Source organism: Thioalkalivibrio sp. ALE19 (assembly GCF_000428605.1).
Taxonomy (GTDB): Bacteria; Pseudomonadota; Gammaproteobacteria; order Ectothiorhodospirales; family Ectothiorhodospiraceae; genus Thioalkalivibrio.
In genome coordinates this window covers 1-112,825 of record NZ_AUAG01000003.1, presented here as the reverse complement: position 1 = coordinate 112,825, position 112,825 = coordinate 1, and the positions used below count along the sequence as shown (strand labels likewise).

General features: G+C 68.2%; 104 protein-coding genes and 2 pseudogenes (1 of these 106 cut by a window edge). 53 read left to right on the top strand and 53 right to left on the bottom strand.

Annotated elements, in window-relative coordinates; genetic code table 11:
• The 8 genes in view from F787_RS0102505 to dksA are tightly spaced (at most 59 nt apart) and all read right to left on the bottom strand, a layout consistent with a single transcriptional unit that may run on beyond the window.
• Positions 1-2,108: the 5' portion of an AAA family ATPase gene (locus F787_RS0102505; RefSeq protein WP_081694070.1), read on the bottom strand. It extends 1,768 nt beyond the left edge of the window; only the first 2,108 of its 3,876 coding nucleotides appear in the window; it begins with the start codon at positions 2,106-2,108; its stop codon lies beyond the left edge, outside the window.
• 59 nt (positions 2,109-2,167) lie between these two features.
• Positions 2,168-2,695 carry a hypothetical protein gene (locus F787_RS0102500; RefSeq protein ID WP_018870921.1) on the bottom strand — a complete coding sequence of 176 codons (528 nt, stop codon included), beginning with the start codon at positions 2,693-2,695 and terminating at the stop codon, positions 2,168-2,170.
• Positions 2,692-3,255: an RNA 2',3'-cyclic phosphodiesterase gene (gene thpR, locus F787_RS0102495; protein ID WP_019570723.1), complete on the bottom strand. Its 564-nt coding sequence runs from the start codon at positions 3,253-3,255 to the stop codon at positions 2,692-2,694. The genes F787_RS0102500 and thpR overlap by 4 nt, the downstream gene beginning before the upstream one ends.
• Before the next feature lie 5 nt (positions 3,256-3,260).
• On the bottom strand, positions 3,261-4,583 hold the full coding sequence (locus F787_RS0102490; protein WP_019570724.1) for a sigma-54 dependent transcriptional regulator: 1,323 nt from the start codon (positions 4,581-4,583) through the stop codon (positions 3,261-3,263).
• Positions 4,580-7,519: a sensor histidine kinase gene (locus tag F787_RS0102485; protein ID WP_019570725.1), complete on the bottom strand. Its 2,940-nt coding sequence runs from the start codon at positions 7,517-7,519 to the stop codon at positions 4,580-4,582. Before F787_RS0102485 ends, F787_RS0102490 begins: the two co-directional genes overlap by 4 nt.
• On the bottom strand, positions 7,509-7,679 hold the full coding sequence (locus F787_RS16995) for a hypothetical protein (protein WP_018870925.1): 171 nt from the start codon (positions 7,677-7,679) through the stop codon (positions 7,509-7,511). Before F787_RS16995 ends, F787_RS0102485 begins: the two co-directional genes overlap by 11 nt.
• A gap of 1 nt (position 7,680) precedes the next feature.
• Positions 7,681-8,613 (bottom strand): tRNA glutamyl-Q(34) synthetase GluQRS, encoded by a 933-nt coding sequence (gene gluQRS, locus F787_RS0102475; protein ID WP_026331445.1) that lies wholly within the window; start codon positions 8,611-8,613, stop codon positions 7,681-7,683.
• A gap of 56 nt (positions 8,614-8,669) precedes the next feature.
• Positions 8,670-9,119, bottom strand: a complete 450-nt coding sequence (gene dksA, locus F787_RS0102470) for an RNA polymerase-binding protein DksA (RefSeq protein ID WP_018870927.1) — start codon at positions 9,117-9,119, stop codon at positions 8,670-8,672.
• Positions 9,120-9,244: 125 nt separating this feature from the next.
• Between dksA and F787_RS0102465 the strand changes: the two genes are divergently transcribed.
• Entirely contained in the window at positions 9,245-10,015 is a 771-nt protein-coding gene (locus F787_RS0102465; protein ID WP_019570727.1) for an HAD family hydrolase, read from the top strand.
• A 318-nt stretch (positions 10,016-10,333) separates the two neighbouring features.
• Here F787_RS0102465 and F787_RS0102460 read toward each other — a convergent pair whose 3' ends face one another.
• From F787_RS0102460 to F787_RS0102415, 10 genes are all read right to left on the bottom strand, one after another.
• Positions 10,334-11,023, bottom strand: coding sequence for an electron transport complex subunit E (locus F787_RS0102460; RefSeq protein ID WP_019570584.1), 690 nt, complete (start codon positions 11,021-11,023; stop codon positions 10,334-10,336).
• Entirely contained in the window at positions 11,020-11,706 is a 687-nt protein-coding gene (gene rsxG, locus F787_RS0102455; RefSeq protein WP_028491205.1) for an electron transport complex subunit RsxG, read from the bottom strand. The genes F787_RS0102460 and rsxG overlap by 4 nt, the downstream gene beginning before the upstream one ends.
• Entirely contained in the window at positions 11,703-12,764 is a 1,062-nt protein-coding gene (gene rsxD / locus F787_RS0102450) for an electron transport complex subunit RsxD (protein ID WP_028491204.1), read from the bottom strand. The genes rsxG and rsxD overlap by 4 nt, the downstream gene beginning before the upstream one ends.
• Positions 12,764-14,458 (bottom strand): electron transport complex subunit RsxC, encoded by a 1,695-nt coding sequence (gene rsxC / locus F787_RS0102445; RefSeq protein ID WP_028491203.1) that lies wholly within the window; start codon positions 14,456-14,458, stop codon positions 12,764-12,766. The genes rsxD and rsxC overlap by 1 nt, the downstream gene beginning before the upstream one ends.
• A gap of 10 nt (positions 14,459-14,468) precedes the next feature.
• The gene (gene rsxB / locus F787_RS0102440; RefSeq protein WP_028491202.1) at positions 14,469-15,041 is read right to left on the bottom strand and encodes an electron transport complex subunit RsxB; all 573 of its coding nucleotides are present in this window, start codon (positions 15,039-15,041) and stop codon (positions 14,469-14,471) included.
• 1 nt (position 15,042) lies between these two features.
• On the bottom strand, positions 15,043-15,621 hold the full coding sequence (gene rsxA / locus F787_RS0102435) for an electron transport complex subunit RsxA (protein WP_018871175.1): 579 nt from the start codon (positions 15,619-15,621) through the stop codon (positions 15,043-15,045).
• Between the two features lie 104 nt (positions 15,622-15,725).
• Complete coding sequence (locus F787_RS0102430) at positions 15,726-16,436, bottom strand: enolase (protein ID WP_028491201.1); 711 nt, start codon at positions 16,434-16,436, stop codon at positions 15,726-15,728.
• Positions 16,433-17,056 carry a methylthioribulose 1-phosphate dehydratase gene (mtnB, locus tag F787_RS0102425; protein ID WP_019590141.1) on the bottom strand — a complete coding sequence of 208 codons (624 nt, stop codon included), beginning with the start codon at positions 17,054-17,056 and terminating at the stop codon, positions 16,433-16,435. Before mtnB ends, F787_RS0102430 begins: the two co-directional genes overlap by 4 nt.
• Positions 17,057-17,135: 79 nt before the next feature.
• Positions 17,136-19,199 carry a methionine--tRNA ligase gene (gene metG / locus F787_RS0102420; RefSeq protein WP_019570578.1) on the bottom strand — a complete coding sequence of 688 codons (2,064 nt, stop codon included), beginning with the start codon at positions 19,197-19,199 and terminating at the stop codon, positions 17,136-17,138.
• Positions 19,200-19,601: 402 nt separating this feature from the next.
• Complete coding sequence (locus tag F787_RS0102415; protein ID WP_028491200.1) at positions 19,602-20,942, bottom strand: hypothetical protein; 1,341 nt, start codon at positions 20,940-20,942, stop codon at positions 19,602-19,604.
• Between the two features lie 531 nt (positions 20,943-21,473).
• Here F787_RS0102415 and apbC point away from each other — a divergent pair.
• Positions 21,474-22,565 (top strand): iron-sulfur cluster carrier protein ApbC, encoded by a 1,092-nt coding sequence (gene apbC, locus F787_RS0102410; RefSeq protein WP_018871180.1) that lies wholly within the window; start codon positions 21,474-21,476, stop codon positions 22,563-22,565.
• A 19-nt stretch (positions 22,566-22,584) separates the two neighbouring features.
• Positions 22,585-23,151, top strand: a complete 567-nt coding sequence (gene dcd, locus F787_RS0102405; RefSeq protein ID WP_018871181.1) for a dCTP deaminase — start codon at positions 22,585-22,587, stop codon at positions 23,149-23,151.
• A 17-nt stretch (positions 23,152-23,168) separates the two neighbouring features.
• Here dcd and F787_RS0102400 read toward each other — a convergent pair whose 3' ends face one another.
• The 4 genes from F787_RS0102400 to F787_RS0102385 all read right to left on the bottom strand — a co-directional run bounded on the left by F787_RS0102400 (position 23,169) and on the right by F787_RS0102385 (position 27,236).
• Positions 23,169-24,098, bottom strand: coding sequence for a patatin-like phospholipase family protein (locus F787_RS0102400; RefSeq protein ID WP_019570576.1), 930 nt, complete (start codon positions 24,096-24,098; stop codon positions 23,169-23,171).
• Positions 24,099-24,132: 34 nt separating this feature from the next.
• Positions 24,133-25,902 (bottom strand): hypothetical protein, encoded by a 1,770-nt coding sequence (locus F787_RS0102395; RefSeq protein ID WP_019570575.1) that lies wholly within the window; start codon positions 25,900-25,902, stop codon positions 24,133-24,135.
• Positions 25,895-26,722 carry a Ran-binding zinc finger domain-containing protein gene (locus F787_RS0102390; protein WP_019570574.1) on the bottom strand — a complete coding sequence of 276 codons (828 nt, stop codon included), beginning with the start codon at positions 26,720-26,722 and terminating at the stop codon, positions 25,895-25,897. Before F787_RS0102390 ends, F787_RS0102395 begins: the two co-directional genes overlap by 8 nt.
• Positions 26,723-26,810: 88 nt before the next feature.
• Complete coding sequence (locus F787_RS0102385; protein ID WP_019570573.1) at positions 26,811-27,236, bottom strand: hypothetical protein; 426 nt, start codon at positions 27,234-27,236, stop codon at positions 26,811-26,813.
• A 137-nt stretch (positions 27,237-27,373) separates the two neighbouring features.
• Between F787_RS0102385 and F787_RS0102380 the strand changes: the two genes are divergently transcribed.
• Positions 27,374-27,850: a YbhB/YbcL family Raf kinase inhibitor-like protein gene (locus F787_RS0102380; RefSeq protein WP_019570572.1), complete on the top strand. Its 477-nt coding sequence runs from the start codon at positions 27,374-27,376 to the stop codon at positions 27,848-27,850.
• A gap of 1 nt (position 27,851) precedes the next feature.
• Here F787_RS0102380 and F787_RS0102375 read toward each other — a convergent pair whose 3' ends face one another.
• The 4 genes from F787_RS0102375 to F787_RS0102360 are packed head-to-tail and all read right to left on the bottom strand — an operon-like array spanning position 27,852 to position 32,850.
• Positions 27,852-28,961, bottom strand: a complete 1,110-nt coding sequence (locus tag F787_RS0102375; RefSeq protein ID WP_019570571.1) for an RNA ligase — start codon at positions 28,959-28,961, stop codon at positions 27,852-27,854.
• Between the two features lie 23 nt (positions 28,962-28,984).
• Positions 28,985-30,643 carry a Na/Pi cotransporter family protein gene (locus tag F787_RS0102370; RefSeq protein ID WP_019570570.1) on the bottom strand — a complete coding sequence of 553 codons (1,659 nt, stop codon included), beginning with the start codon at positions 30,641-30,643 and terminating at the stop codon, positions 28,985-28,987.
• Between the two features lie 45 nt (positions 30,644-30,688).
• Positions 30,689-32,086, bottom strand: coding sequence for an MBL fold metallo-hydrolase RNA specificity domain-containing protein (locus tag F787_RS0102365; RefSeq protein ID WP_019570569.1), 1,398 nt, complete (start codon positions 32,084-32,086; stop codon positions 30,689-30,691).
• Positions 32,087-32,127: 41 nt separating this feature from the next.
• Positions 32,128-32,850 carry a hypothetical protein gene (locus F787_RS0102360; protein WP_019570568.1) on the bottom strand — a complete coding sequence of 241 codons (723 nt, stop codon included), beginning with the start codon at positions 32,848-32,850 and terminating at the stop codon, positions 32,128-32,130.
• A 69-nt stretch (positions 32,851-32,919) separates the two neighbouring features.
• On the opposite strand from F787_RS0102360, the gene F787_RS0102355 reads away from it, so the two are divergent.
• The 5 genes from F787_RS0102355 (at position 32,920) to F787_RS0102335 (ending at position 39,592) form a co-directional block, all read left to right on the top strand.
• On the top strand, positions 32,920-34,185 hold the full coding sequence (locus tag F787_RS0102355) for a methyltransferase domain-containing protein (RefSeq protein WP_019570567.1): 1,266 nt from the start codon (positions 32,920-32,922) through the stop codon (positions 34,183-34,185).
• A 55-nt stretch (positions 34,186-34,240) separates the two neighbouring features.
• On the top strand, positions 34,241-36,622 hold the full coding sequence (locus F787_RS0102350; protein WP_019570566.1) for a DNA translocase FtsK: 2,382 nt from the start codon (positions 34,241-34,243) through the stop codon (positions 36,620-36,622).
• Between the two features lie 128 nt (positions 36,623-36,750).
• Positions 36,751-37,374 (top strand): outer membrane lipoprotein chaperone LolA, encoded by a 624-nt coding sequence (lolA, locus tag F787_RS0102345; RefSeq protein WP_019570565.1) that lies wholly within the window; start codon positions 36,751-36,753, stop codon positions 37,372-37,374.
• Positions 37,375-37,403: 29 nt separating this feature from the next.
• On the top strand, positions 37,404-38,810 hold the full coding sequence (locus tag F787_RS0102340) for a replication-associated recombination protein A (RefSeq protein WP_019570564.1): 1,407 nt from the start codon (positions 37,404-37,406) through the stop codon (positions 38,808-38,810).
• Between the two features lie 5 nt (positions 38,811-38,815).
• Complete coding sequence (locus F787_RS0102335) at positions 38,816-39,592, top strand: TVP38/TMEM64 family protein (protein ID WP_019021057.1); 777 nt, start codon at positions 38,816-38,818, stop codon at positions 39,590-39,592.
• Here F787_RS0102335 and F787_RS0102330 read toward each other — a convergent pair.
• On the bottom strand, positions 39,527-40,084 hold the full coding sequence (locus F787_RS0102330) for a TMEM165/GDT1 family protein (protein WP_018876967.1): 558 nt from the start codon (positions 40,082-40,084) through the stop codon (positions 39,527-39,529). The two genes, F787_RS0102335 and F787_RS0102330, sit on opposite strands and share 66 nt — an antisense overlap.
• A 303-nt stretch (positions 40,085-40,387) precedes the next feature.
• Here F787_RS0102330 and F787_RS0102325 point away from each other — a divergent pair, with 303 nt between their 5' ends.
• From F787_RS0102325 to F787_RS0102275, 11 genes are all read left to right on the top strand, one after another.
• Entirely contained in the window at positions 40,388-40,630 is a 243-nt protein-coding gene (locus F787_RS0102325; RefSeq protein WP_019590155.1) for a hypothetical protein, read from the top strand.
• A gap of 90 nt (positions 40,631-40,720) precedes the next feature.
• A complete protein-coding gene (locus tag F787_RS0102320) occupies positions 40,721-41,077 on the top strand; it encodes a DsrE family protein (RefSeq protein WP_017941855.1) in 357 nt (118 codons plus the stop codon).
• A 127-nt stretch (positions 41,078-41,204) separates the two neighbouring features.
• Entirely contained in the window at positions 41,205-42,518 is a 1,314-nt protein-coding gene (locus F787_RS0102315) for a nitrate regulatory protein (RefSeq protein WP_018876965.1), read from the top strand.
• A gap of 468 nt (positions 42,519-42,986) precedes the next feature.
• Positions 42,987-44,405, top strand: coding sequence for a CmpA/NrtA family ABC transporter substrate-binding protein (locus tag F787_RS0102310; protein ID WP_019021055.1), 1,419 nt, complete (start codon positions 42,987-42,989; stop codon positions 44,403-44,405).
• A 12-nt stretch (positions 44,406-44,417) separates the two neighbouring features.
• Positions 44,418-45,365, top strand: a complete 948-nt coding sequence (gene ntrB / locus F787_RS0102305) for a nitrate ABC transporter permease (protein WP_019570561.1) — start codon at positions 44,418-44,420, stop codon at positions 45,363-45,365.
• A 10-nt stretch (positions 45,366-45,375) separates the two neighbouring features.
• The gene (locus F787_RS0102300) at positions 45,376-46,173 is read left to right on the top strand and encodes an ABC transporter ATP-binding protein (protein WP_019021053.1); all 798 of its coding nucleotides are present in this window, start codon (positions 45,376-45,378) and stop codon (positions 46,171-46,173) included.
• The gene (gene nirB / locus F787_RS0102295; protein ID WP_019021052.1) at positions 46,173-48,653 is read left to right on the top strand and encodes a nitrite reductase large subunit NirB; all 2,481 of its coding nucleotides are present in this window, start codon (positions 46,173-46,175) and stop codon (positions 48,651-48,653) included. The genes F787_RS0102300 and nirB overlap by 1 nt, the downstream gene beginning before the upstream one ends.
• Entirely contained in the window at positions 48,650-49,021 is a 372-nt protein-coding gene (nirD, locus tag F787_RS0102290) for a nitrite reductase small subunit NirD (protein WP_019021051.1), read from the top strand. Before nirB ends, nirD begins: the two co-directional genes overlap by 4 nt.
• Position 49,022: 1 nt before the next feature.
• Positions 49,023-51,713: a nitrate reductase gene (locus F787_RS0102285; RefSeq protein ID WP_019021050.1), complete on the top strand. Its 2,691-nt coding sequence runs from the start codon at positions 49,023-49,025 to the stop codon at positions 51,711-51,713.
• A gap of 2 nt (positions 51,714-51,715) precedes the next feature.
• Entirely contained in the window at positions 51,716-53,182 is a 1,467-nt protein-coding gene (cysG, locus tag F787_RS0102280; RefSeq protein ID WP_019021049.1) for a siroheme synthase CysG, read from the top strand.
• Complete coding sequence (locus tag F787_RS0102275; RefSeq protein WP_019021048.1) at positions 53,179-54,045, top strand: uroporphyrinogen-III synthase; 867 nt, start codon at positions 53,179-53,181, stop codon at positions 54,043-54,045. The genes cysG and F787_RS0102275 overlap by 4 nt, the downstream gene beginning before the upstream one ends.
• A gap of 192 nt (positions 54,046-54,237) precedes the next feature.
• On the opposite strand, the pseudogene F787_RS17320 reads toward F787_RS0102275, so the two are convergent.
• Positions 54,238-54,414: pseudogene (locus F787_RS17320) on the bottom strand (serine aminopeptidase domain-containing protein); the annotation flags it as partial.
• Between the two features lie 261 nt (positions 54,415-54,675).
• Positions 54,676-55,482, bottom strand: coding sequence for a RibD family protein (locus F787_RS0102270; RefSeq protein WP_018871195.1), 807 nt, complete (start codon positions 55,480-55,482; stop codon positions 54,676-54,678).
• Positions 55,483-55,586: 104 nt separating this feature from the next.
• On the opposite strand from F787_RS0102270, the gene ribA reads away from it, so the two are divergent.
• Entirely contained in the window at positions 55,587-56,732 is a 1,146-nt protein-coding gene (gene ribA, locus F787_RS0102265) for a GTP cyclohydrolase II RibA (protein WP_019570559.1), read from the top strand.
• Between the two features lie 8 nt (positions 56,733-56,740).
• On the opposite strand, the gene F787_RS0102260 is transcribed toward ribA, so the two are convergent.
• The 7 genes from F787_RS0102260 to F787_RS0102230 all read right to left on the bottom strand — a co-directional run bounded on the left by F787_RS0102260 (position 56,741) and on the right by F787_RS0102230 (position 62,774).
• Positions 56,741-58,000, bottom strand: a complete 1,260-nt coding sequence (locus tag F787_RS0102260; RefSeq protein WP_019570558.1) for an adenosylhomocysteinase — start codon at positions 57,998-58,000, stop codon at positions 56,741-56,743.
• A gap of 64 nt (positions 58,001-58,064) precedes the next feature.
• Positions 58,065-58,679, bottom strand: a complete 615-nt coding sequence (locus tag F787_RS0102255) for a hypothetical protein (RefSeq protein ID WP_231373388.1) — start codon at positions 58,677-58,679, stop codon at positions 58,065-58,067.
• A gap of 125 nt (positions 58,680-58,804) precedes the next feature.
• The gene (locus F787_RS0102250) at positions 58,805-59,269 is read right to left on the bottom strand and encodes a glycine zipper 2TM domain-containing protein (RefSeq protein WP_018871199.1); all 465 of its coding nucleotides are present in this window, start codon (positions 59,267-59,269) and stop codon (positions 58,805-58,807) included.
• Positions 59,266-61,116 carry a DHH family phosphoesterase gene (locus tag F787_RS0102245; protein WP_028491199.1) on the bottom strand — a complete coding sequence of 617 codons (1,851 nt, stop codon included), beginning with the start codon at positions 61,114-61,116 and terminating at the stop codon, positions 59,266-59,268. The genes F787_RS0102250 and F787_RS0102245 overlap by 4 nt, the downstream gene beginning before the upstream one ends.
• Before the next feature lie 121 nt (positions 61,117-61,237).
• The gene (locus tag F787_RS0102240; protein ID WP_028491198.1) at positions 61,238-61,912 is read right to left on the bottom strand and encodes a thioredoxin family protein; all 675 of its coding nucleotides are present in this window, start codon (positions 61,910-61,912) and stop codon (positions 61,238-61,240) included.
• A 14-nt stretch (positions 61,913-61,926) separates the two neighbouring features.
• Entirely contained in the window at positions 61,927-62,373 is a 447-nt protein-coding gene (locus tag F787_RS0102235) for a glycine cleavage system protein H (RefSeq protein ID WP_018871202.1), read from the bottom strand.
• Positions 62,374-62,375: 2 nt separating this feature from the next.
• Positions 62,376-62,774, bottom strand: a complete 399-nt coding sequence (locus tag F787_RS0102230; RefSeq protein ID WP_081694073.1) for a hypothetical protein — start codon at positions 62,772-62,774, stop codon at positions 62,376-62,378.
• Positions 62,775-62,957: 183 nt separating this feature from the next.
• On the opposite strand from F787_RS0102230, the gene hmpA reads away from it, so the two are divergent.
• Together hmpA and F787_RS0102220 are read left to right on the top strand one after the other, a co-directional pair.
• Complete coding sequence (hmpA, locus tag F787_RS0102225; RefSeq protein ID WP_028491196.1) at positions 62,958-64,157, top strand: NO-inducible flavohemoprotein; 1,200 nt, start codon at positions 62,958-62,960, stop codon at positions 64,155-64,157.
• 136 nt (positions 64,158-64,293) lie between these two features.
• On the top strand, positions 64,294-64,743 hold the full coding sequence (locus F787_RS0102220; RefSeq protein WP_028491195.1) for an Rrf2 family transcriptional regulator: 450 nt from the start codon (positions 64,294-64,296) through the stop codon (positions 64,741-64,743).
• 82 nt (positions 64,744-64,825) lie between these two features.
• Here F787_RS0102220 and F787_RS0102215 read toward each other — a convergent pair whose 3' ends face one another.
• The gene (locus tag F787_RS0102215; RefSeq protein ID WP_028491194.1) at positions 64,826-65,257 is read right to left on the bottom strand and encodes a DsrE family protein; all 432 of its coding nucleotides are present in this window, start codon (positions 65,255-65,257) and stop codon (positions 64,826-64,828) included.
• 288 nt (positions 65,258-65,545) lie between these two features.
• Between F787_RS0102215 and F787_RS0102210 the strand changes: the two genes are divergently transcribed.
• The 5 genes from F787_RS0102210 (at position 65,546) to F787_RS0102190 (ending at position 71,538) form a co-directional block, all read left to right on the top strand.
• Positions 65,546-67,660, top strand: a complete 2,115-nt coding sequence (locus F787_RS0102210; RefSeq protein WP_028491193.1) for a S9 family peptidase — start codon at positions 65,546-65,548, stop codon at positions 67,658-67,660.
• The gene (gene nudF, locus F787_RS0102205; RefSeq protein ID WP_028491192.1) at positions 67,657-68,316 is read left to right on the top strand and encodes an ADP-ribose diphosphatase; all 660 of its coding nucleotides are present in this window, start codon (positions 67,657-67,659) and stop codon (positions 68,314-68,316) included. Before F787_RS0102210 ends, nudF begins: the two co-directional genes overlap by 4 nt.
• 101 nt (positions 68,317-68,417) lie before the next feature.
• Positions 68,418-68,717: a circadian clock KaiB family protein gene (locus tag F787_RS0102200; protein ID WP_028491191.1), complete on the top strand. Its 300-nt coding sequence runs from the start codon at positions 68,418-68,420 to the stop codon at positions 68,715-68,717.
• Positions 68,714-70,207: a circadian clock protein KaiC gene (gene kaiC / locus F787_RS0102195; RefSeq protein ID WP_019021036.1), complete on the top strand. Its 1,494-nt coding sequence runs from the start codon at positions 68,714-68,716 to the stop codon at positions 70,205-70,207. The genes F787_RS0102200 and kaiC overlap by 4 nt, the downstream gene beginning before the upstream one ends.
• Positions 70,204-71,538, top strand: a complete 1,335-nt coding sequence (locus F787_RS0102190) for a diguanylate cyclase domain-containing protein (protein ID WP_028491190.1) — start codon at positions 70,204-70,206, stop codon at positions 71,536-71,538. Before kaiC ends, F787_RS0102190 begins: the two co-directional genes overlap by 4 nt.
• Before the next feature lie 31 nt (positions 71,539-71,569).
• On the opposite strand, the gene F787_RS0102185 is transcribed toward F787_RS0102190, so the two are convergent.
• Positions 71,570-71,776, bottom strand: coding sequence for a hypothetical protein (locus F787_RS0102185; protein ID WP_018871297.1), 207 nt, complete (start codon positions 71,774-71,776; stop codon positions 71,570-71,572).
• Between the two features lie 195 nt (positions 71,777-71,971).
• On the opposite strand from F787_RS0102185, the gene F787_RS0102180 reads away from it, so the two are divergent.
• The 9 genes from F787_RS0102180 to F787_RS0102140 all read left to right on the top strand — a co-directional run bounded on the left by F787_RS0102180 (position 71,972) and on the right by F787_RS0102140 (position 82,151).
• On the top strand, positions 71,972-72,955 hold the full coding sequence (locus F787_RS0102180; RefSeq protein WP_019590169.1) for an MBL fold metallo-hydrolase: 984 nt from the start codon (positions 71,972-71,974) through the stop codon (positions 72,953-72,955).
• 43 nt (positions 72,956-72,998) lie between these two features.
• Positions 72,999-74,294 carry a TlpA disulfide reductase family protein gene (locus F787_RS0102175; protein WP_028491189.1) on the top strand — a complete coding sequence of 432 codons (1,296 nt, stop codon included), beginning with the start codon at positions 72,999-73,001 and terminating at the stop codon, positions 74,292-74,294.
• Between the two features lie 22 nt (positions 74,295-74,316).
• Positions 74,317-76,857 (top strand): ABC transporter substrate-binding protein, encoded by a 2,541-nt coding sequence (locus F787_RS0102170; RefSeq protein ID WP_028491188.1) that lies wholly within the window; start codon positions 74,317-74,319, stop codon positions 76,855-76,857.
• Complete coding sequence (locus F787_RS0102165) at positions 76,850-77,962, top strand: ABC transporter permease (RefSeq protein ID WP_028491187.1); 1,113 nt, start codon at positions 76,850-76,852, stop codon at positions 77,960-77,962. The genes F787_RS0102170 and F787_RS0102165 overlap by 8 nt, the downstream gene beginning before the upstream one ends.
• Positions 77,959-79,293: an ABC transporter permease gene (locus tag F787_RS0102160; RefSeq protein ID WP_019590173.1), complete on the top strand. Its 1,335-nt coding sequence runs from the start codon at positions 77,959-77,961 to the stop codon at positions 79,291-79,293. Before F787_RS0102165 ends, F787_RS0102160 begins: the two co-directional genes overlap by 4 nt.
• Positions 79,293-80,282 (top strand): ABC transporter ATP-binding protein, encoded by a 990-nt coding sequence (locus tag F787_RS0102155; RefSeq protein ID WP_028491186.1) that lies wholly within the window; start codon positions 79,293-79,295, stop codon positions 80,280-80,282. Before F787_RS0102160 ends, F787_RS0102155 begins: the two co-directional genes overlap by 1 nt.
• Positions 80,279-81,277 (top strand): ABC transporter ATP-binding protein, encoded by a 999-nt coding sequence (locus F787_RS0102150; RefSeq protein ID WP_028491185.1) that lies wholly within the window; start codon positions 80,279-80,281, stop codon positions 81,275-81,277. The genes F787_RS0102155 and F787_RS0102150 overlap by 4 nt, the downstream gene beginning before the upstream one ends.
• A 66-nt stretch (positions 81,278-81,343) precedes the next feature.
• A complete protein-coding gene (locus F787_RS0102145; RefSeq protein WP_018871289.1) occupies positions 81,344-81,730 on the top strand; it encodes a nucleotidyltransferase family protein in 387 nt (128 codons plus the stop codon).
• Positions 81,720-82,151, top strand: a complete 432-nt coding sequence (locus F787_RS0102140; protein ID WP_018871288.1) for a DUF86 domain-containing protein — start codon at positions 81,720-81,722, stop codon at positions 82,149-82,151. Before F787_RS0102145 ends, F787_RS0102140 begins: the two co-directional genes overlap by 11 nt.
• 100 nt (positions 82,152-82,251) lie before the next feature.
• Here F787_RS0102140 and F787_RS0102135 read toward each other — a convergent pair whose 3' ends face one another.
• Positions 82,252-82,455 (bottom strand): DUF2892 domain-containing protein, encoded by a 204-nt coding sequence (locus F787_RS0102135; protein ID WP_018871287.1) that lies wholly within the window; start codon positions 82,453-82,455, stop codon positions 82,252-82,254.
• A 107-nt stretch (positions 82,456-82,562) separates the two neighbouring features.
• Positions 82,563-83,867: a citrate synthase gene (locus F787_RS0102130; protein ID WP_026279629.1), complete on the bottom strand. Its 1,305-nt coding sequence runs from the start codon at positions 83,865-83,867 to the stop codon at positions 82,563-82,565.
• Between the two features lie 405 nt (positions 83,868-84,272).
• Between F787_RS0102130 and F787_RS0102125 the strand changes: the two genes are divergently transcribed.
• Positions 84,273-84,671 carry a nucleotidyltransferase domain-containing protein gene (locus tag F787_RS0102125; RefSeq protein WP_018871366.1) on the top strand — a complete coding sequence of 133 codons (399 nt, stop codon included), beginning with the start codon at positions 84,273-84,275 and terminating at the stop codon, positions 84,669-84,671.
• Positions 84,656-85,069: a DUF86 domain-containing protein gene (locus F787_RS0102120; RefSeq protein ID WP_028491184.1), complete on the top strand. Its 414-nt coding sequence runs from the start codon at positions 84,656-84,658 to the stop codon at positions 85,067-85,069. The genes F787_RS0102125 and F787_RS0102120 overlap by 16 nt, the downstream gene beginning before the upstream one ends.
• A gap of 6 nt (positions 85,070-85,075) precedes the next feature.
• Here F787_RS0102120 and F787_RS0102115 read toward each other — a convergent pair whose 3' ends face one another.
• The 5 genes from F787_RS0102115 to F787_RS0102095 form a co-directional block, all read right to left on the bottom strand.
• Positions 85,076-86,035, bottom strand: coding sequence for a GGDEF domain-containing protein (locus F787_RS0102115; protein ID WP_028491183.1), 960 nt, complete (start codon positions 86,033-86,035; stop codon positions 85,076-85,078).
• 44 nt (positions 86,036-86,079) lie between these two features.
• Positions 86,080-87,558 (bottom strand): FAD-linked oxidase C-terminal domain-containing protein, encoded by a 1,479-nt coding sequence (locus F787_RS0102110; protein ID WP_028491182.1) that lies wholly within the window; start codon positions 87,556-87,558, stop codon positions 86,080-86,082.
• A 58-nt stretch (positions 87,559-87,616) separates the two neighbouring features.
• Complete coding sequence (locus F787_RS0102105) at positions 87,617-88,429, bottom strand: creatininase family protein (RefSeq protein ID WP_028491181.1); 813 nt, start codon at positions 88,427-88,429, stop codon at positions 87,617-87,619.
• On the bottom strand, positions 88,416-89,216 hold the full coding sequence (locus tag F787_RS0102100; RefSeq protein ID WP_019021018.1) for an FkbM family methyltransferase: 801 nt from the start codon (positions 89,214-89,216) through the stop codon (positions 88,416-88,418). Before F787_RS0102100 ends, F787_RS0102105 begins: the two co-directional genes overlap by 14 nt.
• Positions 89,217-89,430: 214 nt before the next feature.
• Positions 89,431-89,733: a nucleotidyltransferase domain-containing protein gene (locus tag F787_RS0102095; protein WP_028491180.1), complete on the bottom strand. Its 303-nt coding sequence runs from the start codon at positions 89,731-89,733 to the stop codon at positions 89,431-89,433.
• Positions 89,734-90,005: 272 nt separating this feature from the next.
• Between F787_RS0102095 and F787_RS0102090 the strand changes: the two genes are divergently transcribed.
• Both F787_RS0102090 and F787_RS0102085 read left to right on the top strand, forming a co-directional pair.
• Complete coding sequence (locus F787_RS0102090; RefSeq protein WP_028491179.1) at positions 90,006-91,070, top strand: ChaN family lipoprotein; 1,065 nt, start codon at positions 90,006-90,008, stop codon at positions 91,068-91,070.
• Positions 91,070-93,217 (top strand): M1 family metallopeptidase, encoded by a 2,148-nt coding sequence (locus tag F787_RS0102085; protein ID WP_028491178.1) that lies wholly within the window; start codon positions 91,070-91,072, stop codon positions 93,215-93,217. The genes F787_RS0102090 and F787_RS0102085 overlap by 1 nt, the downstream gene beginning before the upstream one ends.
• Positions 93,218-93,230: 13 nt before the next feature.
• On the opposite strand, the gene F787_RS0102080 is transcribed toward F787_RS0102085, so the two are convergent.
• Positions 93,231-93,935 (bottom strand): SDR family NAD(P)-dependent oxidoreductase, encoded by a 705-nt coding sequence (locus tag F787_RS0102080; protein WP_028491177.1) that lies wholly within the window; start codon positions 93,933-93,935, stop codon positions 93,231-93,233.
• A 106-nt stretch (positions 93,936-94,041) separates the two neighbouring features.
• On the opposite strand from F787_RS0102080, the gene F787_RS0102075 reads away from it, so the two are divergent.
• Genes F787_RS0102075 through F787_RS0102060 form a run of 4 tightly spaced genes read left to right on the top strand, consistent with a single transcriptional unit; the run spans position 94,042 to position 97,621 of the window.
• On the top strand, positions 94,042-95,559 hold the full coding sequence (locus F787_RS0102075) for a DUF1538 domain-containing protein (protein ID WP_028491176.1): 1,518 nt from the start codon (positions 94,042-94,044) through the stop codon (positions 95,557-95,559).
• The gene (locus tag F787_RS0102070) at positions 95,556-95,903 is read left to right on the top strand and encodes a hypothetical protein (protein WP_018871355.1); all 348 of its coding nucleotides are present in this window, start codon (positions 95,556-95,558) and stop codon (positions 95,901-95,903) included. The genes F787_RS0102075 and F787_RS0102070 overlap by 4 nt, the downstream gene beginning before the upstream one ends.
• Before the next feature lie 27 nt (positions 95,904-95,930).
• Complete coding sequence (locus F787_RS0102065) at positions 95,931-96,323, top strand: CBS domain-containing protein (RefSeq protein ID WP_018871354.1); 393 nt, start codon at positions 95,931-95,933, stop codon at positions 96,321-96,323.
• 5 nt (positions 96,324-96,328) lie between these two features.
• Positions 96,329-97,621, top strand: a complete 1,293-nt coding sequence (locus tag F787_RS0102060; protein WP_051245976.1) for a diguanylate cyclase — start codon at positions 96,329-96,331, stop codon at positions 97,619-97,621.
• A 58-nt stretch (positions 97,622-97,679) separates the two neighbouring features.
• Here F787_RS0102060 and F787_RS0102055 read toward each other — a convergent pair whose 3' ends face one another.
• Positions 97,680-98,441: a class I SAM-dependent methyltransferase gene (locus tag F787_RS0102055; RefSeq protein WP_020610530.1), complete on the bottom strand. Its 762-nt coding sequence runs from the start codon at positions 98,439-98,441 to the stop codon at positions 97,680-97,682.
• Positions 98,442-98,933: 492 nt separating this feature from the next.
• Here F787_RS0102055 and F787_RS0102050 point away from each other — a divergent pair, with 492 nt between their 5' ends.
• Positions 98,934-100,295 (top strand): phosphomannomutase/phosphoglucomutase, encoded by a 1,362-nt coding sequence (locus tag F787_RS0102050; protein WP_028491174.1) that lies wholly within the window; start codon positions 98,934-98,936, stop codon positions 100,293-100,295.
• Between the two features lie 246 nt (positions 100,296-100,541).
• Here F787_RS0102050 and F787_RS0102045 read toward each other — a convergent pair whose 3' ends face one another.
• Positions 100,542-100,985, bottom strand: a complete 444-nt coding sequence (locus F787_RS0102045) for a transposase (protein WP_028491173.1) — start codon at positions 100,983-100,985, stop codon at positions 100,542-100,544.
• Positions 100,986-101,216: 231 nt separating this feature from the next.
• Between F787_RS0102045 and F787_RS0102040 the strand changes: the two genes are divergently transcribed.
• The 4 genes from F787_RS0102040 (at position 101,217) to F787_RS16295 (ending at position 104,949) form a co-directional block, all read left to right on the top strand.
• On the top strand, positions 101,217-102,833 hold the full coding sequence (locus F787_RS0102040) for a mannose-1-phosphate guanylyltransferase/mannose-6-phosphate isomerase (protein WP_028491172.1): 1,617 nt from the start codon (positions 101,217-101,219) through the stop codon (positions 102,831-102,833).
• Positions 102,834-102,850: 17 nt separating this feature from the next.
• Positions 102,851-103,552: a hypothetical protein gene (locus F787_RS16715; RefSeq protein WP_155989579.1), complete on the top strand. Its 702-nt coding sequence runs from the start codon at positions 102,851-102,853 to the stop codon at positions 103,550-103,552.
• 87 nt (positions 103,553-103,639) lie between these two features.
• Entirely contained in the window at positions 103,640-104,023 is a 384-nt protein-coding gene (locus tag F787_RS15405) for an IS30 family transposase (protein WP_028491171.1), read from the top strand.
• Between the two features lie 56 nt (positions 104,024-104,079).
• Positions 104,080-104,949: an FkbM family methyltransferase gene (locus F787_RS16295; protein ID WP_081694069.1), complete on the top strand. Its 870-nt coding sequence runs from the start codon at positions 104,080-104,082 to the stop codon at positions 104,947-104,949.
• A gap of 171 nt (positions 104,950-105,120) precedes the next feature.
• Here F787_RS16295 and F787_RS16290 read toward each other — a convergent pair whose 3' ends face one another.
• A complete protein-coding gene (locus F787_RS16290) occupies positions 105,121-105,879 on the bottom strand; it encodes an AAA family ATPase (RefSeq protein ID WP_081621804.1) in 759 nt (252 codons plus the stop codon).
• 25 nt (positions 105,880-105,904) lie between these two features.
• The gene (locus tag F787_RS16710) at positions 105,905-106,993 is read right to left on the bottom strand and encodes a glycosyltransferase family 4 protein (protein WP_196801910.1); all 1,089 of its coding nucleotides are present in this window, start codon (positions 106,991-106,993) and stop codon (positions 105,905-105,907) included.
• A 201-nt stretch (positions 106,994-107,194) separates the two neighbouring features.
• Between F787_RS16710 and F787_RS0102030 the strand changes: the two genes are divergently transcribed.
• Positions 107,195-108,319 carry a UDP-N-acetylglucosamine 2-epimerase gene (locus F787_RS0102030; RefSeq protein WP_028491170.1) on the top strand — a complete coding sequence of 375 codons (1,125 nt, stop codon included), beginning with the start codon at positions 107,195-107,197 and terminating at the stop codon, positions 108,317-108,319.
• Positions 108,320-108,321: 2 nt separating this feature from the next.
• Complete coding sequence (locus F787_RS16285) at positions 108,322-109,287, top strand: sulfotransferase (protein WP_081694068.1); 966 nt, start codon at positions 108,322-108,324, stop codon at positions 109,285-109,287.
• Between the two features lie 7 nt (positions 109,288-109,294).
• On the opposite strand, the gene F787_RS15400 is transcribed toward F787_RS16285, so the two are convergent.
• Positions 109,295-110,197: a polysaccharide deacetylase family protein gene (locus tag F787_RS15400; protein ID WP_081621785.1), complete on the bottom strand. Its 903-nt coding sequence runs from the start codon at positions 110,195-110,197 to the stop codon at positions 109,295-109,297.
• Positions 110,198-110,284: 87 nt separating this feature from the next.
• Between F787_RS15400 and F787_RS0102015 the strand changes: the two genes are divergently transcribed.
• Positions 110,285-111,622: a flippase gene (locus tag F787_RS0102015; protein WP_231373386.1), complete on the top strand. Its 1,338-nt coding sequence runs from the start codon at positions 110,285-110,287 to the stop codon at positions 111,620-111,622.
• On the opposite strand, the gene F787_RS0102010 is transcribed toward F787_RS0102015, so the two are convergent.
• Positions 111,619-112,488: a glycosyltransferase family 2 protein gene (locus F787_RS0102010; RefSeq protein WP_019591840.1), complete on the bottom strand. Its 870-nt coding sequence runs from the start codon at positions 112,486-112,488 to the stop codon at positions 111,619-111,621. The two genes, F787_RS0102015 and F787_RS0102010, sit on opposite strands and share 4 nt — an antisense overlap.
• Before the next feature lie 5 nt (positions 112,489-112,493).
• A pseudogene (locus F787_RS15395) lies at positions 112,494-112,825 on the bottom strand (hypothetical protein); the annotation flags it as partial.

Here is a 112,825-nt window from a genome sequence, read left to right as displayed (position 1 = left end):
AGTTCGTCGCGTACCGCGCGTGGCAGGGCCTGGCCGGGGTCCAGCGCGGCCACCAGATGCCCGGCGGCCGCATTGTCCAGCCCCTGCAGAACGATGGACTCCATCTCCACGTCGCGCCATTCGCTGCGATAGCTCATGCGCGCGGTGAGCACCACCATCAGGGCGGCATCGCGGCTGCGGTGGTTCAGTCGCCGCAGGAATTCGGAAGTCGCGGAATCCATCCAGTGCAGGTCATCCACGATCAGCAGAAGAGCCCGGCCGCGCATGCCGGTCAGGGTCAGGTCCACCAGGGCGTCGAGCAGGTGGTCGCGGTCGACGTTTCCGGAGCGGAACAGCTCATGGTCCGGGGTCGTGGGACAGGTCAGCCAGCCGGCAATGGCGGCGGCCTTTTCCGCGGCTTCGCCGTGGCGTTGCAGAAGCCTGCGGAGCAGGCGTTCGGCCGCCGCCCGGCGGTTGCGTGTGGCCGCCCATCGTCCCAGCGTCTGGCGTACCGGGGCCAGCAGCTGGCGGGCCGTGTCCTCGCGGCATTTGAGGGCCCGGACCACGCCGTGACCATCCACCTGATCGGCCAGGCCGCGAGCCAGACGGCTCTTGCCCATGCCCGCCTCGCCCTGGATCAGGACCCAGCGGGAACCGCCACGACGGGCCCGGTCCCATTCGCCCCGCAGGCGGCGCAATTCCGCATCGCGTCCGGCCAGCGGGGCCTGGTGGGTCGCCGGGCGTGCATCCACGCGGTCGCGCGGACCCGGGTCTTCGATGACCCGGAAGCCGCCGGGACGTCCGCGCCAGGGCTGGAATTCGAAGAAACCTTCGAGGTTTTCCCGCAGCTCGGGCGACACCCACAGGATGCCGGGGCGCAGGGAACGCGCGACGGCCTGGACGCGCGCGGTGAAACGGCCGGCAGGGTCGGGGATGTCGGGGTCGTCACCGGTGATCACGGTGTCGATGTCCACCGCCGCGCGCAGTTCGACCCCGGACGGCGCGGTGCCCAGGGCCTGCCAGGCCGCCCGGACCGCGTCCATCATGGCCTCCTCGCGCCCGGCCGGATAGCCGAAATACGCCAGCAGGCCCTGGCCCGGGGCGCGTACCACGTGGCCGTGATGCGCCAGCAACAGGGCGTCGAGCGTTTCCAGCGCCGTACGAATCCGCTCCCACTGTTCTTCGATGTCCAGGTGTTCGGGTGCCCGCAGATCGCAGACCACGAGCACCAGCCGGCGACGCTCCTGACGCAGGGCGGTGGCGGAGGCCGCCGCGCGGTCGGTCCGCTGCACGCCGTCATCGCGCGCGCGTTCGAGCTGTTCGCGGATTTCGGCCAGCGCCGGCCCGGGGGCGTGGCCGTCGGTTTCTTCCAGGAGCTGTTCCACGCGGCGATAGTGTTCTTCGGCACGTGCCGGCTGGCCGGCCAGCAGCAGGGTCCGCAGAAACACCGCATTCAGGGCCTCGTCCGCCGGGGCGAGGTCCAGCAGCCGCCGCATCTCGCGGATCCCGCGCTCCGGTTCGCCCGCCCGCCGCAAATATTCGTGGAGGCGCTCGACCGCGGCGCGCGCATGCGACCACAGGGTTTCCCGCTGCTGGCGCACCCAGGCTTCGAGGCGGGGCAGGCTTTCCACCACCGCGTCGGTGGCGAGGAAATGCCCCTGGTACAGTTCCAGGCGCGCCAGCTCGCGGTCGGCAAGGTTCAGCGCATCGTCCGGGCTGGCTTCGGGAGGGGCGACGAACGCGGGTCCGAAAGAGGTGTCTTCGGCAGCGACCCGGAGGAAATCGGCACGGCAGCGATCGTCGACCCGGAACCCGACGTCGCGGGTTGCCGCCTGCAGGTTTTCCGCGAGGGTGTCGCCCAGGTGGCGGCGGATCTGGAACAGGCCCTGACGCAGATTGACGCGGGCGTTGTTGGAATCGAGTTCGGGCCAGAAGAGTTCGGCCAGTTCGCGGCGCGGGACACGGCGGGGGCTCTCGGCGACCAGATAGATCAGGAGCAGTCCGGCCTTGGTCCCGGACAGGGCCGGAATCTCGCGGTCGTCCACGCTGACCCGCTCGGTCCCGAGCGTCGTGATCTCCAGTTGCGCCAAGGCCTTCCCCCCGTGCCGATCACCGGCCACTCGGATCATACCAGTGTTGGCCGGGGCGCTGAATGCCCCCTGGAGCACCAGGGTTGGGCGGGGTGGTGTCAGTCGATGCGGATGGTGCTGTACCCCTGCCGCTCGTAACCCATGATGGACAGGAAGGTGTTGCCGACCAGCTCGATGCCGGACAGCAGGTCCTGTTGCCCGAGATCGAAGCGCCGGGTGGCGATGCTGCAGGCCTCCATGTGCACGTTGTCGAGACCCTGCAGATCCCGCAGACGGTCGTGCAGGCGTTCGACCGCGTCGGCGTCGGCGAGGTCGAGGTGATCGGTGGAGTCCGCGACCAGACCGGCCGCCCCGCCACGGAAGGCGAAGATCATGTGCGGTTCCAGGCCCTGGCGCTGCATGTCCTCGCGGGTCTCGAGAATCACGTCCAGCCGCGCGATCAGGCGTTCGGGGTCGCCCAGGGTCACGTCCCAGAGGATGCGTCCTTCCTCGAGGCCGTCGATGGCGCGGGCATCGCCCGGCTTGTCCGCCAGTGCGGGCAGCGCCAGGGCCAGAAGGAGCAGGAGCGCCAGACCGCGGGACAGGCCGGAGATCGGGCCGGAGATCGGGGAATGGTCGAGTGTCATCGGTCGCCTCCGTCAGATGGGTTACTTGAGGATAGCAGGTGACGCTCCGCCAGCAGGCGATAGGGGCCGGGGTGGCCGTCACGACCGGATTCGATCAGCACCAGATGGTTCGCATGCCAGACCACGGGGACGGGCGGTGCCTCGACTTCGGGCGGCGTCGGCGCGTGGCGGCGCAGGGTTACGTGCGGGCGGAACGGGCGCTCTTCGAGCCGGACCCCGGCGGCGCGGCAGGCCCGGGTTGCGGCGCTGGCAAGGGCTTCCAGCCCCGGCGGGGTGGATGACGGTCCGATCCAGCTGACGCGGGGACCGGGGAAATGCCCGTAGCGGTCCAGGTGCAGGTCCACGGCATGTTCCGGGAACGCCGGCAGGGCCTGCGCCAGGGCCTCGGCGACCGGCGCACCCACGGTGCCGGCAAACGCCAGGGTCAGATGCAGGTGGGCGTGCGGTACCGGACGCCCCGGGCCCGGCAGTTCCCGGGCCAGCGCGTGCAGGGCATCGCGGGTGGCCGGGTCCGGCCACAGGGCGAAGAAGACCCGGCGTTCGGCGGGTGTGGCAGTCATGGCGTTCACGGGCGCGGCAGGTTCTCGCGCTGGCGGCGTTCCCACAGGGTCTTGCGGCTGATGCCCAGGGCACGGGCGAGTTCGGTCTCGTTCATGCGCGTCTGATGCTCCAGCACGAACTGGCGGAAGTAGTCGTTGAGGCTGGTGTTTGCCGGGGCCTCCGGGGGTGCGGGACCGCTGGCGGGTGGCGTGCTGGCCTCGAGGCCGAGGTGCGCGGGCTCGATACGTCCGTCCGGGGCCAGCACCGCGCCGCGCTCCAGCGCGTTGGCCAGCTCGCGCACGTTGCCGGGCCAGTCGTGACGGCGCAGGAGTTCCAGGGCCGCCGGTGTCAGCTCCGCCGGGCCGCCGGCGGAGCTGCGTTCGGCGAGGAAATGCCGGGCCAGGACTTCGATGTCCTCCGGTCGTTCGCGCAGGGGCGGGATCGCCAGTTCCAGCACCCGCAGGCGGTAATACAGATCGGCGCGGAAGCCGCCGTCGGCGATCATGCGCTCGAGGTCACGATGGGTAGCCGCCAGCAGCCGGACATCCACCTGCCGGGCCTCGCTGGATCCCACCGGCCGGATCTCGCCATCCTGCAGAAAGCGCAGCAGACGGGCCTGGGCGGCCGGGGCGAGCTCGCCGATCTCGTCAAGGAACAGCGTGCCGCCGTGGGCACTCGCGATCAGGCCGGTGCGGGCCTGTACGGCCCCGGTGTAGGCCCCCTGGGCGTGGCCGAACAGCTCCGCCTCCACCAGGCCCTCGGGGATGGTGGCGCAGTTGACCGCGACGAAGGGACCGTCGGCCCGCGGCCCCAGACGGTGCAGTGCCCGCGCGGCCAGTTCCTTGCCGGTGCCGGATTCCCCGCGCAGCAGCACGGTGGATTCGGTCTGTCCGATGCGGCGGATCTGTTCGCGCAGGTGGCGGATACCGGGGCTGTCGCCCTTGAGGCCCAGGTCGTCGCTGCTCGTGTCCCGCTCCGCGTCCGCATCGGGCTGCGCGCCGGCGCGTCGGCGCAGGGTGGCCCGCAGCGTCAGCAGCAGGGCGTCGTGGTCGAACGGCTTGGCGATGTAGTCCGCGGCGCCGTTTTTCATCGCCTCCACCGCCGACGGCACCGAGGCGTAGCTGGTCATGATCACCACCGGCGCGCGGGTCTCGCCCAGCAGCTGCGTGCCTTCGCCGTCGGGCAGGCGCAGGTCGGCCAGCAGCAGGTCCGGCTCGCCGCGCGCCAGCTGCCCGCGCGCCCGGGCGAGATCCTCCGCGGTGTCCACCGTCAGGCCGTGGTGGACCAGATAGCGGCTCACCGCGCGTCGGATCGGGGCCTCGTCGTCCACCAGCAGGATGCGCGTCATGACGGATCTCCTCCGGGGAGCGTGAGCAGGAAGCGGGCGCCGCCCTCGGGGCGGTTGCTGGCGGTCAGGGTACCACCGTGATCCTGCACGATGGAGTAGGCCACCGGCAGGCCCAGGCCGGTGCCCTGGCCGGTGGGCTTGGTGGTGAAGAAGGGCTCGAACAGCCGGTCGAGGCTGTCGGGCTCGATGCCCGCGCCTTCGTCCTCCACCGCGACCCGGATGCGGCCGTCTCGGCGTTCCGCGCCCACGCGCACCGTGGCCCCCTCGGGGGAGGCCTGTTCGGCGTTGGTCAGCAGGTTGATGAAGACCTGCAGCAAGGGCCCGCGGGCCCCGCGGACCTGCAGCCCCGGGGCGTCCAGGCCGAAGGTGACGAAGTGCAGGTCCTTGCGGCCGGCCAGCCGGGTCAGGCGGATGGCCTCGTGGATCAGTTCCCCGGGGTCGAGGTCTTCGAACCGGCTGCCGGCCGGTTCCTCGGCATGGGCAAAGGTGATCAGCGACTGCACGATGTCGTTGATGCGTCGGGTCTGCGCCAGTACGTCGTCGGCGATCGCACGGATCTCGTCGGGGTCGTCCTCCAGCGGCAGGGTCTGCGCGAGCGAGGCGATGCCGGTCAGCGGATTGCCGATCTCGTGCGCGACCCCGGCGGCGAAACGGCCGATGGAGGCCAGGCGGTCGCTGTGGGCGATCTCCGCCTCCAGCTGGGCGCGGTCGGTGACATCCTCGATCAGGATGATGCGGCCCTCGCGCCGCCCGTCCGAATCCAGCAGGTCGGACTTGTGCAGGTTCAGGCGGCGCCCGCCGTCCTCCAGTTCCAGGTGCAGTTTGTACCACTGCGGGTCGGGACTCTCGATGAACGCCGTCAGCAGCCCCCGCCAGGGCCGCGGCAGGCTGTCCAGTGGCTGCCCGGTGGCGGTGTCCGGCGGGATGCCGGTGAGCTGGCCGAGGGCCTGGTTCCAGCCGGTGATCTCGCCGCTGGCGGTCAGGCTGGCCACGCCCAGCGGCAGTTCGTGCAGGATCTGGCGGTGAAAACGGCGCAGGGCATCCAGTTCGGCGGCCAGCCCGGACAGCGGCAGGGCGCGCGTCTCCAGCTGTTCCTCCACCCGGCGCAGACTCTCGCCCAGGGTGTGGCGGCCGGCGGCGTCCAGGCGCAGGTGCTGGTCGACGATCATGCGTGCCAGCACCGGTCCCAGCAGCCCGGAAAGGTTGCGCTCGATGCGTTCGCGCAGGCGCCGCAGGTCACTGCGCGAACGGGTGTGGCGCGGCAGGCCCAGTTCGTCCAGCGCCCGCTGAACCTCGTGGCGCGCCGGTCCCGGACCCAGGGTCGCCCCCAGCGCGGTCTCCATCTCGCCCACGTCACCGGCCAGCGGCAGCCCGCCGGCGGTGCCCGCGGCGGCGTCGCCCGGGCAGCAGGCACGGCCGGCCTCGCGCTCCTCCGCATTGGGCCGGGTCAGCAGGGATACCGCCACGAACAGCAGCGCGTTGAGTCCCAGGCTGAGGGTCAGGGCGAACGTCCAGGGATCGAGATGGCCGGCTTGCAGCCAGTCCCGCGGGTCCGGCAGCCCGGGCAGGATGCCGGCGGTGTCCAGCAGTGGCAGGACCAGGGTGAACAGCCAGCCGAGGATGCCGGCACCGAGGCCGGCGAGGAAGCCGATGCGGGTGGCGCGGTTCCAGAACAGCAGCCCGGCCAGCCCAGGCAGCAGCTGGGCCACGGCCGCGAACGAGATCAGGCCCAGTTCGGCCAGCCCTTCGACCACCTGCAGCACGCCGTAGAAGGCGTAGCCCAGACCGATGATCAGTACCACCCAGGTACGGCGGGCCCACAGCAGACGGCGGTACAGGTTGCTGCCGGGCGCGTCGTCTTCCTGCAGCCGGCCGATCGGGGTGAGGTAATTGGTGCCCATGTGCGCCAGGGCCAGGGTGGTCACGATCATCATCGCGCTGGCCGCCGAGACCCCGCCGATGAACACCAGCAGCGCCAGCGTGGCCGAATCCAGCCACCCGGCGATGCCGATGGCGTAGTAGTTGGGGTCGATCGCGAGCCCGGCCGCCTCCCCGGCCCAGTAGAGCACGGGCATCGGCAGGTTCAGCAGCAGCAGGAAGGCCGGGAACGCCCACGCCGCACGGTTCAGGGCGCGCGGATCGATGTTCTCGGTGAACAGCATGTGGAACTGGCGCGGCAGCAGGAACGCGGCGGCGAAGGCCAGCACCATCATCGCGAACCAGCCGCCTTCGCGCACCGGGGCGTAGAGTGCCTCGGTGGCCCCGGGGTTGGCGTCCAGCCATGCGTTCAGACCGGCCGGCCCGCCGAACACCGCGAACAGCGCGACCGCGGCGATGACCAGGATCGCGATCAGTTTGATCACCGACTCGAAGGCGATCGCCAGCACCAGCCCGGCGTGCTTCTCGCGCGGGGCGATGTGGCGGGCTCCGAACAGGATCGCGAACGCGGCGATGGTGAGCGAGAACGCCAGCGCCAGCAGGTGCGGCGGGGTCTCGGCCGTCAGCACCGCGGCGGATTCGGTGACAGCCTTGATCTGCAGGGCGATGTACGGGAGCACCCCGGCGAGCATGAACAGCGCGACCACGGGGCCGGTCAGACGGCTGCGGTAGCGGAACGCGAACAGGTCCGCCAGCGAGGTGAGCTGCTGCTCGCGGGTCAGGCGCAGCAGCGGCCGCAACAGCCACGGGGTGGCGGCAAAGGCCAGGGTCACCCCGAGATAGATGGTCAGGTACAGATAGCCCTGTTCGGCGAGAAAGCCGATGTTGCCGTAGAACGTCCAGGAGGTCGCGTACACCCCCAGCGACAGGCTGAACACCCAAGGACTGGCGGCCAGTCGGCCGACCCGGGTGCTGCGGTCGGCGACAAAGGCGATCCCGAACAGGATCGCCAGGTAGGCCACGCCCACCGCATAGATCAGGCCCAGACTAAGGGTCACGCCGCCGCCCGGTGGCCAGTGCCACCACTCCGACAAAACCCGCCCAGATCGCGAAGGGCCACCACCAGGCCGGCGCGGCTCCGGCCAGCCACAGCACCGGCGGGCCGAGGAACAGCAGCACGCCCAGCAGCGTGATCAGGACGCCGTGCGAGGTGTCCATGTCAGGCTTCTCCGTCGGGCCAGGGCAGGTGGCTGGCAGGCGGCAGGCGCCGGGTCAGCGCACGCCGCGCGAGGCGGTCCAGGGCCTCCTGCAGCTGGACCTCCGGGGCATCGGGGTACAGCGGATCCGAGGGCGTCAGCTCGATGATCTCCAGGATCCGCGCCAGTATCCGGCGGGCCGCATCGCCATGCACCCCGGCGGCGCCGGTATGCTTGGAGAGCTTGTCGCCGTCGCCGCCCACCAGCACCGGGTGGTGGGCATGCTCCGGCGGGGCCAGCCCCAGCGCCGCATACAGCTGCAGCTGGCGTGCGGTGGACCCCAGAAGGTCGACGCCGCGCACCACGTCGGTCACGCCCAGTTCGTGATCGTCGATCACGGTCGCCAGCTGATAGGCATGCAGCCCCCCGGCGCGGCGGATCACGAAATCGCCGCCCAGGGCCTCCAGATCCAGGCACAGGGGGCCCTGGAAGCGGTCCTCCACGGTCCAGTAACGGGTCGCAGCGTGGGCACGGACCGTGCGGCCCTCGCGCCCGGCGGGCAGGCCCGGGCGGCAGGTGCCCGGATAGACCGGGCCTTCCCAGCCGGCGACGCCGGCGGTCCGGATCTCGCGCCGGGTGCAGGCGCAGGCAAAGGCATGGCCGGATTGCAGCAGGTGGTCGACGGCTGCAGCGTAGACCTCGTCCCGGTTCGACTGGCGGGTGAGGGGACCGTCCCAGCCCAGGCCGAGGACGTCGAGAGTGGCGAGGATCGCATCCTCGGCACCGGCCCGGACGCGCGGGAGGTCGATGTCATCGATGCGCAGGTGCCAGCGCCCGCGCGCGGCGCGGGCATCCAGCCAGGAGATTACGGCGGCGAGTACGGATCCGGCATGCAGGGGGCCCGAGGGCGTGGGCGCGAAGCGGCCGACGTACGGGCGGTCGGGCGCGGATGACATGCCGGGCGGGCAGGGGGACGGGGGGTGCGACCCGGTGCGGGTCGCACCGGGACCCGTCACGCCATCTGCTTTTCCTTGATCTCGGCGAGCTGCTTGCAGTCGATGCACAGCGTGGCCGTGGGGCGGGCCTCCAGCCGACGGATACCGATCTCCACGCCGCAGGCCTCGCAGTAGCCGTAATCGCCGCTTTCGATCGAGCGCAGGGCCTCGTCGATCTTCTTGCTCAGCTTGCGTTCGCGATCGCGTTCGCGCAGTTCGAGACCGAACTCTTCTTCCTGGGTGGCGCGGTCCGCCGGATCGGCGAAGTTGGCCGCGTCCTGGCGCATGTGGCCCACCGTGCGATCCACTTCCTGCGCGAGCTCTTCGCGCCAGGCCTCCAGAAGCTGGCGGAAATGCTCGAGCTGGTCCGGATTCATGTACTCTTCGTCCGGCTTCGGCTCGTAGGGCGCGATGCCTCCGGCGACCATGTGTTTCGTGGACGGCTTGGCGTTGGCGTCTTCAGCCATGCTGGGTGTTCTCCGGCTCGAAATGAAGGCGCACTTAGTACCAGAGAAGGGGGGCACGAGCAAGTGGTGTGCCATCGTTTCATCCCATTAACATGTTCTGATTCACGTGCGGAGGCGGTTTTTTCATGGCATCCCTGCAGGCTTTGATCTTCGACGTCGACGGCACCCTGGCCGACACCGAGCGCGACGGCCACCGGGTAGCCTTCAACCGGGCCTTTGCCGCGGCCGGTCTGGACTGGGAGTGGAGCGTGGAGCGCTATGGCGAGCTGCTGCGCGTGACCGGCGGCAAGGAACGCATCCGCCAGTACCTGACGGAAGACCACCCCCGGGTGCTGGAGGAACCGGGCATCGATGACCGCATCCGGGCCCTGCACGAGGCCAAGACCCGGCACTACGTGGCGATGCTGGAGGGCGGGGCGATCCCGCTGCGCCCCGGGGTGGAGCGCCTGCTGGACGAGGCCGCCGCGGCCGGTCTGCGCCTGGCAATCGCGACCACCACCACCCCGGCGAACGTGACCGCGCTGCTGCGCGCGACCCTGGGCGAGGACGGGCCGGCGCGCTTCGAGGTGATCGCCGCCGGCGACATCGTGCCGGCGAAAAAGCCGGCCCCGGACATCTACACCCATGCGCTGGCCGAGATGGGCCTGACGGCCGCGGACGCGCTGGCGCTGGAGGATTCGGACAACGGGGTGCGCTCGGCCCGTGATGCCGGGCTGGAGGTGGTCGTCACCACCAACGATTACACCCGTGATCAGGGGTTCAGCGGGGCGCTGGCGGTACTGGACGGCTTTGGCGAACCGGGCGCCCCGGCGCGGTCACTGGCCGGGGCCGAGCTGCCCGGCGACGTGGTGGACGTCGCCACCCTGCGCCGCTGGTTCGACCACGCCCGGCCGTGAAATCGGCCGGAGGGCCGGCCTCCCACCGGGGGCAGGGTTCCGTCCGTAGGAGGCCAGCCCCCTGGCCGATCCGGCGCAGGAGCCGACCCGGCGCGGGGGATTGTCCGGACGCACAATCGGCCGGAGGGCCGGTGTCCTGCCGGTGGCAGGGTGCGGTCCGTAGGAGGCCAGCCCTCTGGCCGATCCGGCGCAGGAGCCGATCCGGCGCGGGGGATTGTCCGGACGCACCATCGGCCGGAGGGCCGGCCTCCTGCCGGTGGCAGGGTGCGGTCCGTAGGAGGCCAGCCCCCTGGCCGATCCGGCGCAGCCGATCCGGCCCTAGCCGGTGGAAGGCCCGGCCTCCGCAGCGGCGTCTTCGGCGGGTTCGGGCTCGCTCTCCATGGCCGCATCGATCCAGTTCTTCACCGCGATCAGCAGGCCCATGGCGAGGAAGGCCCCGGGTGGCAGCAGCGCCAGCAGGAAGCCGTGTTCCTCGGGGAAGAACTCGATCCGCAGGGCATGCCCCCATTCGCCCAGCAGCAGGTGGAAATCGGCGAACAGCGTGCCCTGACCCAGCAGCTCGCGCAGCGCACCCAGCGCGATCAGCACGCCGGTGAAGCCCAGCCCCATCATCAGCCCGTCCAGCGCGGCGCGCGGGACCGAATTGCGCGAGGCGAAGGCCTCGGCGCGGCCGATGATCGCGCAGTTGGTCACGATCAGCGGGATGAAGATCCCGAGGATCAGGAACAGGCCGTGGAACCAGGCGTTCATGGCCAGTTCGATCGCGGTCACGATGGAGGCAATGATCAGCACGTAGACCGGGATGCGGATCTCCGAACGCACGTGCTCGCGGATCAGCGACACGATCACGTTGGAGAGCAGCAGGGTCAGGGTGGTGGCGATGCCCAGGCCCACGGCGTTGACCACCGTGCCGGAGATCGCCAGCAGCGGGCACAGCCCCAGCAGCTGCACCAGGCCCGGATTGTTGTGCCACAGACCGTCACGGATGATGTCGGCGGGCGTGCTCATGGCGTTGTCTCCTGATCATCGTCGGGCGTGAGCGGCTCGGTCACGGCCGCTCCCTCGCCGGGTTCGGTCGCCAGCAGTTCCTCGCGATGGGCTTCAAAGTACTCCAGGGACCGGCGCACCGCATGCACCACCGCGCGCGGGGTGATGGTGGCGCCGGTGAACTGGTCGAAGGCGCCGCCGTCGCGGCGCACCGTCCATTCGTCGGCCGGCGGATCGCCCAGGCGGCGGCCCTCGAAGTCGTGGATCCAGTCCGAGCGCCCGGCCTCGATGGCATCGCCCAGGCCCGGCGTCTCGCGGTGTTCCGAGACCCGCACCCCCAGCAGTTCGCCCTCGCGGTCGATGCCGACCAGCAGATGGATGTCGCCGCTGTAGCCGTCGGGTGCCACGGCGGAGAGGACCACGCCCGTGATGCGATCCTCCGCATCCCGCGCGAACCAGGCCGGCAGGTTCGTGCCGCCGAGGTCGTCGTGGCTGAGGGTCGTGGTGTCGGTCACCGGCTCGTTGACGTAGTCCAGCTCGCCCAGCAGATCGGCGATCCGCTGGCGGTTGACCTCCATCCGGTTGGCCTCGATGCGCACCTCGGTGCCGCTCTGCACCAGCGCGACCAGACCGGTACCGGCCCCGGCGAAGGCGGCCAGCAGCGCGGTGGTGATCGCGATGTCGCGCGGCTTGAGCCCGGTCACGGCCCGGCCCCCGGCGGCGGCCCGCCTCCGCGCGAATGGCCGTAGATGCGCGGCCGGGTAAAGTGGTCCAGGGTGGGTGCGACCATGTTCATCAGCAGCACCGCGAAGGCCACCGCGTCAGGGTAGCCGCCCCAGGTGCGGATCACGTAGATCAGCAGGCCGATGCCGGCGCCGTAGAGGATGCGCCCCAGCTTGGTGGTGGCCGCCGAGACCGGATCGGTGGCGATGAAGAACGCCCCGAGGATCACCGCTCCGCTGAACACGTGGAACGCCGGCGAGGCGTGGGCGTCCGGATCCAGGATCCAGAAGAACCCGGCGGGGATGGCCACGCCGAGGATCACCGCCAGCGGGATCTCCCAGCGGATCACGCGGCGGAACAGCAGGTACAGCCCGCCCAGCAGGAAGAAATTGCCGATCCATTCCCAGCCGGTCTCGGTAAAGCTGCCGAATACCGGGCTGGCGGTCACTTCGGAGACCGTGCGCCCGGACACCAGTCCCTCGCGCAGGGCGTCCAGCGGTGTGGCGCGCGTGATGGCATCCCATTCCATGCCGGCCGGCAGGCTGCCGGTGAGCACCGTCTGCACGCTCTGCCAGAGCCCCAGCGGCATCTGCGGCAGGGTCTCCGGGGCCGGCCACAGCGCCATCTCGCGCGGGAACGAGACCAGCACCACCACATAGCCGACCATCGCCGGATTGAACGGGTTGTAGCCCAGTCCGCCGTACAGGTGCTTGGCGACCACGATGGCGAACGCGATGCCGATCAGGGTGACCCAGAACGGCGCCAGCGGCGGGATGGCCAGGGCGAACAGCCAGCCGGTCACGATCGCCGAGTTGTCGGCCAGGGTGGGCCCCACCGGGCGCCGGCGCAGCGCCACCATGGCCGCCTCCAGGGCCACCGCGAAGCCGACCGCCAGGGCGACGTTGATCAGCACGCCCCAGCCGAAGAACCAGGTCATCGCGAGGGTGCCGGGGATCAGGGCCAGCAGGACCTGCTGCATCACCCCGCCGACCGAGTGGCGCGGGATGATGTGCGGTGAGGATTCGGTGCGAAAGCGCATCAGCGTCCGTGCTCCTGACTGTCTTCCGTGGCGTTCGTGGTGTCCGCCGGACCCGTGTCTTCGGAGCGGCCGGGCTCGCCGGGGGTGTCGGAGTGGTTCCCGGAGTGGCCCTCGGGAGCATCCCCGGTGGAACCGTCGGAAGAATCGGTGGCGTCCGCCTGGCCCTTGCGCGCCGCCTTGCGTGCGCGCGAGCGTTCCAGCGCGGCCTGGATGGCCGCCTGCTTGTCGTCGTCCTGGCCTTCCTTGTTCTTCACCGCGGCCTTTTTCTTCGCCAGTTTCTCGGCCTTTTCGCGTTCCTCGCGTTCCAGCCGGGCCTGACGGAACTCGTAACGCTCGCGCGCCACGTCCGACTTCTGGCGCTCCTTCTCGCGGGTCCAGATCTCGTGCTTGGCGTAGCGGTAGTACTGCACCAGCGGGATATTGCTGGGGCAGACATGCGCGCAGCAGCCGCATTCGATGCAGTCGAACAGGCCGTAATCCTGGATGGCGTCGAAGTCCTTGGCCTTCGCCTGCCAGTACAGCTGCTGCGGCAGCAGCCGGGCGGGGCACACCGCCGCGCATTCGCCGCAGCGGATGCAGGGCATGCGCGGGCCCGGGGAGGGCGTGTCCTGCGGGCGTGTGGCCAGCAGGCAGTTGGTGCCCTTGATCACCGGCAGGGCGTCGTCGTGCACCGCGAAACCCATCATCGGCCCGCCCATCACCAGGCGGTCGACCTCGGCGTCGTAGCCGCCGGCCGCAGCCACCAGTTCGGCAAACGGCGTGCCGATCAGCGCGTTGACGTTGCGCGGCCTGTGCACCCCGGGGCCGGTGACGGTGACCAGCCGCGAGACCAGCGGCCGGCCCTGGATCACCGCGTCGCAGATCGCGCGGAAGGTCCCCGGGTTGTGACAGACCATGCCCAGGTCGGCGGGCAGCCCGCCGCTGGGAACCTCGCGGCCGGTCAGGACCTGGATCAGCTGGCGCTCCCCCCCGGTGGGATAGACGGCGGGAATGGAGACCAGCTCGAGGCGGTCGGCCAGTTCCGCCGGCGCATTCTCGGTGAGGGCGCGCATGGCCTCCGGCATGCTGTCTTCCACTGCGAACAGGATGCGCTCCACGCCCAGCAGGTGGGCGACGATGCGGATGCCCTCGAAGACCGCCTCGGGCGCGGTGCGCATCAGCATGTCGTCGGCGCTGATCCAGGGTTCGCACTCGGCGCCGTTGACGATCAGGGTGTGGATGTTCTGCCCGGCGCGCGGATTGAGCTTGACCGCGGTGGGGAAGGCCGCCCCGCCCAGGCCCACCACGCCCGCCTCGCGGATGCGCTCGCGCAGCCGGCGGCTGTCGCGGGTGTCCCAGTCCAGCCATGGCTCCATGCGGGTGTCGCCCCATTCGTCGCGGCCATCCGCGCGGATCACCACGCAGGGGGCGGACAGGCCCGAGGGGTGCGGGACCGGGTGCTCGCCGATGTCTTCCACCACGCCCGAGGTGGGGGCGTGCACGTGTGCGGCGATGTAGCCGGCGGCCTGGCCGATGCGCTGGCCCTTGGTCACGCGGTCGCCGACCTGCACGCAGGGCTCGGTGGGATCGCCGATGTGCTGGCACAGCGGGACCGTGAGGCGTTCGGGTACGCCCATGGTCAGCACCGGCTCGGCGGTGCTCGCTTCCGTGTTGTCGGCCAGTTTCAGGCCGCCATGAAAACGGTGCAGCTGCATGGTTGCGGTATCAGGCGGAGGCCCGCGGTTCGTCACGCGGCCGTTCGATGGGCGAGGGTTCGGGTTCCGACCAGCCCCATTCGCTGATGTCGGTCTCCACCGGCACCATGTAGATGCAGTCCACGGGGCAGGGTTCGATGCACAGCTCGCAGCCGGTGCATTCTTCCTCGATGACGGTGTGCATCTGCTTGGCCGCGCCGACGATCGCATCCACCGGGCAGGCCTGGATGCACAGGGTACAGCCGATGCACAGGTTCTCGTCGATCACCGCGACGCTCTTTTCCTGTTCTTCCTCTTCCAGTGCCTTGGGGTCGCGGTCGAGCAGATCGGCCAGGGCCTCCACCGTGGCCTGTCCCCCGGGCGGGCAGCGGTTGATGTCGGCCTCGCCGGCGGCGATGGCCTCGGCGTAGGGGCGGCAGCCGGGGTAGGAGCACTGCCCGCACTGGGTCTGCGGCAGCAGCGCGTCGATCTGGTCCACCACCGGGTTGCTCTCCACGCGGAAGCGCTGCGCGGCATAGCCGAGCACCAGGCCGAACAGGGCGGCCAGCGCGGTGATGGCGAGTATGGCGATCAGGATGTCCATGTCAGGTGGTTACCAGCCCGGAGAAGCCCATGAAGCCCAGCGACATCAGGCCCGCGGTGATCATCGCGATCGCACTGCCGCGAAACGCCACCGGCACATCGGCCACCGCGATGCGTTCGCGGATCGCCGAGAACAGGATCAGCACCAGCGAGAAGCCGACCGCCGCGCCGAAGCCGTACAGCGCCGACTCGACGAAGTTGTGCGCCTCCTGCACGTTCAGCAGGGCCACGCCCAGCACCGCGCAGTTGGTGGTGATCAGCGGCAGGAAGATCCCCAGCACGTTGTACAGCAGCGGCGAGGTCTTGCGCACCACCAGCTCGGTGAACTGGACCACGGCCGCGATCACCAGGATGAACGCGATGGTGCGCAGATATTCCAGGTCCAGCGGGGCGAGGACGAATTCGTTGATGACGTAGGAGGCCACCGCCGACAGCGTCAGCACGAAGGTCGTGGCCAGGCCCATGCCGGTGGCCGTCTCGACCTTGCGCGAGACCCCCATGAACGGACACAGCCCCAAGAATTTCACCAGGACAAAGTTGTTCACCAGGATCGTGCTGATGAGGATCAGGACGTATTCCAAGTCGGCTCCTGCCCGCAATTTCCGAGTAACAGGGTCAACAACATAGTATCGACCCCCGTGGATGGCACCTCAACCCTGCCCCGGCCACGGTCATGGCCAGGTGGTCAGGCGGCGGTTCCCCAGCGTTCGGCCAGGGCGTTCAGGCTCAGGGCAGGGTGCGGCTCCCCGTCCGGATCCGCCCGCCCGGCGTCGGGCTCCGGCGCCGGGCGGGCGGTCCGGAGCCAGCCCTGGCGCGCGGCATCCAGCTGCCGGCGGTCCGGCGACAGCACGAGAACCTCGTCCGCCTGCAGCCCGGTCTCGGCGACCAGGCGCCCGAAGCTGCCGGCGTCGCGGCGTCCGCCCAGGCGGGTGTCGAAGAAACCCGCCAGGCGGGCCTCGAAGTTGCGGTCCGGGCCACGCCGCAGCCACTCGCGCTGGGTGGTGACCGGCGTGGCGCCAAAGCTGAACAGCGCGATGTCGGCCCGTGCCAGTCGCGTCAGCGCCGCCACCGTATCCGCGTCCAGCTCGGGGCGCAGGCCGCCCTGTTCCAGCACCTCCGTCCAGATCAGGCCCTGCAGCTGGCGCAGCGGGCTGATGTCCTGCCCTGCGCGCATCCAGGTGTCGATGCGCACGCGCAGCTCGGCCTCGTCCAGCTCGCGCCCGGCATAGGCCCGCAGGTCGGCGAGGGTGCGCTTCACCAGAGGGTCGTCGGCGCGCTGTTCCAGGAACGGGCCCAGCTCCTCGCGGGCACGCGGTTCCAGGGTGTCGGCCAGGACGTCCGCCGGGGCCAGCACGCCCTCGAACGCGAGCACGATTGCCCGGGGCATCGGGGTCATGGGTGCAGCTGGCGCGCGAGGATCTCGCACTCGAACATGAATTCGAAGGCCTCGACCCGCTGGATCGCGGTTTCCACGGTGTGGCTCCAGGTGTACAGGCCGTGCCCGGCGATCAGATAGCCGGCCAGGTCCGGCTGCCGGCTCATGCGGTCATCGACCTGCGCGGCCAGCTGCTGCACGTTCGGGTCGTTGGCGAACACCGGTACGTCGATGCCTTCGGCGGGGTGCTGCACTACCGGCAGTTCACGCAGGACCTCGTAGTCGCTCAGATGCAGCCCGCCGGGCAGCTGGCGCGAGAGCACCGTGGCATTGGCCGAATGGGTATGCAGCACCGCGCCCAGGTCCTTGTCGCGGCGGTACATGATGATGTGCAGAAAGGTCTCCGGCGACGGCGTGCGCTCCGCCGGGGACAGCAGATTGCCGTCGAGATCGACGATGATGAAGTCGTTCTCGTCGAGCATGTCCTTCTGACGCCCGGGAGCGGAGACCACGATATGGCGGTCGTCCAGGCGCGCGGAAAAGTGCCCGGCGCGGGCCGGCAGCCAGCCGCGGGCCGCGAGACGGGCACCGGCATCGGCGAGCAGGCTCACCTGGGCCTTGAATTCGAGACTGTTTTCCATGCGTCCCTTGTTGGCAAAAGGCGGGCAGCTTACGCGAGCACCGGATGCAAATCCATGACCCGCATCACCGGCATGCGGATCACTTGACCCGCATGCCGGGCCGGGCCCCTTCGTCGGGGCTCAGGATCCACAGCTCGTCGCCCCCCGGTCCGGCGGCCAGCACCATCCCCTCGGAGACGCCGAAGCGCATCTTGCGCGGGGCAAGGTTGGCGACCATCACGGTGTGGCGGCCGACCAGGTCTTCCGGGGCATAGGCCGACTTGATGCCGGCGAAGACCTGGCGGCGTTCGCTGCCAATGTTCAGTTCCAGGCGCAGCAGCTTGTCCGCGCCCTCCACGTGTTCCGCGACCTCGATGCGGGCGACCCGCAGGTCGACCTGTGCGAAGGTGTCGAAGTCGATGGTATCGGCGATCGGTTCCACCGCCGGGTCCGGTTCCGCGTCCCCGGCCGCCGCCCCGCTCGCCGCCTCGTCTGCCGCGGCCTCGCCGCCGCCCAGCGACGCCTTCGATGCCTCGAGCAGGCTTTCCACCGTGCTCCCCTCGATACGGGTCATCAACGGCTTGAAGCGGTCGATCGAACGGCCGGTGAAGGCCCGGGTGCGTCCGGCCCAGGAGAGGTCGTCCTCGCGCAGGAAGGCCGCCGCTTCGTTCGCCAGCTTCGGCAGCACCGGTGCGAGATAGATGATCAGGATGCGGAACAGGTCCAGCCCCTGGGTGTTGATGGCCTGCACCTCGGCCTCGCGCCCCGCCTCCTTCGCCAGCACCCAGGGCCGGGCCTCGTCGATGTACTGGTTGGCCTGGTCGGCCAGCGCCATGATGCGGCGCATGGCCTGGGCGAATTCGCGGTTTTCGTAGGCCGCGGCGATCGCCTCGCCCTCGTCGACGAATGCCTGGTGCAGGTCGGGGCGCGGCAGTTCGGCGGCCAGCTGGCCGTCGAAGCGCTTGGTGATGAAGCCGGCGCAGCGGCTGGCGATGTTGACCACCTTGCCGACCAGATCGGAGTTCACCCGCTGGATGAAGTCGTCGAGATTGAGGTCGAGGTCGTCGACCCCGTCGCCCAGCTTGGCGGCGAGGTAGTAGCGCAGGGCCTCGGGGTTCAGATGGTCGAGGTAGTCGCGGGCGCGAATGAAGGTCCCGCGCGACTTGGACATCTTCGCGCCGTTGACGGTCAGGAAGCCGTGGCAGAACACCGCCGAGGGCGTACGATAGCCCGCGCCGTGCAGCATGGCCGGCCAGAACAGGGTATGGAAGTAGGCGATGTCCTTGCCGATGAAGTGGTACAGCTCGGCATCGGAATCCGGTCGCCACCAGGCGTCGAAGTCCTCGCCGTGTTCGCGCGCCCAGGCGCGGAAGCTCGCCATGTAGCCGATGGGGGCGTCCAGCCACACGTAGAAGTACTTGCCCGGCGCCTCGGGGATCTCGAAGCCGAAGTAGGGCTCGTCGCGGGAGATGTCCCAGTCGCTCAGCCCGGCCTCGAACCATTCCTCCAGCTTGTTGCGGATCGCGTCCTGCAGGCGTCCGGAGCCCGTCCATTCGCGCAGGAAGGCTTCGAAGTCGGCCAGGCGGAAGAAGAAGTGTTCCGACTCGCGCGACTCGGGGGTGACCCCGCTGATGGCCGACACCGGCTCCTGCAGCTCCATCGGGCTGTAGGTCGCGCCGCAGGCCTCGCAGGAGTCGCCGTACTGCTCCTCGGCCCCGCATTTCGGGCAGCGGCCCTTCACGAAGCGGTCCGGCAGGAACATCCCGGCCTCGGGGTCATAGGCCTGGTCGATGGTGCGGGTCTCGATGTGCCCGGCGTCGCGCAGGGCGCGGTAGATCTCGCCGGCCAGTTCGCGGTTCTCCGCCGAATGCGTGGAATGGTAGTGGTCGAAGCCGATGTGGAAGCCGGCGAAATCCGCCTCGTGTTCCTCGCGCACGCGCTCGATCAGGGTCTCGGGTTCGATGCCCTCGGCGCGCGCCTTGAGCATGATGGGCGTGCCATGGGCATCGTCCGCGCAGACGTACACCACCTCGTGGCCGCGGGCGCGCTGGAAACGGACCCAGATGTCGGTCTGGATGTACTCCACGAGATGGCCCAGGTGGATCGGCCCGTTGGCATAGGGCAGGGCACTGGTGACGAGGATCTTGCGCGGCGTGTCGGTCATGGGCCTCGGGATCTGTGGTGTCGGGTCGCGGGTGTCCGGCCACGGACGGTGCGGCCGGCGGGTGATCCGGAAACGGATATTGTCCGGTGTGGCCGGCGGGATGTCGAGCCGCCGGAACGGACGTGGAGGCCGGGTTAATCCATTTCCCGGTGTCGGTCAAGCCGGCCGTTGTCCACAGAACCTGTGGACAACTCTGTGGGAAAAACCGTGGCAGGCGAGCCAAACCCTTGTCAGTGCGTGGCTTGCATCAGATTGGGCAAATATTAACCACTCTGAATAAAATCCCTTCGAAACAGAAACTTGCAATTTTTCCGCGTGTCGTCCCCGGCCGTGATGCGTGCCCGGCTGCCGACTCTGCCCGGGGCGTGCCGGTCTGTGCAAAACCGCGCAGGATACAGTGTGTCAGCGGGCGGCACGGACCTCGCGGATTTCGTCACGCTGCAGCCGAATCACGATGAACCCGCCATGCAGTCGCTGGCGCAGGCGCAGGTGATCGTCGCCCGCCTCCAGCAGTCGGCCCGGGCGACGGTGCCCGCGTTCGGTAATCACGATGGCGTATCGGTCGACATGCCCCGGCAGGGCTTCCCAGGCGAGGGTTCCGCCCGTCGGGGCGCCCGGTGCGAGCGCGGTTTCAGTCCCGGAATCGGGTGCGGATGCGGTGGCGCGCTCGGGCTCGCGGTCGCGCGCTGCCTCCATGTCCGGAGAGTCGCCCCCCGTGTCCGGCTCCGTCGCGTCGGGCAGGCCGACGAAATCCCCGGTGTGCAGGACCACGGGCCCGATGCGCTCGCCGTTGATCGCGAGGCGCAGATCCACGCGGTCGAGGAGTTCTATCGGCGAATCCAGACCGCGTGCCCGCCGCAGCGGATCGCGCACGCGACCCGCCTGCAGCTCGATCGAGTCCGGCTGCGCGATGAATTCGCGATAGCCGCGCGTCAGGGCCGGCCCCGGCTGCAATCCGGCATCGGCCCATGTCTGCAGCCATTCGCCCATGTGGTGTTCGCGCCAGGACTCCGCCTGCAGGCCGGATTCGCGGAGGCAGAAGTCCTGCAGGGAGGTGTAATAGCCCGCATCGCGGTATTCGAGGCCGAACTCGCGCATGGGCGCTTCCAGCAGCGCCGGGACGAAGCGTTCCAGGTCGCGCGAACCGGCGCGGGGCTCGAACTCCACCCGGCCGTGGAAGCCGCCGAGGGCGCCGGCCTGGTATGCGCCGCGCAGCTCCAGCCGCTCGCCACTGCCTTCAATGCGATAGGACAGCGCGAGGTCCACGGGCGCCCGCGCCATGCCAAGACGGTCAAGCACCTGCCCGGGCCCGGCGTCCGCCAGGGCACTGCAGCCGGCGGTGTCCAGGCGGGTGACAAAACGGGCCAGGGGGGCATCCGCGTTGGCGCGCGACCATGTCGCGGGGACCCGCAGCTGGTGCACGGAGGCGCCGAGGGCTCGCGGCAGGCGGTCGCGCTCCAGGGTGCGGCGCAGGCGCAGAAGCTCCGGGATGCCGTCCGCCTCGACGCTGATGCGCTCGGCCCGCAGCCGCCCGGGGAGGGCGTGCGGGTCGAAGCGCACGCCGTCGACGTGCAGGTGGCCGTTCAGGCCGATGCGCACCCCGGAATAGTCCAGCTCGCCCAGCGGGCGCAGTTCCGCCGCGAACTCGTCGAGGCTGCGCTCGATCTGACCGATTTCGTACTGGTGATACCCCAGTCCCGCGACCACCAGGACCGCACCGCCGATCGCCACTTCCTTGAGCATGATTTTGTCCGGACCCTTCCCGCTGGATACGCGTCGCGCAAGTCTTCACATTACGGGCTTCGGCCGGGGGATGCACGGCGCGGCATGCACGGCGGGCGGGTTCTGTCGGCCGGGTCACATTGGCGGGGGCTGTCGGGCGACGGGTGTCAAGCCCCGTGACTGTCCACAGAACCTGTGGATAACTCTGTGGGAAAACCCGTGGCATTTGTCCGCAGGCCTTGTCAGACGGGGCTTTGCCTCAGATTGGTCAAAAAACGACCAGTTTATTAAAAATGTTTCAAAAACAGTAATTTGAAAAAGTTTTGTCGAGTGCCTTTCCGACTGTTTTCGCTATCCTGCCCGGCCGGGATGGCCACGCGTGGCGGATGTGCACAAATCGGACAAACGGTCGGGGCGAGGCCTTGACAAGCCTCCTCCAAGCCCGCGAACGGGGCCGCCGAAAGTCGGCCGTGGCGTGCAGTCATTGGCGTCTCGGACGCCGGGCAGTAGAATCGCGCGATCACACTCCCAATCAACGGAAACCGGGCAACCATGGCTGAACTCTCGCGCGAGCAGATCGAATCCGCCCTGAAACAGGTGCAGGACAAGTACCTCGAAACCGACCTGGTGTCCGCCAACCAGGTGAAGGATATCCGCATCGACGGCTCGCGGGTCGCGGTGGACATCGAGCTGGGTTATGCCGCTTCCGGCTACCACGACGAACTGCAAGCCGCGGTGGAGCAGGCGGTGCGCGGCGTCGCCGGGGACGCGGCGGTCGAGGTGAATGTCGGCTGCAAGGTCCTGACCCACGCGGTGCAGAAGAGCCTCAAGCCGATGTCCGGGATCAAGAACATCATCGCCGTGGCCTCGGGCAAGGGCGGGGTGGGCAAGTCCACCACCGCGGTCAACCTGGCCCTGGGCATGGCGGCCGAGGGTGCGCGTGTCGGCATCCTCGACGCCGACATTTATGGCCCCTCCCAGCCGCGCATGCTGGGGATCAAGGACAAGCCGGAGTCGAAGGACGGCAAGCACATGGAACCGCTGGAGCGCCACGGCGTGCAGGCGATGTCCATCGGCTTCCTGATCGACGAGGACACGCCGATGATCTGGCGCGGGCCGATGGTGACCCAGGCGCTGGAACAGCTGATCAACGAGACCAACTGGAAGGACCTGGACTACCTGGTCATCGACCTGCCGCCGGGCACCGGCGACATTCAGCTGACGCTGTCGCAGAAGATCCCGGTCTCCGGCTCGGTGATCGTGACCACGCCGCAGGACATCGCCCTGCTGGACGCGCGCAAGGGCCTGCAAATGTTCGAGAAGGTCGAGGTGCCGGTGCTCGGGATCATCGAGAACATGAGCATCCACATCTGTTCGAAATGCGGTAACGAGGAGTACATCTTCGGCCAGGGCGGCGCGGAGAACATGTCGGAGGAATACGGCGTGGACCTGCTGGGCGCGCTGCCGCTGGACATCCGCATCCGCGAGCAGGCCGATGGCGGCGAACCGACCGTGATCGCCGACCCCGATGGTCGCATCACCGAGATCTACCGCGAGATCGCGCGGCGCACCGGCGCCCGGCTGGCGGAACAGGCGCGGGACTACAGCAGCAAGTTCCCCAACATCGTCATCCAGAACAACTGATGACGGCGGGCGATCAGGGATGACCATCAAGTCCGACCGCTGGATCCGTCGCATGGCCGAGGCCGAGGGGATGATCGATCCCTTCGAGCCCGGCCAGATCCGTTATCGCGACGACGAGCGCATCGTCTCCTACGGTACGTCCAGCTACGGCTACGACGTGCGTTGTTCGGATCACTTCAAGATCTTCACCAACATCAACTCGAGCATCGTCGATCCCAAGGGCTTCGACGAGGGCAGCTTCGTCGACGTGCATGCCGACGTCTGCATCATCCCGCCCAATTCCTTCGCGCTCGCGCACACGGTGGAGTACTTCCGCATCCCGCGCGACGTGCTGACCATCTGCCTGGGCAAGTCGACCTACGCCCGCTGCGGCATCATCGTCAACGTGACCCCGCTGGAACCCGAGTGGGAAGGCCACGTGACGCTGGAGTTCTCCAACACCACGCCGCTGCCGGCCAAGGTGTATGCCAATGAAGGCGTGGCGCAGATGCTGTTCCTGCAGTCGGACGAGGAGTGCGAAACCTCGTACAAGGACCGCGGAGGCAAGTACCAGGGCCAGCGCGGGGTCACGCTGCCGCGCACCTGAGACCGGCCGGGGTTTTCTTACCGCTGCAGCGCGAAACGGCGCTCGGCCAGCTCGTATCCCAGATCGATCATCTCCCGTGCGCGGTGGAAGTCGAACACCCCGCAGGCGTTCACGGGTACCTCGATCAGGTGCTCGGGGTTGTAGGCGGCCACGCGGAAACGCGCGATGCTGCCCTGCATGGCCTCGATGGAATGCGAGACCATGTCGATCAGGCCCAGCGCCCGCGCCTCTTGCTCCTCGGTCAGACGCGAGTCGGTCTCGCCGAGTCCCAGTCGCCCCTGCCAGTCCTGCAGCCAGGAGCCAATGCGGTCGGGCAGCACGTCGCGCGCGCTGCGCAGGCCATCGCGCAGGCGAGTGGCGGCGGAATCCCCCTGATGGTCCCCGGGCGAGCTGCGTTTCGGACCCAGACGCTCGTCCACCCGTCCGTTGAGGCTGACCGCGATGGTGACGTCGCTGTCGTCGTAAAGGGTCGGGGCGATGGGGACCGGGTTGAGCAGGCCGCCGTCCACCAGCAGCCGCCCGTTTAGGCGCACCGGGGTGAACACCGTGGGTATGGCGATGGACGCGCGAATCGCGTCGAACAGCGCGCCCTCGTTGAGCCACACCTCGCGCTCGCGTTCGATGTCCGTGGCCACCGCGGTAAAGCGGATGGGCAGATTGCGGATGTCGGTATCGCCCAGCATCTCGCGGAGCTTTTCGACCAGGCGTTCACCGCGGAACAGACCGGCTCCGGAGAACGAGAAATCCAGCAGTCGCCAGACGTCCTGACGCCGCAGGGTGCACACCCATTCCTCGTAGGTGTCCAGCTGTCCGGCGGCATAGATGCCGCCGACCACTGCCCCCATGGAGGAGCCGGCAATCGTCCGGATCTCGTAGTTCGCATGGTCTTCCAGCCAGCGGATGACCCCGATCTCGGCGAGACCGCGAGCGCCGCCGCTGCCGAGCACGAGCGATACCGTTCTGGGGGCGGTCCTGTGGGAACTAGCCAAGGGTCAGGGCGTTCTTGACTGCGGTTATGCTGAACGTCTCCATGTCTTCGGACATGCGCAGGATCGCTGGTAGCTGGCTCACTCCCTGACGTCCGCGGGGGATGGCGTAGTGCCGGACGCCCTCCTTGATGGGGGTCAGTTCCTCGAACTCGAGGTAGACGGAGTAGCGCCGGTTGCGCTTCTGCAGACGGATCGCCTCGATATAGCAGTCAAAACGGTTCTTGCGGATTCGCTCCTGAACTTCTTCGGCGGTTTCCGGCTTGCGAAAGCCCCGTAGCATGGTCTCCAGCCAGTGCTGATAGAAGCGGCGCGAACGTTCTTCCCGGGCCTGGGCCTCCTGCAGACGTTCGCGCAGGGCCAGTTCCTGGTCTTCGGCATGTTTGAGAAGTTTGTTCAACTCGCTCTGGAATTCCTCCAGCTCCTTGCGTCCCTCCGCGTCGTCGGCACCGGCATCGACCGAAAAAATATGCGTGCGCATTTTCTCCAGCAGGCGCAGCATGGAGATCACGCGGAGATCCAGCTCGTCGGTCTTGCGGCTCCAGCGGGCCGCCGAATCCATGCCGAAGTCCCGGACCTCGCCCGCAAGTTCGATCAGCAGGCGCCGCAGGCTCATGTACAGGTAGTCGAAATCGTCCGGCGTGCTGGCCTCCTCGCGAAGCAGTCGGTCCATCTCCCGGAGAATCTCGTTTTCTACCGCCTTCTCGAAGTGCATCACCCGCCGCGTGATGGCGTGGTCCAGTGACGAGGTGCCCGGGTCGATGGGTTCGCGCAGCATCGGGGCCAGATAGTCGTGCTGGGCCTTCCACAACTCCTCCACCGCCGCGACGATGTTGCCGCTCAGCTTGCGTTGCAGCGTGACCATCCGGGTCAGGGTGAATTGCACGATCTTCTGGACATTTTCCTGGTCCAGACTCTCGGTCTTCGCCGGTATGACCGCCGCGTTGAAGTAAACGAAGCGGTCGCCCGTGACCTCCTCGCGCAGGAAGCGGCGTACCGAGAACGGGTTGAGATGGTCGCCCTCCGTGGGAGCGATCAGGTAGATAGTGGTGGCCGTCCGTACGATGTCGCACTGACGCGTACGTGCCTCCGGGGCGACGACATCCCGGATGAAGGGGTGCGCGTTCTCCTCCAGTGTGGTGACCGGCAGAGTCCGGAACCGGTAGCCGAGCAGCTGGTGTTTCAGGAATACCTCGATGGTGTAACGCTTCACATTGGCGGCACTGATCCCGCGATAGTTGCGGCCCACGGTGAACGATGCCCGGCGCGTCAGCTCGACCAACCGGAACAGGTAGGCGTCGCGCAGGGCCTTTTTCTGTTTCTGCAGGGCCAGGTCGTCGCCGGTATCGAATTCGTCCAGCAGGGACAGCGAACCTTCCAGGTGGTCGGCGAAGGCCTCGGGCGTCTCGGCGCTGTCGATATCCTCCTGAGCCTGTTTCAGGCGGGCACCGATATCCCGCAGTTCCGGGCTGGAGGTATTGTGGAAGGCCTGCTCGAAGGTCAGAGGCGGTTCGTACTCCAGCTGTTTCAGTTTGGCGTTGTAGCGGATCCCCTTGGGTTCCAGGTATTGATGAAACGCGTATTTTCGCTCGTTTTCACCGAGCTGACGAAGGTTGGCCTCCAGGCGTTTCTTCCAGTCCGGATCCGCGATGGGATCCAGCTCCATCAGCTCGCGGATGATGCCCTCGGGCAGTTCCAGCCGGTCCGCGGCGAATACGCGCTGCCGGTCATCGGTTTTCTGCTGTTCCGCGAGGGCTTCACTCATGCTCTTCCACCTCCATGGTTCGGTCCAGCTGCGGGACGGCGTCGCTTGCTCCAACGGCATCCTGCATCTGCTCGGTATCGACCCCGAGTTCCTCGAGGCGCTCGGCGTAGGGGTTCACCCCGGCTTCCGGGTCATAGGTCGGTCCGGCCGACTCCGACTCCGCCAACTCCGGAGAAATGATGGATGAGGGGGTCTCGGGGTCTTCGTCCGGGGGAGCGAGTTCCGGGCCCCAGAGGCTGTAGCCTCCGCCGACCAGGGCGACGGTCAGCAAGACCAGTGAAACTCGTCCTGGCAAGACAGGCCGCGTGTGGTAGCCGGGCCCTTCGTGCGTCGTGTCGGCGTCGGGTCTTCCGGCTGGTACTGCGGGTGATTCCGCGGCGGGTGCGCGCCGGCGTGGTGCCGGCCGGGGTCGGGTATCGTCCATCGCGTGCCCGCAGGCGACGCAGGTCTGTCGCTCGGCTTCCTGGCGTTCGCCGCAGTGCGGACACTGGCGCATCTCCCGGAAGCCGGCGTCGCTACCGAACAACGGCGTGGCTTCGTCCTCGCCGTCCGCGTTGTCTTCCGCGGTGGCCATATCGCAGTGGATGCCGTTGCGTTCCAGTCGCTGGACCAGGTGTCTTGCCTCTGCCGGGTCGGCAAAGGACGCGATGTGTGCGCCGGGATCACACAGGATTTCCTCGGCGCGCGCCCGAGGTGGCCCGCCGTGGGACGACGGGTCCGTGTGAATCGACAGGGCCCGTTCGAGGGTACGCAGTGCCGGTTCGCGGTCGACGCGGTCGTTGAGCCCGGCAAAGCGGACGTTGGTCCGGGTGTCTGGCATGATCTGTCCGTAGAATGCGGTCGGGTAAATACCAGAAGAACAGGCAGGTTGAACTATTGCACGCCAGATTATGTGACGCAAATCTCGTTCAGGACCCCTTAAGCAGGTAATCCTGCAGCGCAGTGGCCTGTTCTCCGGCCGGTTCCTCGATGCGGATCTGCCAGACCGCGGCCGGGTGGTCCGGGCTCCAGTCGCTGAAGACCACCAGTCCGGCGTAAGGGCCGGAACCGGTGATGCGGCCGTGGATCAGGCGTCCCTCGGAGTCGGCATCCAGCCGCACGGAGAACTCCGGGGCGGGCGCGGGAAGCGTCCAGGAACCGTCGCGGCCGTGTTCGCGAAAGCCCTCGCTGGAGGGCACCGCAGCATCGCCGAAATGGCGCTGCAGCAGCGGCACCGCCAGGCGGTGCGGCAGGCCCAGCACGGTTTCCACGCCGGCGCGCCCCCGGTCCACCGCGCGCGCGGCGGTGTCCAGCGGATTCCTGCGACGGAACGGATTGCGCAGCCAGCGGATCATCACGCCGGCATGATCAAACAGCCCGGCCGGTGCTGCAAATAGGCACAGGTTTCGCCCGAGCCACCCCCTGGCATCCGGCCGGCAGGGTCGCTACGGTGAAATGGCTACAGGCCACACCAACGTTCCAGGAGGTCCTTATGGGTTTTGCCCTGTCCGACATGCAGCTCATCAGCCCGGAATTCGAGTCGCGCGGGAAGATCCCGGCGCGCTACACCGGCGAGGGCGAGGATGTGTCCCCGCCGCTGGCCTGGAGCGGGGCCCCCGAGGGCACCCGCGGGTTCGCGATCATCTGTCACGATCCCGATGCCCCGCTGGTCAAGCCCGGCGCCTACGGTTTCGTTCACTGGGTGCTGTACAACCTGCCACCCGACGTCACCAACCTGGAGGCCGGCACCTCGCTGGGGACCGCCGGGCACACCGATTTCGACCGCAGCGGTTACGGCGGCCCCATGCCGCCCGGCGGGCACGGCGTGCACCACTACTTCTTCTGGGTGCTGGCGCTGGATGCCGATCTCCAGGCTCCGCCGGGGCTGACCCTGGAACAGTTCCTGGAGCGTGCCGAACCGCACGTGATCGGCATGAACCGGCTGGTGGGCACCTACACCCGCGACTGATTCAGTCGAACTGCGAGTCGCCGCGCAGGGCCGAGGCCAGGGTGCCGGTCATGCGGTCGAAACGACGCTCCAGATCCACGCGCCAGTAGCCTTCCCGCTCGCCCGTGTCGGGCTGCGGGCTGGCGGGGTCGACGCGCACGTGGCGTCCGCCGGTGGTGCGCATGTGCTCGATGAACCGCAGGGCGTTGGCGCGCTCGCGAAAGCGGCAGCGATAGTGCTGGCCGACATGGCCGGTCTGCTTGCTGGAGGCGACCGCGTCGTCCATGCCTTCGAGGAAGGCGCGCCCGAGGGCGCGCTCGATCTCCGGGTCGCCGGTGTGTCCGTGCTCGGTCAGGAAGACCGCAAGCCGCATCAGTCGGTGGGTGAAGTATTCCGCGGGCAGGTCCAGCAGCTGCCCGCTGCAGACACGGATGTCGTTGATGCAGGAACGGCCGGTCACGTACTTGGCGCGCACGCCGTTGTCCTCGGCCTTGAGCACCAGCCCCTCCACGCCGCGCGCGTCCAGTTCCAGGATCCGGTGGCGCAGGGCCTCGAGCTCGTCGGGGTGGAACACGCCGTGCTGCGCCGGCTGCGGCAGACCATGGCGCTCGATCCGGCGCTGCTTGTCGGCATGCGGCAGAAAGCCCGCGTGATCGCGGCGCATCATGTCGAACACGAACAGCTGGATGTCGTGTTCCACCTGAGCACTGGTGCCCTCCATGTACGGGGTGTCGGGGCCGGCGATCTCGGCGCACAGGATCAGCTCCGGGTCCTCCTCGAACACCTGCGGGTCGACGAAATCCGGCACCCGGTCGGTGGCGAACGGGCACACGAATCCGCCGCGCGAGAACGCGTAGATCGCGTCGCCCTCGCGCAGGATGCGCACGTTGAAGCCGTCGATCTTCTCCTCGGCCCGGAACGGGCCGTCGAACTGGCGCGGCAGGCCGGCGGCCAGCGACTGGATGCGGGCGATGGACGGGTAGCCGGGCAGCACGCGCCCGTCGGGCAGCACCACGCTGCCGCGCGGAAAGCCATCCACGCTCTCCAGCAGGCGGTGGGAGGTCAGGTCCGCGAACTGCTGCTCGCGGGCGCGGCCCTGTTCCAGGGCGTCACTGAGGGTTTCCGGGTCCATGCTTCAGTGTACCGTCGCGGGTTTCAGTGGTGATTGCCGGCCAGTCCGTGGAGTGCGATGCCCCGCTCATGGGCCTTGGCGGCCTGGCTCGCCAGACGCCGGGCCAGGCTGATGATCCTTAGCTGGCGGTCCATTTCGGCGAGTGACAGGGCACCGAACGTGCCTTCGCGCAGGAGCGCGGATTTCAGTTCCTGGTAGGCGGACTCGACCTCTTCCAGGGCATCCTGCATGTTGCCCGTGGTGGTGTCGGGCTGGTCTTCTTCGCGTTCCAGGCGTGCGCAGTCGAGGGCCCGGATGACGCGGGCCTGCCAGGCGCGGCGCTGTGATGTCATCCGTGGCGTAGTGTCATCCTCCGCCTTGCGGCGCAGTTCCGCAATCTCGGCCGAGCGCGCGGCGGTATCCTGGTGGTAGCGTGCGACCCGGACGGCCTCGGCGATGCCTTCGGCGGCCGGATCGGCCATCGGCACGCGCCCGGCCTGGTTCGCAAACTCGCCAATGGCTTCGACCAGTCTTTCCACTACATCCAGTCGCTGGCGAAATCCTTCTTCGCCCGGAGGCGTTTCGGCCAGAGCATCGCGGGCCATCCGATGGGCCAGATCTCCGGCCCGATCGACTTCCATGACGAGCGATTGCAGGGCCAGCTCCGGTACGCCTGCACTACTGTCGTCCAGGTAGCGCGGCCGGGCCAGGTCGAGGTCGGCCCCCCCGAAGTGATGCTGCAGCCGCCGGATCATGGGGGTGGCGAGGGGGATCATCAGAATCACGCCAAGGACATTGAAGGCGGTATGGAAAAGGGCCAGCAGCATGGCGGGTGCGGGGGCCGTCTCGGGGCCGCCCCAGATCCATTCGATGCCGGCCAGGAACCAGGGAAGCATCAACAGGGCGACGACAGCCGTCAGGGCGTTGAAGATGACATGGGCGGCGGCCACGCGCTTGGCATTGGCGGTGGCCCCGATCACGACGAGCACCGCCTTGATGGTGGTCCCGAGGTTCGAACCGATGACCGCAGCGGCCGCGGCTTCCAGAGGGATGGCGCCACTCATGGCCGCGGTCAGGGCCATGGCCATGGAAGCCGACGAACTCTGCATGGCTAGCGTCAGCAGCATGCCGATACTGACCATGATGACCAGGCCGGCGAATCCGGGGCGTGCGAGAGCACCCAGATCCACCGTCTCGCCCAGGTCCACGAAGGTGGCGCGCAATACGTCGATGCCCAGGAACAACAGGCCGAATCCGGCCAGCGCGAGGCCCAGGTAGCGCAGTCTGGGTCCGCGCATGATGATGAACACGAGCGCCCCGAGCCCGATGGCCGGGAGGGCAAAGGCTTCGATGCGGATCTCCAGCCCGATGATGGAGACCAGCCAGCCGGTGACCGTGGTGCCGACGTTGGATCCGAAGATCACCCAGATCGACTGACCGAGGGTCAGCAGACCGGCATTGGCGAAACCGATGATGGCCAGGGTTACCGCGCTGGAGGATTGCACCAGCGCGGTGACTCCTGCGCCGGTCGCCAGTGCCCGCGTGCGGGTGCGTGTCCAGCTTCCCAGGATCTGGCGCAGGGCCTTGCCACCGGCGGTCCGCAGCCCGTCGGTGAGCAGGTGCATGCCGAGCAGGAACAGCCCCAGACCGCCGAGGAAGCCGGCGATCAGCGCCAGGGCGCCGGTGTCGGGAGCCCCGGTCATGGTCGTACCCCGGTGCCCGATCCCGAGCCCGGGATCGGGTGGCGGCTACAGCTCGATGGTGTCGCCATAGTCCGGGATGCGGGCGTCCAGATCGCGTTCGCGCATCACCTGCGCCAGGGCCTCGCGCGCGGCCGGTTCGCCGTGCACCAGATGGAAGACCGGTCGGTCGCGGAAGCCGGCGGCCCAGTCGAGGAGCCGGGACTGGCCGGCGTGCGCGGAGAGCCCGCCCAGGGTATGCACATGGCCCTTCACCGCGATGTCGTCGCCGTGGATCTTCACTGAGCGGGCGCCGTCCACCAGCTGGCGGCCGAGGGTCCCGGCGGCCTGGAAACCGGCGATCACGAGATGCGTGCTGCGTCGTTCGAGGTTGTATTTGAGGTGGTGGCGGATACGGCCGCCGTTGCACATCCCGGCGCCGGCGATGATGATCGCGCCGCCGGAGATGCGGTTGATGGCCATGGATTCTTCCACCGTGCGGGTGAACTCCAGCGGCGGGAGGTATTCCCGCGTGTTCCCGTTGGCCGCCTGATGCAGCCGTTCCAGGTCCTCCGAGTTCAGGGACTGGCGGCAGCGCGCGTACAGCTCGGTGACGCGGATTCCCATCGGGCTGTCGAGAAAGATCTTCTGCTGCGGCACCCGTCCGGCGTGGTGCAGCATGCCCAGGTGGTAGAGGATTTCCTGCGTGCGGCCCACGGCGAAGGCGGGGATCAGTACGTTGCCGCCATCGTCCCAGGCCTCCTGCAGGATCTGCGCGAATTCCTCGATGGTTTCTTCCAGCGGGCGGTGGTCGCGGTCGCCGTAGGTGCTTTCCAGCAGTACGTGGTCGGCCTGCTCCGGCCGTGCGGGCTCGTTCATCAGCACCGACTCGGGATTGCCGAGGTCGCCGGAGAAGACCAGCCGCCGCTCGCGGCCGCCGGAGGGCACCACCAGCTCGACGATGGCGGCACCCAGGATGTGCCCGGCGTCGTGGAAGGTCAGGCGCGACCCGTCTTCCAGATGTCGGGGCTGGCCGTAAGAGACCGGTTCGCACAGCTCGAGCGTGGTCTCCACGTCCTGTTCGTCGTAGAGCGGTTCCAGCAGCTCGCGGTCGTTGCGTGCGCGCCACTTGTTCTCCCACTCGATGTCCTTCGCCATCACGAAGGCCGAGTCGCGCAGCATGATGTCCAGCAGTTCCAGCGTCCCCGGCGTGCAGTAGATCGGGCCGCGGTAGCCGTCGCGCACCAGTTTCGGCAGCAGGCCCGAGTGGTCCAGATGGCCGTGCGAGAGGATCACGGCGTCGGTATTCGCCGCCACCTCGGCCAGCGAGGCGCGGTTGTGCTCGTCGGCGTCGCTGCCGCCCTGCTGCATGCCGCATTCGAGCAGGTAACGGGCGTGGTCGGTGTCGATGCGATAGCGCGAACCGGTGACCTCGCCGGTGGCGCCCTGAAAGGTAAGCTGTGCCATGCCGCGCAGTGTACCGGCTTTGGCGGGGCGGTCGCAGCGGGTCAGCGGTCGCCGTCTTCCAGCAGCCGCTCGATCTGCTCCGGTTTGAGCCCGGCCACTCCGCGCAGTGGCAGCACCAGCCCGAGGCCGCGTCCGCGCGCGGCGAGTCCCAGTTCGGTGTCCAGCGTGGTGCGCAGGCGTTCGGCGTGGCCGGTCTCCAGTACCGCGAGCAGCAGGGTGCGGGCCCCCTCGTAGTGCAGGCTGAGGATGCGCGGATGGTGGTCGGTGGTGGCGTTGCGCGCATCCAGCAGGGTGAGCCCGGCGCCGCCGCCCCGGCGCACGATTTCCACCGCCGCATCGCGATCGGCGTCCGGGAACATCACCGCCAGCAGCGACAGCGGCAGTCCGGCAGCCGGTGGGGGCGGCTCGTGTCCGGGGGAGGCCGGGGTCTGTGGGCGGGCACTGGCCATGTCCAGCAGGGCCTCGGTGTCGTCGGAGGCCTCCAGGGTAAAGGCCAGGCCGTTATAGGGCTGCAGCAGGTCGAGTTCGAGGTTCAGCCGCCGGGCAATGCGTTCGGCGCGTGCCGGATCGGTCTTCCAGATGCACACCGATTCCAGTCCCTGGTAGGTCACGCCGAAGAAGCGCATGTGCTCCGGAAAGCCGATACCGAACCCCTCGTGCAGCGAGGGCTTCGGTGCACCCTCCTCGGCGGCGATATGCACGGCGCGTTCCTCCAGATCGCCGGCGATCACGGCGACGAGCAGGGCGGGCAAAGGCTCGGTCATGGCTCCCTCCGGTGGCCGCGTACGGGCGGTTCGCCGCATGATAACGCAGGGAATCGAAAGGAGAACGGCATGCTGGATCCGTTTGTACCCGAGTCGAACATGGTCGAGATCCCGGATGCCGGGGCACTGTCGGCAGGAGGGACGGCCGATGTCGGCTGGACGCTGGACTGGAACAGCCCCGAGGCCCGCCATCGCGAATGCCTGTACCTCCCGCGCCTGGACCCCGAAAGGGATCTCTGGCCCGCCGGCGATGGTTCCGGCCTGAGCGGAAGTTCGCCGGGCGAGGCCTGCGAATGGCCGGCGGCGTCCCTGGTACCCGCGGCCGATCCCGCAGGGGTCGTGGAGCTGTCGCCGACGGCCTTCAACCGGCGGTTGCGGCGCCACCGGGTGGTCGAGCCGCGGGCCGGAAGGTTCTATCCACGGGGGTTCATCGCCGGACATGCCGGGATCGAGAAAGGGGACCGGACCCTGTTTCGCGTGGGGGCCCTGGAAGAGGACCGCCTGCTGGCGGACCTGAACCACCCCCTCGCGGGGCGCGAGCTGCGTCTGACCGGTCGGCTGCTGGGGGTACATCCCGAAAGCCGCGAGGGGGCCGCGGTCGACGTGACCGGGCGACTGACCGAACGCGGGCCCGGGATGCAGGCCCGCTGGCGCGGCGTGCCGACGGATTTCTGGAGCGGCGGCGCCTGCGAGCGGGAGGATCCGGAGGACGACGCGGCGTTCTACGCCCGGCCGCGCATGGTCCACCATCTGGATGCCACCGCGCGCGCCGGGGTGGCGGCACTGTACGCCGCGCTGCTGCCGCCGGGCGCACGGGTCCTTGATCTCATGGCGAGCTGGGCATCGCATCTGGACGGGGTTGCCGAACCGGAGGCGGTCGTCGGTCTCGGCATGAACCGGGAAGAGCTGGCCGCGAACCCGCTGCTGAACCAGGCCCTGGTGCAGGACCTGAACACCCGTCCCGGCCTGCCGTTCCCGGCGGACAGCCTGGACGCCGTGGTCTGTACCGCTTCGGTCGAGTATCTGACCCGGCCCGGCGCGGTCTTTGCCTCGGTGCAGGAGGTGCTGCGGCCGGGTGGCGTGTTCGTGGTGACGTTTTCGGATCGCTGTTTCCCCACCAAAGCGATTGCGGTCTGGGAACGGCTGTTCGACTTCGAGCGCATGGGGCTGGTGCTGGACCGGTTTCTGGAGGCGGGGTTCGCGGACCTGGCCACGTTCAGCCTGCGTGGCCTGCCGCGGCCCGCGGACGATCCCTACGCCGGACGCCTGGATCATGCCGATCCGGTGTTTGCGGTCTGGGGCACAAGTCCCCACGGGGACTCTCTGAACCGGTAAACTGCACCCTGATTCGAGATGCCCGCGCTGGCGGGCCGGCACCGACGGGGAGCGCATGGCCGCAAGCAAGGCCAAATCCACAGGCAAGGGGCAGAAATCCGGCGCGAAGACGGGGTCGAAGTCCGGCCCGAAGTCCGGCCAGGGCGCGGCGCCGTCGACGCCGCCCACGCTCAGCGGGCAGCTGCTGCGCGGGCTGCGCGAGGGCGCGCTGCTGATCTTCGGCATGCTGGCGCTGTACCTGCTGGTGGCCCTGGTGACCTATCACCCGGGCGACGCCGCCTGGTCCACCACCGGCGATGGCGACGGGACGCGCAACCTGGGCGGAACCACCGGGGCGTGGTTTGCCGACATCGCCTTTCACCTGCTGGGCCATCTGGCCTTCCTGATCCCGCTGGCGGTCGCCGGCATCGGCTGGTGGCTGTTCCGTCACCGGCGCGATGCGCGTATGGCCAGTGCCCTGGAGATCGGCGTGCGCGGCGCGGCCCTGGTGGTGGCGCTGATCGCCGGTTCGGCGCTGGCGGCCCTGCACCTGCTGCCGGGTGGCATGCCGGTGCATGCCGGGGGAATCCTGGGCGACCTGTTCGGCGGCTGGGCGGTCGCCGGGCTGGGGCTGGTCGGTGGCACGCTGGTGCTGCTGGCGCTGTTCCTTGCCGGGGTCACGCTGTTCACCGGGCTGTCGTGGTTTGCGCTGATGGACGGTCTGGGGCGTGCGCTGGTGCGCGGCTGGGAGGCCGCGAGGGCGCGGCTGGAGCTGGCGCGCGATCGCCGCATCGGCCGGCAGCAGCGGGCCGGGCGCGAAGAACGCGTGGAGAAGGAGCGCAAGCGCACGGCGGACCGCCCGCCGAAACGGGTGGAGCCGAAGGTCGAGGCCCCGCCGCCCAGCCCGCGGGTGGAGAAGGAAAAGCAGGTGCCGCTGTTCACCGCCGGCGAGGGCGCCGATCCGATCCCGCCACTGGGCCTGCTGGACGAACCCCCGGCGGCCTCCGAGGGGCATTCGGAAGAGGCGCTGCAGGCACTGTCGCGCCAGGTCGAGCTCAAGCTGAAGGACTTCGGCGTGGAGGTCGAGGTGGTCGCGGTGCAGCCGGGTCCGGTGATCACCCGCTTCGAACTGCAGCCGGCTCCGGGGGTCAAGGCCTCGCGCATCTCCGGGCTGTCCACCGACCTCGCGCGTTCGCTGTCGGTGATCGCGGTGCGCATCGTCGAGGTGATCCCCGGTCGTTCCACGGTGGGCCTGGAGATCCCCAACGACAACCGCGAGATCGTCGCCCTCAGCGAGATCCTGCGTTCGGAGAAGTTCGACGCCGGCAAGTCGCCGCTGACCATGGCCCTCGGCAAGGACATCGGCGGCGCGCCGGTGATGGCCGATCTGGCGAAGATGCCGCATCTGCTGGTGGCCGGGACCACCGGCTCCGGCAAGTCGGTGGGCGTCAACGCGATGCTGCTGTCGCTGCTGTACAAGGCCACACCGGAAGAGGTGCGGCTGATCCTGATCGACCCCAAGATGCTGGAGCTGTCGGTCTACGAGGGCATCCCGCATCTGCTGTGCCCGGTGGTCACCGACATGAAGGACGCCTCCAACGCCCTGCGCTGGGCGGTCGGCGAGATGGAACGGCGCTACAAGCTGATGTCGGCGCTGGGGGTACGCAACATCGGCGGTTTCAACAAGAAGGTGCGCGACGCGCGCGCCGCCGGCGAGCCGCTGAAGGACCCGCTGTTCGATCCGGCGCAGTCGGTCACCGAGACCGAGGCGCCGGAGCTGGAGCCGCTGCCGTTCATCGTGATCGTGGTCGACGAGTTCGCCGACATGATGATGGTGGTGGGCAAGAAGGTGGAGGAGCTGATCGCGCGCCTGGCGCAGAAGGCGCGCGCGGCCGGGCTGCACCTGATCCTGGCCACCCAGCGGCCGTCGGTGGACGTGATCACCGGCCTGATCAAGGCCAACATCCCCAGCCGCATCGCCTTCCAGGTGTCGTCGCGGGTGGATTCGCGCACCATCCTCGACCAGATGGGCGCGGAGCACCTGCTGGGGCATGGCGACATGCTCTACCTGCCACCGGGCAAGGCGATGCCGGAGCGCGTGCACGGGGCCTTCGTGGGCGACAACGAGGTGCACCAGGTGGTGGAGTATCTCAAGTCCACTGGCGAGCCGGATTACAACGAGGCGATCCTCGACGAGCCGGAGGCCGGCGCGGCGGCGATCCCGGGGCTGGAATCGGGCGAAGGGAACGAATCGGAGTCGGATCCGCTCTATGACCAGGCGGTGCAGATCGTCACCGAGTCGCGCAAGGCCTCGATCTCGTATGTCCAGCGACGGCTGAAGATCGGGTACAACCGGGCCGCGCGCATGGTCGAGGACATGGAGGCCGCCGGGCTGGTCAGCCCGGTGCAGTCCAACGGCAATCGCGAGGTGCTGGTGCCCGATCGCTCGAACGAGTGAGGTGCACGGCCTCGTTCACTGCGGATTAAGCTGTCGCCGCGCAATCTGTTGATCCGAGTTTCCCTGACGGAGATCGCATGAACCCGCGTCCCCCGAGTTTTGCCACTGGCCCGCTGCGCGGGTCTTCCATGCTCGCCGGCTTGCTGGCGGCACTGCTGCTCCTGTTCGCCGCGCCGGCGGCTGCGGCCGATGATGCCCGCCTGGCGCTGGAACGTTTCATGGCCGGCCTGGAGACGTTCTCCGCGGAGTTCACCCAGACGGTCAGTGACGAGACCGGCTTCACCCTGCAGGAATCCGAAGGGGTGATGCATCTGGGGCTTCCCGACCGGCTGTACTGGGAGGTACGCGAGCCGTTCCCGCAGGTGGTGGTGTCGGATGGCCGTGAACTGTGGACGTTCGAACCGGATCTGGCGCAGGCCACGGTGCGCCCGCTGGGCGACGCGCTGGAGGCCACGCCGATCGCCGCCATCAGCCAGCCGGATCGGCTGGAGGAACACTTTCGCACGATGATCCTGCCGGTGCCGGACGGCGAGGCCCTGCGGCTGCTGCTGCTGCCGCGCGACGAGCATGCGGATTTCGTGCGCATGATGCTGGACCTGACCCCGGACGGCGACCTGGTGCGCATGCAGTTCGAGGACCTGTTCGGGCAGGTCACCGACGTGCGTTTCAGCGCCAGCGAGCGCAACCCGGAGCTGGATCCGGACACCTTCCGCTTCGAGGTGCCCGACGGGGCCGACGTCTACCGGCCCTGACCCGTTCCCGGCGGGGTTACAATCCCGGCATGAGTGACGACCTGTTCGACAATGATCTGTTCGGGGACGATCCCGCCGGCGGCCCGGAGGCCGGCTCGCCGGCGGACCCGTCATTGCAGTCCGCAGCCGCGGCAACGACCGTGGATCCCGCCGCCCCGCTGGCCGAGCGCATGCGCCCGGCGCGGCTGGACGAGATGGTGGGGCAGGACCACCTGGTGGGCGCGGATGCCGCGCTGCGCCGCGCGATCGAAAGCGGTCAGACCCCGTCGATGATCCTGTGGGGGCCGCCCGGCTGTGGCAAGACCACGCTGGCGCGGCTGGTGGCCGAGGCCGGTGCCCAGCGGCTGGTGACGCTGTCGGCGGTGCTGGCCGGGGTGAAAGACGTGCGCGCGGTGGTGGATGCGGCGAAGACCCGGCGGCGCAACGGCGTCGGCACGCTGCTGTTCATCGACGAGATCCACCGCTTCAACAAGGGGCAGCAGGACGCGCTGCTGCCGCATATCGAGGACGGCACGCTCACGTTCGTGGGGGCCACCACCGAGAATCCGTCGTTTGCGCTGAACAGCGCGCTGCTGTCGCGGGCGCGGGTGTATCGCATGGAGGCGGTGGGGGCGGAAGCGGTCGAGTCCCTGATCGAGCGCGCCCTGGAGGATCCGGAGCGGGGCCTGGGCGGCCGCGGCCTGACACTGGATGCGGAGGAGCGTCAGCGCCTGGCGCGGGCCGCGGACGGGGATGCCCGGCGTGCCCTGAACTGGCTGGAGACCGCCTCCGACCTGGCCCGCGACGGGGCGATTACCGGAGACGCCCTGCGCGCGGTCATGGGCGCGCAGTCCCTGGCCTTCGACCGCCAGGGCGATGCCTTCTACGATCAGATCTCCGCGCTGCACAAGTCGGTGCGCGGTTCCGACCCCAACGCGGCGGTGTACTGGCTGACCCGCATGCTGGATGCCGGCTGCGATCCGGACTACCTGGGCCGGCGGCTGCTGCGCATGGCCTACGAGGACATCGGCCTGGCCGCAGTCGGGCTGGGCGCGCGGGTGCTCGCGGCCTGGCAGACCCTGGAACGCCTGGGCCGGCCGGAAGGTGACCTGGCGCTGGTGCAGGCGGTGATCGAACTGGCCGCCGCACCCAAGAGCAACAGTGCCTACGTTGCGCTGAACCAGGCGCGCGCGGCGATCCGCGAGACCGGGAGCCCGGGCGTGCCGCTGCATCTGCGCAACGCGCCGACCGAGCTGATGCGCGCGGAAGGCTTCGGGGCCGGGTACCGCTACGATCACGACGAGCCCGATGGCTTCGCCCGCGGGCAGGTCTACCTGCCGGAGGGTCTGGAAGACGAGCGCTTCTACAGCCCGCGCCGGGACGGCACCGAGCGCGCGCTGGCGGAGCGCCTGGACCGTCTGCGCGACGCGGGCGGAAACCCCGGCGGGGAGGGCTGACCGGGTTGCGCATCCGGCATCACAAGCGGTGGCTGACGGTGGCGGCGATCCTGTTCGGTGTGTCGCTGGCGTGGATCCTGCTGACCACCGAGTGGCCGAGCCTTGGCTTCCCGCTGGGCGAGGTGGAGGCCTGGCTGCGGGGCTGGGGTGCGGGTGCCTATCTGGTGTTCGTGCTCGCCTTCATGCTGCTGGCCCTGTTCCCGCTGCCCAGTACCTTCTGGATCCTGCTGGGCGGGGCCCTGTTCGGCCCCTTCACCGGCGCCGCCCTCAGCCTGCTGGCAGCGACCCTGGCGGCGGTCATTGCCTTCCTGCTGGCGCGTACCTGGCTGCAGCCCTGGCTGGCCCCGCGCATGGGCCCGCGCAGCTCGCGGCTGCGCGCCGATGTGGAGGCCGAGGGCTGGCGGGTCGTGGCCCTGACCCGCCTGGTGCCGGTGTTTCCGTTCGCCCCAACCAATTACGCCCTGGGGCTGGTCCGGCTGCCGCTGCCGGTCTTCGCGCTGACCACCATGGTCGCCCTGATCCCCAGCCTGTTCGCCTATGCCTGGCTGGGGCACGCCACCCGGGAGATCGCCAGTGGCGCCGACAGCGGGGTACAGCTGGGTCTGGCCCTGCTCGCGGTGCTGGCGCTGTTGCTGTTGCTGCCGCGCCTGGTGCGCCGCATCTGGCTGGGCCAGAAGACACTGCACACCGAGGCGCCAATGACTTCAGTGTCTCCCTCAGACCCAGGCGAGCAGGACCCCGATGCCCAGGGCGAGGAACAGCAGGGCGGCGAGCGCGCGTAACAGCCGCAGGGGCAGGTGGCAGGCGAAGCGCTGGCCCAGCCACACCACCGGGGCATTCGCGAGCACCATGCCGATGGTCGAGCCGATCACGACCAGGATCAGGCTGTCGAAGGTCGCGGCCAGCGCGCCGGTGGCGACCTGGGTCTTGTCGCCCATCTCGACCAGGAAGAACAGCACCGTGGTGGTCCAGAACACGCCGTGTTTCGACGCGGCCGGCAGCTCGTCCTCGCCATCCGGGACCAGTACCCAGGCGGCCATCACGATGAACCCGATCCCCAGACCCCAGCGCAGCCAGTCCTCCGGGATGCTGGCGCCGATCCACACGCCCGCCAGCGCGGCCAGGAAGTGATTGGCCAGCGTGGCCACCACGATGCCCCAGATGATGGGCCAGGTCTGCTGGTAGCGGCAGATCAGGAGCAGGGCGAGGAGCTGGGTCTTGTCGCCCATCTCGGCGATGGCGACGATGACGGTAGAGACGAGCAGGGCTTCCATGACGGTCTTCCGGGCCGGGTGGGTGGGCAAGACACGTGACATCGCACCACCCACCCGGCCACGGATCGGGGCGCCATGCCACAGGTCTCGCGGGGCCCGGTGCCGCATCGGCGGCGGGGCTGTCTGCACCACGGTCCTCCGGGCGGAGGATCGAATCTGTTGATGCAGACCCCGGTGAGGCAAGGCCACCCGGGTCGCTACTCCCCTGAAGCTGGCAGGACTCTAGTCATCCCGGTCCGCGCGGGCAAGGACGATCGCGGCTCCGGGCTGCGCCGCCGCCGGGGCTTGGGTAGCATGCGCGCGATGAAACGCTTCCTTTACTGGGTCGATCGGGCCCCCCTTTGGCTGTTCGCACTGCTGGTTGCGACCGTCGGCCTGGCCCCCTGGATCCCCGAGCCGCATGTCGCGGAGAAACTGCGCTGGCTGTTTGCCGGGGAACTTACCCGGCCACTCGATGTGCTCGACCTGGTCGTCCATGCCGTGCCCTGGCTGTTGATGGCGTTCAAGCTCTATCGCAACAGTCTCACCACGAAGGGCGCCCCCTGAGCCGATTGTTTCTCCCTGGCTTGTGGGAAATCGACGCGCCGCTTGCCGGCCGCTACCGATTTCGCACCTTTTCAACCCCGGGAGACTCCCATGCGCTTTATTGTTGCCGTCACCGCCGGTACCGACGACCCGACCCGCGCCACGCTTGGCATGATTGCCGCCAATGTGGCCAAGCAGCAGGGCCACGACGTGACCGTCTGGCTGCAGGGCGAGGCCGTGAACATCGCCAACCGCAACGTGTACGACAAGATCGTCGGCCATAACATGCCGGCAATGAAGGACATCGTGGATTCGCTGGTGAGTGAAGGCGTTCCGTTCTGGGCCTGCGAGGCCTGCGCCAAGGGTCGCGACGTCGGCGAGCACAACTTCCTGCCGAACGCCGAGATGGCCGGCATGGGCCACTACGTCCAGGCCGTCGCCGAGTTCGACCGCTCCATGAGCTTCTGATCGGCCGTGCCGTTCCGCGGGCGGGGCGTGATGCCCCGCCCGTTTTTGTTTGTACCCCCGCTGTCAGTCGGTCGAACTGGCACATCGCATGCTTGTTTGTTCCGGGAGTGATTCACGGACGACGAGCATGACCCAGAACACATCCCCGAATTTTTCCCTCGAAGAGTCCATTGGCGATTTCCTGGTCGCCTCGCGCAAGTGCGAGGTGGTGAGCCTGGAGCGCCTGCTGGAGGCGGTGCAGCTGGTCGGGCGCATCCGCGCGCTGGTGCATGCCCTGCAGCGCGAGCGCGGGGCCTCCAGCCTCTGGATCGGGTCCGGCGGCCAGCGCTATACCCGCGAACTGGAGCAGTACCGGGCCGAATCGGACGCCGCCGCGGCCGCGTTCCGCGAGCACCTGGATGGCTGGCTGGCCCCGGACGCCTGCGCCCATGGCCGCAGTCGGCTGCTGGGGCGCATGGCGCTGGCGCTGCATGGCCTGTCCGGCCTGGGCAGCCTGCGCGAGGAGGTCCTGGAGCTGACCCTGAGCCCGATGGACTCGACCCGCGGCTTCAGCGAGCTGATTCGCGCCCTGATGGCCCTGGTGTTCGAGGCTGCGGATTCGGCGACCGATCCCGAGGTCTCGCGGGCCCTGGTGGCCCTGCTGAACTTCATGCAGGGCAAGGAACTGGCAGGGCAGGAGCGCGCGATCGGGGCCGCCGGGTTTGGCGCCGCGAACTTCGAGCCCGAACTGCGCCAGGCGCTGGTCCATCGGATCGATGCCCAGGAACGGGCGTTCCGCATCTTCTCCGAGTTCGCGGCACCGGCGGCCTGTGCCGCCTGGCGCGAGCTGCAGACGGCGGCCTTCGCCGCCGACATCGAGCGTCTGCGCCGCCGGGCCTGTACCGAGGCCTCAGGGCACCACGACCCCGCCCGGGCCGAGGAATGGTTTGCCTGTACCACCGCGCGCATCGACGCGATGAAGGAGATCGAGGATCTGCTGGAGATGCACCTGAACGAGTGCTGCTCGGCACGCATCACGGCGGATCGCGCGGACCTCGGCGCGGTGCGTGACCGGGTCGCGCAACTCGCCGAGTCGGAACTGCGCGACAGCGTCCCGTATGCGGTGTTCTTCGGCGCGCCGGAGGGCCTGGAGCCCGCGCAGGAGGAGGGCGATGCCGCACTCAACGTACCGATCGTCGGACACTCGGTGATGGACTTGGTGCAGCGCCAGGCGGCCCGGCTGCAGTCGGTGGAGGATGAACTGCATGCGGCACGCCAGGCCCTGGCCGAGCGCAAGACCATCGAGCGTGCCAAGGCGCTGCTGATCCAGCACCGCGGCCTCAGCGAGGACCAGGCCTACAAGCTCCTGCGCCAGACGGCGATGAACCAGAACCGGCGCCTGGCCGAGGTCGCCGAGGCGACCGTCGCGATGTCCGACCTGCTGGGCAAGGGCGGCCTGTAGCTAACTCCCCGGGAAACGGATGCCGGCCCTGTGGGAGCGGGCTTGCCCGCGAAGCACCTACCAGTGTCCGCGACTGGCAGGGGCTTCGCCGCCAAGGCGGCTCCTACAGGTAGTGCACCAGCGCGGTTCATCTGCACCGCCGGTGTGCCCCAGGGTGGTGCCGCTTGCGAGTGATATTCCCCTGCGAAGATTCGATTGAGTACCGGGAACCGTCCGATTTTTCCGCGTCAGGATAGGCTTTGCGCCCTATCGGTCGATCAGCAACGGCTAATTGGCACACCTCCTGCAGGAATACCGGCAAGACGAGCCAACGGCGGTTCGTCGCCTGACAACAGGGAGACCCGACGACCGGGCCTCCCACGGGACTGGACAAAGGCGTCCATCACCCGGCTGCAAACGCGGCCGGGCTGATAGGACGCCTTTTTTCGTTTTTGGGATGTGTTTGCTGACAAGGGGAGTGAACCCGCAATGACCGATCACACGAATGACACGAAAAAGACCTCCGGCCTGTCGCGCCGGCGTTTCCTTCAGGCCGGCGGCGTTCTGGCAGGGGGCGCCGCCTTGGGGATGCATCCGGATTTTTTCCGGTCGGCGGCCTATGCCGGGGGATCCGAAGGGCTGGAAAAGACCAAGCTCGAGTTCGGATTTATCCCCTTGACGGATTGTGCTCCGCTCGTAGTCGCCCAGGAGAAGGGATATTTCGCTCGCCACGGGCTCGACGTCCATGTGGCCAAGGAGGCTTCCTGGGCCAATATTCGCGACAAGGTCTCCGTTGGGAGCCTGGATGGCGGGCACATGCTGGCGGGGATGCCGATCGCCGCGACGCTGGGCGTGGGTGCTACCCAGCGCAACACCATCACGGGGTTCAGCATGGACCTCAACGGCAACGCGATTACCGTTTCCAACGAGCTCTACGACCGGATGGTCGAGGCCGATCCGGAGGCTATGAACGAACGGCCGATTTCCGCGCGCGCCCTGAAGAAGGTCATCGATGCCGACCAGGCAGCGGGCCGTGCCCCGATGACCTTCGCCATGGTTTTCCCCGTATCCACGCATAACTATGAACTGCGCTACTGGATGGCCGCTTCCGGGATCAACCCGGATCGGGATGTCCGCCTGGTTGTGATCCCGCCACCCCAGATGGTGGCCAACCTGCGCGCGGGCAACATGGATGGCTACTGCGTCGGCGAGCCCTGGAACATGCGTGCGGTGGACATGGGTATCGGCAAGACCCTGGTCACCAACTACGAGATATGGAACAACAATCCGGAGAAGGTGTTTGGCGTACTGGAGAGCTGGGCGGAAGAACACCCGAATACGCACCAGGCAGCGTTGCGGGCCTTGATCGAGGCCAACGAGTGGATGGACAAGCCCGAGAATCGCGAAGAAGTGGTGCGCATCATTTCGGGCCGCCGTTTTGTCAACGCCCCTGAACACGTAGTGGCCATGTCGATGACGGGGACGCTCCAGTTCAATCCGGACGGAGACCCCGAACCCTTCCCGGACTTCAATGTGTTCCACCGTTACGCGGCCAGCTTTCCGTGGCGCTCGCATGCGGCCTGGTTTGTCACGCAGATGGTTCGTTGGGGGCAGCTGGAAGAGCCTGTGGATATGCGTGCGGTGGCCGAAAAGGTCTATCGCCCCGAACTGTATCGGCAAGCGGCTGCAGAAGTGGGCGTCGCCTATCCCGAGATCGACTGGAAGACGGAAGGCACACGCAATGAACACTGGACCCTGGAGGCGGCCTCCTCGCCGATCGAGATGGGCCCTGACCGGTTCATTGATAACCGCGCCTATGACCCGGATGACCTTGTCGGCTATGTCGACGGTTTCGATGTACACAGTCGCAAGGTCGCCCTCGATGACCTCGCCGACGTCAACGGCTGAGGGAGGCCCACCATGTCCACCAATTACGCCGATATGCAACTGGCGGTTGAACGCGAGAACGACAAGGACGCCGAAGGTCGAACGGAGGCCGCCGCTGGCCGGGAAACCAAACCGGCGGAACGCAACGACACCGCCGGGGCGATCGAATCGGCACACGATGACCGATTCGAGGTGATGGCGGATATGTTCCAGCGCTGGATTCCTGTGCTGGCACTCCCGCTGATTGCGTTCGGATTGCTGCTGGGGGGCTGGGCCTGGCTGCAGTCGACGGTCTCGCCGGACCTCCCGACGCCCGGGCAAGTGTGGGCCGAGGCCGTCTACCTGCTAAGCGATCCGTTCTACGACTACGGTCCGAACGACATGGGGATCGGCTGGCAGGTGATGTATTCCCTTGGCCGCGTCCTGGCGGGCTTCGGCCTGGCAGCACTGGTCGGCATTCCGCTGGGCTTGATGATGGGCGCTTCGCTCTCGATGCGCCGCGCCATTAGCCCGGTCGTGCAGCTGTTGCGTCCCGTGTCCCCGCTGGCCTGGCTGCCGCTCGGTCTGCTGGTGTTCCAGGCGGTCAATCCCTCCGCGATCTTCGTGATCTTCATCACCAGCATCTGGCCGATCCTCATCAATACCGCGGCCGGGGTCCAGGCCATCCCGCGTGACTACACCAACGTATCCCAGGTGCTCCGTCTCGGGCGCCTGGAGGCGGCGCGCAAGATCCTGATCCCCGCAACCATGCCCTACATCCTCACCGGCATGCGGTTGGCGCTGGGGATTGCCTGGATGGTGATCGTGGCGGCCGAGATGCTCACCGGCGGGGTCGGCATCGGATTCTTTATCTGGGACGAATGGAACAACCTCAATGTCGCTTCGATCATCGTGTCGATCTTCGTGATCGGTCTTGTGGGCATCGCCCTGGACGCTGGGGTGGGCCTGATCAAGAAACGCTTCGACTACGCGCCCGCGTAAGGAGAAACACATGAGTCACTATCTCAATCTCGATTATCTGGACATGACGTTTGCGACTCCACGCGGGCCGCTCAACGTGCTGAACAACGTGAATCTGAAGGTCCAGAAAGGCGAATTCGTATCCATCATCGGGCATTCCGGCTGTGGCAAGTCCACCGTTCTGAACATCGTGGCTGGGCTGCTGCGCGCAACCACTGGGGGCGTTCTTCTGGAAGAGCGCGAGGTAGTGGAACCCGGGCCAGAGCGTGCCGTGGTGTTCCAGAACCACTCCCTGCTGCCCTGGATGACGGTGTACGAGAATGTCCGTCTGGCCGTTGACAAAGTGCGCCGCGGAGCTCCCCAGGCCGAGCGCGACGCCTGGACGCTGGAGAATCTCGAACGTGTCCACATGACCCACGCGAAGGATCAGTACCCCGGTGAGATCTCCGGGGGTATGAAGCAGCGCGTCGGGATCGCCCGGGCGCTGGCGATGGAGCCCAAGGTCCTGCTGATGGATGAACCGTTCGGCGCGCTGGATGCGCTGACCCGGGCACATCTGCAGGACGAGGTCATGAAGCTGCGGTCGGATCTGGGCAACACCGTGCTGATGGTCACCCACGACGTGGACGAGGCGGTGCTGCTGTCCGACCGCATCGTGATGATGACCAACGGCCCGGCCGCGACCATCGGCGAGATCCTGGAGATCGACCTGCCAAAGCCGCGCGAGCGCCTGGTGATGGCCGACAACGCGCAGTACAACCACTACCGGGCCGAGGTGCTGCGCTTCCTCCACGAGCGTCACAAGAATCCCGAGTCGGAGGCCGCGTGATGGATACCGCGAACGACAAGCCGCGGCTGGTCCTGATCGGCAACGGCATGGCCGGGATGCGCACGGTCGAGGAGCTGCTGAAGCTCAAGCCGGACATGTACGACATCACCGTGTTCGGTGCCGAGCCCTGGGGCAACTACAACCGCATCATGCTCTCGCCGGTGCTGGCCTCGGAGAAGACCGTCGACGAGATCATGCTGAACGACGATGCCTGGTATGCCGAGCGCGGCATCACCCTGCACAAGGGCCGACGCATCGAACGGATCGACCGCGTGAACCGGCGGGTGATCGCCGAGGACGGCACCGAGGCGCCCTATGACCGCCTGCTGCTGGCGACCGGCTCCGACCCGGTGATGATCCCGGTGCCGGGGCATGAACTGGAGGGCGTGGTCGCTTTCCGCGACATCCACGACGTGGACGCGATGCTCGCGGCCAGCCGCGCACACAAGCATGCGGTGGTGATCGGCGGCGGCCTGCTGGGCCTGGAGGCCGCCAACGGCCTGATGCGCCAGGGCATGGAGGTCACCGTGGTGCACCTGATGGAGCACCTGATGGAGCGCCAGCTGGATGCCGAGGCCGCCGGGATGCTGCGCGGCTCGCTGGAGGAGCGCGGCATGCGTTTTCGCATGGCGCATCAGACCGAGACGATCCTGGGCGAGGGCCGCGTCACCGGTGTGCGCTTCACCGACGGCAGCGAGGTCGAGGCGGATCTGGTGGTGATGGCGGTCGGCATCCGCCCGAACACGGCGCTGGCCGCGTCCGCCGGGCTGCACTGCGAGCGCGGCGTGGTGGTGAACGACACCATGCAGACCTATGACCCGTCGATCTACGCGGTCGGCGAGTGCGTGCAGCACCGCGGCGCCACCTATGGCCTGGTCGCGCCCTTGTGGGAACAGGCAAAGGTCTGCGCCAACCACCTGGCCGAGTACGGTATCGGGCGCTACGAGGGCTCGATGACCTCCACCAAGCTGAAGGTGACCGGGATCGACCTGTTCTCCGCCGGCGACTTCACCGGTGACGAGACCACCGAGGACCTGGTGTTCAAGGATGCCGCGCGCGGCGTCTACAAGCGCCTGGTGCTGAAGGACAACCGCATCCAGGGGGTCGTGCTGTACGGCGATACCCTGGACGGCTCCTGGTACTTCCAGCTGATGCGCGACGCCACGCCAGTGGCCGACATCCGCGAGAACCTGCTGTTCGGCCAGGCGCATATCGGCGACTCCGGCCACGGCGACGAGGCCTCGCGGGTCGCGGCCATGCCCGACGAGGCCGAGATCTGCGGCTGCAACGGCGTGTGCAAGGGCGAGATCGTCCAGGCAATCAGCGAGCACAAGCTGTTCACGCTGGAGGACGTGCGCGCCCACACCAAGGCGTCGAACTCCTGTGGGTCCTGCACCGGGCTGGTGGAGTCCGTGCTCGCCACCACGCTGGGTGGAGACTACTCCGACGCCCCGGCGAAAAAGCCGGTCTGCGCCTGCACCGACCACAGCCACGACGAGGTGCGCGCGGCCATTGCCCGCGACGGCCTGAAGACCATGGACGCGGTGTTCGAGGCCCTCGACTGGAAGACCCCGAACGGCTGCCATGTCTGCCGTCCGGCGCTCAACTACTACCTGCTGGCGGCCTGGCCGAAGGACTACCAGGACGACGCCCAGTCGCGCTTCATCAACGAGCGCGCGCACGGCAACATCCAGAAGGACGGAACGTATTCCGTCGTGCCGCGCATCTGGGGCGGAGTGACCACGCCGGCCGAGCTGCGCGCGATTGCCGAGGTGGCCGAGCGCTACCAGGTGCCCACGGTCAAGTTCACCGGCGGCCAGCGCATCGACCTGCTGGGGGTGCAGAAGGCCGACCTGCCGGCGATGTGGCGCGATCTCGGCGCCGCCGGGTTTGTCTCCGGCCATGCCTACGGCAAGGCCCTGCGCACGGTGAAGACCTGTGTTGGCTCCGAGTGGTGCCGCTTCGGCACCCAGGACTCGACCGGACTCGGCATCCAGCTGGAGCGGATGACCTGGGGCTCCTGGACGCCACACAAGTTCAAGATGGCGGTCTCCGGCTGTCCGCGTAACTGCGCCGAGGCCACGATCAAGGACCTGGGCGTGGTCTGCGTGGACTCGGGCTACGAGCTGCACGTGGGCGGCAACGGCGGGGTGAAGGTGCGCGCCACCGACTTCCTCTGCAAGGTGGAGACCGAGGTCGAGGTGCTCGAATACGCCGGGGCCTTCATGCAGTTCTACCGCGAAGATGCGCGCTACCTGGAGCGCACCGCCCCGTGGATCGAGCGCGTCGGCCTGACCCGGGTGAAGGAACGCCTGGTGGACGACGCCGAGAACCGCGCGGCGCTGTACGCCCGCTTCCTGGAGTCGCAGGAGGTGGCGCAGGTGGACCCCTGGGCCGAACGCGCCGCCGGGCATGCGGCGCACGAGTTCATCCCGATCAAGCCGGTGGACGCGGCCCCGCGCCAGGGGGTGTCGGCATGAGCTGGCTTGCGATCTGTCCGCTCGAGGACATCCCGCCGCTGGGTGCACGCGTGGTGGCGGGCCCGAACGGCGACATCGCCGTGTTCCGCACTGCGGATGACCGCGTGTTTGCCCTGCGCGACCAGTGCCCGCACAAGGGCGGGCCACTGTCGCAGGGCATCGTCCACGGCGAGCGCGTGACCTGCCCGCTGCACAACTGGGTGATCGACCTGCAGTCCGGCGAGGCCACCGGGGCGGACAGTGGGTGCACCCATGCCTTCCCGATCCGGGTGACCGACGGTCAGGTGTGGCTGGACCTCTCCGGCGCCACGGCCAACGCTGCGGACGATTCCGCGGCGGTGCCGTCCGCCTGCCGCGAGGCGGGCTGAGATGGCTGCGGAACAGTCGGTCACCCGTACGACCTGCCCCTATTGCGGGGTGGGCTGCGGCGTGGAGGTGACCGCGACGCCGGAAGGCGAGTTTCCGGTCGCGGTGCGCGGCGACCCCGCCCATCCGGCGAATGCCGGTCGCCTGTGCTCCAAGGGCGCGGCACTGGCCGAGACCCTCGACGACGAGGGCCGGCTGCTGCACCCGGAGATCGGCGGGCGGCGTGTCGACTGGGAGACCGCGCTGGATCATGTGGCGAACGGCTTTCGCGAGACCATCGCGGCACACGGGCCGGATGCGGTCGCCCTGTACGTCTCCGGGCAGATCCTGACCGAGGACTACTACGTCGCCAACAAGCTGATGAAGGGCTTCATCGGTTTGGCCAATATCGATACCAACTCCCGGCTCTGCATGTCCACCGCCGTGGCCGCCCATACCCGCGCCTTCGGGGTGGATGGCGTGCCGGGGAGCTATACCGACCTCGAGCAGGCCGATCTGGTCGTGGTGACGGGCTCCAACATGGCCTGGGCCCACCCGGTCCTGTTCCAGCGCCTGCAGGCCGCCCGCGCGGCGCGCCCGGAGATGAAGCTGGTGGTGATCGACCCGCGGCGTACGGCCACCGCCCAGGCGGCCGACCTGCACCTGCCGCTGGCGCCGGGTACGGATGCCTGGCTGTTCAACGGCCTGCTGGACCATCTGCGCCGGGAGGATGCGCTGGACCCTGGCTTCCTGGAGCGGCATGTCGACGGCTTCGCCGACGCCCTGGCGGCCGCGCGGGCCTCCAGCCCGTCGATCGCCGCGACCGCCGAGGCCTGCGAACTGGAGCCGGAGGCGGTGGCAACGTTCTTCCAGTGGTTTGCCCGTACCGAACGCACCGTGACCGCCTTCTGCCAGGGCATCAACCAGTCCGACAGCGGCGTGGACAAGGCCGGGACGATCCTCAATGTGCACCTGGCCACCGGCCGTATCGGGCGCGCGGGCATGGGCCCGTTCTCGCTGACGGGCCAGCCGAACGCGATGGGCGGGCGCGAGGTCGGCGGACTGGCCAGCCAGCTGGCAGCCCACATGGGCTTCGACGACGCGGCCCTGGACCGGGTCGGACGTTTCTGGGGCGCACCGAACCTCGCGCGCCAGCCGGGGCTGAAGGCGCTGGACCTGTTCCGCGCGGTCGAGTCGGGGCAGGTGAAGGCGGTCTGGATCATCGGCACCAATCCGCTGTTCAGCCTGCCCGAGGCCGCGCGCTTCGAGCAGGCCCTGGCCGCATGCCCGCTGGTCGTGGTCTCCGACTGCGTGCGCGAGACCGAGACCACGCGGGTAGCCGACGTCCTGCTGCCGGCGACCACCTGGGGCGAGAAGGACGGCACGGTAACCAACTCCGAGCGCCGCATCTCGCGCCAGCGCCCGTTCCGGGCGCCCCCGGGCGAGGCCCGCCACGACTGGTGGGCGCTGGCCCGGGTCGCGCAGCGCCTGGGTTTCGCCGACGCCTTTCCCTATACCCGCCCGGGCGAGGTCTTCCGCGAGCATGCGGCGCTGTCCGCCTTCGAGAACCACGGCACGCGCGACTTCGACATCGGCGCGCTGGCCGGGCTGTCCGACGCCGAGTACGACGCCCTGGAGCCGGTGCAGTGGCCGCTGCCGGCGGGGAGTCGGACGGGCGCCGAACACCTCTATGCCGATGGCCGTTTCTTTACCGCCAGCGGCCGCGCGCAGCTCGCGGCCGTGACCCCCCAGACTCCGACCGACCCAGTCGATGCCGAGTATCCGCTGCGCCTGAACACCGGCCGCATCCGCGACCAGTGGCACAGCATGACCCGGACCGCACGCACCCCGCGCCTGAGTGCGCATCAGCCGGAACCGTTCGTCGAGATCCATCCGGTGGATGCCGGACTGTTCCGGGTCCAGGCCGGCGATCTCGCCGAGGTGACCAGTCGCCACGGTCGTCTGCTCGCGCGGGTGCAGGTGAGCCGCGAGCAGCGCCCGGGCAGCGTGTTCGTGCCCATGCACTGGAGCCGGCCGATCGCGCGGCTCGCCCGAGTCGATGCGCTGGTGCCCGCGCATGTCGACCCGGTCTCCGGGCAGCCAGCGTTCAAGCATACGGCCGTGGCCGCCCGCCCGGCGACGCTGGACTGGCACGGCTTCGTGCTGAGCCGCGAGCCGATCGCCGCGCCGGAGGCGGACTATGCGGTCACCGCCCGCGGTCCCCGACACCTGCGCACCGAACTGGCCGGGCGGGGCGCACCGCCCACGATGGATGCGTGGCGCGAGCGCCTGGACGGGCCGGGGGAATGGCTGGAGTTCGCCGACCCCGCCGGGGGACGCTATCGCGCCGCGCGGATTCACGAGGGCCGGCTCGCCTGCGTGCTGTTCGCGGGCCCCGACCGGGGCTTGCCCGAGCGCGAGTGGCTGGCCGGCCTGTTCGCGGCCGAGACGATCAGCGATACCGAGCGCATGGCGCTCCTGACCGGGCGACCGCCGAACGGCCAGGCCGCGCGCGGACGCATGGTCTGCGCCTGCTTCGGCGTGGACGAGACGCGTATCCGGGCCGCGATCCGCGAGCAGGGGCTGGCCACCTGCGAGGCCGTCGGTGCGGCCCTCGAGGCCGGGACCAACTGCGGCTCCTGTAGCCCCGAGATCCAGACCCTGTTGAATGAAGAAGCCGAGGCGCCCACGGACCCCGTGGCGCGGGAGGGATAAGCATGGAACACCTGCCGATCTATATGCAGTTGCACGGCCGCGAGGCCCTGGTGGTCGGGGCCGGGCCGGTGGCCACGCGCAAGGCCGCGCTGCTGCTGGAGGCCGGGGCGCGGGTGCGCCTGCGGGCCCCCGAGTACAGCGCCGCCGCCGAGCGCCTGCTGCGCGAACAACCGGGGGCGATCCGCCGCGATCCGGGGATCTATGACACCGAATGCCTGGCGGGGGTGGCGATCGTGATCGCCGCGACCGACGACGCGGCGGTGAACCGTCAGGTCTCGGAGGACTGCATCGCGCGTTCGATCCCGGTGAACGTGGCCGACCAGCCCGAGCTGTGCAGCTTCATCCTGCCGGCGATCGTGGAGCGCGGGCCGCTGACCATCGCGATCGGCTCCGGTGGCCGCGCCCCGGTGCTGGTGCGCCTGCTGCGCGCGAAGATCGAGAGCCTGATCCCGGCCGGCTATGGCCGGCTCGCCGATCTCGCCGGGCGTCTGCGCGACCGGGTGCGCACCCACTTTGACAGCGTGAACGCGCGCCGCGCGTTCTGGGAACGGGCCTTTGCCGGGCCAGCCACCGAGTTCGCCCTGGCCGGGCGCATGGACGCGGCCGAGGCGCGCCTGGAGCAGGAGCTGGCGGATGCCTCGGCCCGCACGCCGGGCGAGGTCTACCTGATCGGCGCCGGGCCGGGCGATCCCGACCTGCTGACCTTTCGCGCGCTGCGCCTGCTGCAGCAGGCGGATGTGGTCGTCTACGACCGGCTGGTGTCCTCCGAGGTGGTGAACCTGGCCCGGCGCGAGGCCGAGCGCTTCTATGTCGGCAAGGAGCGCGACCATCACTGCGTGCCGCAGGAGGAGATCAGCGCGCTGCTCTCCCGACTGGCGCGCGAGGGCAAGCGCGTGGCGCGGCTGAAGGGCGGCGACCCGTTCGTGTTCGGCCGGGGCGGCGAGGAGCTGGATGTGCTGGCGCGCGACGGCGTGGCCTACCAGGTCGTCCCCGGCATTACCGCGGCCAGCGGCTGCGCCGCCTATGCCGGCATACCGCTGACCCACCGCGACCATGCTCAGTCGGTGCGGTTCATCACCGGCCATACCCGCGAAGGGCGGCTGGATGTGGACTGGTCGCAGCTGACCAGTACCCGCGAGACCCTGGTGTTCTACATGGGCCGCAAGGGCGTGGGCGAGATCTGCCGGGGGCTGAAGGGTGCCGGCCGCGCCGGGCAGACCCCGGCGGCGATCATCGAGAACGGCACCACCGCCCGCCAGCGCGTGGTCAGCGGCACGCTGGATAAGCTGGCCGCGCGTGCCGAGCGCGAGCAGGTGGGTTCGCCCAGCCTGATCGTGATCGGCGAGGTAGCGGCCTGCCACGCGCGTCTGGCCTGGTTCCAGCCGGATGCCGGGGCCGCCACGGTGTTTCCGCAGCCGATGCCGATGTCGGGGCCGGGGTCGCGGGCCGCGGCGGCGAGCGCGGCGTGACGGCCGCATCCGTCCTGCCGGAGGTGGCGGCCAGTGGCCTCGCGGGTCGCCGCGTCGCCTTGCCTGAGAGCCGGGCGCTGGAGGTCTTCGCCGGTCTGCTGGAGCGGCGCGGGGCCGAGGTCTGGCGCTGTCCCCTTATCGCGATCCACGACAGCCCCGACCGCACGGCGATCGAGGCCTGGCTGCACCGGGCGATCGAGGCGCCGTTCGACCGCCTGATCTTCCTGACCGGCGAGGGCTTCACCCGCCTGACCGGTTTTGCCCGGAGTGCCGAACGCGAGGACGCCTGGCTGGCGGCCGTGGCGCGGACGCCGACCCTGGTGCGCGGCCCCAAGCCGGGGCGGGCAATGAAGCCCTTCGGCGTGCGGCCGGATGCGATCGCGGCCACACCGACGACCGAGGGCATCATCGAAACCCTTTCCGGACAGGATCGGGCCGGGCAGCATCTGGCCGGGCAGCGTATCGGGGTGCAGCTCTACGGCGCGGAACCCAACCGCCGCCTGCTCGAGTTCCTGGAGCAGGCGGGCGCCGAGGTCTTTCCCGTCTGGCCCTACCGCTATGCGGACGCCGCCGCGACCGGGCGCGTGACCGGGCTGATCGAGGCCCTGATCGCGGGGGAGGTGGATGCGATCGCCTTCACCAGCCAGGCCCAGGTGCGGCGCCTGCTGCGTGTCGCCCGTGACTCGGGGCATCAGGACACGCTGCTGGCAGCGCTCGGCCGGACCGTCGTCGCCGCGATCGGCCCGGTGGTGGCCGAGGAACTGCGCACCCACGGCATTTCTCCCGCGGTGGTCCCCGAAGGCCGCTACTTCATGAAGCCGCTGGTCTCGGCGCTTACCCGGCATCTGCGGGCGGCTGCGTAGGGAACTTGTGGCCCGGGCGGATGGCCCACGGATTGAATCCCCTGCGGTGATCCGGGCCATGAAACCAACGTCCACACGGCGTTCGCGCCGATCCTTCCTGCGCTGGATGGCCGGCTCCGCCCTTGCGGCCGGTGCCGGCTCGCCGGTCACCGCCAGGGTCGCCACCGCCGCGCCCATGCTCTTGCCGACCACGTACGGGCGCAGGTCCGTGTAACGTTCGTCCAGGGCGCGGAGCAGGGCGCGGGCGTCGACGGCCAGGGCCGTGTGGCCGGCCCAGTACCCGGCCGAGTCGGTGCGGCCGAAGCCGCGCTGGTCCGGGGCGTAGACCGCAATGCCGCTGGCGGCCAGCGGGCGTGCGAGGGCGTGCATGCTGCCGCCGTAGTCATTGAAACCGTGCAGGGCCAGGACCACCCGTTCGGGCTCGCGCGGACCCCAGCGGCGCAGCGGCAGTTCGCTCCCGTCGGGCATCCGGGCCAGACCCTGTTCCAGCCGTGCGGGCTCGGGATTCTCGGTGGCCGGTGCGGGAAGGCCGGCGGGCGTGGCGGCGCAGCCACCGAGCAGCAGGCCGACCAGCAGTGCCGGGATGAGGCGGGCGAGGCGTGTCATGCGCGCTCCGGAGGCGGCGGGGGGTCAGGGCTTGCTGCGCAGGTCCAGGTCATAGAGGTTGTCGCCGCCCAGCCGGAACTCGCGAAACGGCGGTCGCAGCGCCCGCGACAGCGAGTCGATCGGGGGCAGGGTGATGCCCGGGCGGCCGGAGCCGATGATCATCGGGGCGATGGTGAGATGCAGGCGATCCAGGGTGTCGGCGGCCAGGAAGCGCGAGACCGTGCGTCCGCCGCCCTCCACCAGCAGGCGGTTCAGGCCGCGTGCCTCGAGGTGGTCGCGCACCCGGCGGGGGGCAAAGCGTTCGCGCTGTTCGCCGTCGGCCATGACCGTCTCGACGGGCAGCTCCGCGCGTTCCACGTGGGCCGGCAGGTGATCCGGAGCATGCCCGGGCTTGTGCAGGACCAGGGTGGTCGGCCCGCCGGCCGCGAACACCTTGTGATCGGCCGCGAGGCGGCCTTCGGGGTCCAGCACCACGCGCAGCGGATTGCGGCCCTCGACCTCGCGTACCGTCAGCTGCGGGTCGTCGCTGGCCACGGTGCCGGCGCCCACCACGATGGCATCCACCAGGGCCCGCAGTCGGTGCAGGTGGCGGATGTCCTCCGGTCCGGTCACGTACTGGGAGTGCCCGGTATGCGTGGCGATCCGTCCGTCGAGGCTCTGTCCCAGCTGGCCGATGGCGATGGTGTCGGGTTCGAGGATCGGGCCGTAGAGGTCCAGGACCTCGTGGGCGGCCGGGGCCAGCGGGCCCGGCAGGGGCTGGCAGGCCGCATTGTCACAGCGGGTCAGCAGCCATCGCCAGGCTCGCGCTTCGGTGATGATTTCTTCGCTCATGGCTTCTCCCCGAGCAGGGTTTGGGGACGGCGGCGGGGCAGTTGGGGTAGTCTGACCGTTCGAGGAGCTAACTTCATCAACCCGACTCCGTATGGAAGTACCCGATGCACAACGCCGATCGCGGGATCTTTGACCTTCGCCGGGGCCATCCGATTCGTGTCAGCGGTTCCGGAACGGATGTCCTTGCAGCGGCCGTCGAGGGCCTGACACCGGGACAGCTCGATCGTCTGACCGTGATGACCGGCGGACGCCCCCGCCTGATTCTAACCCCCCACCGGGCGTCGGCAATGGGCTGGCCGCAACCGCTGGAAGAAGGCTGGGAAGGCGTGGCACTGCAGCCGACCGGCACGGTGGATCCGGAATCGCTGTTTGTCCTCGCCAGCGCGCCCGAAGGCTCCGATGATGCCAGTTCCGCCGCCCGCCTGCTGGAAGGCGCGGTGCTCCAGCGCGCCGCCGAGAGCGAGGCCGCCGCGCTGGAGCTGGTGCGCGCCGGTCGGCTGCTGCCGGCGGTGGTGACGGCCTTCATCCCCGATCCGGAGCCCGAGGCGATCGCCTCGGCGGTGGCCGACGGCATGCTGCTGGACGTGGACGCCGCGCAGGCGCGCGAGGTGGCGGAGCATCCGCGCCTGGAGCTGGCGCATGTCAGCGAGGCCCCGGTACCGCTGGCGGACGCTCCGGTGACCCGGTTCATGCTGTTTCGCGAGGGCAACGGGATCCAGGAACACGTGGCGTTGGTGATCGGCGAGCCGAGCCGCTGGCCGGATCCGGTGCCGGTGCGCCTGCATTCGGCCTGCCTGACCGGCGACCTGTTCGGCAGCCTGCGCTGCGACTGCGGGGATCAGCTGCGTCGCGGGGTCAAGATGATCAACGACAGCGGTGGCGGGGTGCTGCTGTATCTCGCTCAGGAAGGCCGCGGCATCGGTCTGGCCAACAAGCTGCGCGCCTACACCATGCAGCATGCCGGCATGGACACCATCGACTCCGACTGCCAGCTCGGCTTCGGTGCCGACGGGCGCCGCTACGAGGCGGCGGTGGAGATGCTGGAGTTCCTCGGGATCGAGCGTGTGCGCGTGCTGACCAACAACCCCGCCAAGATCGATGCCCTGCGCGCCGGCGGGATCGAGGTGGCGTCGCGCGAACCGGTGCACGGCACCGTCAACCCGCACAACCTGCGCTATCTCAGCACCAAGGCGGATCGTGGCGGGCACTGGCTGGAAGAACTGCTCGCCGCCGAGGCCGAGCGCGGCTAGGGGGGTGCTCAGACCCCCTTGATCTGATCGTCGCGCCAGGCGTAGAGGAAGCGCTGCTGCGACTCGGTCAGGGTGTCGAGGCCGATGCCCAGGGTCTCCAGCTTGAGCTCGGCCACCTCGCGGTCCACCGCGTCGGGCACCGGGTGGACACCGGGCTCCAGCCCCGCCGCGCGCTCGACCAGATGGCAGGCGGCGACGATCTGCATGGCGAAGGTCTGATCCATCACCTCGGCCGGGTGGCCCATGGCGGTGGGCGTGGCCAGATTCACCAGCCGCCCCTCGCAGACCAGATGCAGGCGGCGGCCGTCGGCCAGGCGATACTCCATGATGCCCGGCCGCGCTTCGTGCGGCGGCTCGACGCTCAGCCCCGCCAGCGCCTCGGCGTCGATCTCCACGTTGAAGTGGCCGGCGTTGGCCAGCAGCGCGCCGTCGGCCATCGCCTCGAAGTGCTCGGCGCGGATCACGTCGCGGTTGCCGGTGGTGGTGATGAAGATCTCGCCCCAGGCGGCCGCCTCCAGCATTGGCATGACCTCGAAGCCGGCCATGTGGGCGCGCAGTGCCTGGCGCGGTTCGATCTCGGTGATCGCCACCCGGGCCCCCAGTGCCCGCGCCTTGCCGGCGATGCCGAGACCGCAGTCACCAAAGCCGGCCACCACCACCCGCTTGCCGGCCAGCAGCAGATTGGTGGTCAGCAGCAGGTTGGTGAGCGACGACTCGCCGGTGCCGTGGATGTTGTCGAACTCGTGCTTCATCGGCGTGTTGTTCACCGCATAGGCGGGGAACGGCAGGGCGTCGGCGCGCGCCATCGCCTGCAGCCGCTGGACACCGGTGGTGGTCTGCTCGCACATGCCGATGAAGCCGTCGAGCAGCGCCGGGCGCTGGTGGACCAGCCGCGCGGTCAGCTCGGCGGCGTCGTCGAGGATGAAGGTCGGTCCGTGGTCCAGCGCCTGTAGGTGCAGCGCCTCCAGCTCCGCCTCGGAGACCCCGCGCCGGGCGTAGCCGGTGATGCCGTCCTGCTCGTTGAGGGCGGCGACCACATCGTCCTGACTGGAGCCCGGCTCGCTGCCGGTGAACACTACCTCGGCGCCGGCGGCGGCGAGCGTCTCGACGAACACGCCCGTCTTGGCCTCCACATGAGAGCAGACACCCAGGGTGATGCCGGCCAGCGGCCGGCTGTGGCCGAGGCGTTCACGCAGGGCGGCGTGCACCGGCATGTGCTCCCTTGCCCAGGCGAGTTTCTGGCGACCCTGTTCGATGTCCGCGGCCATGACGTCCTCCCGTGAATGCGAAAGGCGGGAGTGTGCCGCGCCCCGGTGGGGACGTCCACCGTCGTCAGAGCAGGGCCACCACGAGGATGGCCACCAGGCCCAGGGCGAGCAGGCCGAGCATGACCACGGGCGAGGCTCCCGCGGCACGCTGCGCCCGCCGGCCCGCGCGGCCCTTGAAGGTCATCGCCAGGGCATGCGAGGCGGCATCGAGATGAGCATGCAGTTCCGCGTGCAGCCGCCGCGACCGTTCTTCATCGAGGGGTTCGAGAATCCGGCCGTCGATCCGCGCCCGGCCGTTGTCGAAGCCGACGGTCACGATATCCACCGGCCAGTGGCGTTCGGCGCGGAACAGGTCGACCAGCGCGGTCTGCGCGCTGGGGCTGGTCCTGAGGGCCTCGTGATCCGCTGCAGAGGCGGCGCGAATGCGCACACGCCGGGTCAGCCGTGAATCCGGCAGGGGGCGTTCCAGCGGCCCCAGCAAAGGGCGCAGCAGGCGCTGCCACCAGCGTCGGCGCCGGAGGGTCAGACAAAGGTCCGGCGGGGCGTCCCGCTCGATCCGGAGCAGGTCGCCGGACGCGGCTGCCTGCGACGGGGTCCCGGGGGACGCGCCCGGTGCGGGCCCGGGCAGGTCCGCGCGCAGGGGGGCGGGGTGCCCGGGCGGATGCATGGGTGAATGCATGGGTGAAGGTCCCTCCGATTCAGGATCTTGGCCAGACCTTGAGGGAATTCACACGGCGGAACAATATACCCAATGGGCCATTCCGTTAGCCGGGCGTGAAGCCGCACGGCCCGCGCCGCCTCGGGCTACTGCATGACCCAGTTGCCGTAGACGTCGCGGCAGGCGGTGCCGGTGATGGTCTCCGCTTCGCCGTCGATGGTCGCCAGGACTTCGTATTCGCGGCACGGGCGGCCGTCGCGTTCATAGGTACGTTTCGGCGTGGCCCGGTACTGCTGTCCGGTGTTGGGATTGCGCCACTCCCGGGTTTCGCGGTCTGGGGCGGTCTCCAGGGTCTGCTGCACGCGCATGCGGTCGACCTCGTCCATGGAGCGGCCGATGGCACCGCCAATGGCCGCACCGGCGAGGGTCCCCGCGATGGTGGCGGCCATCTGCCCGCGGCCGCCGCCGATCTGGCTGCCGATGACGCCCCCGGCCGCGCCGCCGATGACCGCGCCGGTCTGTTCGCGGGTGGGAGGGTGGGTGCAGGCGGCCAGGGCCAGGGCGGTGCCGCCAACGATGGTGACGATGAGGGACTGGCGAACGAACTTCATGGTTTTCTCCCCACGGCCGCCCACCGCGCCGCGTGAATGCGGACCTGCAGCCTTGACGTGCCGTTGTAATGGTTCCATTCAGGAGACCCCGCAAGCTGTATCCGGGTTCCCGGCGGCCACGGATCCCGTGCATCCGGTTCCAGCGCATTGAACCAGATCCCCTGCAAGTCACCATCGGCCGTCTCCAGACGCAGCCGCAGATGGCGTCCGTCGCCCATCCGGCGCAGGCCGCGCAGTACTCCCTCCCAGACGAACACCGGGCGCGGGAAACCGCGGCCCCAGGGCGCCAGGGCGTCGATCTGCTCGAGGGTCCCGGCCGCCAGGGCACGCGGGGACGGGCCCTCGCCATCGATCTCCAGCACCGGGCCGGGTGTCCAGCCGTGCTCGCGCTGACTGTCGGCGCAGACCCGTTCCCAGGCACGAGCCAGGCGTTCGCGGTCGGCGCGGGCCAGCGTCAGGCCGCCTGCCTGCGCGTGGCCGCCGTATTTCTCCAGCAGATCGGGTTCGGTGGCGGCCATCGCGGCGAATGCATCGGCGACATGGAAGCCGGGTACCCCGCGCGCGGAGCCGGTCACCCGCCGGTCGCACTCCCATACCGGCGATACGCACAGCACCGGCAGGCCGCGGGCCTCGACCATGCGCGAGGCGATGATGCCGTGTACCCCCGGGTGGCCGTCGGGCAGCCACAGGCACAGACCCGAGACCCCGCGGGCGGCGGCCCGGGCGGCCTCCTCACGCGCACGCACGGTGAGCTCGCGCTCGATGCGGCGCCGATTGTCGTTCTCCTCGTCCAGAGCCGACCACCAGTGCTCGGCTTCCGCTTCGTCCTCCGCCAGCAGGAAGCGGACCCCGGCCATTGCCTCGTCCAGGCGGCCGCGGGCGTTGATGCGCGGGCCCAGACCAAAGGCCAGGTCGGATTCGTCCAGCGGGCGCTCGCCGCCGGTGAGCCGCCGCGCCGCGACCCGCCAGCAGGGCCGCGCGTTGTCGGCGTTCATGCGCCGCAGGCCCTGATGGACCACCACCCGGTTGTTGAGGCTGTCGCCCAGCGTCACGCAGTCGGCCACAGTGCCCGCGGCCACTTCGGCCAGCAGGTCGATCAGCAGCGTGCGTCCGGCGGCGTCCTCGCGGCCGGTGTCCTGCTGGCGCAGGCGGTGGACGCGCATCAGCAGCAGCCAGGCCACCATGCAGCCGGCGATGGCGGGGTCGCCATAGCGGCTGTCGCTGCGCGCCGGGCTGACGCAGGCCAGCGCCGAGGCGGGCACGCCGTCTGTCGGGATCACGTGATGGTCGGTGACGATGGTGTCGATGCCGGCGGCGTGCAGGCGGGCGATGCGTGCCTCGTCGCCGGAGCCGTTGTCGGCGGTGATCACCAGATCCGGCCGGGGGCGGGCGGCGAGGATACGGTCGGCCAGGGCATCGGACAGGCCGTAGCCCTCGCGCAGCCGGTGGCCGATCCAGGACCGCAGACGCACCTCCGGGTGACCCAGTACCCGGGTCAGGCCGCGATACAAAAGCGCGTGACTGGTGACCCCGTCGACGTCGTGGTCGGTTTCCAGGGCCACGGTCTCGCCGGCCTCCAGCGCCCGCAGGATGCGCCGTGCCGCCGTGTCCAGATCGGGCAGGGCATCGGGGGGCGTCAGGGCGCGCAGCGGGCGTTCGACAAAGCCGGCCCGCAGGACATCCGGGTCGGTCTCGCTCACCCGGGCGGCGATCAGGCGGGCCTGCAGCGGGGTCAGTCCGGCCGCGCGCGCCGCGGCCTCCACGTCCGGGTCCGGCCGGCGCCGGACCCAGGTCGGCTCCGGCGGGGGCGCAAGGTTCTGATCAGGCGGGGGATCCGTGCTGGACATCGGGGCACCGCGACCGGGGGTCGTCGGGAAACGGGCGCACAGGATAGAGGGCGCGGCGTCTGCCGAGAAGTGTCCCGTCCGCGGGCAGGGCAACGCCCGTCCCGGGCAGCGGTTCGGTCCGTCAGTGGTCGGACGCCGCCGCGGGCCACAGGGCCGGCCACAGGCGCAGGGTCAGCAGCGCCAGCCCGGCCGTGGCGAGGGCGATCCCGGTGGCGGCCAGTGCCGGGCCGACGAGCCAGCCGCCGATGGCGGTGACGGCTGCCCCGGCGTTGAGCAGGCCCCACTGGGTCCAGGACCACGGGCCCGCGCGCACCGGGCGCTCCATGAACCGCGGGATCATGTGTTCCGCCAGTCCGGCGATGAACGGGGTGATAAAGCCGAGCAGGAAGACATGCAGTGCACCCGGCCACGGCCCGTCGGCTGGCAGCAGGCCGCCGTGCAGCGCCAGCAGGCCCCCGGCGATCGCCAGCCATACGACCGCGGACAGCAGATGGGCGCGGCTGGCCGGCGCCAGGGCGATGCCCACCGGCGTCGAGTGGCCGCTGCGCTCGGGCGTGCCGGCCACGATTTCGCGCGCCTCCTCCGGACTCTGCACACCGACCCCGCGCAGTTCGCCGTCCACGACCAGTGCGGGGACGGTCTTCAGGCGCAGCCGCTGGACCAGTTCGCGGCCTTCGGGCGTGCCCATGTCCACCACGCTGAAGTCGAACTCGCGTTCGGCCGCGATCCGGCTCCACACGGCCTCGGCCGAATCGCAGGAGGGGCACCACTGAGAGACAAGAAGCTGTACGCGCATGCGTGCCTCCGGGATCAGTCGGCGCAGCGCATGCACTGGACGCCGTAACGTTCGATCCACTGTTCCAGCGACTCGCGGGCCCGCTCCCCGGTGTACAGGTGCTCGCGCGCGGTCTCGGGGTCGTCCGGGCGCAGGCGCAGCAGCCAGGCCTCGTCGTAGGGTGCACGGTTGACCAGGTCGGGCTGTGCGGTCACCGCGGCATTCACCTCCTCGATGGTGCCGTCGAACGGTGCGGGCACTCCGCCGGCCCATTTGCCGGATTCCAGCCGTGCCAGCGTCTTGCCGCGCCTGCGGTGGGTGCCGGGGCGCTTGAACGTGGTGTACTGCAGGCGCCCGGCCATGGTCTGCGCCGGGTCGGTCAGCCCCAGGGTAAAACTGCCGTCGGCCTCCTCGCGGGCCCACAGGTAATCCAGATCGTAGTAGAGATCCTCGGGGATCTCGCAGCCGCGATATTCGCTCATGATCAGGCCTCCCCGGGACCGCGCCGGCGCACCGTGAGCAGGATGTTGAGGGTGAACAGCAGCATGGCCGCCCAGGTCAGCAGGCCCCCCGCGAGCAGGATCTCGCGGCTGCCGGCCAGCCAGCCGGCGGCCATCGCCGGCAGACCGGCGTTGGCCAGCACGAACTGGGCATCGGCGGTGCGCTCGGAAAACAGGTTGCGTCCCGAAAAGCGGGGCAGGGCATGGAGGCCGATCCCGTAGATCATCATGGTGACGAAGCCCAGCAGCACCAGGTGGGCATGCAGGCGCACCGCATCGCCGGTGATCGTGCCCGGCGCCAGCAGCCAGAGGACGGCCACCCCGCCACCGAGCAGGGCATAGACGAGAGCGATGGTGATGAACAGACGGTTGCGCGTCAGCACGCCTTTCTCCATTCCGAAAAAATTGATCCTTAATAAATCTTATAGTCGGAAGGTGTCGGGGTCAACGTATATGTGCTAGAGAAAAAGGGGTGTTGCAATCCACGGTAAGAAAATCGAACTTGCGAATTACATACATCTTCGATTAGCGTTCCCGGCTCCACCTGAATACCGAGGAATGTCTGCATGCTGGAATCCGGGACCCGCGAGATCGTCAAATCCACCGTGCCCGTGCTGGCGGAGCACGGCGAAACCATCACCCGGCGTTTCTATGCCCGGATGTTCGAGGCCCATCCGGAGCTCAGGAACGTCTTCAACCAGGCGCATCAGGCCGCCGGTGAACAGCCGCAGGCCCTGGCCCGGGCAGTGATGGCGTGGGCCGAGCACATCGACGAGCCGCAGGTGCTGGAAGACACCGTGCGCCGGATCGCCCACAAGCACGTGAGCCTGCGGGTGACCGCGGATCAGTACGCCATCGTCGGGGAACATCTGCTGGGAGCGATGGGCGAGGTCCTGGGCGAGGCGGCCACACCGGAGATCGTCGGGGCCTGGGAACAGGCGTACTGGGAGCTGGCGCGGATCCTGATCGACGCCGAACAGTCGCTGTACGATGAACAGGCCGCGCAGACCGGCGGCTGGACCGGCTGGCGGCGTTTCCGCATCCGCAGCAAGATGCCCGAAAGCCGTGAAATCACCTCGTTCGAGCTGGTGCCGGAGGACGGCGGCGCGATTCCCGAACACCGAGCGGGGCAGTATGTTTCGGTCCGCATGGGTCTCCCGGAGGAGGGCATCGTTCAGCCGCGGCAGTATTCCCTGACCCACCCGCCGGGCAGCGACGCCCTGCGAATCTCGGTGAAGCGGGAAGCTGGCAACGGCGCTCCGGATGGCCGGGTGTCCGGTCGGCTGCACGACGCGCTGGGCGAGGGCGATTGCGTGGAGGTCAGCGCGCCCGCCGGCGACTTTGTCCTGCCGCCCGGCGAGCACCCGCTGGTGCTGGTCGCCGGGGGCGTCGGGATCACCCCGCTGCTGTCGATGCTGCACGAGCTGGACCGGGCGGGGGTGCCGCGCCCCGTGACCCTGCTGCACGGCGTGCGGGAACGCGAAGTGCGGGCATTCGCGGGGGAAATCGAAGCCCTCCGGGCACGCCACCCGGAACGCCTGAAAGTCGCCGTGTTCCTGGAGGACGGCGATGCGCGCGAGCCGCACGAGTACGCCGGGCGCGTCGATCCCGCGCGGCTGGCACCGGAGATGCTGCCGCCCGCGGCGGAGGTGCGGCTGAGCGGCCCGTTGCCGTTCATTCGTGACCAGCGCGATCGTCTGACAGATGCCGGTATCCCCCCGGAACGGATCGTCCACGAGGTGTTCGGGCCCGACGTGCTCCAATGACACCGGTGACATGGGAGTGACGGGCCCGATGTTCGACGCGTGCCGGCGGGTGCGGGTATGCTGAATTAGTTAACGCTAATAAAAGGCCGGCCCCGGCGTTGCGCGCGGGCCGGCCTTTCTGCAAGAGGTCGGTGCCATGCAGCTTACCCGCCATACGGACTATGCGCTGCGCGTGCTTCTGTTCGTGGCCGTGCAGCCCGAGGGTGGCCGCACCACGGTCTCGGAGATCAGCGAGCGCTTCGAGGTCCCGCGCAACCACATGGTGAAGATCGTCCACCGCCTGGGCCGGCTCGGCTATCTGACCAACCGGCGTGGCAAGGGCGGCGGGATCTGGCTGGCGGTGGCGCCCGAGGAGATCAACCTGGGTGAGGTGGTGCGCAACATGGAGCCCACGCTGGACGTGATCGACTGCACCCGGCCATGGTGCCCGGTCGCGCCGGCCTGCCGCCTCAAGCCCCTGCTCGACGAGGCGCGCGACGCCTTTCTCGCCGTGCTCGACCGCTACACCCTCGCCGACATCGTTCGCAACGAAGCCCGTCTGCGAACCCTGCTGCAGATCGAACCGCACGCCCCCGACGCCGGCTGACCCCCGACCCGCCCACAAAAAAAGGGCCCTCCGGATGGAGGGCCCTCTGGCGTCTGCCCGGATTGGCCGGGCAGCGTGCGGCTTAGTTGGAGAAGTAGCGCACGGTCGGGTCGGCCATGTAGGCGCCCACGTCTTCCGGGTCGGCCGGGGTGACGCCGTCGATCAGGTCTTCCTCGGTGTAGTCGGTGTTGGGCAGGAAGATGGCGCAGGTCTCGACCTTCGCACCGTTGTTGATCAGGTTCATCAGCAGCTGCTGGGCGTTGCGGTCGGCGGGCTGCATGGTCGCGCCGTCAAAGTCGTCGGTCGCCATCTTGGCGGCCGGGCCGCACAGCAGCACGCGCACTTCCTGGCCCTGGCCCATGGCCTGGTTGGCCAGCACCATCGACATGAACTGGGTGTGTTCGTCACCGGAGGTGACGCTGGCGAACATCTTCGAGGGTTCGTCGGCCTGAACGGCGCTGGCGCCGGCAAAGGTCAGGACGGCGGCGGCAGCGAGGGTCTTCATGGTACGCATGGGGTACGTCTCCCGTTTGGCTGGTATGTAAGCGTTTTCGAATGTAGTTCAATGCTTATATGGAATGCAAATCAGACTGCGTCCATATGTCGATTGCGTCGCATCGGGTGCTTCGTTGTTCGCGCGGATTCCCGGGGGGTGCGGCACGCGGCTCCTTTCGGGAGGCAGGTCTTTCGCCGGAATCTCACCAGTAGATGGGGGACAGGGAAGGAAGTTCCCGGGTCGGCGGCGGAACCGTGAACCGGCCGATGCTGTCATCCTGTATTCAGAGCGACTGGGGAGGACGTGATGCTGGAGACGCTGGACAGGACGAACCGGCGCGGCGCGCGCGACCGGGCCAGAGGCCCCCGCGGGCGCACCGCGATCATGGGTGCGCTGCTGCTGACGCTGCCGGCCCTGGCCGGTGCGCAGATCGAGACCGCACCGGCCGAGGAGGGCGCCGGCCCGTGGACCGAGGATGCGCCGCCGCTGGTGAAGCTGGAACGCTTCTTCCGTGACCCGGAATACGCCTCCGCGCGGATCTCCCCGGACGGCGATCGTGTCGCCTTCCTGCGACCCTACGAGGGGGCGATGAACATCCATGTGGTGGCGCGGGGCGAGCCGGTCGAGCAGGCGCAGCCGGTCACCACCGAAGAGCGTTCGGTCTCGGGCTTTTTCTGGTCGCGCGACGGCGAGTACCTGCTGTACGCGCGGGACGCCGACGGTGACGAAGACTTCGAGATCCGGGCCCTGCAGGCCCCGGAGACCCCCGACCCGGAGGCCGACGGATATCCCGACTCACGCGCACTGGCCGGAGGTGACGGGGTGCAGGCGCGGATCATCCATGTACCGCGAGAGGCGCCGGAACATCTGTTCGTGGGGCTGAACGAGCGCGATCCCCGGCTGCACGACGTCTACCGCGTCGACATCGCCAGCGGTGAGCGCGAGCGGGTGGTGAAAAACACCGCGGAGATCGAAGGCTGGCATTTCCACGAGGGCGAGCTGCGCAAGGCGACGCGCACCACCGGCGACGGCGGGAGCGAGATCCTGCGCGTCGATGGCGAGGACGACTTCCGGCAGATCTACGCCTGCGAGTTCGGCGAGAGCTGCTCCGTGGCCGGATTTCACAAGGATGGCGCCAGGCTCTATCTGCGCACCAACGCGGGCGAGGATCGCGATCTGAGCGAGCTGGTCCTGTTCGACCCGGAATCGGGCGAGGAGACCCGCGTGCATCGCGACCCTGAAGGTGAGGTGGATCTCGGTCGCGCGCTGTTTTCCGACGAGGACCACCGCCTGCTGGCCACGCAGTACACCGGCGACCGGCAGCGGATCTACGCGCACGACGAGGAATTCGAGCAGGCGCTGGACTGGCTGCGCTCGGAGCTGGGTGACGCGGAGCTGTCGTTCTCCTCGCGAACCCGTGACGAGGACGTGTGGACCGTGGGCGTGCAGCGCGACGTCGATCCCGGCAGTGCCTGGGTGGCGGATCTGCGCGAACGCGAACTCGAACGCCTGTATCGCACCCGGCCGGATCTTCCCGAGGATGTGCTGGCGTACATGGAGCCGATCCGCTACGAGGCCCGTGATGGCACCGAGATCCCGGGCTACCTGACCCTGCCGCGCGGGGCGGAGGCCGAGGACCTGCCCCTGGTGGTGATGCCGCACGGCGGTCCCTGGGTGCGCGACACCTGGGGCTACAGCGGACAGGTGCAGTTCCTCGCCAACCGTGGTTACGCCGTGCTGCAGCCGAATTTCCGCGGTTCCTCCGGTTTTGGCAAGGCGTTTCTCAATGCCGGCAATCAGGAGTGGGGCACCGGCGTGATGCAGCACGACGTGACCGACGGGGTGAAACATCTGATCGACGAGGGCATCGCCGATCCGGACCGGGTGGCGATCTACGGCGGCTCCTACGGGGGTTACGCAACCCTGGCCGGGCTGACCTGGACCCCGGAGCTCTACGCCGCCGGGGTGTCGATGGTGGGGCCGTCCAGCCTGATCACCCTGATGGAGTCCATCCCGCCGTACTGGGAAGCGGGGATCAAGCGCATGCACGGTCGTGTGGGTGACCCGGACGATCCGGAGGACCGCGAGCGGCTGAAGGAGCAGTCGCCGCTGTTCCATGTTGACCGCATCGAGTCGCCGCTGCTGGTGGCCCAGGGTGCGAACGATCCGCGGGTCAAGCAGGCCGAGTCGGATCAGATCGTGGCGGCGCTGCGCGACGCCGGGCATCCGGTGGAATACCTGCTGGCGCTGGACGAGGGCCACGGTTTCGTCAACGAGACCAACCGCCTGGCGTTCTTCGCCGGGCTGGAGGGCTTTCTCGCCGAGCATGTCGGCGGTCGTCGGCAGGCGGAATACCCGGAGCCGGTGCAGGAACGCCTGGAGCTGCTGCGTCAGGACATCGATGAGGTCGAGGCCCCGTGAGCGCCGGCGATGGCCGCCGCCCGGGCCTGGGGCCCGAAGATGTCGAGGTTCTCGAGCGCGAGTCGCTGTTCGAGGGCTTCTTCCGTATGGCCCGCTATACGGTGCGCCACCGGCTGTTCGGCGGTGGCTGGAGCCGGCCGCTGACGCGCGAGCGCTTCGAACGCGGACATGCGGCCGTGCTGCTGCCCTATGACCCGGTGGCCGACCGTGTGGTGCTGATCGAGCAGTTCCGCATCGGCGCGCTGGAGAAGCCGGCCGGACCCTGGCTGCTGGAGTTCGTCGCCGGGGTCATCGAACCGGGTGAGGAGCCGGAAGCCGTGGTGCGGCGCGAGGCCTTCGAGGAAGCGGGGGTGAACCCGGCGCGCATCGAGTTCGTGCAGGAGGTCTATGTCAGCCCGGGTGGCAATTCGGAGTCGCTGCGGATCTACTGCGGCGAGGTGGACAGCCTCGGCGCCGGGGGCGTGCACGGACTGGATGCCGAAGACGAGGACATCCGGGTGTTCACCGTGCCCTTCGACGAGGCAATGCAGTTGATGCACGACGGCCGTATCGACTCGGCCGGGCCGGTGATCGCGCTGCAGTGGCTGGCGCTCAATCGCGAGCGGCTGCGGTGCGAATGGGGAGCGGGTGCCCGGGCGGATGAGTCGCGCCGCTGAAGACTCCCCCGCCCGGACCGGGTTGCGTTGACGCATGGCGGGAGGCTTCCGGATAATTCCCCGCTCGAGACAAGGGCGCAATCGCCGTCCGGGGAGGATACGTGGCGCAGGAATACCTGCTCCGCCTGTACGTGACGGGGCAGACGGCCCGGTCCGCGCGGGCACTGGCCAATCTGCAGGCCATCTGTGAAGAAGAACTCCAGGGACGCTATCGGATCGAGGTGATCGACGTGCTCGAAAATCCCGAGCGCGGCGAGAACGAGCGCATCGTTGCCACCCCCACCCTGATCCGCGAGCTGCCTCCGCCGATCCGCCGCATCATCGGCGATCTCTCCGACCGCGACGAAGTGCTGCACGGGCTGGAGCTGGTGACGCCCGGGCAGCGGGAGCCCCTGCAATGACCGCAGAAATGGGTGGAGGAATCGACAAGCTGGCCACCGGGATCCCGGGGTTCGACGCGATCGCCCGTGGCGGTCTGCCCGAGGGGCGCACCACGCTGGTTGCCGGTACCCCGGGCAGTGCCAAGACGGTGTTTGCCGGCCAGTTCCTGGCCGCCGGCATCCAGCGCGATGCCACCCCCGGGGTGTTCGTGACGTGCGAGGAGTCGCCCGCGGATCTGCGGCGCAATTTCAGTGCATTCGGCTGGCCGATGGCGGAATGGGAAGCCGACGGTCGCTGGACCTTCGTGGACGTGTCGCCGGATCCGGACGAGGAGACGGTGGAGGCCGGCAGCTACGACCTCGGGGCCCTGGTGGCGCGCATCGAGCATGCGGTGGAGCGCAGCGGGGCCCGCCGTCTGGCGATCGACTCCCTGGGCGCGATGTTCTCGCGCTTCCCCGACACGCGCCAGGTACGCCGTGACCTGTTCCGCATCGCCTCCCGGCTGAAGGCCCTGGGCGTAACGGCGGTCATGACCGCCGAACGCGAGACCGAATACGGCCCCGTTGCCCGTCACGGGGTCGAGGAGTTCGTCGCCGACAACGTGGTGATCCTGCGTAACATCCTGGAGAACGAGACCCGCCGACGGACGCTGGAGATCCTCAAGTTCCGCGGCACGCAGCACCAGAAGGGCGAGTACCCGTTCACCATCCTGCCGGAGGGCGGGCTGATCGCCATCCCGCTGTCGGCGATGGAGCTGACCCAGCATTCCACCGACGTGCGCACGACCTCCGGCAACGACGAGCTGGACCGGATGTGTGGCGGCGGTTTCTACCGCGACTCGATCGTGCTGGTGTCCGGTGCTACCGGCACCGGCAAGACCCTGATGGCGACGGAGTTCACCGCGGGCGGACTGGCCGCCGGCGAACGCTGCATGCTGTTCGCCTTCGAGGAAAGCCGCGAACAGCTGATGCGCAACGCGCGCGGGTGGGGCGTGGATTATGCCCCGGCGGAGGAGGCCGGGAACCTGGCGATCCGCTGCGACTACCCCGAGGCCGCCGGACTGGAGGACCACCTGGTCCGGATCAAGGAGGAGATCGACCGCTTCCGCCCGGACCGGGTCGCCCTCGACAGCCTGACCGCGCTGGAGCGCGTGGCCAGCCCGCGCGGTTTCCGCGAGTTCGTGATCAGCCTGACCTCGTTCATCAAGGAGCGTCAGATTGCGGGGCTGTTCACCGCCTCCACGCCGTCGCTGATGGGCGGCGCCTCGGTGACCGAGGCGCACATCTCCACCCTGACCGATTCCATTATCGTCCTGCGCTACGTCGAAATGCGTGGCCGCGTCCATCGCGGCCTGGCCGTGCTGAAGATGCGCGGCGCGGGACATGACGCCGGGATCCGGCGTTTCAACATCGACGGTCGCGGGATGCATATCGGCGAGCGCTTCCGTGGCGTGGAGGGTATCCTCGAAGGCCATCCCGTGCATGTGCAGCCTGGAGAAGAAGACACATGATGCCGAATCCGGACCTTTCGATGCCCCCGGCCGCGGTGCCCGGCGTCGTGCTGTGGGCGGGCGACGGGGGCGGCGATTTCGCCGGCTCGGGTCCGTCGGGCGATGGCCTGCGGGCGATCCTCGAGGCCTCCGCCGATGCCATCATCGTGGTGGACTCGGCGGGCGTTCTGCGCTATGCCAACCCGGCCGCCAGCCGGCTGTTCGGGCGCGACCTGCAGGCCCTGAGGGGCACCGGGTTCGGTTTCCCGACGGCTCCCGGACGCACCGAGATCGACGTGCTGCCTCCCGGCGAGGCCCCGCGCGTCGCCGAGATGCACGTGACCGCCCTGAGCTGGGACGGGGAGGACGCCAGCCTGGCGATCCTGCGCGATGTCACCGAGCGCAAGGCCATGGAAGACGAGCTGCGCCTGGCGGCCCAGGTATTCGAGAATGCTTCCGAGGGGCTGCTGATCACCGATGCGGGGCAGCGTGTGCTCAAGGTGAACCCCGCCTTCATGTCCATCACCGGGTACCAGCCGGGCGAGGTGCACGGCCGGCCGATGGGCGAACTGCTGGATTCGGAATACCAGGACCCGGCCCTGCTGGAAACCATCGAGGCCGCGGTGCACAGCGCCGGCCGCTGGGAGGGCGAGCTGGTCAAGCGCCGGCGCGATGGCGGGCCCTGCTACACCTGGACCACGGTGATCGCGGTCCGCGGCGAGATGGGGCAGCCGACCCATTTCATCGTGACCTTCGAGGATATCACCCGCTGGAAGGAGGCCCAGCAGCGCCTGGACCATCTGGCGCACGCCGATCCGCTGACCGATCTGCCGAACCGGACCGCCTTCCATCAGCATCTCGATCTGGCGCTGGGGCAGGCGCGACGCCACGGCGACATCGTGTCCGTGCTGTTCGTGGACCTGGATCACTTCAAGCCGGTCAACGATGCCCTGGGACATGCGGTGGGCGACGAGATCCTGCAGGCCGTGGCCGCACGCCTGCGCGAGACCGTGCGCGAGAGCGACCTGGTCGCGCGGCTGGGCGGGGACGAGTTCATCGTGCTGGTGCGGGATATCCAGCGCGAGGCCGATGCGGGTGTGGTGGCGCAGAAGATCATTGACGCGCTGCGGGCGCCGTTCCACGTGCGTGATCACGAGATCCACATCGGATCCAGTGTGGGCATTGCCGTTTACCCGGAAGACGGGCGCGACGGCGACACCCTGATCCATGCGGCCGATCAGGCCATGTACCGTGCCAAGGATCGCGGGCGCGGGCTGTTCGCGTTCGCGAACAGTGCCGGAGAAACCCCGCCGGTCCCCCCATTCGCGGGAAGGCCGGCGGACTGCGGCTGACCCCTTGATGCCCGGCGCCGGCCGGGTGCCGTCAGGCCGGGCAGGACTCGTCGGGGATCCGGCGGTCGCGTTCCTCGTCGCGCGCGACGGTTGTATGCGTAGTGCCGGCCGTCATCCCGACGGCCACCGGTTCGCCCATCGAGCGGTCGGTGTCGGCGATCGCGGGGGCGGCCCCGGCGAGCATCAGGCCAAGCGCGGCGGTGCCGGCAAATATGAACGTGGTCTGGCGGTGTTGCATGGCGTTCCTCCCGAGTGTCCCGTAGCCCGAGATCGCCTTCCGCGGTCGGGCGCGCAAGACGGACTCTTTAAGCATGGACGGCGATGGTGCGTCCTGCATTCCCCGCGAGTGGTGGGAATGAACCGGCGCGCCAGGCGTCCCATGGATAATCAATAACGACCGCTCGGGGGTTACCTGATGAAGAGACTGCAATGGATGATGGCCGGATGCCTGTGGCTGGTCATGGCCGCTCCGCTGAGTGCCGACGCGGGGAGTGAGGTCGAGGTCCCGGGGCCGAACGAGCGCCTGAGTGATGCCCGCACCAGCGACCTGGAACGGGTGGACGAACTGCAGCCGGTGCGTGTGGCGGAAGACGTGTACGCGATCATCGGCTCCATCGACGGGCGCAGCTACGACAACCTCGGGCTGACCATGAATCTGGGCTTCGTGGTGACCGACGAGGGGGTGGTGCTGATCGACTCCGGTCCGTCGTACGCCTTTGGCGAGATGCTGGAGGCCGCGATCGGCGAAATCACCGATCAGCCGGTCACCCATGTCATCGGCATCGGTTCGCAGGATCACCGCTGGATGGCCGATGGCTATTTCCGCGAGCAGGGGGCCGAGCTGATCACCCTGGAACGTACGGCCGAGACCCGCAGGGATTTTGCCGATGATCACATTGAACGCATGTCGGGGATCCTCGAAGACCGTTTCGAGGGCACCGAGGCCGTGGTGACCGACGAGCCGCTGGAAGGCGACCGCCACGAGCTGAAGATCGGCGGCACCGCATTCCATCTGGAGTTCTGGGCGGATGCCCATTTCCCCGGCGACGCGGTGGTGTACCTGCCGCAGACCGATGTCTTCTTCTCCGGGGACATGGTCTATCTCGATCGCATGCTGGGCATCCATCCGTGGAGCGATCCGGTGGCCTGGCTGACCGCGGTGGAAAAGCTGGAAGAGAAGGCACCGGCCGCCGTGGTGCCCGGCCACGGGGACGTCGCGGGCATGGATCTCGTGACCGCCGAAACCGGGGACTACCTGCGGTTCGTAATCAGTGGCGTGGAACAGGCGCTGGAAGACTGGGCCTCGCTGCAGGAGGCGGTGGACGACCTCGGTGATGCCCCGCAGTTCGAGCATCTGGAACATTTCGGCGACTGGCATCGGACCAACATCAATCGAACCTATCTCTTCATGGAGTAGGCGTTTCGGGTTTCCGGTTATCCCACCATTCGCGAGGTTCAATGTGCGGTCGATTCCGTGGTCCCGGACGGGGCGTGCGCTGCTGTGGCTGGTCCTTCTCCTCCTGCCGTCGGGTCTGCTGGCCGACGACGCGGCGGAGGAGTTCTCCATCGAACTGGATGGCGGGGATCTGCTGGAGGTAGAGACCCTCGGCGAGGCCGAAGGCACGGGTCCGCTGTTCATCTGGCTGATCCCGGCCGCCGAGCATCTGGATGCCCCGCGCGAACTGCTGGGCGAACTGGCGGAGCAGGGCGCCACGGTGTGGGTGGTGGACCTGCTCGATTCGCTGCTGCTGGAACGCTCGAGTTCCACCGTGCGCGGGCTGGAGGGCAAGCCCACCGCGGCGCTGCTGGAGGAGGCCGGGGCGCAGGGTTATGCCCCGGTGACCCTGGTGGCCTCCGACCGCATGGGCGTGCCTGCGCTGCGCGGGCTGCGCGAATGGCAGGCGGCGACGGACGATCCGGATGCCGTGGCCGGGGCGATCCTGCTGTTCCCCAACCTGTATCGCGGCACCCCCGCCGCCGGCGATGACCCGGAGCTGTTCGGGATCGTGGACGCAACCAACATGCCGGTGGCGGTGTTCCAGCCCGCCGACGGGGCCCATGCGGCCCGCCTGCCGGAACTGATGCGGCATCTGTACGCGGCCGGCAGCCCGGCGCTGGCGCGCATCATCGCCGGCGAGCGCGACTACTACATGCGCCCCGACGAGGCGGGCAGTGACGCAGTCGAGCGAACTCCGCAGCAGCTGCTTTCGACGGCGCGCGTGCTGGCGGGCCTGCCGCGCCCGGGACAGGTCGCCGAACTGGACGAGGAGCGCGACCAGCCGCTGGGCAGCGAGCACGGGATGGTCGAGCGCGAGCCCGAGGAGCCGCCCGGCTACGAACTGACCGCCGCGCGCGGCGAGACCCACCGGCTGGAGGATCGTGCCGGTCAGGTGACGCTGGTGAACTTCTGGGCCAGCTGGTGCCCGCCCTGCGTGCACGAGATCCCGTCGATGAACCGCCTCGAAGGCTCGTATGACGAGGACGAGTTCGCGATCGTGTCGATCAATTTCCGCGAGTCGCCCGAGCACATCCTGGAATTCATGGAAGAGGTCGAGGTCGATTTCCCGGTGCTGATGGACGAGGATGGGGCGGTCTCGCAGGAATGGGGCGTGTTCGCCTTCCCCAGCTCGTTCCTGCTGGACCGCGAGGGCCGGGTGCGGTATTCCGTGAACGAGGCCATCGAGTGGGACACCGACGAGGTGCGTGAAGTGATCGACGAGCTGCGCGACGAACCCGCCCCTGACGCCACGCCCTGAGCCCCCGTCCCGAGGAGATCCCTTGATCGACCTGCGCCGCCTGCTGCCCCTGCTGATCCTCGCCCTGCTGGCCGTGGCGATCGCGGGCACCCTGTGGATGGGGGATCGCAGCGAAGATACCGCCGCCCCGCAGCCCGTGCCGGGCGATCCGGCGGAGCGAAAGGGGGCGCTGGTCGACGAGGTGGTGTTCACCGTGGAATCCGACCCCGGCCGCATCACCGCGCTGATCGAACGGGGGTCGCACCACCTGTTCGGCCAGGGGCTGGATTCGGCCACGCTGTTCCGCCAGATCCAGGCTTCGCCCGCGGTGGGGCATCATTTCTCGCGCGGTTCGGTGGCCGAGCTCACGCTGAATCCGGCCGAGTTCGAGGACGGCCAGCTGAACCCCTTCGCCGATCGCGAGATCCGCGAGGCGATGAACTGGCTGGTGGATCGCAGCCATATTGCGGAAGAGCTGTATGGCGGGCTCGCCACGCCGCGTTATCTCCCGCTGAACACCGCCTTTCCGGACTACGCACGCCTGGCCGGACCGGCGCGCGAGCTGGAGATCCGTTACCGCCACGATGCCGAACGCGCGCGCCGGGTGATCGGCGAACGCATGGAGGCGCTGGGCGCGGAGCGACGCGACGGTCGCTGGTTCCATGACGGCGCGCCGGTCCGCATCCGCGTGCTGATCCGCACCGAGGACAACCGCGAGCGGGTGGGCGACTACGTGGCCAACCGGCTGGAGGACCTCGGTTTCGAGACCGAGCGGCTGTACCGCACCGCGGACGAGGCGACGCGCCTGTGGATCGCCAGTGATCCTGCCGCCGGCCGCTGGCACGTGTATACCGGCGGCTGGATATCCACGGTCATCAACCGCGATGTCGGCGGCGACTTCAACTATTACTACACCCCCCGCGGGCGCCCCGATCCCCTGTGGCAGGCCTACGATCCCGATCCCGAACTGGACGAGCTCGCCGAGCGCCTGGAACGCCGCGAGTATCAGTCCGTGGAAGAGCGCGAGGAGCTGATGGCGCGCGCGCTGGAGCTGGCCATGAAGGATTCGGTGCGCATCTGGCTGGTGGATCAGCAAAGCGTCTGGCCGCATGCCGCGAACCTCGAGGTGGCGGTGGATCTGGCCGGCGGCGTGACCGGCTCCGGCCTGTGGCCCTATACCCTGCGTTTCCGCGACGGCTTGGGCGGACGCGTGGTGGTCGGCACGCCCAGCATGCTGACCGAGCCCTGGAACCCGGTGGCCGGTTCCAACTGGATCTTCGATCAGATGATCCTGCGTTCCCTGTCGGACCCGGCGGCGCTGGCCGATCCGTTCACCGGGCTCTATCGGCCGCAGCGCATCGCGCGCGCCCGGGTCACGGTGGAAGAGGACGCGCCGGTCGGGCGCACCCTGGACTGGTTGGAGCTGGAGAGTGTGGAGCGCATCGAGGTGCCCGGCGATGCCTGGCTGCGCTGGGACGCCGCGGAAGGGCGCAAGGTGACGGTGGACGAGGCCGAACCGGAGGGCCTGACGGCGCGTTCGCGCACCGAGATCGAATTCCACGACGGGTACCTGGATCGCTACTGGCACGATGGTTCCCGGGTCTCCGTCGCCGACATGATCCTGCCGTGGATTCTGACCTTCGAACGTGCCGACGAGGACAGCGCGCTGTTCGATCCGGGGCATGTACCCACGTTTTCGGTCTATGAGCGGCATTTCCGCGGCTGGCGCATCACGGATACCGACCCGCTGACGGTGGAGGTCTACAGCGATCAGGTGTTCCCGGATGCGGAGAACCTGGTGGCCAACCGCGTGCCCGCCACCCAGCCCTGGCATGTGCTGGGGCTGGGGATCGAGGCCGAGCGCCAGGGCGATCTGGCCTTTTCCACCGGTCAGGCCGACCGGCGCGGCGTGGAGCAGACCAACCTGGTGGGCGGGCCGGCACTGGAGATCCTGCGCGACTACCTGCGCGCGGCGCACGCGGCGGAGCGGCTGCCGTTCGAGGAGACCCTGAGCGAGTGGGTCGATCCGGAGGAGATCCGCGAACGCTACGCGGCGCTGGAGCAGTGGCAGGCCGAACGCGGCCATTTCTGGGTCGGCGACGGGCCGTTCTACCTGCACCGCGTGCGCGCGGTGGAGGGCAGTCTGGTGCTGCGCCGCTTCGAGGACTTCCCCGATCCGGCGGACAAGTGGCTGCGCTTTGCGGAGCCGCGGATCCCCGAGGTCAGCGTGGATGGCCCGCTGATCGCCGAGCTGGGCGAGGCGGTCAGTCTGGATCTCGACATCCGCTTTGGCGGCGAGCCGTATCCGCATGAGGACATCGACGAGGTGCGCTGGATGCTGTTCGATGGCGACGACCGTCTCGCGCGGCGCGGCGAACTGGAGCCGGATGCGGACGGGCGCTGGCGCCTGGATCTGGATGCGGAGATCCTCGACGTACTGGGTACCGGGGCCAACAGCCTGGAGTTCGCGGTGACCGCGACGCCGGTCGCCCTGCCGGCCTTTGCCACCCATGCGTTCGCCACGGTGCCTGGCGGTCGGGTGCCGCAACCCCGGGCCGAACCAGCGGAGCAAGGCGATGACTGACGGGGCCGTCAACGCCGCCCGACGCGGCTGGCTGCGCGATCTGCGCCGCCTGGCCGTGTTTACCGGCAAGCGCCTGCTGGCGCTGCTGGTGACGGTGCTGATCGGGGTCTACCTGACCATCGTGATCGCCAACATGGGCGGGCAGGTGGATGACCTGCGGCTGGCGCAGATCGAGACCGCGGCGGCCGAGGCGGTGCGTGCGGATCCGGCGTTTCATGATCTGCCCTCCGCTGAGCGGACCGAGCTGGTCGAGCAGCAGGTGGCGCTGGAGGTGGAGCGCCTGCGCCTGGACGAGCCCTTCATCTGGCGCAGCTTCGACTATCTCTACCAGGCGATGATCCTGGACCTGGGGCGGGCCGAGGAGATGCATTCCGATGCCGGCTCGCGCCAGGTCTTCAACATCATCGCCGAACGCCTGCCGGCCACCCTGCTGCTGTTCGGCACCGCCAACCTGCTGGTGTTCTTCGTCGCGGTGTTTGCCGCCCTGGGGCTGTCGCGGCGCTACGGCTCGGCGCTGGATCAGAGCGTCATCGGCCTGGCGCCGAGCTCGGCGGCGCCGGGGTGGTTCTACGGCATCTTCCTGATCCTGCTGCTGGCGTTCATCTGGCCGCTGTTCCCGGCGGGAGGGATGGTCTCGGTGCCACCGCCGGAGGACGGCTGGGCCTACGCCGCCAGCGTGCTCCGGCACATGGCGCTGCCGGTGCTGGCGATGTTCATCTCGCAGATCTTCATCTCGATCTACTCCTGGCGCACCTTCTTCCTGATCCATTCCAGCGAGGACTACGTGGAGATGGCGCGTGCCAAGGGGCTGCCGGACCGCATGATCGAACAGCGCTACATCCTGCGACCGACGCTTTCGCCCATCGTGACCAGCTTCCTGCTGATGCTGATCGGGCTGTGGAGCGGCGCGATCATCCTCGAACAGGTGTTCAACTGGCCGGGGCTGGGCACGCTGCTGTTCGAGGCCATCGGCCATCGCGACACCCCGGTGATCATCGGATCGGTGGTGATCTTCGCCTACCTGCTGGCCATCACCGTGTTCGTGCTGGATTTCCTCTACGCCATCCTCGATCCGCGCGTGCGCATTGAAGGAGGCCGTTCATGAGCCCCTGGAGCGAGGGCCTGCGCCGGCTGCGACGCTATCCGTCGGCGGTGGCGGGGATGCTGATCATCCTCGCCCTGCTGGGCACGGCGATCTACGCGGTTACCGCCATCCCGTACAGCGAGGCGCAGAAGCTCTGGCGCGGCGGCGAGGTCTGGCAGGATCTGCCGGTGAATGCCGCACCGGTGTGGACGGACCGGCTGTTCGGCGGCAACGCGCCGCGCACCGTGAAGGCCGGGAGCGAGGCGGCCGAGCGGGAATTCGCGGCCTTTGACGGCGGACGCATCGAGGAGCAGACCCTGCGCTTCGACTTCCCCTATGACGATTTCCCGGGGGAGATCAACCTGTTCCTGCAGGCCGAGTTCGAGCAGCGGCCGCCGTTCGTGCGCATGAGCTGGCACCGGCCCGACGGCAGCGAGGTGGCCCTGGGCTCGCGGCGGGTCAGTGCCGAGGAGCGGGTGTCGATCTCCCAGGACCAGGGCCTGGAGGGGCGCCTGGGGCATGCCCCGCAGGTTGGTCTGTTCAGTGACGCCGATGTCGAAGACCCGGAACCCCGGGTCCTGCCGGGGACCTACGAGCTGGTACTGGAAACCGTGCATTTCGAGCCCGAAGGCCGCATGGACGCCGAACTGGTGGCCTACGGGCAGGTCCACGGGCTGTTCGGCACCGACCATCAGCGCCGCGATCTGTCCGTGGCCCTGCTGTGGGGCACGCCGGTGGCGCTGGCGTTCGGCCTGATCGCCGCGGTGGGGACCACCATCACCACCCTGATCATCGCCGCCGCCGGCGTGTGGTACGGCGGCTGGGTGGATGCCGCGATCCAGCGCCTGACCGAGGTCAACATCATCCTGCCGCTGCTGCCCATCCTGGTGATGGTGGGCACCCTGTATTCCACCAGTATCTGGCTGATGCTGGGCGTGGTGGTGGCCCTGGGGATCTTCTCCGCCGGGATCAAGATGTACCGCGCGATGCTGCTGCCGATCCGCCAGGCCCCGTACATCGAGGCGGCGCGCGCCTACGGGGCCAGCAGCCCGCGGATCGTGCTGCGCTACATGGTGCCGCGCATCCTGCCGGTGCTGATCCCCACGTTCGTGACCCTGATCCCGACCTACGTCTTCCTCGAGGCGTCGCTGGCGGTGCTGGGCCTGGGGGATCCGGTGCTGCCGACCTGGGGCAAGGTGCTGCACGACGCCCAGGCCCAGTCGGCCCTGTACCACGGGTTCTACTACTGGGTGGTGAGCCCCGCGGCGCTGCTGATGCTGACCGGACTGGGTTTCGCCATGCTCGGTTTCGCCCTGGATCGCGTGTTCAACCCCCGGCTGAGGAACCTGTGATGACGGTGGCGGCCAACCCCGACAGCCCGTTGCTGGAGATCGAGGACCTGCGCATGCAGTACCGCACCGAGCAGGGCCCGGTGAACGCGGTCGACGGGGTCGATCTGGAGATCCGCCGCAACGAGGCGCTGGTGGTGCTGGGCGAGTCCGGCTGCGGCAAGTCCTCGCTGGCCAAGGTCCTGCTGCGCACCCTGCCGCGCAATGCCGGGCGACCCACCGGCCAGGTACGCCTGGACGGGCGCGACGTGCTGGGCCTGTCCGAGGAACGCTTCCGCCGCGAGGTGCGGTGGACCCGCATCGCGCTGGTGATGCAGGCGGCGATGAATGCGCTGAACCCGGTGGTGCGGGTGGGCGAACAGGTCGCCGAGCCGCTGCGCATCCATCGCGGCTGGTCGCGGCGGGCGGCCATGGCCCGTGCGGCCGAGGCATTCGAGGAGGTCGGCATCGCCACGGACTTCCTGCAGCGTTATCCGCACGAGCTGTCCGGCGGCATGCGCCAGCGCGCGGTGCTGGCGATGGCGCTGGTAACCGACCCGGACCTGGTGATCCTCGACGAGCCCACTTCGGCGCTGGATGTGCTCACCCAGGCCTCGATCATGAACGTGCTCAAGCGCATCAAGCGCGATCGTGGCACCAGCTTCGTGCTGATCACCCACGACGTGGCCACCTCCAGCGAACTGGCCGACCGCGTCGCCCTGATGTATGCCGGGCAGGTGGTGGAGGAGGCGTCCGCCGAGGCCTTCTTCACCGCCCCCGCGCACCCCTATTCGCAGATGCTGATGGCCTCGGTGCCGCGGCTGCGCCAGGAAGAACCGCCGGTGCCCATTCCCGGGCGTCCGCCCAGCCTGCAGGATCCGCCGACCGGCTGCCGCTTCGCCGAGCGTTGCCCGCGGCGGTTCGAACGCTGCGCCGAGGACCCGGCGGTGTTCCACCCGGATGCGCGCCATCGCGTGCGCTGCTGGCTGCATGACGCGGGAGGGACCGGATGAACACCCGTGCCCTGAATGAACCGCTGCTGGTCGCCGACGACCTGCAGACCCATTTCGAGCTGCGCCAGTGGGGCTTCATCCGCACCGGCACCGTGCGCGCGGTGGACGGGGTGCGTTTCACCCTGGATGCCGGCGAGGCCGCCGCGGTGGTGGGCGAGTCCGGCTGCGGCAAGTCCTCGCTGGCGCGCACCCTGCTGGGGCTCAACCGGCCCACCGGCGGGGCGGTGCGCTTCGAGGGACAGTCGCTGGCCGATCTGAAGGGAGCCGACCTGAAGGCGTACCGCGCCCGGGTGGGGTACGTGCAGCAGGATCCCTACGGCGCCCTGCCGCCGTTCATGGACATCCGCCGGGCGCTGGAGGAACCGCTGATCGTGCACGGGATCGGCCCGCGCGCCGAGCGCGAACGGCGCATCGATGCGGCGCTGGAGGAGGTCGGGCTGACCCCGGTGGCGCAGGTGCGCGGCAAGTTCCCGCATCAGCTCTCCGGCGGGCAGCAGCAGCGGGTGGTGATCGCCCGCGCCCTGCTGCTGCGGCCGAAGCTGATCATCGCCGACGAACCGGTGTCGATGCTGGACGCCTCGGTACGGGTGGAGATCCTCGACCTGCTGCATCGCGTGCAGCGCGAGCACGACATCGCGTTGCTCTACATCACCCACGATCTGTCCACCGTGCGTCACTACGCCGGGCGGGTGATGGTGATGTACGCCGGCCGCATCGTGGAGCAGGCGCCGGTGGACGCACTGCTGGACGCCCCGCAGCACCCCTACACCGAGGCGCTGCTGTCGGCGCTGGCCGACCCCGACCCCGCCAACGCGCGGCAGATGCGCGAGATCCCCGGCGGCGAGGCCCCCAGCCTGGTCAGCCCGCCGCCGGGCTGCCGTTTCCATCCACGCTGCCCGCAGGCCATGGCCGGCGTCTGCGAGACCCGCGACCCGCCCGATTTCCGGCCCGCACCGGACCACCGCGCCGCCTGCTGGCTGCGCGAACCGGAGTAAACGGCGCTCTCCGCCCGGGGGCTGCTACCATGATTCCTGCACTGAATCTCGCAACGGAGCAGGACCATGACGGAACCGACGGTACTGCGTCGCGCCCTTGAAGACCTCGACGGACTGGACTTCGTGGTACTGATCGGCAGTCGCGCGAGGGGCGATGCGCACGAGCAAAGCGACTGGGACCTGGCCGTACAGTGGTCGGACGCCCCTGATGATGCCCTCGACGCTTTCGCGCGGGACGAGTCCCTGCGTCGCCGGATTGCGGCCGCGTTGGGCACCCACGACGACCGGGTCGACATCGTCAATCTGGAGCGGGCCGGACTGGCCATGCGGGCCGTGGTCGCCGAGGAGGGCATTCCGGTGGTCGGCGAGGATCGACCGCCATGGGCGTGGTTCCTGACACGTACCTGGCGCGAGCTGGAGTTCTGGGAATGGGAGCGTGAGCATGCAGCTTGAGCTCTATCTCCAGGAAGTGCGGCATCTGGCCGGCCGCCAGAGGGCCGTGCTGGACGAAGCCGCCGAACGCCTCGAGGACGGCGGGTCATTGTCGCCGCTGGAGGAGAACGGGGTTCTCCACGCGTTGCAGGTGCTGGCCGAGAATGCCATCGGAAAGGCGAAACACATGCTCAAGGCCGCAGGGCAGCCAGTCCCGGTGTCCGCGCACGACGCCTTCCAGGCACTGGCCGGGCTCGGATTCGTGGATCCGGCGGAGGTGCCCCGCTGGAACGCGATCGTCGGGATCCGCAATCGCATCGTGCATGACTATCTCAATCTCGACATCGGATTGATTCTCGAGCTCGTTCGGCGAGGCGAACACCAGTTCATCCACGATTTTCTGGTAGCGGACTTGCCCGAATCCCTCCGGCCCCGGTCCTGAAGCCCGAGCCTCTGAACGAAAAAGGGCCCGGACGGAGACGTCCGGGCCCTTTTGTGCGCCCGCCGGTCGGGGCGGGCGCGGGGTGTTTGCCGGGCTGGCCTCAGCTGAAGGCTTCGCCCGGCTTCACGCCCAGGGCCTTGAGGATCATGGCCAGCGGGCAGAAGCCGGTGAAGGCGGACTGCAGCAGGTTGAGGCCGACAAAGCCGGTCAGCAGCAGCCACAGCGGGCTGAACTGCCAGGCCAGGATGGCACTGATGATGATGACGGTGCCGGCAAACGCCATGACGATGCGGTCGATGCTCATGGGGATCTCCTCCTCGTATATCGATTTCTTCTAATGTACAGCCGTCGCCGGGCGTCCACAAGGGAGGCACCCGGCGTGGCCCGGTGCTCCGGCGCGCGCGAACGGACTCAGCGCTCCTCGATCGGCACGTACGAGCGCTCGGGATACCCCGTATATAGCTGACGCGGGCGCCCGATGCGCGATTCGGGGTCCTGCATCATCTCGTTCCAGTGCGAGATCCAGCCGACCGTGCGGGCCAGGGCGAAGATTACGGTGAACATGTTCAGCGGGATGCCCATCGCGCGCAGGATGATGCCGGAGTAGAAGTCGACGTTGGGGTAGAGCTTGCGCTCGATGAAGTAATCGTCCTCCATCGCGATGCGTTCGAGTTCCATGGCCACGTCGAACAGCGGCTGGTTGTCGGCGCCCATGTCGCCCATCTCTTCCAGCAGTTCGTGGCACATCTTGCGGATGATCTTCGCGCGCGGGTCGTAGTTCTTGTACACCCGGTGGCCGAAGCCCATCAGGCGGAAGGAGTCGTTCTTGTCCTTGGCCCGGGCGACGAACTCCTCGACGCTCTTTCCGCTGTGCACGATCTCCTCGAGCATGCGGATGACCTTCTCGTTCGCGCCGCCGTGCAGCGGACCCCACAGCGAGGCGATGCCGGCGGAGATCGCGGCGAACGGGTTGGCCTCGGAGGAGCCGGACAGGCGCACGGTGGAGGTCGAGGCGTTCTGCTCGTGGTCGGCGTGCAGGATCAGGATCAGGTCCAGCGCGCGCACGAACACCGGGTTCGGCTGGTAGGGCTCGCTGGGCACGCCGAACATCATCGACAGGAAGTTGGCGGTGTAGGACAGGTTGTTGTCCGGGTACATGAACGGCTGGCCGTTGGCGTACTTGTACGACCAGGCGGCGATGGTCGGCATCTTGGAGATCAGCCGGTGCGCGGCGATGCGCCGGTGTTCCGGGTTATGCACGTCCACGTTGTCGTGGTAGAAGGCCGACAGCGCCCCGACCACGCCCACCATGATCGCCATCGGGTGCGCGTCGTGGCGGAAGCCGTCGAAGAAGCGGCGCACCGCCTCGTGCAGCATCGAGTGCTCCTTGATGATGCGCGAGAAGTCGTGCAGCTCGTCGGAGGACGGCAGGTCGCCGTTGAGCAGCAGGTAGCAGACCTCCAGATAGGTGCTCTCGGAGGCGAGTTGCTCGATGGGGTAGCCGCGATACAGCAGGGTACCTTCGTCGCCGTCGATGAACGTGACGTCCGAGCGGCAGCTGGCGGTCGACATGAACCCCGGATCGTAGGTGAAGTAGCCGAGCTCCTTGTACAGCGCGCGGATGTCGATGCAGTTGGGCCCGTGCGAACCCTCCTGTAGCGGCAGCTCGATGCTCTTGCCGGTGGAGTTGTCGGTCAGCGTGACGGTCTTGCTCATGGAACGGCCTCGCGTGGAATCGATGATGGCGACCAGACCCGAATGGTAAACCAATCGTTCCGCGGCCACAGCCGCACATGAAAGCGACTCGAGCGCGAGCGTGCACATGGTTCAGCGTTTCCTAGGGAAACGCTGAACCATGTGCACGCTCGCGTTGGCACCCCGGGTTTTCCGAGACAAGGCGCGTCGCGCAGCGGGTAGTGGTTCTACCCGCAAGCGGCGCAACGCAGGATCGGGGAACCCGGGGCGCCAACCCCGAAGGGGCTCGGCCGCTTTTGCGCGCGCACGGCGTTGCGGCTCCCTTGTGCAGAATGACTGCACGGCGGTCGCCGCGCCTTGTTCGCACGCAAAAGCGACTCGAGCGCGAGCGTGCACATGGTTCAGCGTTTCCCTAGAATCCGGGACATGGAACGAGATGCCGAACACCAGCGCCTGCAGGGCGTGCTGCAGACCCACCCCGAGCTGGAGCTGGTGATGCTGTTCGGCTCGCTGGCCCGCGGCACCGCGACCGCCGACAGCGATCTCGACATTGCCGTAAGCGCCGGTGCCCCGCTGGACGTGGAAGCCCGCATCCGGCTCATCGACGAGCTGGCCCTGGCCGCCGGTCGCCCCGTCGACCTTGTCGATCTCACCCGCGCCGGCGAGCCGCTGCTCGGGCAGATCATGACCACCGGGGTGCGCCTGTGGGGCAGTGACGAGGCCCAGGCCCGCTTCCTGACCCGCCATCTCTTCGATCAGGCCGATTTCCTGCCATATCGTGATCGCATCCTCGCCGCGCGGAGGGATGCATGGATCAACGGGTGATCGAACAGAAGATCGAGACCCTGCGCTACTGCGTCGAGCGCGTGGCCCGGCGTTGCCCGGGCAATCCCGATGAACTGGCGTCCGATCCGGATGCCCAGGACATCATCGCCCTGAATCTGGCGCGCGCTGTCCAGCAATGCGTCGATGTGGGCGCCCACCTGCTCATATCCAGTGCCTATCCTCCGCCGGACACCATGGGGGAGACCTTCGAGCGGCTGGCGGAGGCCGGGGTCATCGACGCGGCGCTGGCCGAACGGCTGCGAAAGGCGGTCGGCTTCCGCAACATTGCCGTGCACAACTACGAGCGGATCAATTGGGACATCGTGCATGCTGTCTGCTCCCGCCATCTCGATGATTTCCGCGATTTTGCGCGCGCGGTGCTGACGCGGCTGGACTGAGCCGGTTCAGCGGGTGTGGCGCTGGCGCAGGAGGTCGCGTTCGGCGAGGTGGGGAGTGCGCTGCAGACCCTCGCCCGGGTGGCGCAGGGCGCGGCCGGTTTCGATCGCGGGGTGATGGTCCCGCAGGGCCGTGCGGATCTCGGCGTGGCGACGTTCCAGGGCGTCGGGGCCGGTGTCCACCAGCAGCAGGCCGAACCGGTTGCCGGCGATACGCGCCACACGGTCGCCGGGGAGCAGCAGGCCCTGCAGGATCGGCCCGAGCTCGGCCAGCAGCCGGTCGCCCTGGCCGATGCCCGCCTCCCGGTTGATGGCCTCCAGATCGGTGACCTCCGCGAGGACCACCGCGCAGGGCTGCCCGTTGCGCTGGCAGCGTTCTTCCTCGCCTTCCAGGGCCATGTCCCAGCCGCGTCGGTTCAGGGTGCCGCTCACCGGATCGGAGCCGGGCAGCAGGGCCGTGGCCTGGCGTTCGCGGTCGAGGATGTCGTTTTCGCGCTGCAGGGCCAGCAGGTGGCCTGCGGTGTCGGCCAGGGCCTCCAGGGCGGTGTAGCGGTCGTGGAGCTGCGGGTCCACGGGCTCGGGGTGCACGCCGCACAGGGTGCCGAACAGGTTCCCGTCGCGGTCGTGCAGCGGAAAACCGACATAGGCGCCCACCGGGAGCTGGTGGTTCACCGGCGCGTCGCGATAGACCGGGATCCCGCTCGTATCCGGGGCGATGGACGGGGCGTCGCCACAGGCCATGTGGATGCAGCAGGAGCCGTGCCAGTCGAGGACGACGCCCGGGGCGATCGTGTCGCCCTGGTCCAGGGCGTGCAGGATGATCCAGTCGCGTCCTTCGACCCGGGTCAGCAGCCAGGTGTCCAGCGGGGCTATGGCGTACAGCGCGTCCATCAGCGAACGGACGGCGCCGGAGAAGGCGTCGGTGCCGGGCTCGGCGTGCTGCGGCGGGCGGGGATTCGGGGCTTCCATGCGCGGATTCCGGGTCGGGTTGTCGGGGGGATCGGCCGTGATGATCAGAACCGGGGCAGGTCCGGGTGCGGTGGTTGCGCCGAGCGCACGTGCTGGCGGCCGAATTCGGCGCAGCGTGCCAGCGTGGGCACCGCCTTGCCGGGGTTCAGCAGACCGTGGGGGTCGAATGCGCGGCGCAGGGCATGGAACTGCTCCAGCTCGGCGGAGGCGAACTGCACGCACATGCCGTCCAGCTTTTCCACGCCCACGCCGTGCTCGCCGGTGACCGTGCCGCCCACGGCCACGCACAGCTCCAGGATCGCCTCGCCGAAGGCCTCGGCGGTCTCGATCTGGCCCGGCTGGCTGGCGTCGTAGAGGATCAGCGGGTGCAGGTTGCCGTCGCCGGCGTGGAACACGTTGCACACGCCCAGGCCGTGTTCGGCGGAGAGCGCATCGATGCGTTCGAGCACGTACCCGAGCTGGTGGCGCGGGATGGTGCCGTCCATGCAGTAGTAGTCGGGCGAGATGCGGCCGGCCGCGGGGAAGGCGGCCTTGCGCCCGGCCCAGAAGCGCGCGCGCTCGGCATCGTCCTGCGCGGTGCGGACCTCGGTCGCGCCCAGCCCCAGCAGCTTCTCGCGCACGAACATCACGCTTTCGGAGACCTCGCTGTTGCTGCCGTCCAGCTCGCACAGCAGGATGGCCGCGGCATCCACCGGATAGCCGGCATGGACGAAGTCCTCGGCCGCGCGGATCGCGGCGTTGTCCATCATCTCCAGACCCGCGGGGATCAGTCCGGCGGCGATGATGCCGGCCACCGCGGTGCCGGCGGTCTCCACGTCGTCAAAGCTCGCCATCAGCACCTGGGTGCGTTCGGGGCGTGGCAACAGGCGCACGGTGACCTCGGTGACGATCCCCAGCATGCCCTCCGAGCCGATCAGGAAGGCCAGCAGGTCCAGGCCCTCGGTGTCCAGGGTCTTGCCGCCGACACGGATGACCTCGCCGTCCAGGGTCACGAACTCCAGCCCGGTCACGTTGTGGACCGTGAGGCCGTATTTCAGGCAGTGCACGCCGCCGGCGTTTTCGGCTACGTTGCCGCCGATGGAGCAGGCGATCTGCGACGAGGGGTCGGGGGCGTAGTACAGCCCGGCAGGTGCCGCGGCCTCGGAGATCGCGAGGTTGCGCACGCCCGGCTGGACCACCGCGCAGCGGTTGTCGGCGTCGATCTCGAGGATGCGGTTGAAGCGCGCCATCGACAGCAGCAGGCCCTCGGCGCTGGGCAGCGCGCCCCCGGACAGCCCGGTGCCCGCACCGCGCGGCACCACCGGCACGCCGTGCTCGCGACAGGCCTTCAGGCACAGCTGGAGTTGTTCCATGCTGGCGGGCAGGGCGACCGCGCCGGGAACCTCGCGAAAGGCCGAGAGGCCGTCGCATTCGTAGGCACGGCGCTCGCTTTCCTCGACGATCAGGGCCTCTGGCGGCAGCTGCTCGCGCAGGGTCGCGATCACGGCGGCCAGACCGGCCTGCGGGGGCGTTACGGCACTCATGCCCGCGATGGTAGACCGTTGCCCGCCGGCCGGGACAATTCCGCAGTTTCCGGAGGGCTCACGCGAGCCGGTCCAGGGGGAAGGCGCGGGCGTCGCGCAGGGCGGCGGCCAGGTGGGTGGCGTAGTGGTCCACCAGGGCCGCGCCCTCGGCGGCGGTGGCCGCTGCCGCATTCCCGGTGGTGCCGGCGGGGTTGAGGTCGCCGGCCAGCCAGGCGAATCCGGCCGGGCCCTCCGGGCGCAGGACCTCCAGCGAGGCCTCCAGCTCCTCGCCCAGCGAGCCCGCGTGGCGCGCCTCGGCGTCGTGCACGCTGGCGGGCGCCAGATGGCGCATCATCGCCGTCTCGATGCGCCCGCCGTGCAGGCCATGGCGTTGTTCGGCGGCCGGGATGCCGGCCTGCGCCGGCGGATCCTGGAGAAAGTAATGATGCCGCACGATCAGCATGCGGTGGCGGCGGCGCAGTTCCAGCGCTGCGGTGTCGGCCACCGCCCGGTTGCCGCCGTGACTGTTGTGCAGCACCAGGCGGCGCACGCCGGCGCCGGCCACGGCCCGGCCGGTTTCCACCAGCACGCGGATGGCGGTCTCCGGTGTCAGGCTGAGGGTGCCGGCGAAGCGGGCGTGTTCGGGGCTGGCCAGGATCGTCAGTGGCGGCAGGGCCAGCAGGGGGAAATCCGCGGGAAGCTGCGCCCACGCCGCCTGCAGCAGGCCCTCGCCGATGCGCAGGTCGGTGTCCAGCGGCAGATGCGGCCCGTGCTGTTCGATGGCCGCCAGCGGCAGCACGGCGACCGGGTCGCGGCCGGCCAGTTCGGCGGCCTCGGCGGTGGTCAGGTCCTGCCAGCGGGGCAGGGGGCGGGGTGCGTCAGGATCGGGCATGCGGCATGCGCAGGCGGGCGTAGAGATCGCCGGAGCCGTAATCCGCGGCGTGGGCCTCCAGCCACAGCCGCACCCGGCCCCGGTCCTGCCAGCGGGCGAAGCGGTACTCGCGCTGCTCGCCGGCGATCACGTTGAATTCGTAGTCGCCCAGCTCGGCCAGGCGTTCCATGCCGGCGATTGCGATGTCCAGCGCGCCGGCGACGAACTCCAGCGACAGCGCCGGGATCGGCTGTGACAGCCCGGCCAGCACCTCGACTTCATAACCTTCGGCGTCGATCTTGCAGAACGCCGGCATGCCGTATTCGGCGATCAGGTCGTCGAGGGTGATGACCGGCACCTGCACATGATCTTCCCAGCGCACGCGGCGGAAGCCGTCGTTGCGCCGCGGCAGCTCGTCGGTCCAGCGCGGAGACAGCGTGGAGACCGTGGGGGTCCGGTGGCTGATGTACAGGTCGGCCGTGCCGGGTTCGGCGCCCACCGCCTCGCCGCGCACGGTTACGTTGCGCCGCCGGCCGGGCCCGCGCTCGAGCCAGCGGCGCAGGGCAGGCTGTGGCTCCACCGCGATCACGTGGCCGCCGAGGCGGGAGAAGGCCAGCGTGCGATCCCCCAGATGGGCGCCGATGTCGAACACCCGGTCGTCGCGCCCGATGAACGGACGGTACAGCCGGCGCAGGGCCCGCTGGCGCCCGGGGCGCCGGTAGATCGCCAGCGAGCGCAGCAGGCCGAGGGTGGCGTTCAGCCGCTCGCGAGCGGCCGGAGACGGGTCGGGATTCGGGGGCGCGTCCATGCTTCCCAGCTTAGGGAAACGCGGATCCATGTGCACGCCCGTCCGGCCCTGTTCGCCTGCAAGCAGGCTCTTACGGACGCGCAGCGGCTGGGTCGGGAGGGTTCGGCAGCAGATCCTGTGCAGCCCGTTCCAGGCGGTCGCGCGTTTGTTCCAGCAGGGCCACGAGTTCGAGCGCCTGCTGCAGTGCCTCGGCGAACTCCTCCCGGATCCGGGTTCAGTGCCACAGAACAACCCCCTGTTCGCGCGCACGGTCGTGGATGGGCTGGTGCCGGGTATTGGGATCGACGATGAGGACGTCGATGTGCTGATCGCCGAGCGCCCTTTGCAGGCGAGCCGTGTAGCGGGCCGCCATCGCCGCCCGGTTTTCCACCGGGCGGGGCGTTTCCACCAGCAGGTCGATATCGCCACCGCGGGCCGCATCGTCGACGCGCGATCCGAACAGATAAACGGTACAGTCCCCGAACAGTTCGCGGGCGGTGTGGTGGATCGTTTTACGCTGGTCTTCGCTCAATCGCATCGTGGTCCTCCGGGTCCCGGATGGGATTGTAGGCCGAGCGCGGGCCGGAACGCTCGGGTGCGGGGCCGGTCCCAATGGACATTGCGTATTCTGCCTGGAGAAGCTTGATGAGGCTGTTTCCGAAGTGTGAGTGGCGGACCCTCGTGGCGCCGTCGTTGCTGGCCCTGACGGCCACCGTGTTCGCTCTGGGGGCCTCTGCACCCCATGCAGATGTGCCGTCGGGCGCGGATTGTGTGCAGCCCGGACAGTGGGCCACGCCGGAGGGCGAGGACGTGGATGCCGCGGAGCTGTTTGCCGAACTGGCCGGCGCCGATGCGGTGCTGCTGGGCGAGACCCACAACCGCATGGACCACCATCGCTGGCAGGTCGGGACCCTGGCGGCGCTGCACGGTCAGCGCCCGGATATGGTGATCGGTCTGGAGATGCTGCCGCGCTCGGCGCAGCCGGTGCTGGATGACTGGGTGGCGGGTGAACTGGACGAGGAACAGTTCCTGCAGGAAAGCGACTGGTACGAGCACTGGGGTTTCAACCCGCGGCTGTACTGGCCGATCCTGCATTTCGCGCGGGTGCACAACGTCCCGCTGGTGGCGCTGAACGCCGAGCGCGACCTGGTGCGTCGCCTGGGCCACGAGGGCTGGGACAGCGTGCCCGCCGACGAGCGCGACGGGGTCTCTGCCCCGGCCGAACCCGCCGAGGCCTATCGCGAATACCTGGAGGAGGTGCTGGCGCGCCATCCGGCCGCGCCGGGTGACAGTGATGCGTTCATCGGCACCCAGCTGGCCTGGGACCGGATGATGGCCGCGGCCATCGCCGACGTGATCGAGGCGGGCGGTGACGAGCCGCCTCTGGTGGTCGGGATCATCGGTTCCGGGCATCTGGAATACGGCTACGGCGTGCCGCATCAGCTGGCGGACCTGGGCGTGGACAACGCCCCGGTGCTGCTGCCGCGCGAGCCCGACGGGGCGTGTACGGGGCAGGACCCGGAGCTGGCGCGGGCGGTGTTCGGCGTGCAGGGCGGCGAGCGCTTCCAGCCGCTGACCCCGATCCTGGGGGTGCAAATGCAGCGCCCCGAAGAGGGCGAAGGGGTGGAGATCCGCGGCGTGATGCCCGATTCGGTGGCCGGCGCCGCCGGCATCGAGAGCGGCGACCGTCTGGTGGAGGCCGGTGGCCGCGCGGTGGAGACGCCGGCCGATCTGCAGCGCATCGTGCAGGGGGTGACGCCGGGCACCTGGTTGCCGCTGGTGCTGGAACGCAACGGCGGGCGCGAGGAGGTGATCGCGCGTTTCCCCTGGCAGGAGAGCGCGGGGGCGCGGCCGGCCGCGGGGAACGGTCACTGATGGTCCGCCTGCGGCGTACCCCGGGGCACAATCGGCCCGGCACCGCCGCGCTGGCGTGCCTGCTGAGCGTGCCGCTTGCGGGGTGGGCGGCACCGGTCGTCGCCGGCGACCCGCCCGCCCGCGAACTGACGATCGAACTGTTCCCCGCCGAGCAGCGGCTGCAGGGGCGTCTGAGCCTGCCCGCCGCGATGCTGGAAGACGCGGACGGGGAGCTGCGCTTTCGCTTCGCACGCGGTTTGCGGGTGGACGCCGTGGAGCGGGGCGGGCACGCGCTGAACCACGAACACAGCGACGCGGGATACCTGCAGGTGACGCTCGATGGCGACGGGGGCGGCGACGGGGATGTCGCCGGGGACGTCGCACGCGGGCCGCTGGTCATCGAATACCGTGCCCGGCTGCAGGCCCCGGAGGACGCCGGCTCCGGGGGCGGATTCCTCGGTGCGGCCGGCGGCTTCCTGCCGGCGGGGGCCGACTGGTATCCGCGGCGGCCGGACGCCGAACCGGCGCCGGTGCGCCTGGAGGTGCTTGCGGCCGATGGCCATCGCGTCGTGGCCTCCGGGTCCTGGCGCGAGGAGGCCGCTGAAGACGCGGCCACCGGGGACGCGGACGCGGAGGGCGTGACCCGGGCGGTGTTCGAGCATCCCGGCGGCCGCGCGCTGGCGCTGGCCAGCGGCCCCTGGGAGGAGGGGCGCAGCGAGACCGCCGATGGCGTGGAGGTGCGCACCCTGTTCCCGGCGGAGCTGGAGGACGCGTTCGGCGCGACCTACCGCGAGAAGACCGTGGAATACCTCGAGCGCTTCAGCGACCGGATCGGGCCGTATGCCTTCGACAGCTTCACCGTGGCGGCCAGCCCGGCGCCGGTGGGGCTGGCCTTCTCCGGATTCACCCTGCTGGGCGAACGGGTCATCCCGCTGCCGTTCATCCCGCACACCTCGCTGGGGCACGAGGTGTTGCACAACTGGTGGGGCACCGGGGTGTATGCGGATCGCCGTCAGGGCAACTGGACCGAGGGCCTGACCACCTTCATGGCCGATTACCGGTTTGCAGACGAACGCGGCGAGGCGCGCGAGGAGCGGGGCCAGTGGCTGCGTGATTATGCCGCCCTGCCGGAAGACGAGGATTACCCGCATGGCGAGTTCGTCGGTGGCAATGCCGGGGCCGACCGCATCGCCGGTTATCACCGCGGCGCGATGCTGTGGCGGATGCTGGAGGACCGCATCGGCGAGGAGGCGCTGCATGCGGGGCTGGCCGATTTCTACGCGGAATATCGTTATCGCGAAGCCGCCTGGCCGGATCTGATCGCGGCGGTGGACGCGGCGACGGACGATGATCTGGAGCCGTTCTTCGAGCGGTGGGTCGGGCGGGTCGGCGCGCCGCGCATCGAACTGCGCGAGGTGCAGGCCCGTGACGATGGCGGGCGCTGGCGCGTGACCGGCCGCCTGGAACAGGCCGATGCCGATCATCCGTGGCGGGTGCGCGTGCCGCTGGTGGTCGAGTTCGCGGAGGATGAGGGCCGGGAGACGCACTGGGTGGATCTGGAGGAGGCCGCGACCGATCTGGAGCTGGCACTGACCACCGACGCGCGGCCCGCGCGCATCGCCGTGGACCCCGACTGGCGCGTGTTTCGCCACCTGGCGGCGGAGGAGTACCCGCGCATCCTGCGCGAGGCGCAGCTGGATCCCGCGACCCGCGTGATCGCCCCGGACGGCGCTGCCCCGGCGGAACTGGCCCCGTGGCTGGGCCGGGTGCCGGAGACGGCGGAACCGGATGCCGATCCCGATCCCGATTCTGATTCCGCTTCCGGGGCCGGGGCCGGGGCCGGGACCGATGCCCCGCGGGTGCTGCTGGGTTCGCGCGCGGCGGTCGCTGAATGGCTGGGCGACCGCGGACTGCCGACGCGCCCGCAGGAGGCGCACGCGGATACGGACGACCTGCCCGATGCCGCAGCCGATGTCGGGGCCCTGGCCTGGACCGTGCCCGAGACCGGCATCACCGTGATTGCGGCCGACTCGGCCAGTGAGCGGCGTGCACTGGCGGGTGCGCTGCGACACCGCGCGCAGGAGAGCTATCTGCTGCAGGACGATGGCGAGCTGGTGGCGCGCGGGCTGTGGCCGGTGCCGGGGCCCTGGCGGGCGCTGGCGGATTGAGCTCCCGGCCCGATCAGTACGGCAGGCGCTGGTGTTCGAAGTCGAACAGCCCGCCGGAGTCCTCGGGACCGAGGGCGTCCAGCACCTCCAGCAGCGCGCCGGTCGCGCGTTCCGGCGTCAGCACCTCGGGGGCGCGGGCGCGGTAGGGCTCCGACAGCGGGGTCTCCACCGTGCCCGGCTGCAGCGCCGCCACCACCGCCCGGCGATGGCTGAAGCGCAGTTCCAGCGCCGTGGTGCGCACGATCTGGTTGAGCGCGGCCTTGGAGGCGCGATAGCTCAGCCAGCCGCCGGAGTGGTTGTCGGCGATGGAGCCCACGCGCGCCGACAGCGTTGCCAGCACCGCCTTGCGGTCCTTCGGCAGCAGCCCCGCGAAGTGCCTGAAGATCAGCGCCGGGCCGATGGCATTGACCGCGAAGGCCTGCGTCATCACCGCCGGGTCCAGCTCGCGCAGGCGCTTTTCCGGCCGGTTGCCGTCGATGGTGAGCACTCCGGTGGCGTCGATGATCAGGTCCCACTCGGGGGCCTGATCCGCCAGCCATGCGGCCGCGTGGCGGATGCTGTCCTCATCGGTGAGCTCCAGCGGCGGGTCGGTGGAGCGGCCCAGCGCCACGACCTGCGCGCAGTTCGGGTCGTTCTCCAGATGGGTGACGAAGGCGCGGCCGAGGCCGCCGGTGGCGCCGATCACCACGGCGCGGAAGGGGTGTACGAGTGAGTCCATGTGGCTGTGACCACAGGCATCGCGATTCGATCCGTTCGCCCTTGCATGGCCTGTACCGGGACCGGGTCGTGTATGCTCTGCGCCGAGTGCAGACGGGAATCCGCGCATGAATTTCCTCCATACCCTTGGCCACGCCGCTCGCAACCTGGCCCCCATCGTGATCGTGGTGGCGGTGTTCCAGATGTTCGTGCTGCAGACGGTGCCCGAGGGCGTGCTGTCCATGGCCATCGGTCTGGTGATCGTGGTCTTCGGGGTGGCGCTGTTCCTGCAGGGGCTGGAGATGGGGATCTTCCCCATCGGCAAGAACCTCTCCAACGCGCTGGCGCGGCGCGGCTCGCTGATCCTGCTGATGGCCTTCGGCTTTACCCTGGGCTTTGCCACGGTGATCGCGGAGCCGGCGCTGATCGCCGTGGCGGAACAGGCCGAGGTCATCTCCGAGGGGCACATCCAGGGCTTCATCCTGCGCCTGATCGTGGCGCTGTCGGTGGGCGCGGTGGTGGCGCTGGGCATCCTCCGCACCGTGCTCGGCCACCCGCTGCACTGGTACATCCTCACCGGCTACGTACTGGTGGTGCTGGTCACCTTCTTCGCGCCCGAGGAGATCGTGGGCCTGGCCTACGACTCCGGCGGCGTCACCACCAACATCGTGACCGTGCCGCTGGTGGCCGCGCTGGGGCTCGGGCTGGCCGCATCGCTGGCCGGGCGCAACCCGCTGCGCGACGGCTTCGGCCTGGTGGCGCTGGCGGTGATGGTGCCGATGATCACGGTGCAGCTCTACGGCATCGTGGTGTTCGCCGGCGCCGACATCGACGGCCCCGCGCCGGGCGCCGGCGACGATGCGGCCATGGACGCGGATACCGATCTCCCGGGCACCGACGAGGCCCACTGGCTGCGGGCCATGGGCATGGACCTGCTGCTGATGCTGCGCGACGTCGCGCCCATCATCGGCGTGATCGTGGTGTTCCAGTACTTCGTGCTGCGCAAGCACATCCCGTATCTGCCGCGGGTCATCTTCGGCTTCGTGCTGGTGGTGTTCGGCCTGTATGCCTTCGTGGTCGGGCTCAAGATGGGGCTGTTCCCGATCGGCGAGAGCATGGCGGAGCAGCTGATCGCCAACGACCAGTTCGTGTGGGTGTACCTGTTCGCGTTTGCGATCGGCTTTGCGACCACCATGGCGGAACCCGCGCTGATCGCGATCGGCCAGAAGGCGGAGGAGGCGGCCAAGGGCTCGCTGAAGGGCAGCGCGATCCGCATCCTGGTGGCGCTGGGCGTGGCCGTGGGCATCACCATCGGGGTGCACCGCATCCTCAGCGGGGATTCCATCCACCTGTACATCATGGCCGGCTACGTGCTGGTGATCGTGCTGACCATCCTCGCGCCCAAGGACATCGTGGCGCTGGCGTTCGACCTCGGCGGGGTGACCACTTCGGAGGTCACCGTGCCGCTGGTCACCGCACTGGGGATCGGTCTGGCCACGCATCTGGAGGGGCGCAACGTGCTGATCGACGGCTTCGGTCTGATCGCCTTCGCGTCCATCTTCCCCATCGTGACCGTGATGCTCTATGCCATCGTGGTCGACCTTTACGAACGCTGGGTCCGCAAGGACAGGAGGGACGAGGCATGAGATTTTCGGCGCTGGTGGCGGTGCTGCCCGACGAACTGGAACAGAAGGCCGTGGATGCGGCGCGCGAGGCCGGTGCCGCCGGCGTGACCATCATGGATGCGCGCGGCATCGGCGCGGAGGCGCGCAAGACCTTTCTCGGCATGACCTACGAGGGCAGCCAGTCGGTGTTGCTGTGGATTCTGGAGAAGCGCCTCGCGCTGACGGTGCTGAAGTCGCTGTTCCGCGAGCTGGGGCTGGACGAAGACCCGCGCGGGGTGGCCTTCATCACGGACATCTCGCATCTGGCGGGCATCGACCGGCGGCAGATCGACCGCTTCGAGGAACAGGTCAAGGACGAAATCTGACCCCAACTCCGACCGGAGGGAGACTTCATGCTGGTTCGCGACATCCTGACCGAGAAAGTCATCACCGTGGCCCCGCTGGCCCCGCTGCGCGAGGCCATGCAGCTGATGCGCGACAACAACGTGCGCTCGCTGGTGGTGGACAAGCAGCACCCGCACGATGCCTACGGCATCATCACCTACACCACCATCCTCAAGACCATCGTGGCCGAAGAGGGCGACATCGACCTGGCCAACGTGTACGACGTGGCCACCAAGCCGGTGATCACCGTGCCCGCGGAGATGGACGTCAAATACGTGGCGCGGATGATGGTCAACATGGACGTGCGTCGCCTGGTGGTGCTGGAGGGCAACCAGCTGGAGGGCATCGTCACCACCAGCGACATCGTGGGCTCGATCCTCGGCATGCTGGACGAGGTCTGACCGCGGTGACGTCCCTCGACCTCCAGGATCTCCCGGACATCCCGCAGGGACTGGCGCGGCTGGAGCTGCTCGACGCCGCGATCGAGGATACCGCGCACAGCGTGCTGATCACCGACGCGGATCTCGATGACGGTCCGCATATCGTCTACGTGAACCGCGGCTTCGAGCAGATGACCGGCTATTATCGGGACGAGGTCCTCGGCCTGACCCCGCGCATCCTGCAGGGGCCGAAGACCTCGCGCGCGGTACTGGACGAGCTGAAGATGACCCTGGAGCGCGGCGAGGGGTTCGACGCCGAGACCATCAACTACCGCAAGGATGGCGAGCCCTACAGCGTGCGCTGGCACATCTCGCCGGTGCGGGTGCCGGAAGACAGCCCGAGCATTACCCATTACGTGTCGGTGCAGCGGGACGTGACCGAGGACCGGCGCCGCGAGGCGCAGTTGCGGCTGCTGTCCGCCGCGCTGGAGGCCTCCGGGGACCCGGTGCTGATCACCGATCCCGAGGGCGTGATCGTGTTCGCCAACACGGCCTTCATCGAACTCAGCGGGTTCGACGCCGAGCGCGTGATCGGCGCCACCCCGGCGCTGTTCAAGTCCGAGGAGCACGACGACGAGTTCTTTACCACGATGTGGGAACGGCTGCGCCGGGGCGAGGCCTTCCGCGGCGAGTTCGTGAACCGGCGACCGGACGGCGAGAAGGTTCACCTGGAGCAGACCATCACACCGGTGCGCGACGACTGCGGCGAGATCACGCATTTCGTGGCCTTCGGCAAGGATGTGACCGAGCGCGTGCACATGGAGGGCGAGATCCGGCGTCTGGCCGAGACCGACTGGCTGACGGGGCTGGCCAACCGTCTGACCCTGGGCCATCGCCTGGAGGCCGAGATGGACCGCTGCGAGCGCTATCAGCGGCCGATGGCCGTGATCATGTTCGACATCGACCACTTCAAGGCGGTGAACGACAAACACGGACACGAGGCCGGTGATGTGGTGCTCAAGGCGGTGGCCCGCACGGTGGATGCCCAGCTGCGCGAACAGGACCTGCTGGGGCGCTGGGGCGGAGAGGAGTTCCTGATCGTGCTGCCGGAGACGGACGGCGAGGGTGCCGCCGCGGCGGCGGAGAAACTGCGTCGTTCGATCGCGCAGCTGGATCTGCCGGATGCACCGGCGGTGACCGCCAGCTTCGGGGTGACCGAGCGCCAGCCGAACGACACGCCACGCGCGATCACGCGGCGGGTCGATCAGGCGATGTATCAGGCCAAGGAGGGCGGACGCGACCGCGTCGTCCTCCTGTAATGGCCCTTGCTAACAGAACGGCCTCGTGCCCCGGTGACCCGGGGCGCGAGGCGGGGTATCAGGCCTTGCGGCGCAGGACCCAGATCTCCAGCAGCGCCCATTCCTCGCCCGGATAGTTTTCCTGTTCCAGCTCGGACATGCGGCGGTGACGGCTGGCGGTGCTGCCCACGAACTCGAAGCGGTCCAGCAGCATGCGCTTGGTCTCGTCGGCCTTCTCCAGCGCGAAGGGGTTGAGGAAGTTCACCAGCAGGTAACCTTCGCCCTCGCCACGGCGGAACGCATCCAGCAGCGACGCGATGGCCGGCGGATCCAGATACACCAGCGACGCGGTGGACAGCAGGATGTCCGCCTCTTCCAGCGACTTCTCGATCGCGTCGCGGGTCTCCGGGGCCGGATTGTTCAGGTCGGCCGCATGGGTCTCGTCGAACAGGCCGGCACGCTGACCGTAGGCCAGGGCGTTCTCGGAGATGTCGATGCCGGTGGTGTGCATCGGCAGGCGGCGCGGCTTGCTGATGGTGTTGCAGACCGTCTCCGAGGCCCAGTTCTCGCGGATCTCGTCCACGGTCATGTTGTGCACCGCCGCCATCGTGGTGTTGCCGAAGCAGCAGGCCAGGTCGACGTAGTTGAGGGTGCGGCCGTCGGCGGCCTGCTGCTCGGCCCACGGCAGGATGAGCCGGTCGAAGGTCTGGCGGTTGAAGTCGTCGGAGATGTAGTCCAGCGCATCGATGATGCGCTCCTTGAACGGCACCGGCGTCTCGGCGACGTAGATGTCGTCAAAATGCTGTTTCTTCTCCTCGGTCTTCACTTCGGACTGGCTCATCGGGGCAAACCCTCATCATTGGAAAGCCCAACAGTCTCCGGCCAAGCCACCCGACCGTCAAGCAAACACGCCCCGATCGGCTCCGGGCCAGATCGGTAGGAGGCCGGCCCTCCGGCCGATTCCACGTCCGGCCAATCTCCTGCGCCCCATCGGCCAGAGGCTGACCTCCCACGCCCCCCCGCCGCGCAGGAGGCCGGCCCCCCGGCCGATTCCGCGTCCGGCCGATCTCCCGCGCCCCATCGGCCAGAGGCTGGCCTCCCACGGCCCCCCGCCGCGTAGGAGGCCGGCCCTCCGGCCGATTCGGCGTCCGGGCAATGTCCTGCGCCCGATCGGCCAGAGGCTGGCCTCCCACCGCTGCGCCTGATCGGCCAGGGGGCTGGCCTCCTACCGGGGGTGTGCGATCTGCGTGGCCCTTCCACCTTTCGGCCCCGGGCGGTAGCCTTCCCGACACGGCTCGCTGCGGGGATCGACGTCGGGCCCGAAAGGAGGCACATGAACCTGGACTGTTTCAAGGCGTACGACATCCGCGGGCGGGTCCCGTACGAGCTCAACGAGCGGGTGGCGTACAACATCGCGCGGGCCGTGGCCGAGGAACTGGGGCCGCGCATGGCCATCGTGGGCCACGACGTGCGCCTGACCAGCCCGGCGCTGGCGGCGGCGGTTATCGACGGGCTCTCCGCCGGCGGCTGCAACGTGGCCGACATCGGCCTGTGCGGCACCGAGGAAGTCTACTTCGCCACCGCCTACTACCGGGCCGGGGCGGGGATCATGGTCACCGCCAGCCACAACCCCATGGACTACAACGGGCTCAAGATCGTGCGCGAGGGCGCGCGGCCGGTGAGCGCGGACACCGGGCTGGAGGCGATCCGCTGGCGGGCGGAGCAGGGCGGGTTTACCCCTCGGGTGCGCGGGCGCACCGGACGTCTGTACCACCGCGAGGCGTACATCCACCACCTCCTGAGCCTGGTGGACCCCGAGGTGATGCCGCCGCTGAACCTGCTGGTGAACCCCGGCAACGGCGGAGCCGGCCCGGTGCTGGACGAACTGGATGCCCATCTGCCGGTGGAGATGATCCGCGAGAACGCCGAGCCGGACGGCAACTTCCCCAACGGCATCCCCAACCCCATGCTGGAGGAGAACCGCCGCTTCACCAGCGACGCGGTACTCTCCTTCGGCGGCGACCTCGGCCTGGCCTGGGACGGCGACTTCGACCGCTGCTTCTTCTTCGACTCGCACGGCGAGTTCGTCGAGGGCTACTACATGGTCGGCCTGCTGGCCGAGGCCAGCCTGCGTGCACAGCCGGGAGGCGGGCAGGGGAACCGGGTGGTGCACGATCCGCGCCTCACCTGGAACACCATCGAGATGGTCGAGGCCGCCGGCGGTGTCCCCGTGCAGAGCAAGGCCGGCCACGCGTTCATGAAGGAGACCATGCGCCGCGAGAACGCCGTGTACGGCGGCGAGATGAGCGCCCATCACTTCTTCCGCGACTTCTACTACTGCGACTCCGGCATGCTGCCCTGGCTGCGCGTGGTCGAGCTGATGGGGCGGCGTGAGCAGTCCCTGCGCGAGATGGTGCGCGAACGCATGGAGCGCTTCCCCTGCAGCGGCGAGATCAACTTCCGTGTGGACAACATGATGTCCGCCATCCACCGCGTGATGGTCGCCACCGACGCACAGTCCGGCCACATCGACCGCACGGACGGCATCAGCGTCGAATTCCCCGAATGGCGCTACAACCTGCGCGGCTCCAACACCGAACCCCTACTGCGCCTCAACGTCGAGACCCGCGGCGACCGCCACCTGCTGCACCGTCAGGTGGAACACATCTCCGCCATCATCGAGGTCGGCGAATAACTCCGATGCCCGATCGGCCAGAGGGCTGGCCTCCTACGGGTGTCCCGGCCGGGTCGGTGAGGTCCCATCGGCCAGGGGGCTGGCTTCCCACGGGTGTCCCGGCCGGGTCGGTGAGGTCCCATCGGCCAGGGGGCTGGCCTCCCACGGGCGCCCCGGCCGGGCCGGCGGGCCCCGGCGGATCGGCGGGCACGGCCGTAGGAGGCCGGCCCTCCGGCCGATTCCGGGCTCGTCTCCTGCCGGGCGCGGTTACAGCCAGACCGCGTCCCAGTGCGGATAATCGCCCAGATTGCGTACCAGCCCCGCACGCAGCGGATTGGCTGCGATATACCGGGCCATCGGCAACACTTCCTCCTCCCGCCGCAACGCCCGGTCATGGAACCCCGGCTGCCACACCGCATGCCCCAGACGCCTGGACGTTACGGCCTTGATGGAACGAACCACCGTGGATAACGATTCCACCTCGCCCAGCGACATCAACCAGTGCAGATGGTCGGGCATCACCACGAAAGCCAGGGTCTCCGCGTGGTGCTCCCTGTGCGCGTAACGCAGCGTACCGATCAGGGCACGGGCGGCCCACAGATCCCGAAAAACCGGCTTGCGGTCACGGGTAACCGTGGTCACCAGATAGATACGCCCGGGTTCGGAATACCGGCCCCGGCGAAGGGCCTCGGCGTGAGGGCGGCCATCCATGGCGCGTTGCTCCGGCTTGTGTTCCTCGAGCCGGAAAGCCTATCGCGCCCCCGCATGCCCGCCAACCCCCGCAATTGACCGGCCGAAGGGCCGGGGTCGACCCGCAGGAGGCCAGCCCCCTGGCCGATCGGCGCCCGACGACACACAAGGAGGCCAGCCTCCTGGCCGATTCGGCGCCGATCCGGCCCCGATCCGGCGGTCGGGTGGCCCGCACTGGGGTATGATGCCGACATGGACGATACCGTGATCCAGCCCGTCATCCTCGCCGGCGGTTCCGGGACGCGCCTGTGGCCGCTCTCGCGCGAGGCGCATCCCAAGCAGTTCCTGGCCCTGCCGCATGCCGATGGCCCGACGCTCCTGCAACAGACACTCGCGCGGGTGGCCAGCGCTTACCCCGGTTCGACCACCCCCCGCGGGAGGCCGGCCCTCCGGCCGACCAGCTCCGGCGCCCGATCGGCCGGAGGGCCGGCCTCCTACCGGGCAGGGTTTGGTTGTAGGAGGCCAGCCCCCTGGCCGATGCCCCCGGAACCTGCTGCGGAGCCAGATCCGGGGCCAGCCCCACACCCCGCGCCAGGCTTCGCCCCCGCCCGGATCATCGTCGGGGATGAACACCGCTTCCTCGCCGCCGAACAGCTCCGCAGCGCCGGATACACCGACCTGCCGCCGCTGGTGCTGGAACCCGAGGGCCGCAACACCGCCCCCGCCATCGCCCTGGCCGCGGCCTGTGAAGAAGCCGCCGGCCGCGACCCGCTGCTGCTGGTCCTGCCCGCCGACCACCACATCGCCCGCACCCGCGACTTCCACGCGGCCGTGGCCCGCGCCACCCCGCTGGCCGAAGAAGGCTACCTCGTCACCTTCGGCGTCACCCCCGAGCGCCCCGAGACCGGCTACGGCTACATCCGCCGCGGCGAGTCACTGGGTGATGCGGGCGCCCGCGTGGCCCGCTTTACCGAAAAGCCCGACGCCGCCACCGCCCGGCGCTACCTGGAAGAGGGCGGCTACCTGTGGAACGCCGGCATCTTCCTGTTCCGCGCCTCGCGCGTACTGGCCGAACTCGAACGCCACGCCCCCGACATCCCGCGCGCCGCGCGCGCCGCCATCGCCGATGCCCGGCACGACCTCGACTTCCTCCGCCCCGACCCCGAGGCCTTCCGCCAGGCCCCCGCGCGCTCCATCGACTACGCCGTGATGGAAGCCACCGAGGCCGCCGCCGTCACCCCGCTGGACGCCGAGTGGACCGACATCGGCTCCTGGGAAGCGCTGGCCGCCCTGCAGGCCCCGGACGCACAGGGCAACCATACCCGCGGCGACACCGTGCTGGAGGACTGCACCCGCAGCCTGGTGGAAGGCCACGACACCCTCGTCGCCGCCCTCGGCCTGCAGGAGCTCGCCGTGATCGCCACCCCGGACGCCGTATTCGCCGCACCCCGCGACAGGCTCCCCGAACTGCGCGCCCTGGTCGAACGCCTGCGCGAGCAGTCCCGCCCCGAGGTGCACCAGTACCCCACCGTGCACCGCCCCTGGGGCCATTACCGCAGCATGGAGACCGGCGAGCGCTACCAGGTCAAGCACCTGCACGTGCGCCCCGGCGCGCGACTCTCCCTGCAGCGCCACCGCCACCGCGCCGAACACTGGATCGTGGTCGCCGGCACCGCCCGCGTCACGCGCGGGGAAACCGTATATGATGTGCGGGAAGACCAGTCGACCTACATCCCCCTGCACGAGATCCATTGCCTGGAGAACCCGGGCGACGGGCCGCTGGAGGTGATTGAGGTGCAGACCGGGGATTATCTTGGAGAGGACGATATTGACCGCATCGCGTATGTCTCGGGGTCTAGTTTCTCATGAGGTCCAGGGTTTAGGCAATGAATAAGCGGGTGTCCCAAAAGAGATTTATCAAAACAGTGGGTCGAGGCGCTGTTTTATGGGTGAGCCCAGCCCATGTTCTGTTGGATTATGGCACAAAATGGCAATCGACAAAGGATGTAAGAGATAGGCTGCAGCGGGTAGTGCATTGTAGAGCGGCTCGCGGGCTCATTACTACACTTGTCGTGGATCGATTGGAGCCATATGTTATTCCCAGTTGTAAATTCCGATGTGGTAGTGCGTTCGAAAATAAAGAGGACTATATTAAGATTAAAGATTTTATCAGCCATTTGGAAAATATAAAAGGATCTAAATGGTACAAGAGTTTGGTGAGTGATTTGAGTTCAAATGGTTTTGCTAGGCATAAGACTTGGTATATGTACAGCGAAAAGGAGGTGGTGTGTTTTCTTGAAGGGTACGTGAGAGGCTTGGTAGAGACTGTGGGTTCGCATGGATTCCTGGAAAGTTGTACTGGCTGGGAATCTACAGGCGTGATAGATGCCGCAGGAAGAATTGGGAAAACTGGCTCTGGCAACCATCGTTTTTATATAGCCAAAGTTATGGGGGTTCCCTTTTTTCCGTTGAAGATCGTAGGGGTTCATGAAAGGTGGTATGATGGGCTAAAGAAGAAACACGGCAAGATTACATTTGAAAAAATGGTAAATGCGTTGCGGGAGGTGGAAGAAATGCATGCGCCATAAATTCCCCTCCCCCCCCTCCCCCGGAATTCACAGAATAAGCGCAATGCCTGAACCCGGAAGGGCGAGCCAGCTGCCGCCGTAGAATGGGTGGCTCTCACCCCAAACCCGTTCAGGCGTACCGATGAGGCACTACAGGCAGTTGACGCCAGAAAGAACCGCTGGCGTCCGGCGTTGAAGACCGTCACGGTCGACAATGGCAAGGAGTTCGCCGCGCACGAGCAGGTGAGCACGAAGCTCGCCTGCCCCGTGTACTTCGCCCGGCCGTATCACAGCTGGGAGCGCGGCTCGAACGAGAACACCAATGGGCTGATTCGGAAGTACTTCCCGAAAGGCACCGACTTCGCTCAGGCCGGCGAAGAACGTATCCAGGAGGTCGAAGACAAGCTCAACCTACGGCCGCGAAAGCCACTCGGCTACCGGGCTCCGATCAAAGTCCTGGAGCAACCCTTACCGCGGCAAAGCGCCGCGTGACGTGGCGTTGCACTTATGTGTTGAATTCAGGTTGCCAAAGAGATCGAGAGGGTTGAATGAACAATTTATTAAAGCCACTTTATCAGGCTGCAAAAAAAACGCGTTATTATATACACAGTTCATCTCTTTCTCCAGAAAACAAGATATTTATCGATAGACTGATGGTATCCCCTAAAAGCTTTTTGGGGAAAGGTCGCGATGTCTGTTTTGTCTTTGATGGTGATGAAGATCTTTTGTTGGTATACGATGATGAATACTGCTTGTGGTTTTACGAAACATCAAGGGCACTAAGATATTTTAATGGCGTAAGCAAGTCCTTCGATGTGTTAAAGAAAAGATATTTTCCGCGCGAACTATTGCTTTCAGAGGTGTCGGGTTCAACGGTAATTGATGTAGGAGCCAACGTCGGAGAGTTTTCATTCCTTTGTGAGAGCTTGGGGGCTAGCCGTGTGATTGCTTTTGAACCGGATCCTATAGCGTACAAGTGTCTTTCGCGAAATAGTAACAGAATTGGGGGTGTGGTTTCACCGTATAACGTTCTTTTGCATGAAAAAGAAAAAGAAGTAAACTTCTTTTTATCTCCTAAGAGCGCGGATTCTTCTTTTATAGAGCCAGATAGTTATGATAAAGTGGAAAAGGTTCAAGCGGTTACCTTGAATCAATACGCTAGCAAAATAGGCAATGATAGATTGTTGATAAAAGTTGAAGCGGAGGGCGGGGAGCCCGAGGTTTTAAAGGGAAGTAGGGAGATATTGAAAAGAGGTAATGTGTTTTTAACTGTGCGTGCCAGCTTTGAGAGGCAAGGTGAAAGCACGATGCCGGAGTGCAAAAAAATATTGCATGATGCTGGTTATAGATATTTTATCTCGGAAGATGGGAAGCAGCTTCTGGGTTGGAGTCCTGAGCTGAGAAGCCCGCTTGCCTGAAACGGTTCTCTATCTGTAATGCCACGCCTGATCAAATAACACGAGAGAAGGCACCCCTGTTTCATGCCCGGGAGTGGATATGTATTGTGCCCGATGAGCGAAAGGGGGCTGACCGCATGGCGAGTACGGCGTCTGTCAAGAAAATTGTCGGCCCTGAACTGAACTCTGAATTCAGGAACTGAAGAACGAATAAAACTCATCGAGGGTAGTATCTTCGCAGTAGGCAAGATGATTGGTTTTTTGAGCAATGTGTCGGGATAGGTTCTGGAAAGAAGGAATCTGACTCAAATGGTCGTGCTGAGGCTGACCCCGATAAGCTATTCTTTGTTTTAGGGTCTCCGCATTCGCCTGGCAGTAGATGATCTTTAACGGAAGCGATGGGCTGGCGAGTCTTATGGTGAGATATTGGTCTAGAAAGTGCTCGGGTCGTGAATGATGGAGCGCGAGTCCGACAATAGCTTGGGTAATCGATTCATCGAATAATACATAACGTGGCAAGTGGCGTGGAGAGGAGGATTGGATCAAGGCGATATCTAGGCATGACCGGTAAAGAAGGTGTACACGTCGGGTGATACAAGATGTGTTGCCCGATAGATTTGAGAGCTCCCTGTGGGCATGTTCGAGAATAGGATGCAGGTCTTCCTGACGTTCAGATAGCGCGGACCAGGCAGTAGCTGGGAACAGGTTGTCAGCCAAGGGGTATCGGAGTGTCGGTATGGAACAAAGCACCTTGTAGGAAAATGCTGCAAAGGCGGACTTGGAGTGAATTGAATTGGCAATTCGGTTTGCCTTGGCTTTCGGTGCCCATGCGGTGAGAGCCGGGGTCTTTAGCTTGCGGGGTAGCTTTCGAGCGAGAGTGGTTTTTCCAGAGCCAGGGGCTCCGATGAGTTCGATGGCGTCAGGAAGTTTGGGGTGCTTGTGATCGCTCATTAGTCGTTCGCGTTTTCGGGTTGATTTATAGATGGTGTTGGTGTTCGTTTTCAAGGATAAATTGAAGCTGGTTAGCGCGTTCGTGCCAAGTGTCAGCCTTGAATTCTATTGTGTTGGTGCGCTCTTTATGAATAGCGGCAGCCCAAATTGCCTGCGCCAGCTCGGATGGTGACTGCGGGCTGTAGGTCGCGATTACACCATCCGGAAGTGGGTGTCGTGAAAATGCACTAGTGCGGGCGGCAATGACGGGTGTTTTGCACGCGAGCATTTCGTGAAGTTTCTGTGGGTAGCAGTGTTCGCCAAAAGTGTTGGTCCGGTTGGTTATTACAGCTATATCCAGTGCATTGAATAACCAGTTAACCTCCCCTAGGGGGACTTGACCGAGATCATATGTGGGCGTTTTTCGCGGGCGATTCCAGCTGGAATCGCGTGCGCCTGCCACGAGCAGTGCTAGATTGGGAATCTTTCCGTGAAGGGCGTCGACCGCGTCGGAGAGTGTCTGTGTGTCTCTACGTGCGCTAAGCTTTCCGGCCGTACCTACATAGAAGGCGTCAAGTGGTAGATCCAGGTTCGTTCTAGCCCGGGCTTGGTCTATTGGAAAAAAATTATTATGATCGGCTGCCATGGGCAGTACATAAGATGTGGTCGCGCCTGTGGTGGTGGCGTATTTTTGAAGGGCATGCGAGCCGCAGGTGACAGCGGTGGCGTTTCCCAGGGCACGACGAAGCGCGTGCTTCACCCCCGGAAATTTGGTAATTCTATAGGCTTCGTAGTTGTCTTTTAGATCGATTATTGTGGGGATGTCGTATTGTCGTTGGGCGCGTTCTGCCATTATCGCGATAAGAGCATCTCCGCCTGCCCATATTATGTCGGGATTGGTGATTTCGATAGTTCGGCGTAAACGTTGCCAAAAGCGATCGATTCTGGGAACTCCTTTTTGAGCGCACGCGACGATATCCCACGTTGCGAAGGTCTCCGGATGTTGGTTGTTGCCGCTAGTGGAGGGGTGGTAATCCGCGACGAGGCCGGTGACGGTGATATTGGTGGACTGAGCAAGGAGTTCGGGAATCGCGAAATAGCGTCCGTGTCGATTCTGATAGGCGTCCATGCCCATGTGATGGCGTTTTGTCAGGACGAGTAGTTTCATTGTGATAAATTAGCCGAGTAGGTGATGGCACGGTGAGGGTCCGGGTTGGTTTCAGTTGTTTCTCAGGTGCCAAGTATGGGGTGATTGTATGCCGGACACGTGAGCGAGGCCAGCTTATTGTTGTGTTAATGTGCCCGACCGTGGTCGGATTGTGGGAGTAGAGTGCGCATGGAAGGCAATGGCGGAGAGGCGCGGGTGACGGTGATCATGGGCACTCGTGCCCAAGTGATCAAGATGGCGCCGGTGCTGCTGGAGCTCGAGCGCCAGGCCGTGGAGTACCGGCTGGTGCTGACCGGGCAGCACCGGGACACCGTTGCCGAATTGCTGGAAGAATTCGGTGTGCGCACGGGCGGAAGGTTGCTGGTGGATCGACCGGATGTAAAAGGCAGGGGTGAGGCGGTCACATGGCTGGCGCGGGTGGTCTGGCGGCTGTGGAGGAGCCGAAAGGGCTGGGCCGGGACCCGATCCGGGCCTGCCGAGGTGCTTGTTCACGGGGATACCTTTTCAACCCTGGTGGGTGCGGTTGTGGCGCGCCTGGCCGGGGCCAGAGTCTTGCATGTGGAGGCCGGGTTGCGGTCCCACGACTGGCGCAACCCTTTTCCGGAAGAGCTGGTGCGGGTGGCGGTGAGTCGCCTGGCACATGTCGGCTATTGTCCCGGAGAGTGGGCCTGCGGAAACCTCAGGAGCCGGAAACTGAGGGTGGTTGATACGGGAGCGAACACCATTCTCGACTCTCTGCGTCTTGCGGTGGGCAGGACGTCCGTGCCGGATGGGGCCGAGAGGGCCGGGCCCGCGGTTGTCTCCATCCATCGATTCGAAAACCTCTATTCCGGGGAGCGCCTGGCCCGGATCCTGTCGACGGTCGAAGCGATTTCCGAGCGATTCCCGGTGTTGATGGTCCTGCATCCGAGTACTCGCAAACGGCTGGAACAGACCGGTGATCTGGAGGTCCTCGAGTCGAACCCGCGGGTGTCACTGCGAGCCCGCATGACCTACCTGCCATTCATGCGGCATCTGGCGGAGGCAGCGTTGGTGGTGACGGATGGGGGCAGCAATCAGGAGGAGCTGTCCTATCTGGGCGTGCCGACCCTTCTGATGCGCACGGCCACCGAAAGGCGGGAGGGGCTCGGAGACAACGTGGTGCTGGACGGTCTGGACGCCAGAGTATCCGAACGGTTCGTGGAGACAGTCGCAGAAGGCGGACACCGTGGTTCGGCAAAGCTCGACAGCGAGTGCTGCCCGTCGGAGGTGATCGTCGCGGACATCCTCCGACGGCTGGAGCAGGGGGATTGATCATGGTTCGAACCAGGCGGTTTCAGCGCCCGGTCATTATTCTGGGAGCGCCACGCTCGGGCACCTCATTGATGCACAGGATTTTGAGGGGGTTGCCGGGTTCGGTCTCCACCGCCAGGGAATCGGGGGAGATCTGGGGGCCACGCACCCATCCGGAACACTTCGAATGGCGCGGCGAGATGGCTCCGGGGGCCGTCCCGGAAGAGGAAGTGGCGCAAATTCACCGGGAGCTGGCTCGTGCGGCCCTGCCGGCTGCCCTGTGGCGGCGGGCGGATGCAAGCGACGTGTCGGCACGACAGCGCGAGGGAGGACGCATCGCTCGGCTGGCCGCACCCGCTTATCGGGCGGTCGTTCGCGCGCGGGGACAGTTGTGGCGGTCCACATTGAAACGCCGTCTGGTGGATAAATCGGTCCATAACGGTTTATGGACCGAACTGCTGGAGCGTTGCTTCCCGGACGCCCGTTTCGTTCATATCGTGCGTGAGCCCGAGGCGACCCTGGCCTCGATGCGCGATGGATGGCTCGATCCGGATCGCTTTTTCACTTATAAGGTGCCGGGTGGGCTCGGGATACCGGATTACCCGCACCAACACTGGAATTTTCCGTTGCCGGAAGGCTGGGAAAGCGTTCGGGATGCGCCATTGGCCGTGGTGGTGGCCTTCCAGTGGCGGCGTATTCAGGAGGGTATTCTCGGTCTGGAAAGCCGGGTACCACGAGAGCGCTTCCTGCGTGTTCGGCTTGAGGATCTCAGCATGGAGCCTCGCCGGGTACTCGGGGAGGTGGCCCAGTTTTTGAACCTGGAAGACGGGGAAGGTCTGCGGCGGTATGCTGATGGCCTGCCCGTCGTTAACGCACGGCCGACCGAATACGTTCAAAGCGGTGCGGGAAACCCACCAATACCCGCTGATGTTCTTGCGAATCTCGTGCCGTTGGCTGAACGGTTGGGTTATTCCGAGGCCGGGGCATGAGATAGCGTTATTGAGATTGGCTCTCTCCCACCTCGGGGATGACGAAATTGTCGGGCGTTACGATCTCGTAACCGAGCGCGAGTAACCGCGTAACGAGGTGGCTGAACAGTTCGACGGCATGTCGACCTACGAAAAAGGGATGGTCGTAGAGGCACAGATACGGTTGTGCGGTTTCCAGGGCGGAATCGATTTCGTTGCGCGCCGCCTGTTCGTCTTTCCCGAAGCGGAACCGAAGGCTTTCGAAGTAGCCGGTGCCACCCGGTTCTCCCGCGAGGGTATTGGGAACCGACAATATTTGGCCGTGCGTGGTTTCATGCGGATAGGGGCAGCGCTCGGAACGCTCGTCCGCGAGGACCCGGAACCCTTTTTGAATCAGGATATCCGGCAGATTTTCAGGGCTGGTCCAGCCGGGAGAGGCAAAACCGGTAACGGGCTGGTTGGCCGCTTCTTGCAACTGTTGGCGGCCCCAGTCGACTTCCCGGCGAACCCTGTCTTCCGGCCAGGAATATGCGTGTCGCTGCCAGGCGGCGTGGTTATGCCCCCCGTGCAACCCGATATAGTGCCCGCTGCCGGCGAGCCTTCGGATCGTGCCGGCATGCTGCGCAAGTGTGGGCGGGTTGTTGAGTAGCAGACGCCCCGTCTCGCGCATGCCCAGCTTGTCGCGGGCGGACAGAGCCGGAGGACGGTCGGGTGGTCGGGTGGTCGATTGGCCGGAGAAGCCTCTCAGCGCTTCCTTGAACAGCGCACCTCGGTCAATTGCGCGCCCGGGATTCACGAACAGGCTCAATGGGGTTTCGTGTCGCCGGGCAATGGCTTCCAGTGCCGGAACACCCTCACGCAGACACAGTTCGGTATCGACGTCGAAGCGCAGGATGCATTGTCGGCGCGGTTTTCCGGGGGGCTTGCTCATCGTGCTGAGGTCGCGTGATGGGGTCTGGGTCAGCGTACCATGGCGGGCATCGATCGGTACGGCCGAAGGTGGGGGAGGTGATGGGTTGTGAGCGCGGAAGATAATCAGCAGCAGGAATCGCTACGCGATGGCTGGCGGGGCAACGGTCTTGCCGGACGGCTCTTGCGCGGCGGTGCCGGCAGCCTGTCGGCACAGATTGCCGAGGTTCTGCTGGGGCTGCTGCTGCTGGTGCTTCTTGCGCGTGGGCTTGGAGCCGAAGGGCTGGGTGTGTATGCCTTTGTACTGGGCCTGATGACACTGCTTTCCGTGCCTACCCGCATGGGGCTGCCGCCGTTGATTGTACGGGAGACGGCCAGGGGGCAGGCTTCGGGCGCGTGGGGGCCGGTCCGTGGGCTCTGGCGCTGGGCGCATGGCGTGGCCATGGGGCTTTCGGTTCTGGTTGCCCTCGGTCTGGGAGGCGTGATCATCGTTGCCGGAGTTGAAGACGAGACGCTTCGTTCAACGTTGCTTTGGGGTGTGTTGCTGGTCCCGCTGCTGGCCCTGCTCGGTATACGCACTGCGGCGTTGCGCGGGCTGCGTCATGTGCTCGCGGGGGTCCTGCCGGGGCAGGTGATTCGCCCGGGCCTGGCAGTGGTGCTCATCGGGCTGTTGCTGTGGTTGCCTGCCGTGGCGCTCACGCCGGACCTGGCAATGGCGATGATGGTCCTGGCTGCCGTGCTGGCCTTTGCGCTTGGGGTGTTGTGGCTTTTTCGCCTGCGGCCGTCAGAACTGACGCGGGCTGCGCCCGAGTATGATGCGAGGGCCTGGTTCGCGGCCGCCTGGCCGATGGCGCTCAGTCACGGGTTTCAGCAGATCAATCGCTACGCGGACGTGATCCTGCTGGGGATCCTGGCGGCGTCGGTGGATGTGGGGGTATATCGCACGGCGGCGCAGGGGGCCTTGATGGTGGCCCTTGGCCTGAAGGCCCTGAACATGGTGGTGGCCCCGTACATAACCCGGCTGTATAACCAGGGGGAGTTCGCCAAACTGCAGAAGATGGCTCGGCGTACCGCGCAGGCCGCGCTGGCCTTTGCGTTGCCGTCGGTGCTGGTGTTCGCGCTGGTCGGCGAGTGGCTGCTGGTTACGGTCTTCGGTCCGGAATTCGGGGCCGCATGGTTGCCGTTACTGATCCTTGGGCTGGGGCAGGTATTCAATGCCGGGTTTGGTTCCACCGGCCAGTTGCTGAACATGACGGGCCACGAACGGGACGTCACTCGGGTAGTGGCGGTGGCGGCGGGGCTGAACGTGGTGCTGAACCTGGCGCTGATCCCGCTATTCGGCGTGGCGGGTGCGGCTGCGGCCACCAGTGTGAGCCTGGTGGTCTGGAACGTGTGGCTGTGGTTCGTGGTGCGGCAGCGGCTGAGGATTCGCTGTTCGGCGTTTTAGTCGCCCTCCGAGTGCGCATCCTTGTACATCAGCTGGGTAATCTGCTCGGATACCAGGCCGATCAGGAAGATGGTGACGCCGGCGGTGAGCATGAAGATGGTGGCCAGCGACAGCCGTCCCTGCGTGAGAAAGGTGAACGCGTAGTACCCCACGCCCAGCAAGCCGTGCAGGAACGCCACGGGCACGAACAGCTTGAGCGGCGAATAGAGCGTGCCGATCTTGAAGATGATCAGCAGGAAGCGGATGCCGTCCTGGATGGGGCGGATATGGCTCTGGCCGATGCGTTTGGCGGCGTGGATGGGCACGTAGCAGACCGGGTACCCGGCGCGGAAGAACGCCATGGTGATGGTGGTCGGGTAGGAAAAGCCGTTGGGCAGCAGGTGCAGGAACTCGCGGAACAGCCGCGCGCGTACTGCCCGAAAGCCGGAGGTTAGATCCTCGATCCGCTGCCCGGTCATGAAGCTGGCCAGCCGGTTGTAGAAGCGGTTGGCCAGGCCGCGGCCCACGTTGGCCTGCGAACCGCGCTGGCGCGCGCCCACTGCCATGTCGTAGCCGTTGTCCAGGCGTTCCAGCAGGCGCGGGATATCCGCCGGGTCGTGCTGGCCGTCTGCGTCCATGAACACCAGGATCTCGCCATGCGCCGAACGCGCCCCGCGCTTGATCGCGGCGCCGTTGCCCATGCTGTAGGGCTGGGTGACTACCCGGGCGCCGGCCTCGCGGGCCACCTGTTCCGTCTCGTCGGTGGAGCCGTCGTTCACCACCAGGATCTCGGCCTCGGGGAACTGCCCGGCCAGCGCGGAGACGACGGGACCGATGGCGGCGTCCTCGTTCTTGGCGGGGAGGATGATGCTCAGCTGCGGATCCATGCGCTTCACTCCATGTTGGCCTGCCCGGTCCTCGGGGCCGGGATCGGGTAATCCGGTGCGAGCAGGTCCTCGAGGATGGCCCCTCGCAGGTGCTCGCGCTCGCGCTCATAATACCCCGTTCGTTCGGTGTAGCGGGCGCGGATGCCGTCGATGTGCGTGCCTCGGGCGCGGGTGTCCAGCGGCGTGGTCTCCAGGAACACGAGGGCGTCTTCGAGATGGCCGGCGGAGGCGATGCGCGCGGTCACGGCCAGGACCCGCCCGGGCCGGGGTTCTTCGCCCAGGGAGCGGCGGTAGGCGGTCACCGCGGGCTCGATCTCGCCCTGGTCCAGGTGCACAT

Bases quoted from the DNA above. Each gene is read 5' to 3' on its own strand.
- gluQRS (WP_026331445.1), bottom strand. From the start codon at position 8,613: ATGTCATCCGCGCCCGACCGCCCGTACGTCGGCCGCTTCGCGCCCACG.
- F787_RS0102320 (WP_017941855.1), top strand. From the start codon at position 40,721: ATGCGCTTTATTGTTGCCGTCACCGCCGGTACCGACGACCCGACCCGC.
- F787_RS0102270 (WP_018871195.1), bottom strand. From the start codon at position 55,482: ATGAGCGAAGAAATCATCACCGAAGCGCGAGCCTGGCGATGGCTGCTG.
- F787_RS0102285 (WP_019021050.1), top strand. From the start codon at position 49,023: ATGGCTGCGGAACAGTCGGTCACCCGTACGACCTGCCCCTATTGCGGG.
- rsxB (WP_028491202.1), bottom strand. From the start codon at position 15,041: ATGGACATCCTGATCGCCATACTCGCCATCACCGCGCTGGCCGCCCTG.
- F787_RS0102460 (WP_019570584.1), bottom strand. From the start codon at position 11,023: ATGAGCACGCCCGCCGACATCATCCGTGACGGTCTGTGGCACAACAAT.
- F787_RS0102190 (WP_028491190.1), top strand. From the start codon at position 70,204: ATGATGCCGAATCCGGACCTTTCGATGCCCCCGGCCGCGGTGCCCGGC.
- F787_RS16715 (WP_155989579.1), top strand. From the start codon at position 102,851: ATGAATAAGCGGGTGTCCCAAAAGAGATTTATCAAAACAGTGGGTCGA.
- F787_RS0102085 (WP_028491178.1), top strand. From the start codon at position 91,070: ATGGTCCGCCTGCGGCGTACCCCGGGGCACAATCGGCCCGGCACCGCC.
- F787_RS0102380 (WP_019570572.1), top strand. From the start codon at position 27,374: ATGGGTTTTGCCCTGTCCGACATGCAGCTCATCAGCCCGGAATTCGAG.
- F787_RS0102340 (WP_019570564.1), top strand. From the start codon at position 37,404: ATGAGTGACGACCTGTTCGACAATGATCTGTTCGGGGACGATCCCGCC.
- F787_RS0102350 (WP_019570566.1), top strand. From the start codon at position 34,241: ATGGCCGCAAGCAAGGCCAAATCCACAGGCAAGGGGCAGAAATCCGGC.
- F787_RS0102075 (WP_028491176.1), top strand. From the start codon at position 94,042: ATGAATTTCCTCCATACCCTTGGCCACGCCGCTCGCAACCTGGCCCCC.
- F787_RS0102210 (WP_028491193.1), top strand. From the start codon at position 65,546: ATGCTGGAGACGCTGGACAGGACGAACCGGCGCGGCGCGCGCGACCGG.
- F787_RS0102030 (WP_028491170.1), top strand. From the start codon at position 107,195: ATGGAAGGCAATGGCGGAGAGGCGCGGGTGACGGTGATCATGGGCACT.
- F787_RS0102255 (WP_231373388.1), bottom strand. From the start codon at position 58,679: ATGCATTCACCCATGCATCCGCCCGGGCACCCCGCCCCCCTGCGCGCG.
- nirD (WP_019021051.1), top strand. From the start codon at position 48,650: ATGAGCTGGCTTGCGATCTGTCCGCTCGAGGACATCCCGCCGCTGGGT.
- F787_RS0102080 (WP_028491177.1), bottom strand. From the start codon at position 93,935: ATGGACTCACTCGTACACCCCTTCCGCGCCGTGGTGATCGGCGCCACC.
- F787_RS0102500 (WP_018870921.1), bottom strand. From the start codon at position 2,695: ATGACACTCGACCATTCCCCGATCTCCGGCCCGATCTCCGGCCTGTCC.
- F787_RS0102220 (WP_028491195.1), top strand. From the start codon at position 64,294: ATGCAGCTTACCCGCCATACGGACTATGCGCTGCGCGTGCTTCTGTTC.
- dksA (WP_018870927.1), bottom strand. From the start codon at position 9,119: ATGGCTGAAGACGCCAACGCCAAGCCGTCCACGAAACACATGGTCGCC.
- F787_RS0102110 (WP_028491182.1), bottom strand. From the start codon at position 87,558: ATGAGTGCCGTAACGCCCCCGCAGGCCGGTCTGGCCGCCGTGATCGCG.
- F787_RS0102135 (WP_018871287.1), bottom strand. From the start codon at position 82,455: ATGAGCATCGACCGCATCGTCATGGCGTTTGCCGGCACCGTCATCATC.
- F787_RS0102395 (WP_019570575.1), bottom strand. From the start codon at position 25,902: ATGAGTGAAGCCCTCGCGGAACAGCAGAAAACCGATGACCGGCAGCGC.
- F787_RS0102120 (WP_028491184.1), top strand. From the start codon at position 84,656: ATGGATCAACGGGTGATCGAACAGAAGATCGAGACCCTGCGCTACTGC.
- F787_RS0102430 (WP_028491201.1), bottom strand. From the start codon at position 16,436: ATGACCCCGATGCCCCGGGCAATCGTGCTCGCGTTCGAGGGCGTGCTG.
- F787_RS16995 (WP_018870925.1), bottom strand. From the start codon at position 7,679: ATGGACACCTCGCACGGCGTCCTGATCACGCTGCTGGGCGTGCTGCTG.
- F787_RS0102375 (WP_019570571.1), bottom strand. From the start codon at position 28,961: ATGGACCCGGAAACCCTCAGTGACGCCCTGGAACAGGGCCGCGCCCGC.
- F787_RS0102050 (WP_028491174.1), top strand. From the start codon at position 98,934: ATGAACCTGGACTGTTTCAAGGCGTACGACATCCGCGGGCGGGTCCCG.
- F787_RS0102245 (WP_028491199.1), bottom strand. From the start codon at position 61,116: ATGTCCAGCACGGATCCCCCGCCTGATCAGAACCTTGCGCCCCCGCCG.
- F787_RS0102370 (WP_019570570.1), bottom strand. From the start codon at position 30,643: ATGACCGGGGCTCCCGACACCGGCGCCCTGGCGCTGATCGCCGGCTTC.
- apbC (WP_018871180.1), top strand. From the start codon at position 21,474: ATGGCTGAACTCTCGCGCGAGCAGATCGAATCCGCCCTGAAACAGGTG.
- F787_RS0102260 (WP_019570558.1), bottom strand. From the start codon at position 58,000: ATGGCCGCGGACATCGAACAGGGTCGCCAGAAACTCGCCTGGGCAAGG.
- F787_RS16285 (WP_081694068.1), top strand. From the start codon at position 108,322: ATGGTTCGAACCAGGCGGTTTCAGCGCCCGGTCATTATTCTGGGAGCG.
- F787_RS0102045 (WP_028491173.1), bottom strand. From the start codon at position 100,985: ATGGATGGCCGCCCTCACGCCGAGGCCCTTCGCCGGGGCCGGTATTCC.
- F787_RS0102490 (WP_019570724.1), bottom strand. From the start codon at position 4,583: ATGACGCGCATCCTGCTGGTGGACGACGAGGCCCCGATCCGACGCGCG.
- F787_RS0102130 (WP_026279629.1), bottom strand. From the start codon at position 83,867: ATGAGCAAGACCGTCACGCTGACCGACAACTCCACCGGCAAGAGCATC.
- F787_RS0102215 (WP_028491194.1), bottom strand. From the start codon at position 65,257: ATGCGTACCATGAAGACCCTCGCTGCCGCCGCCGTCCTGACCTTTGCC.
- F787_RS0102360 (WP_019570568.1), bottom strand. From the start codon at position 32,850: ATGACCGAGCCTTTGCCCGCCCTGCTCGTCGCCGTGATCGCCGGCGAT.
- F787_RS0102300 (WP_019021053.1), top strand. From the start codon at position 45,376: ATGAGTCACTATCTCAATCTCGATTATCTGGACATGACGTTTGCGACT.
- kaiC (WP_019021036.1), top strand. From the start codon at position 68,714: ATGACCGCAGAAATGGGTGGAGGAATCGACAAGCTGGCCACCGGGATC.
- F787_RS0102385 (WP_019570573.1), bottom strand. From the start codon at position 27,236: ATGATCCGCTGGCTGCGCAATCCGTTCCGTCGCAGGAATCCGCTGGAC.
- F787_RS0102140 (WP_018871288.1), top strand. From the start codon at position 81,720: ATGCAGCTTGAGCTCTATCTCCAGGAAGTGCGGCATCTGGCCGGCCGC.
- F787_RS0102390 (WP_019570574.1), bottom strand. From the start codon at position 26,722: ATGCCAGACACCCGGACCAACGTCCGCTTTGCCGGGCTCAACGACCGC.
- F787_RS0102165 (WP_028491187.1), top strand. From the start codon at position 76,850: ATGACTGACGGGGCCGTCAACGCCGCCCGACGCGGCTGGCTGCGCGAT.
- metG (WP_019570578.1), bottom strand. From the start codon at position 19,199: ATGACCGACACGCCGCGCAAGATCCTCGTCACCAGTGCCCTGCCCTAT.
- F787_RS0102155 (WP_028491186.1), top strand. From the start codon at position 79,293: ATGACGGTGGCGGCCAACCCCGACAGCCCGTTGCTGGAGATCGAGGAC.
- F787_RS0102330 (WP_018876967.1), bottom strand. From the start codon at position 40,084: ATGGAAGCCCTGCTCGTCTCTACCGTCATCGTCGCCATCGCCGAGATG.
- F787_RS0102355 (WP_019570567.1), top strand. From the start codon at position 32,920: ATGCTGGATCCGTTTGTACCCGAGTCGAACATGGTCGAGATCCCGGAT.
- F787_RS16710 (WP_196801910.1), bottom strand. From the start codon at position 106,993: ATGGGCATGGACGCCTATCAGAATCGACACGGACGCTATTTCGCGATT.
- F787_RS0102055 (WP_020610530.1), bottom strand. From the start codon at position 98,441: ATGAGCCAGTCCGAAGTGAAGACCGAGGAGAAGAAACAGCATTTTGAC.
- lolA (WP_019570565.1), top strand. From the start codon at position 36,751: ATGCTCGCCGGCTTGCTGGCGGCACTGCTGCTCCTGTTCGCCGCGCCG.
- F787_RS0102150 (WP_028491185.1), top strand. From the start codon at position 80,279: ATGAACACCCGTGCCCTGAATGAACCGCTGCTGGTCGCCGACGACCTG.
- F787_RS0102070 (WP_018871355.1), top strand. From the start codon at position 95,556: ATGAGATTTTCGGCGCTGGTGGCGGTGCTGCCCGACGAACTGGAACAG.
- F787_RS0102125 (WP_018871366.1), top strand. From the start codon at position 84,273: ATGGAACGAGATGCCGAACACCAGCGCCTGCAGGGCGTGCTGCAGACC.
- F787_RS0102100 (WP_019021018.1), bottom strand. From the start codon at position 89,216: ATGGACGCGCCCCCGAATCCCGACCCGTCTCCGGCCGCTCGCGAGCGG.
- F787_RS0102365 (WP_019570569.1), bottom strand. From the start codon at position 32,086: ATGGCACAGCTTACCTTTCAGGGCGCCACCGGCGAGGTCACCGGTTCG.
- ntrB (WP_019570561.1), top strand. From the start codon at position 44,418: ATGTCCACCAATTACGCCGATATGCAACTGGCGGTTGAACGCGAGAAC.
- F787_RS0102160 (WP_019590173.1), top strand. From the start codon at position 77,959: ATGAGCCCCTGGAGCGAGGGCCTGCGCCGGCTGCGACGCTATCCGTCG.
- F787_RS0102250 (WP_018871199.1), bottom strand. From the start codon at position 59,269: ATGAAGTTCGTTCGCCAGTCCCTCATCGTCACCATCGTTGGCGGCACC.
- F787_RS0102310 (WP_019021055.1), top strand. From the start codon at position 42,987: ATGACCGATCACACGAATGACACGAAAAAGACCTCCGGCCTGTCGCGC.
- nirB (WP_019021052.1), top strand. From the start codon at position 46,173: ATGGATACCGCGAACGACAAGCCGCGGCTGGTCCTGATCGGCAACGGC.
- F787_RS0102240 (WP_028491198.1), bottom strand. From the start codon at position 61,912: ATGCGCGTACAGCTTCTTGTCTCTCAGTGGTGCCCCTCCTGCGATTCG.
- F787_RS0102010 (WP_019591840.1), bottom strand. From the start codon at position 112,488: ATGGATCCGCAGCTGAGCATCATCCTCCCCGCCAAGAACGAGGACGCC.
- mtnB (WP_019590141.1), bottom strand. From the start codon at position 17,056: ATGGAAAACAGTCTCGAATTCAAGGCCCAGGTGAGCCTGCTCGCCGAT.
- F787_RS0102095 (WP_028491180.1), bottom strand. From the start codon at position 89,733: ATGCGATTGAGCGAAGACCAGCGTAAAACGATCCACCACACCGCCCGC.
- dcd (WP_018871181.1), top strand. From the start codon at position 22,585: ATGACCATCAAGTCCGACCGCTGGATCCGTCGCATGGCCGAGGCCGAG.
- F787_RS16295 (WP_081694069.1), top strand. From the start codon at position 104,080: ATGAACAATTTATTAAAGCCACTTTATCAGGCTGCAAAAAAAACGCGT.
- F787_RS0102315 (WP_018876965.1), top strand. From the start codon at position 41,205: ATGACCCAGAACACATCCCCGAATTTTTCCCTCGAAGAGTCCATTGGC.
- F787_RS0102180 (WP_019590169.1), top strand. From the start codon at position 71,972: ATGATGGCCGGATGCCTGTGGCTGGTCATGGCCGCTCCGCTGAGTGCC.
- thpR (WP_019570723.1), bottom strand. From the start codon at position 3,255: ATGACTGCCACACCCGCCGAACGCCGGGTCTTCTTCGCCCTGTGGCCG.
- rsxD (WP_028491204.1), bottom strand. From the start codon at position 12,764: ATGCGCTTTCGCACCGAATCCTCACCGCACATCATCCCGCGCCACTCG.
- ribA (WP_019570559.1), top strand. From the start codon at position 55,587: ATGCACAACGCCGATCGCGGGATCTTTGACCTTCGCCGGGGCCATCCG.
- F787_RS0102145 (WP_018871289.1), top strand. From the start codon at position 81,344: ATGACGGAACCGACGGTACTGCGTCGCGCCCTTGAAGACCTCGACGGA.
- F787_RS0102105 (WP_028491181.1), bottom strand. From the start codon at position 88,429: ATGCCCGATCCTGACGCACCCCGCCCCCTGCCCCGCTGGCAGGACCTG.
- cysG (WP_019021049.1), top strand. From the start codon at position 51,716: ATGGAACACCTGCCGATCTATATGCAGTTGCACGGCCGCGAGGCCCTG.
- rsxC (WP_028491203.1), bottom strand. From the start codon at position 14,458: ATGCAGCTGCACCGTTTTCATGGCGGCCTGAAACTGGCCGACAACACG.
- F787_RS0102065 (WP_018871354.1), top strand. From the start codon at position 95,931: ATGCTGGTTCGCGACATCCTGACCGAGAAAGTCATCACCGTGGCCCCG.
- F787_RS0102465 (WP_019570727.1), top strand. From the start codon at position 9,245: ATGGCATCCCTGCAGGCTTTGATCTTCGACGTCGACGGCACCCTGGCC.
- F787_RS0102040 (WP_028491172.1), top strand. From the start codon at position 101,217: ATGGACGATACCGTGATCCAGCCCGTCATCCTCGCCGGCGGTTCCGGG.
- hmpA (WP_028491196.1), top strand. From the start codon at position 62,958: ATGCTGGAATCCGGGACCCGCGAGATCGTCAAATCCACCGTGCCCGTG.
- F787_RS0102235 (WP_018871202.1), bottom strand. From the start codon at position 62,373: ATGAGCGAATATCGCGGCTGCGAGATCCCCGAGGATCTCTACTACGAT.
- F787_RS0102415 (WP_028491200.1), bottom strand. From the start codon at position 20,942: ATGCTCAAGGAAGTGGCGATCGGCGGTGCGGTCCTGGTGGTCGCGGGA.
- F787_RS16290 (WP_081621804.1), bottom strand. From the start codon at position 105,879: ATGAGCGATCACAAGCACCCCAAACTTCCTGACGCCATCGAACTCATC.
- F787_RS0102185 (WP_018871297.1), bottom strand. From the start codon at position 71,776: ATGCAACACCGCCAGACCACGTTCATATTTGCCGGCACCGCCGCGCTT.
- F787_RS0102325 (WP_019590155.1), top strand. From the start codon at position 40,388: ATGAAACGCTTCCTTTACTGGGTCGATCGGGCCCCCCTTTGGCTGTTC.
- F787_RS15400 (WP_081621785.1), bottom strand. From the start codon at position 110,197: ATGAGCAAGCCCCCCGGAAAACCGCGCCGACAATGCATCCTGCGCTTC.
- F787_RS0102115 (WP_028491183.1), bottom strand. From the start codon at position 86,035: ATGGAAGCCCCGAATCCCCGCCCGCCGCAGCACGCCGAGCCCGGCACC.